The organism is Pseudooceanicola profundus, assembly GCF_054919315.1.
The window spans coordinates 1,639,248-1,752,160 of sequence record NZ_CM142898.1; the positions used below are offsets into that span (position 1 = coordinate 1,639,248).

Consider the following 112,913-nt stretch of genomic DNA (forward strand, 5'->3'; position numbering starts at 1 on the left):
CTGCTTGGAGCGGTCGAGATATTTCACGAATTCCTTCACGCCGCCCTCGTAGAAGAGTTCTGTCCGCAGCGGTTCCGCGGGACGCTCGTCTTCCAGCACGATGCGCACGCCGGAGTTCAGGAAGGCCAGCTCGCGCAGGCGCTTCTCCAGCGTGGCGTAGTCGTAGTTCAGGTTCGAGAAGGTCGAGGTCGAGGAAAGGAAGCGCACCTCGGTGCCCTTCTCGCCCTCGGAGTCGCCGGTCACTTCCAGCGGGGCCACCGTCTTGGAATGCTCGAAGCGCACGTAATGGGCCTTGCCGTCGCGCCAGATGCGCAGTTCCAGCCAGTCCGACAGCGCGTTCACGACCGAGATCCCCACGCCGTGCAGACCGCCCGAGACCTTGTAGGAGTTCTGGTCGAACTTCCCGCCCGCGTGCAGCTGGGTCATGATGACCTCCGCCGCCGAGACGCCTTCCTCGGGGTGGATGTTCACCGGGATCCCGCGCCCGTTGTCGCGCACCGAGACCGAGTTGTCGGCGTGGATCTTGACCCGCACGAAGTCCGCGTGACCGGCCAGCGCCTCGTCGATGCCGTTGTCCACGGCCTCGTAGATCATGTGGTGCAGACCAGACCCGTCATCGGTGTCGCCGATGTACATGCCCGGACGTTTCCGGACCGCATCCAGGCCCTTGAGAACCTTGATGGAATCGGCGTCGTACTGAGGTTCGACCTTTTCGGGTTCGGCCATGCGGGGAGCTCCTTGAATTCCTGCCCGATTTATAGCGTTCGACGGGGGGAATGTCACGCAGATGACACAAGATTTAGGGGGTCTGACCGCTCAGACGAAGGGCAGGAGCGCCCCCACGAGAATCATCATCGCACCGGCCGCGATATTGGTCCGCCGCAGCGCCTTACCGGACTGCAAAAGGCGGCGCATCCGGTCCACGAAAAGCGCCAGCACGAGGTTGCCGACGAAGGGCACGAGGACCGAGATCGCGACGATCGCGGCGATGTCCGCCGCCGTCACCTGCGTCAGGTCGAAGAAGCCCGGCAGCACGCCCATGTAGAACAGGATCGCCTTGGGATTGCCGAGGATCACCATGATCCCGGCGGCAAAGCCCGCCCACATGCCCGGCCGCGTCAGCCGGCTGTCCGCGGCGATCTGCCGGTCGGCATTGCGGATCAGCAGCACGCCCATGGTCAGGAACATCGCCGCCCCGATCAGCCGCAGCACCATCAGGAAGCCCGAGAAGACCGAGACGACCCATGTCACCCCGATGATCGCGAGGAAGGGCCAGAGCGCATCGCCCAGGCACACGCCAAGCGCCACCGGCCAGGCCGCGCGGAATCCGCCCGACAGCGCCCGCGCCATCAGCGCCAGCCAGACCGGCCCGGGGGTGAAGAACATCACCACCATGGCCCCCGCGTAGAAGGCCAGTTCCCATCCTGTCAGGGTCATGGCTCAGCCGTCCTCATCCACTGCACCGCCGTCCGCAGGGATCGTCAGCCGTCCCTGCCCGTCCAGCGGCCAGAAGGGATTGTGCGCCACCTCCCAGACATGGCCGTCGGGATCGGCATAATAGCCGGAGTATCCGCCCCAGAAGACCTCCTCCGGCGCCTTCAACGGCTCCGCCCCGGCGGTCATGGCGGCGGCATAGGCCGCGTCCACCCCGTGCCGGTCCGCGAAGTTCTGCGCCAGCGTGATCGCGCCCGTCTCCAGCCGCGTGCCCTTGCGGCCCTGATCCTCGGCCAGGGCCTCGCGCCCGAAGAGACCCAGCCCCATGCCGTCCATCTGGTAGAAGCAGACGCCCTCCTGCTGTTCGACCGGCTGCCAGCCGAGATCGGCATAGAAGGCCCGCGACCGCTCGAGGTCGGCCACGCCGAGGGTGATCAGCGTCACGCGCTGCACGGGCAATCTGGTCTCGCTCATGTAGGGGCCTCCTCCGCCCTGATGCGACTTTCGCCGCTCTCCTCGGTCACTTCAAGATACTGCGCGCGGTCGCCCAGATCGGTGAAGAGCTCCGGCCCCGTCCCGGTCATCCAGGCCTGCGCGCCAAGGGCGCAGATCTCGTCGTAGAGCGCGGCGCGGCGGCCCGCGTCCAGATGCGCCGCCACCTCGTCCAGCAGCAGGATCGGCGCCGCGCCGATCTCCTGTGCCAGCGCCCGGGCATTGGCGAGGATCAGCGAGATCAGCAGCGCCTTCTGCTCCCCGGTGGAGGCATCCTTGGCCGCGATCCCCTTTGCGGCCCAATGGGCCTCCATGTCCGTCCTGTGCGGCCCCACCAGCGTGCGCCCGGCGGCCAGATCACGGGTGCGGCCGGCTGCCAGCGCCGCGCGCAGCGCCTCCGCATCCTCCGGCATCTCGCCCTCGGATTGCACCAATGTCAGCTCAGGCTGGGGAAAGGCCGTCTCGGCCCCCTGCGCGGCCTCCGCCAGCCGCGCCAGCGCCGCGCGCCGGTTGGCATCCACCATGGCGCCCGCCTCGGCCATCTGGCCCTCCAGCGCGGCATACCAATGGCCGTCGCGGACCATGTCCTTCAGCAGGCGGTTGCGCTCGCGCATGGCCTTCTCATAGGCCAGCGAGGCATCGCCATGTCCGGGAAAGAACGAGAGCGTCATCCGGTCCAGGAACCGCCGCCGCCCCTCGGCGCCCTCGATCCAGAGCCGATCCATGGAGGGCACTAGCCAGAGCACCCGCGCCACGCGGCCAAGCGCGCCCTGCGCCGCCACCTTGCCATCCAGCCGCAGCTGCCGCGCAGCCCCACCCTCGGCCCAGATCTCGACCTCGTGGACCTGCCGCAACGACTGCATCACGCCGGTCAGCTTCCAGCCGAGGGACTCGGGCCGCCGCGCCATCTCCTCGGCGCTTGCCCGGCGCAGGCCGCGCCCCGGCGAGAACAGCGAGACCGCCTCCAGCACCGAAGTCTTGCCCGCGCCGTTGGGCCCGTAGATCGCCACCGGCCGCCCGTCGCAGGCAATGCTCCCGACACGGTGCGACCGGAAATGCGACAGCCTGAGCTGCGTCAGGCAGAGGCGTTCCATGCCGCGCCCTCATTTCCTTGCAAGACATATCCCCGCCGGTAGCCGCCGCGCAGCGGCGAGACTGGCAAGCTGCCCGTCACCGAGAGCCGTCACACCCGCATCGGCATGACGACATAGACCGCCGAGGTATCGTTGCCCTCGCGCATCAGCGTCGGATCGCCGGAGGAGTTGAACAGGAAGACGGCGTTCTCGCGATCCACCTGGGATGCGATCTCCAGCAGGTATTTCGCGTTGAAGCCGATTTCCAGCCGCTCGTCGCCATAGGCCACGGCCAGTTCTTCCTCGGCCGCGCCGCTGTCGGGCGCATTGACCGAGAGGATCAGCCGGTCCTCGTCCAGCGCCAGCTTCACGGCGCGCGACCGTTCGGAGGAGACGGTCGCCACGCGGTCCACCGCGCGGGCGAAATCGCTGGCATCCACTTCCATCCGGCGCGTGTTGCCGTGGGGAATGACGCGGGTGTAGTCCGGGAAAGTCCCGTCGATGACCTTGGAGGTCAGCGTGATGTTCGGCGTGGCAAAGCGGACCTTGGTCTCGCTCACGGAGACGGCGATCGCCATCTCGTCGTCGTCCAGCAGCTTGCGCAGCTCGCCCACGGTCTTGCGTGGCACGATGACGCCGGGCATGTCCTCGGCCCCTTCGGGCAGGGCGGCATCGATCCGGGCGAGGCGGTGGCCATCGGTGGCGACGCAGCGCAGGACACGGCCTTCCTCGCTCTCGGCGATGTGCATGTAGACGCCGTTCAGGTAGTAGCGCGTCTCCTCGGTGGAGATCGCGAACTTCGACTTGTCGAAGAGCCGGCGCAGCACGGCCGCATTGGCCGAGAAGTTCGAGGTATATTCCGAGGACGCCATCACCGGGAAGTCTTCCTTCGGCAGCGTGGCGAGGTTGAAGTGCGACCGGCCCGCGGCGACGGTCAGGCGGCCTGCGGCGCTGTCATCGGTCAGGGTGACCATGGCGCCGTCTGGCAGCTTGCGGACGATCTCGTGCAGGGTCACGGCGCTGACCGTGGTGGCACCGGCGCGTTCGACCATGGCCGGGGCCCGGTCGACCACCTCGATGTCGAGGTCGGTGGCGCGGAACTGCACCGTGTCGCCCTCGGCCTCGATCAGCACGTTGGCCAGGATCGGGATCGCGTTGCGTCGCTCGACGACCGAATTGGCCTGGGCGACGGCCTTGAGCAGTGCTGCACGTTCGATACTGAGTTTCATCGCCTACTCCTGTCCCATCGCCTTGGGGCTGCGCGGCGCGCCCCGGGATGGGCAAGGTACCCGTTTCCCGATGCGCCACAAGCGTTTTTTCCACTTTTCCGCCGGATCGGGGACAGCGTCAAGGCGCTCGGCACATGGGCCGGGCGCCTGACGCTCGGGATTGCAGATTTTGAGGGGGACCGGCGCCTTCAGCGACATCCGGGGCCGGGTCAGTGCCGGGGTGCGCCGGACGCGGAAGGCCGTCAGGCCTCCAGCGCGCGGCGCAACATCTCGAGGTCTTCCGCGACCTGCCCGTCCTGCACCTTGAGCTCCTCTATGCGGCGCACCCCGTGCATCACGGTGGTGTGGTCGCGACCACCGAAGCGGCGCCCGATCTCGGGCAGAGAACGCGAGGTCAGTTGCTTGGACAGGTACATGGCGATCTGGCGCGGGCGGGCGAAGTTGCGTACCCGCTTGGGCCCGATCATGTCGCTGAGACGGATGTTGTAGTGCTCGGCCACGCGCCGCTGGATCTCCTCGACGGTGATCTTGCGCTCGGAGGCGCGCAGCACGTCGGCGAGGCAGTCCTGCGTCAGGTCCATGGTGATCTCGCGGCCCACCAGCGAGGCAAAGGCGAAGAGACGGGTCAGCGCGCCTTCCAGCACGCGGACGTTGGTGCTGATGCGATGCGCGAGGAATTCCAGCACGCCGGGCGCGATGGCGAGGCCCGGATACTGCTTGCGGAAGCTCTCGGCCTTGGACTGCAGGATGCCGAGGCGCAGCTCGTAGTCGGTCGGGTGCAGGTCCACGACGAGGCCGCACTGAAGCCGCGACTTGATCCGGTCCTCGAGGTCCTTGATCTCGCCGGGGGCACGGTCGGCGGAGATGATGATCTGCTTGTGCTGATCGACCAAGGCGTTGAACGTGTGGAAGAATTCTTCCTGCGTGCTGTCCTTGCCGGCGATGAACTGGACGTCATCGACCATCAGCACATCGACCGAGCGGAAGAGCGACTTGAAGTCCATCATCTTGCGTTCACGCAGGGCCTGCACGAAGCGGTACATGAACTGCTCTGCCGAGAGGTAGACCACGTTCAGCTGCGGGTTCGACGTGCGCAACTCCCATGCGATCGCGTGCATGAGGTGCGTCTTGCCGAGGCCGACGCCGCCATAGAGGAACAACGGATTGAAGGTCACCGGGCCGCCTTCGGCCACGCGGCGTGCGGCGGCATGGGCCAGTTCGTTCGGCTTGCCGACGACGAAATTCTCGAACGTGAAGCGCGGATCCAGCGGGGCGGGCGGGAGAAGCTCTTCGCGGGGGTCGGCCGCGAGGCTTGCGGGCGCTGCCGTGGCAGAGGCGGCCGTGGCGGGGGCTGCGGCCTGGGTTGCGCTGTCGGACGGGCCCGGCTTCGCAGCGGTGTTCGCGGCGATCACGGTGAATTCCACACGGCGGATCGAGGCGTTGCATGCCGAGATCTCGCCAAGGATCTTGTCGCCAAAGTTGCGCGAGACATAGTTGCCCGCGAAGGACGTCGGCGCGCCGATCACTGCCACGCCATCGCGGGTGGCAGCCAGTTCCAGCGGCTCGATCCAGTTGAGAAAGTTGTTTTGCCCGACGGAGTCACGCAGCTTCTGCTTGACTTCGCCCCATTGTTCTTTCGTCATTTTGCCCCCAAGCGTTTATTGTCCGGCGGTACAAACGCCCGCAGCCGGTTCGGGCACGACCTGGACTGCCGAGGGATTTCAGAACGAAAACCACACCCGTCACGCCAAGCAGCAGCAAGGCGCGGCACTGGTGACCTGCCCAATCCCCCCACGGGATGTGCAGGCAAATGTGGTAGCCTGAACGACGAAGCTCTCAGAGGTACTCAACAGCTTGGCAGCTCGCCCTCTGGTTGCATCGTCTTGGCACGCTCATCGGATACGGTGTGAACGCCCAAGCCCAAGACACCCAACGCAGGCTGGTTATTCACGCTATCTGGCCTGTAAAGACCTGCCGTATCCCCCCAAGGCGACCGGAATCGCAAGATCGAAGTTAGCAACCGGTGCGGGAGGTGAGCAACCGCAACAACGCGCTTGACTCACACCGGTGTGAAAAGAATCTCCGGCCCGCACAAAACCGCCACACCAACAAAAAAAGGCACCGCCGAAGCGGTGCCTTTCTAACTCAACGGCTTAACCGGATCAGGCGATGGCCTTCACGCGCGCCGTAAGACGCGACATTTTCCGGGAGGCGGTGTTCTTGTGGAACACGCCCTTGGTGACGCCGCGCATCAGCTCGGGCTGAGCTGCCTGCAGGGCGGTTTGTGCCGCGTTTTTGTCGCCGGACGAGATCGCCTCTTCCACTTTACGCAGGAAGGTGCGGATCCGCGAGCGGCGCGCCTTGTTCACTGCCAGACGACGGTCGGCCTGGCGGGCGCGTTTCTTGGACTGAGGCGAATTTGCCATGGACGTTCGTCCCCTTTAGGGTTCGGTGTAATCTGAAGCCGCGTCTTTAGGGCCGACTCGTCAGTGAGTCAACACATACGGCCAGTGTTTCTTGCCGAAATGCGCAGGAATGCGCCCTCGGCGGTTGCAGGCGGGGGTTTGCACCATCCCGCCGCCCGCGTCAATCGTCTCTCCTCGTCCCCTCAGTCGCCGGGATCGCGCAGATCCTTGCGGTGCCACGGCGCGGGCTCGCCGACCTTCCGGCAGATCTCCCGCAGGGCGCCGCGCATCCCCTCCTCCAGCGTCGGGTGATAGAAGGGCATCTCCAGCACCTGCCCCGCCGACATGCCGCATTCGATGGCCCAGGCCAGCAGGTGCGCCAGATGCTCACCGCCGGGCGCCACGAGGTCCGCGCCGGTCAGCCGCCCGTCGCGGCGGCGGGCATGAATCCTCAATAAACCATGGGCTTCGTTCATCACGCGGGCCCGGCCCTGGTCCCCGTAGTCCGCGGTTCCGGTGACGGTCTCTGGGTCGCCCTCCTCTGGAAGTACGCCCACGGTGGCACAGTCCGGCCGGGTGAAGGTCACCGCCAGGGCCACTTTCTGACGGCGCGCCGCGACCTCGGGAAACTGCGCCGCATTGCGCCCCGCAATCGTGCCTTCGGCCGAGGCCTCATGCAGCAGGGGCCGCGCCCCATTTGCATCACCCGCGATGAAAATCGGCTGGTCTCCGCACTGCTGGGTGTCGGGATCGAAGAGCGGAACGCCCTTTTCGGTGAGCGTGAGTCCTGTGTTTTCCAGCGCGAGTCCGTCGAGATTCGGGGGCCGCCCGGTGGCGACGAGAATCTTTTCGAAGACCGCGCTCTGCCCGTTCCAGCCGAGTCGCACGCCCCCGGCCTCGAGCGTGACCTCGGGTTTGACCCCCATGTGCAGCGGAAATTCCCGCTCCAGCGCGTCGCGCAGCACCGCGCCCGTCGGCTCCGGCAGCCCGGCATAGGAGGTCGCCGCGTCGAAGACCGCCACCCGCACGCCCAACCGGGCGAAGGCCTGCGCCAGTTCCAGCCCGATGATTCCCGCGCCGATCACGCCAAGGCTCTCCGGCAGGTCCTCCAGCTCGAAGACGTTTTCGTTGGTCAGCAGACGGTCGCCCGCCACGCGGTAGGGCGGCGGCACGAAGGGGGCGGAGCCGGTAGCAATGACGACGGCTTTCGCGCGAACCCGGTCCCCGGTGTCGAGCGCCAGCTCTCCCGGCGCGGTGAAGGCGGCGCGGGCTTTCAGGGTCACACCGTCGGGCAATTCCGCGATCGTCTTGCGCACGCCCCCGGCGAACGCGTCGCGCAGGTGCCGCACCCGGTTCATCACGGCGGAGCCGTCGATGCGCGGCTCTGCATGCACCCCGAGCGCCCCGGAGGACCGCGCCACATGCGCCGCCTCCGCCGCGGCGATCAGCAGCTTGGAGGGCATACAGCCGTCGTGGGCGCAGGTTGTGCCCTTGAAATCCGGGTCGATCAGCAGGGTCCGCGCGCCGTTCTTGCGGGCGTGGCTTTCGGCGCTCAGCCCGGCGGTCCCGGCGCCGATCACGGCAACGTCGCAGTCATGGAGCATGGCAGGTCCTTTCCAGCAGGGTCCTCCGTGACCTATGCCGAATTGGCGCCGCGTCATCCCCTCCCGACCGGGCCCTCCCGACCGGGCGGGCAGAAACGACAAAGGCCGCCCGAAGGCGGCCTCGATCTCGCATCCTGCGCCCGATCAGCGGTCGCGGAACTGCGGCTCGCGCTTTTCCATGAAGGCGGACATGCCTTCCTTCTGGTCCTCGGTCGAGAACAGCGCGTTGAACAGACGGCGTTCAAAGAGCAGGCCTTCGGAGAGGGTCGCCTCGTCGGCACGGTTGACGGCCTCCTTGGCGGCCACGACGCTGATCATGCTCTTCTCGGCGATCTTGGCCGCGGCGGCCATCGCCTCTTCCTTCAGCTGCTTCAGCGGCACGACGCGGCTCACGAGGCCCGAGCGTTCTGCCTCTTCGGCATCCATGAAGCGGCCCGTGAGGATCATGTCCATCGCCTTGGCCTTGCCGACGGCACGGGTCAGACGCTGGGTGCCCCCGATGCCGGGAATGACGCCGAGGTTGATCTCGGGCTGGCCGAACTTGGCGTTGTCGGCGGCAATGATGAAGTCGCACATCATCGCCAGCTCGCAGCCCCCGCCGAGGGCGTAGCCCGAGACAGCGGCGATGACCGGCTTGCGGGTGCTGCAGATGGCATCGGCCTCGGTCGCGAACAGATCGCCGACGAAGACGTCGGTGAAGCTCTTCTCGGACATCATCTTGATGTCGGCGCCGGCGGCAAAGTACTTCTCCGCCCCCGTCAGCACGACGCAGCGCACCTTGTCGTTGGTCCTGATCGAGGTCAGGAAGTCCGCCAGTTCGCCAAGCAGAACATCGTTCAGCGCGTTCATCGCGTCCGGTCGGTTCAGTTTTACCAGTGCGACGTGGTCTTCTATTTCGACGATGATCGTCTCATAGGCCATGAATTCAGCTCTCATCCGTTACGGCTAGGCACGATTCCCTAGCAGGTTCGGACTGTGTTTCAAGCTATCTTTGGCATTGCGGGCAGTAGAAGGACGACCGCCCGGACTGCACGATTCGAGCCACCACCGCCCCGCAATCCGGTGTCCGGCAGGGCAGGCCCTCGCGGCCGTAGACATCGAAATTGTGCTGGAAATATCCAAGCTCCCCATCGGCTTGGCGGAAATCCTTGAGCGAGGAGCCGCCCGCCGCGATAGCCTCTTCCAGCACCTGCCGGATGATCGGCACCAGCGCCTCGATCCGCGCCCGACCTATCCTTTTGCATAGGCGCGCCGGGTGAATTCCGCCACGGAACAAGGCTTCGCAGACATAGATATTGCCAAGTCCGGCCACCACGCGCTGATCCAGCAGCGCCGCCTTGATCGGCGTGCGCCGCCCCGCCAGCCGCTCGGCGAGGTAGGGCCCGTCGAAGGTGTTTCCCAGCGGCTCGGGCCCGAGACCCGAAAGCAGCTTGTGCCCCGCCTCCGCGCCCGTCGCCATCAGGTCCATCGCCCCGAAGCGGCGCGGGTCGTTGAAGGTGATCCGCGCACCGGAGCCCATGTTCAACACGACGTGATCGTGTTTCTCGGGGGCCGGATGATCGTGAACGAAGCGCCCCAGCGGATCGCCCGAGACCAGCATGCGCCCCGACATCCCGAGGTGGATCAGCAGCGTCTCACCGCCCGACAGATCGGCAAGGATGTATTTCGACCGGCGCCGCAGGGCCAGCACCCGCTGGCCCGTGAGCCGGTCTGCCATGCCTTCGGGGAAGGGCCACCGCAGGTCGGGACGGTTCACCAGCGCCTCGGAAATCACCTCGCCCTCCATCACGGGGGCAAGGCCGCGGCGGACGGTTTCGACTTCTGGCAGTTCCGGCATCTTGTCCTCTCGCGGGGTCGCGTCGCATTGCAGCGGCGGCGCAGCGCCCTATAAGGAGGGGCAGGCCACAGAAAGCGCAAGGGCATGAACGAGAAAACCACTCACTTCGGCTTCCAGGACGTTCCGGAAAGCGAGAAGGCAGGGCGCGTCAAGGGCGTGTTCGGCTCCGTTGCCAGCAAGTACGACGTGATGAACGATGTCATGTCCGTCGGCATCCACCGCATCTGGAAGGACGCGATGATGGACTGGCTGGCCCCCCGGCCCGGCCAGACGCTGCTGGATGTGGCGGGCGGCACCGGCGACATCTCCTTCCGCTTCCTCGACCGCGCGGGTCATGGCCATGCCACCGTGCTGGACCTGACCGAGCCGATGCTGGTCGAAGGCCGCAAGCGCGCCGAGGCGGCCCAGATGGCCGACAGCCTCGACTGGGTCGTGGGCGACGCCATGAACCTGCCCTTCGACGACAACACCTTCGACGTCTACACGATCTCCTTCGGGATCCGGAACGTGACCCGCCCGCAGGAGGCCCTGAACGAGGCCTTCCGCGTGCTGAAGCCCGGTGGCCGGCTGATGGTGCTGGAGTTCTCGCAGCTGCCGAACCCGGCAATGCAATGGGCCTACGACCGCTATTCCTTCAACGTGATCCCCACCATGGGCAAGATGATCGCGAACGATCGCGACAGCTACCAGTACCTCGTGGAATCGATCCGCAAATTCCCGGACCAGGAGACCTTCCTTTCCATGGTGCGCGCCGCCGGGTTCGAGAACGCCAAGTACCGCAACCTGAGCATGGGGATCGCCGCCCTGCATTCCGGCTGGAAGATCTGAGCGGATGCGCGGCCCGCACAACATCTGGCGGCTGGTTCGCACCGGCGCCACCTTCGAACGCACCGGCGCCATGGGCGAGGTGCTGGACGCCATGGATGCGCCGCCGATCCTGCGCACCGCGGCCCGGATCGCGGGCTGGCCGTTCCAGTGGCTGGGCCTGAAGGGCGATCCGGCAATGCCGCCTGTCACCCGGGCGATCACCGCCCTTGGGCCGGCCTACATCAAGTTCGGCCAGATCCTCTCGACCCGTCCCGACGTGGTGGGCCCCGAGATGGCGCAGCAGCTGCGCGTCCTGCAGGACAAGCTGCCCCCCTTCCCCACCGAGACCGCCAAGGCCGTGATCGAGGCCGAGTTGCAGCAGCCGGTGGACGAGGTCTTCTCGGAGTTCAGCGCCCCGGTGGCCGCGGCCTCCATCGCGCAGGTGCACCGCGCCCGCCTCGCCGACACCGGCGAGGAAGTGGCCGTGAAGGTCCTGCGCCCAGGCATCGAACGGGCCTTCCGCAAGGATATCGACGCCTTCTACTTCGCCGCCTCGATCATCGAATTCCTCGCCCCCTTCTCGCGCCGCCTGCGGCCTTCGGAGGTGATCAAGCATTTCGACGGCGTGGTGCAGGGCGAGCTCGACTTCCGGCTCGAAAGCGCGAGCGCGAACCAGTTCGCCTCCAACACCGCGCATGACGAAGGCTTCACCCTGCCGCAGGTGAAATGGCACGAAAGCGGCCGCCGCGTGATGACCATGGGGTGGGCCGAGGGCCTGCCGCTGGGGGACAACGAGGCGCTGGATGCCGCTGGCCTCGACCGCGTGGCGATTGGCGAACGGGTGCTGCAACTCTTCCTCAAGCACGCGCTGCGCGACGGCTACTTCCATGGCGACATGCACCAGGGCAACCTGAAGGTCGCGCCGAACGGCGATATCATCGCCTATGACTTCGGCATCATGGGGCATATCGACGAATACACCCGCCGGGTCTACGCCGAGATCCTCTATGGCTTCATCCAGCGCGACTACCGCCGCGTGGCCGAGGTGCACTTCGAAGCCGGCTACGTGCCCGCCGACCGGGACGTGGACGAATTCGCCCGTGCCCTGCGCGCCGTGGGCGAGCCGATCTTCGGCATGGACGCCACCAAGATCTCCATGGGCAAGCTTCTGTCCTACCTCTTCGAGGTGACGGAACGCTTTGGCATGGAGACCCGGATCGAGCTGATCCTGCTGCAACGCACGATGGTCGTGGTCGAGGGCGTGGCCCGCTCGCTGAGCCCGCAGATCAACATCTGGGAAGTCGCCCAGCCGGTGGTCACTGACTACATCACCCGCAGCCTCGGACCGCGGGCGGCGCTGCGCGACCTCGCGCAGACGGCACAGGTCATGGCCCGCTTCGGTCCGCGCCTGCCCGGTCTCGTGGAACAGGCGCTGATGAAGCAGGTGTCAGAGCAGACGCCGCCGCCGCGCCGCCGCTGGCCGGGGCTGATCGCAGCCGCGCTCGCCGGCATGGCCATCGGCGCGGCGATTGCCCTCGCCGTGGCAGAGATGCTCTGAACCGGAGTGCATCGGCGCAATTTTGCGACACAGGCCGTTGAAAATCCGGCCGTGCCACGGCGCGGCTATGAAACCCGGGCGGCATTCCCTAGTGTCGCAAAAAAGAAGTCCTTTGCAGGGAGAGACATTTTGAACGCGCGCAATCTGCTTGCCGTTCTGGCGGTCATGGGCGCTTCCGCTCCGGTCGCAACGCAGGCCCAGACCACCCAGCTCACCAACATGTTCGGCAACCCCGGCGGGCTGATCGACATGCCCTCTGCTGAAGTGGCCCCCGACGGTGAACTGGCGACGACCCTCAGCTATTTCGGCGGCTCGTTCAAATCGACCCTGTCCTTCCAGATCCTGCCTCGGGTCAGCGGCTCGTTCCGCTACACCGGGATCGACGGGCTCGATTCCACCGGGTTCGACACCTACTACGACCGCAGCTTCGACATCAGCGTCCTGCTGCTGAAGGAATCGACCAGCTGGCCGGCGCTCTCCATCGGCCTGCGGGACTTCCTCGGCACCGGGCTCTACGGGGCGGAATACATCACCGCCACCAAGGGCTTCATGGACGGGCGCCTGCGCGTGACCGGCGGCCTTGGCTGGGGTCGTCTGGGCGGCACCAATACCATCGGCTCCACCGGCACCCGCCCGACCGAGATCCTCGGGCAGGGCGGTATCCCGACCTATGACCAGTGGTTCCGCGGCGATATCGGCGTCTTCGCCGGCGTCAGCTACGCGGCCACCGACAGGCTGACGCTGAAGGCGGAATATTCCTCCGACGCCTACGAGCTGGAGACCGTCACCAACGACACCTTCGACCGCAAGTCCGACTGGAACGTCGGCGTCGACTACCAGGTGACCGATTACCTCAGCCTCGGCGGTTACTACATGTACGGCAGCGAGCTGGGTGTCTCGCTCCGCATGGCGCTGAACCCGCGCAACCAGGGTGTCGCCGGTGGCGCCGAGACCGCCCCGCCGCCGGTGCGGCTGCGCGCGCTCTCCTCCGTCGATGACCTCGGCTGGTCCGAGGTGGCCTCGCAGCAGAACGGCTACAAGTCCGAACTCGCCGACGAGTTGAGCGGCTATGGCATCTACCTCGAGGCCGCGACGCTGAAGCCGCGCCAGGCCATCGTGCAGATCCGGAACGAGCGCTACGACATCGAATCCCAGGCCATCGGCCGTACCGCGCGGGTCATGTCCCGCGTGCTGCCGGGCTCGATCACCAGCTTCACCATCGCCCAGAACGTGAACGGCATGCCCACCGGCTCCGTCACGCTGCAGCGCGCCGACATCGAACAGCTGGAGATGTCGCCCGCCGAAACGATCCGCGAGAAGGCGGTCTTTGCCTCCGGGCTGGCCGCCTCCGAGGCCGCCGTGCTGGACGAGACCTATCCCCGCCTCGACTGGAGCTTCGGCCCCTTCCTGCGGCTCGGCTTCTTCGACGTGAACAACCCGCTGCGCGCCGACCTCGGCCTGCGGGCCCGCGGGGCGCTCTTCCTGACCCCCGGCCTCGTGGTCTCGGGCTCCGTCACCTCGAAACTGGCGGGAACGCTGGACGAGATGAGCAGCCCGAACACCGGCACCGTCAACGGTGTGCCGGTCGTGCGCTCCGACAGCTCGCGCTACCAGACCGGGCCCGATCCGCGGCTCGAGACGCTTTATGCGTCGCAGTACCTGCAGTTCACGCCCGACGTCTATGGCCGCCTCACGGCCGGTTACCTCGAACAGATGTATGCCGGCGTCTCCGCCGAAGTGCTCTGGAAACCCGAGGACTCGCGCCTCGGGATCGGGGTCGAGGCCAACTACGCCAAGAAGCGGGACTATGATGGCGGCTTCGGCTTCCAGGACTATGACGTCTACACCGGCCACGTCTCGGCCTATTACGATATCGGCTGGGGCTTCCACGGCCAGGTCGACGTGGGCCGCTACCTCGCCGGCGACTGGGGCGCGACCGTCGCCATTGACCGCGAGTTCGACAACGGCTGGACCATCGGGGCCTATGCCACCAAGACCGACATCTCGGCCGAGGACTTCGGCGAGGGTTCCTTCGACAAGGGTCTGCGCTTCACCGTGCCGCTGGCCTGGGCGCTTGGCACGCCGAGCCGCCGCTCGAGCAACTTCTCGATCCAGTCCCTGACCCGCGACGGCGGCGCACGCCTGAGCGTGCCGGGGCGGCTCTACGACGCCGTCCGCGACTCGCATGAGCCCGAGATGGCCAAGACCTGGGGGAAATTCTGGAGATGAGCGTGACGCGCAAGTTCAAGACAGCAGCCGCCGCTCTGGTCGTGCTGACCCTCGCCGCCTGTGGCACCACCGAGGGCCGGCAGGAAGCCGTCAAGCGGGTCGTGGCCTCCTTCACGCCCGGCAAGGGCCAGTCGAACCACACCGTCAGCCAGGCCGAGATCCAGGGGGCCCTGCAGCGGTTCAACGGGCCGATGCTGCTGGCACAGGTGCCCTCGCGCAACAGCACCGCCGTGCTGCGGCGGATCGCCTCCAACGGGCCCTACGAGACCTTCATCACCGGCGACCGGCGGACCCTGACCATGGTGGACGGTATCCTCACCGGGACCCGCGGGCTGGGGCAGGACATCATGAACGCCACCGACCGCGAGGTCCGGCAACTGGTGACCACCCGCAAGGGCGGCGTGGCGAACCGGTTCCGCCGCTACCTCGACGCCGAGAACCACACCTACGAGCAGTCCGTCACCTGCTACGTGGAGCGCGCCGGAAGCGAGGCGGTATCGGCCGGCGTCGTCTCGGCCTCGACCACGGTGATGACCGAGAAGTGCCTGAACAAGGAAGAGGAATTCGAGAACACCTATTGGGTCGACGGCAACGGCCTTGTGGTGAAGTCGACCCAGTGGGTCGGGCCCGACAACGGCTATCTCGAGATCCAGTACCTGCGCCGCTGACCGCGCCACCGGCGGGCGCCCGCCGGTGATCACACCGTGTCGACCGGGCGGCGCAGCCCGGTCACATCTTCCATCAGGATGCGCCCGCCGCCCTTCAGCACCAGTAGCAGCGTGCCATTCTGCGACTGGCTCTCCGTGATCAGGCCGTAGGTTTCCATCCGGTCCGTGGCGGCGACCGCATCGTCGATGATATTCTCCAGCTCGAAACTGTAGTAGCCATAGGGCAGCACCGCACCGCTGTCGTCGGTTCCGTCCCAGGTCACCGGATCGGCCGAGACCGGAACCTCGAACCGTGCCATCTGGGTGCCCGATTCGTTGCGCACTACGACGAAGGCCGCCTCGGCCGCGGCCAGCGGGTTCGGGGACAACGTGACCGCGTCCCCCTCCCAGTAGGCGGGTGCGAGGCTGCGCGCCTCCATTCCGACCCAGCCCGATGTCTGGGCGAGGCTTGAGACCGCCATCTGGCCATGCAGGCTCTCCAGCAACTGGTTCGTCAGCACCTGCTGCTCCACCCCCGAGAAGGTGGCGAGCTGCACGGCAAAGTCATCCGCATCTACCGGGTCCAGAGGATCCTGATTGGTCAGCTGCGTGGCCATCATGTTGAGGAAGGTCTGGAAATCCGAACTTAGGATCGCCCCCGCCTGGGCACTTGCGGCGACATTTGCCCCGGTATTCGAGACCTGCTGCGCAGCCGCTGCGCTGGTAATCGCGTCTGTCATGGTCAAGGCGTCTCCTAAAGTCTGAGGTCCAGCCCGGCCTGCACAGCCGGATCGTTCACTGCCGGGGGCGGCGCAGGGTCCATCGCGACCGGTCCAGCAGCCGGGGCCCGCATCCCGTCCGTGCGCTCCTGTCCCGTGTCCCTGTCCCGACCGCCTGCGCTGTCCCCCGCGCCGTCCTGCCGGTCAAAGAGGAGGCGGACGTCCCCGTATCCCTCCTCCTGCAATTCCTTCATCAGCGGGTCCGCATGGCGGCGCATCAGAACAAGTGTCTCCGCGCGTTCCGCCGTGATATGCAGGAAGACACCGCCCTCCATATGATGCACCGCCATCCTCACATGCCCCAGTTCCTCTGGGCGCATCCGCACCTCGACTGCGGTATCCACGACGCTGCGCGCCGCAGCGGCGACCTGCTGGGCCATCTGCCGGACCGCGGCCTTCGGATGGTGCAACAGATCGGCCTGCACCTCGCGCGTCGGAGCGGACATCCCGCGCTCCTCGGGGGCCATCGAAGACGGCCCAACAGAGAGCAACATCTCATCGGGCGCCTGCAGCGCCCCACCATCGCCTGATGCGCCTCCCTCGGCGTTCCTCGCTCTCAGAGCCGCAGCCTCGGGCATCATCTTCGTCATGGGCGATGCCACGGGACGAGAGGAGGCGTATTGCGAAGACCTCAGGTCTTCACCTTCGCCGAAACCTCTGAGACTGATCCCGTCCTGACATCGCCTAGGGGCACTGCACGTCTACCTTGTGAGACCGCCATTCCACTACCAGTGTTCTCAAAAGAGGCCCGGGTCGACGGTGGTTCCGCCTGTTCCATGAAGGAGGATGGCACGTTCGCGGAAGAGGACACTCCGCGATTCACCTCGCGCGTCCTGACGCCTGATGCGATGACGCGCCGCCGTGGCGCACCCGACGCGAGAGACCGAGCCCATTAGGCGACTTTTCGTTTGAATGGGAAAACGCGCTGTACGACCAAGGGAACATCGTATGTCCAGCATTCTGACGAACAACAGCGCGATGGTCGCGCTGCAAACCCTGAAATCGGTCAACAAGTCGATGACCGAGACCCAGAGCCAGATCTCCACCGGTAAACGCGTCGCTGAGGCCTGTCCCGGGGTCCAGCACCATCGACACGAGATCCGGGGCGAACTGCAGGTGGATATCGTCGAGGTCCAGCAGATCCCCCAGCCTGCGCTCGACCGGGGTGTCCTTGACCTCGTCCTCCGGAGCGTCCGAGCTGCGGAGGGGCTGGCGTGCCATCCGCCACGCCAGCCCTCCGAGGGTCAGCGCCCCGATGATGAAGGGCACGAAGGGCAGACCGGGGACCAGCGCGAAGAGCGCGAGAAGCAAGGCCACCGTGGCCAGGGCCGGCGGGTAGCGCCCCAGCTGCGAGACCAGCGCAAGGTCGGTGGCCCCGGTGGCCCCACCACGCGCCAGCAGCAGGGCTGAGGCGATCGAGATGATCACCGCGGGGATCTGCGTCACGAGGCCATCCCCGACCGTCAGAATGGCATAGGTTTCAAAGGCATCGCCCAGCGCCATTTCGTGGACGAAGACCCCCATGACAAGGCCCATGACGAGGTTGAGCAGCGTGATAAGCAGGCCCGCGATGGCATCGCCCTTCACGAATTTCGACGCCCCGTCCAGCGAGCCGAAGAAGGTCGTCTCCTGTTGTTCCCGTTCGCGGCGCGCCTTGGCCTCGGCGTGGTCGATGGCACCGGCGGACATGTCGCTGTCGATCGCCAGTTGCTTGCCCGGCATGCCGTCCAGCGCGAAGCGCGCGCCGACCTCCGCCATGCGGGCGGCACCCTTGGTGATCACCATGAAGTTCACGATCAGCAGCACGCCGAAGACCACGAGGCCCAGGAAGATGCTGCCGCCCATGACGAAATTCGCAAAGCCCTGGATCACATCGCCAGCCGCCGCCGGACCGGTGTGCCCCTCGCCGATGATCAGTTTCGTCGAGGAGACGTTCAGAGACAGGCGCAGCATCAGGGAGGCCAGAAGTACGGTCGGAAAGGCCGAGAAATCAAGCGGACGGTCGATGAAGAGGGTGACGGTGAAGATGAGGATCGCCAGCGCGAAACTGGCCGCCAGCCCGATGTCGAGCACCATGGCCGGCATTGGCAGGATCATCATCACGATGATCGCCATGAGGGCCAGTGCAAGCAGCACCGTCGGCTGGAAGATGGTGGCGAGCGTCAGGCGGGGCATCGTCAGGGCCGTGCCCGACGGTCAGGCAGAAGCGCGGCCCGGGGCGCCGCCGAAAGAGGCCGCGCCCCGTTGGCCGGCAGCGCCACGAGCGATCCGTAACTGGATGTCAGGTGACCCTCCGGTGGGAGCTGGAGCAGCGGGAAACGGTTGACCCGCGCCGAGATCTCGCGCGGAGGGGTCTGTCCGCGCCGCGATGCGAGAGTGCGGGGCAACACATCCGCCGGGGCGAGATCGGCAACCGACCGGCGAATCCGGTCGAACCGCGCCCGGTAGCGGGTGGCATGGACGCGGGTCCGGGAATGGTAGGCCCCCGCCGCCTCGGACCATGAGCCGGTCTCCTCGTAGAGCTCCTGCAGGAATTGCGCCGCGTAGCGCGCGTTTGGCACAGGGTCCATCATGGTGGCAAGCGAGGAGAAGGCCTCTCCGTGCCAGCGATAGTTGATCTGGAAGCAGCCCACATCGTAGGATCGCGCACCCTTCGCGTGGCGCTCTGCAATATAGGCCTGCGCCTCTCTCGGGGTATCGAACCAGAGCCCCTTGCCCTCCATGTTCACCGTCCAGGGCCAGGGCTCGATCCGCCCGGCCCGCATACGACCGGTCTCTGTCCGCGTGATCGCCAGCAGAACGTCCAGCGGAACGCCGCTCTCCATGGAGACCTGCCGCGCCGCGTGGTCGCAAAGCAGCGCCTCCTGCGCCCCAAGATGCCCTGTGCCGAGGGCGCCGCCGCAGACCAAGGTCCATAGAAGAAGGCACCGGAAGACCAGGCACCGCAGAACGCCGCCCCCGGGGAGCAACCCGTCAAGGCTCAGCCTGCGGTGGCCTGCGGGGATCGTGACTACCTGCACCTCGGCTCCTTCTGTCGCCTGTTTCCTGCCGGGATCAGGGTGAGCGCGATTGGTTTAGATTCGGTAAGTCCTCACTGCTGGGGCGCCTCCAATGCCCCACTCATCTCGACCGACTCCAGAAGCTTCTCGAGAGTTTCCCGTGCAGCGCTGCTGGATTGGAGCAGCATCCGGTTCTGCGCCAGCGTTCCGTCAGGCAGGCCGCCACCCGGCCCGCGCTCAGGACGGGCCACGGGTTCCGTCTCGCTGCGCACGAGGTTGGCAAGATCGGAGAGCACCGGATCCTCGGAGGCGCGCAGGCGCTGCCAGTCCCCCGCGAGCCAGGCCTGCCGCGCGGCGCCGGCAGCGTCATCCAGCGCGGCAAAACCGTCGCTCGCCGCCTCGTGGTTGCCGAGTAGCGCCTCGGCCTCGGCCTTCAGCACCTCCACATCCGGGCCGCTGAGCCCGAGAAGGTCTGCCTGTGCCCGCCGCGGCCGCTCCAATGCCAAGGCGGCCCGGGCCCGCAGCAGACGTCGGTCGCGCCCCTCGACCCCCTCGGCCCCCATGGCGAGAAAACTGGCCGCTTCCTCCGGGAAACCGAGCACCAGCAACTGTTCCGCCACAGCGTTTCCAGCCTCCGGCGCAAGCTCCCCTGCCACCGGCATAAGGCGCGACAGGGCCACGTCGAGCAGGGCGACGTCCCCCGCACGCGCCGCAAGGCCGAGGGCGATATCCGACAGCAATTCCTGGCGCTCCGCTGCGGAGATCACCGCCTCGGCGCGTGCGAGTTCCTCGAAGGCCGTCTCGTAGCGACCGTTGGCCGCCAGCGCGCGGATCTCCGCCCGTTTCAGCCGTGCGCCGAGCGGCTGGCCCCTGAGTTGCGTGGCGTAGGCGGCGGCTTCTTCGATCCGCACAGGGTCAATCTCGGACCCCGACGACAGCTGGGTTTCGAGCAATGTGGCCAGCGCCTCTGGCGAGGCTTCCCCCCTGCGTTGGCAGCACGTGCGAGCCGCGCCTCCGCCGGGGCGGTCTGACCGGTGACCAGGTCGACCCGCGCGGCGGCCAGATCCGCCTCCGGCGGTGCGGGTCCGATGGCCGACAACCGCAGAACCTGCCGCGCGAGGTCCTGCTCCCCGGAGAGAAGCAACCGTTCCGACAGGATCGGGCCAAGGTATCGGCGCAGCGCCTCCGGCAGGGCAAGGAGCGTCCGTTGCACGGCGGCCGCGTTGATGCCGGCCCCGCGCACCGGACCGGCGGAGGCCAGCACGGACCAGAGCGCGACAGCCCCGTCGCAATCGGCCTGTCCGTCCAGTACGGAGGGCGCCCCGGTCTGGCCCATTTCGAGGATCCGGGCCATGTCGCGCAAGCTGGACAGGGCCACCTGCTCCGCTTCGATCCGCGACAAGGCCTCCAGCGCCTCCGCTCCGAATCCATAGTGGATATAGAAGCGGGCCAACGCGGTGAGCGCCTCCGGGTCTGGCCGCCCAACATCGCCATAGGCCGCAACACGCAATGCGCCGAGTTGCGATCCGAACGGACCCGTCGAGGCCCAGGACGCGACGTCGAAGGACCTGTCCGGCAGGCAAGCCTCCCCGTCGGCCGTCAGCCGGGGCGCACCTTCGACATCCCTTAGGGCCTGGTCCACGCTGCTCTCGGCCGCGACTTGAGGTTCCTCTTCCCCCGGCAGGCCGGGCGGTGGGGCGGACGGGATCACCGACGCCTCAGGCGTCGGTGTCGGCCGCGATCGTGCAAGGGCGACGGGATCGAGCAACCCTTGCGTCGCGGCTCGGGCGATCTGCTGCAGAAGGGCGCGCTCGGCCTCGCTCACCCGCTCGGCACGGGCCACCGCGGATGCCGCATCCTCAGGCGGAAACGCCTCTGGTGTCGGGACCTGCCGCGGCGCCGCGGGACGATCCCGAACGGTGGTCATCGGCACCTCGGCGCCGGGAGAGACAGTGCCGAAGCGCAGCTGAGGCCGCGTGGCAGACGGCGGCGTCGCGGCGGACCGGGCTGGGCCATCGGAGATATCGACCACCAGCAGGCGCGCGCCCTCCCTCTGCAGGGTGACGGGACAGTCGCAGGCCAGCGCCAGCGCGAGCCCGGAGCCCGCGACGGGCAACAGGTCTGTCAGGCGCGTGCGCGGAATCCGGGCGAAGACCCCGCCCGTGTCGAACCGCAGCCCTGCCCGTGACAGGCGAACGACGGGGTCCTCTCCGCCACTTTCCAGCGATCCTGTCACCCCGTCCGGCAGGTAGAACACCAGCCGGGTGAACGTGTCATGCTCCCCGCTGCGCACCTCCACCGTCTGAGCGGCAAGCGGCGGCGCGAACAGCAGGAGCAGGAGCAGAAGCAGCCTCATGCGGCGGCCTGTTTCACGTTCTTCAGGGCCTCCTCCAGCTCTGCAAAGCTGGGCCGGTAGTGCGAGGGCGTGTTCTGCCGCCCGACCTCGATGCAGATGTTGGTGGCATGGTTGTGCAGGTTCGCGACCAGCACCTCGCGGATCAGCTGGTAGAAATGGCCATCCTCCTCGACCACCGTTTTCACCTTGGTCGCGAAGGGGCCAACGAGACCATAGGCGAGGAACACGCCGAGGAAGGTCCCGACCAGCGCCCCGCCGATCATCTTGCCGAGGATCTCCGGAGGCTGGTCAATCGATCCCATCGTCTTGATCACCCCCAGCACCGCCGCGACGATCCCGAGGGCGGGAAGGCCGTCGGCCATGGTCTGAAGGGCGTGGCTCGAATGCAGGGCATGGTGCAGGTTTGCCTCCATCCGCTTCTCGAGAACTTCTTCCACCTGGTGCGGATCGTCGTAGTTCATGGAGGCAGACCGCATCGTGTCGCAGATCAGCCCGATCGCCTCGGTATCGGTCAGGATCTTCTCGTATTTCGAGAAGATTGCGGATTCTTGCGGCGCCTCGATATGTTCCTCGATCGCGACGGGATTCTGCCGGGCGAGACGGATCAACTCGAACAGGAGACAGAGCAGATCACGATAGTCCTCGGGCTTCCACTTGGGGCCTTTGAAGACCTTGCCCACATCCTTCAGCGTATGTTTCACGGCCCCCATGTCGTTCCCGATCAGGAAGCTGCCCACCGCGGCACCGCCGATCATCATCAGCTCGAAGGGCATCGCCTTGAGGATGATCGCCAGCTTGCCGCCGGCCAGAAGATATCCGCCGAAAACCATGATGAAGATCACCGCGATCCCGATGAATCCGACCATATGCCCTGCTCCTCTCCTACCGCCTTCTGCGGCGTTTCCTCACGTCGCGATGGCCCGCTCCGGGGCGGCTCCCGGGGTCAGTTCTTGGGGACATCCGCATTCCGCCCTGCCAGGACGACGCTGATCGTATAGGCGGTCTCCGGCGACAGGCCCGTCATGATCCCCGCCGCCGCCTCGGGGGCCATCCGCCCCAGGAAACCGGCGGCAAACTCCGGCGCCATGGTCTCGAACAGGGCTGCGGCATCCTTGGGCTTCATCTGCTCGTAGACCGCCGTGAGCCGGTCGATATCGCTTTGCGCCGCCTCGTCGGCGAGGGCGAGCGTGGCGCGCAGCGCCTCCTCCGCCTCGGTCAGGGCGGCCATCTTGCGGGCGATCTCTTTGTCCGCCACTGCAAGTGCCTGCATGCGGTCGCGAATCTGGCGATCCCGCTCATCCAGCTGGGCCGCGCGGCGCTGCACCGCCGCCAGGGCCGGCCCGACATCTTCGGGCGCGGGACAGGCCTCCGCCACAGCGGGCTCCGGCGCGGGCTTCTGCTCGATCGCGAAGGCGCGCCCGGCCTCGGGCCCGATCCGCATCAGGGCCGAGCTGATCAGCAGGGCCGCGATCACCATCAAGGTGCCCCGCGCAGGCCGCCTCCGCCGGGCCGCCCGCCGTGCGAAAACCACCGGCTTCGCATCGCCTTTGCCTCGCCGGATCATGCGCGCCCTCCCGCGTGGCGGGAGAAGACCGGGCGCGAGCTGTCCTCGGCCGGGGGCGGTGGATCGGACAGGTCGTGCATCGAGGCAACCATCAGCTCCAACCGCTTGGCCACGTCCTCCGCCCGAGTGGTCAGGTCCTCCAGAGAGGCACTCGATCCTTCGGCGGTCTCACGTGCGGCCGCGAGGGTGCGCGTCAGGTCATCGACCTGGGCCGAGAGCACGGCAACCGCCCCGCCGACCCCGGTTTCGAGGTCGTTGAACCGGGTCAGCCGGCGGGCGAGAATGAAGCAGTACAGCCCCGCGCCCAGTGCGCCGGCGACCAGAAGCACATCCGCAACAAATTCCATGGTTCCTCCTCACGTCAGTACGAATTCCATGATCAGAAGGTCGCGCACCATGTCAGGGCCCGTGACCACCTGGACCCGGCGGAGCATCTGCGACCTGAGCCGGATCAGCGCCGCCGGATCCTCGAGATCCCGCAGTTCCAGCGCGCGCAGGTAGGAGTTCAGCACGTCCACGACTCGGGGCAGCAACATCTCCACGTCCTTCTGCCGCCCGGCGCCGACCTCCAGCTGCGCGCGGAATCGGAGATGCCGGTTGTCGGACGGCCGCCCCATGGAGATCACCATGGGATCGACCGCGACGAAGGCCACGTCGGGCAGCGGTGTCATCTCCGCCGGGGCCTCCTCCATCGCGGAATGCGGATCGCCATCGCCGAACAGCATCCCGGAATAGACCGCGAAGAAGCTGCCCCCACCACCGACGAGCATCAGCACCAGCCCCAGGATCAGGGGCAGTTTCGACGCCTTCTTCGGCGGCTCCTCGTCAAGAATTGGTGCGTCAGTCATCTCGGCATCCGCGGTCAGCGATGCCTCTCTATAGCCCCGCAGGAACTAACCGATTGTTAAGCCGGATCGGCCAAAGATGCCCTCGATGGCAGGCAGAACGCCCGCCGGCAGGAGGTGCCTTGTGCAACAGATCTCGACCCTCTGGGGGGCTCTCGACACGCGACGCAGAGTGATCGCCGGGCTGGCGGCGCTTGCAATGTTCGCATCGGTTCTGGCACTCGGTCGGATGGCCGTGCAACCCAGCATGGTCCTGCTCTACTCCGGTCTCGAGAACGGCCAGGCAGGCGAAGTCGTGCGCGCACTGGAGCAGCGTGGCCTGATCTACGAGGTCCGGGGCGGCGCAATCTTCGTCGAGGCCGGCTCGCGCGACGAGCTGCGCATGACGCTTGCCAGCGAGGGCCTGCCCCGCAACTCCGCGCGCGGCTATGAATTGCTCGATTCGCTCAATGGCTTTGGCACCACGTCGCAGATGTTCGATGCCGCCTATTGGCGCGCGAAGGAAGGCGAACTGGCCCGCACCATCGCGGCCAGCCCGCAGGTGGACGCGGCGCGGGTCCATATCGCCCATGCCGGGACGAACCCGTTCCAGCGCGATTTCCGACCCACGGCCTCGGTCTGGGTGACGACCGCGGGCGGGACCGTGACCGGAGCCCAGGCCAAGGCCCTGAAATTCCTCGTCTCTTCAGCCGTGGCAGGGCTCTCTCCCGATGATGTCGCCGTCATCGACGCCGCGGGCGAATTGATTGCGGCCTCCGACGAGGAGCCGCGCGCCTCCGCCAGCGACGATAAGGAGGAACAGTTGCGCGACCGCGTGCAGCGCCTGCTGGAGGCCCGGGTCGGCTATGGCAATGTCGTCGTCGAAGTGTCGGTCGATACCGAAACCGAGAGTGAATCGATCCGCGAACGCCTGTTCGATCCGGCCAGCCGGGTGGCGATCAGCACCGATACCGAGGAAAGCTCCAACTCGGCGCAGAACGCGAACGCCGGACAGGTGACCGTCGCCTCCAACCTGCCCAACGGCAATGCCGGGGCCGACACCCAGGGGTCGTCGAGCCAGTCCAGTGAAACCCGCGAGCGGGTCAACTACGAGGTCTCCGCCACCGAGCGAGAGGTCACCCGCGCGCCCGGTGCGGTCAAACGCCTGACCGTCGCGGTTCTGGTCAACGGCACGCTGGAACAAGGCGAGGATGGCGCGCCGGCCTTCACCCCGCGCAGCGATGCGGAGCTGGAGGCGATGCGCGAGCTGGTCGCCTCGGCCGTCGGCTTCAACGAGACCCGCGGCGATGTCATCACCTTGAAAACCATGCAGTTCGAGGCAACCCCGGCGCAGGGTACGGACAGCAGCGGGGCGCTCCTCGATCAGCTCCTGCTGGACCCGATGGCCCTGATCCGCATCGCCGTGCTGGCCGCGGTCGCCCTGATCCTCGGCCTCTTCGTCCTGCGCCCGCTGCTGCGGCGCCCCTCCGAGGAGGGCATGATGCTGCCCGCGCCCGCGGGCACCATGGATCAGGAGACGGCCCTGACCGGGGAAATCGAGGAGGATGATTTCGCCTTGCCGGACCTGCCGATGCTCTCCGGCTTCGACGGCGGCACGCAGGACCTGCCGGAGGATGCCTCGCCCGTTGATCGCCTGCGCGCCCTGATCGCCGAGCGTCAGGGCGAAACGGTCGAAATCCTGCGCAGCTGGCTCGAAGACCGGGAGGGCACCACGTGACCCGCCTTGCCGAGCTGCTGGAAAATTTCGGGGCCCCGCCGGCGCCTCCGCCCGGTACGGGCCCCAACCCGGAGGAGATCGACGCGCTCAAGGTCGCCGCCTACGAGGAGGGCTACAAGGCCGGCTGGGAAGATGCCGCGAAGGCCCAGGCCGACGACCGCAGCCAGATCACCGCCGAGTTCGCCCGCAACCTCCAGGACCTCAGCTTTACCTACCACGAGGCCCATGCCCACCTGCTCAAATCCCTTCGCCCGCTGCTGGAGGATATGGTGCGGATGGTCCTCCCACGGCTGGCCGAGCAGACCCTCCTGCCACGAATTGTCGAGGAGCTGCAAAGCCTTGCCCGGGGCGAGCAGCCCCGCGGGGTGGAGATCGTCGTCCATCCGGACGCCGCTCCCGGCCTCGAGGTCGCGCTTGAGCGGGACCTCGGTGTGCCGGTTGCCCTGGTCGAGGATCCCTCCCTCGCCGAAGGGCAGGTCTACCTCCGGCTCGGCGAGGACGAGCGTCAGATCGACATGATTGCAGTGCTCGACGGCATCTCGGACGCCGTGGCCGCATTCCTGCAGCAAACCGAAGCAGAGGTGAAACATGGATGACCAGACTTCCACCGAGGGCGCCCGCCGGTCGCCCTTCGCCGCCGTCCCGATCGAGATCATCGTCTCTGTCGGCAAGGCCCGCCCCCTGATCCGCGACCTGCTCGCCATGGAATGCGATGCGGTCCTCCCCCTTGATCGCCGGGTGGAGGACCCGGTCGATCTCTACGTGGGGGATCGCCTCATCGCCCGCGGCGAGTTGGAGGAAATCGAGGGCGATCAGGAGGGCCGTCTCGCCGTCAGGCTGACAGAGATCGTCGACCTGCACCAAGGTCTCTGATGCGCCTGATCGCCGCCGCGCTCATCCTGCTCTGGCTCGCCTCCCCCGTCGCGGCGCAGGAGATCACCCTCTCCGCCGGCGACGGGACCTCGCTGACCGCGCGCGGGATCCAGCTGATCCTCCTCGTCACCGTGATCTCCATCGCGCCCGGGCTCGCGATCATGGTGACCTGTTTTCCCTTCCTTGTGACGGTTCTGGCGATCCTGCGGCAGGCGGTCGGGCTGCAGCAGTCGCCTCCGAACATGCTGCTCGTCAGCCTCGCGCTGTTCCTGACCTATTTCGTGATGGACCCGGTCTTCTCCGCGGCTTGGACCGAGGGGATCTCACCCCTGATCGACGGGCAGATGGCGGTCGAAGAGGCCCTGCCCCGCGCGCTTACCCCGTTCCGGGGCTTCATGGCCGCCCGTATGGAGCCCGAAACCTTCGAGCAGCTCGCGGCCCTGCGTCCGGAGACGGCGACGCTGCCGCCCGACGCCGAGGCACCACTCTCGCTGCTCGTACCCAGCTTCATGCTCTCCGAGATCGCACGCGCCTTCCAGATCGGCTTCCTGATCTACCTGCCCTTCCTGATCATCGACCTCGTCGTCGCCGCCGTGCTGATGTCCATGGGTATGATGATGGTGCCGCCGGCGATCGTCTCCCTGCCGTTCAAGCTCGCCTTCTTCGTCATCGCCGACGGTTGGAGCCTCCTCGCCAGCAGCCTCGTGCGGAGCTACGTCTAGCCCGTCGCCGCCACAGCCCGCCAACCTCCTTCGATGAATGAATACCCATTCATAAGAAGCCCGATTCCCTGCTTCCCAGTCGAACTGGGCCAAGCGCGACCAAAGCGCGTTTCACGATACAAACCCCTATAAGGAGCGTTTCGGTGCCCGCTGGACATACCCCTACTGAGGGATTGACCCGCGCATATGAATACGCATACATCAGCGGCAGACCGACCTTTTCGCAGGGCCACCAGCACCAGGGCAGGCCGCAGCACAACCACAATGATCAGGACCCTCCATGACCCAGACCCAGTTCGTCACCGCGGATGCCATTCGCTCGGCCTTTTCGCAGGCCATGTCCGACATGTACCGCACGGAGGTCCCGGCCTATGGCACGCTGCTCGAATTGGTGGCCGAGGTGAACGACCAGACGCTGGAGGCCACGCCCGGCCTGCGTGACCGGCTGGCAGCCTCGGAAGGGCTGGAGCGGATTTCCGACGAACGCCACGGCGCGATCCGCCTCGGGACCGCCGAAGAACTTGCCACGATCCGTCGGATTTTCGCGGTCATGGGGATGTTCCCGGTCGGCTACTACGACCTCACCGTTGCCAACGTGCCGGTGCATTCCACGGCCTTCCGCCCGATCTCGGCGGAGGCGCTCAGCATCAACCCGTTCCGGGTGTTCACCTCGCTGCTCCGCCTCGACCTCCTGAAGGATGCCGAGTTGCGCGACCTCGCGGGCGAGGTCCTCGCCAGCCGCCGGATCTTCACGCAGGAGGCCATGGACCTCACCGCCAAGGCCGAGGCCGAGGGCGGTCTCGACAAGGCGGATGCCGCGTGTTTCGTTCAGGCCGTGCTCGAAACCTTCCGCTGGCACGACCGGGCGCTCGTCAGCGCCGAGGTCTACCACCGGCTCCATGACGCGCACCGCCTGATCGCCGATGTGGTCAGCTTCCGCGGGCCGCATATCAACCACCTCACCCCGCGCACGCTCGACATTGATCGTGTTCAGGAGGGCATGCCCGCCAAGGGCATCGCGCCCAAGGCCGTTGTCGAAGGCCCGCCGACCCGGACCTGCCCGATCTTCCTGCGCCAGACGTCCTTCAAGGCACTGGAGGAGGTCGTCTCCTTCCACGACGGCGCCGGAAGCTGGACTGCCGGGTCCCATACCGCGCGCTTCGGCGAGATCGAGCAGCGGGGGGCGGCCCTGACGCCGAAGGGGCGCGCACTCTACGACAGCCTGCTCAACACCGCACGCGGGCGCTGCCGTCCCGCTGGCGACGGCAGCAATGCCGATGAGTATCGCGCGACGCTGGCCGAGACCTTCACCGCCTTCCCCGACGACTGGGAAGAGATGCGCAAACAGGGGCTCGCCTATTTCAGCTATCGCCTGACCGACGCCGGCGCGGCGACCCGGCTCGAGAGCTTCGACCTCGAGGCGGCGCTGGCGGAGGGGCTCATCACCTGTGACGCCCTGGTCTACGAGGACTTCCTGCCGGTCAGCGCAGCGGGCATCTTCCAGTCCAACCTTGGGGATGACGAGAGCCAGGCCTTCGAAGCCAGCCCGAACCAGAAGACCTTCGAAGAGGCGCTCGGCGCCGAGGTCCTCGACATGTTCGAGCATTATGCCGGCCTCGAAAGCGCCTCCATCGAACGCTGCGAGCGCCAGCTGACCGGTCGCTGAATTCGGGCGGGGCGGAGGGCAATCCCGCCGCCCCGTCCGCCGCGCACCTTGAGCCGACTCAGGCGGAGCCGCGCGGGATCAGGGTGAAGCCCACGTCGATCACCGCCTCGGGGGTGTCGGACGTCCCCTCGATCCGCTCCAGCAACGCCCGTGCCGCCCGGTCTCCAAGGTCGGCACGGTCTACCCGGACGGTGGTCAGCGCCGGTTCGGTGTCGGCGGCAAAGTCCTGATCGCCGAAGCCGACGACGGCGATATCCTCCGGGATTCGCAGGCCCCGTGTCTGCGCTTCGATCAGCAGCCCATGGGCGAACTGGTCCGATCCGCAGAAAATCACGCCATCCGAGAACCCCCTGTGATCCATCAACTCACGCAGAGCCGCACGTCCCTGGCCGAGGGTCGGCGCCCCGGCGGGGGTGTCGATCGACAGCACCGGCATGCCGCTGAGCTCGGTAAAGCGGGAAATGAACCCATCCCGGCGCGTGAGGGTCCGCACATCGGATGTGTTGACCGTCGCCGCCCGACGATAGCCGCGTTCATGGGCGAAACGGGCGACGGCCTGACCGGCGTCGAACTGGGAAAAGCCCACCGAACAGTCGATCGGCGTCTCGGTCAGGTCCCAGACCTCGACCACCGGGATATCTGCATTCAACAACATCCGTCGCGTTGACGCCGTGTGCTGAAGCCCCCAGAGCAGGATACCATCGGGGCGACGCGACAAGAGCGTCGCGACGAGCTGCTCCTCCACATCGGGGTCGAACCCGGTCTCGGACAGCATGATCTGGTAGCCGTAGCTGCGCATGATATCCGAGAAGGAATGCAGCAGGCTGGCATAGACGATGTTCGTCATCGTGGGGATCAGGGCCGTGATGAGCTGCGTTCTGCGCGACGAGAGCGCGCCGGCGAGCGCATTCGGTACGAAACCAGTCACCTCGATCGCCTCGCGGATGCGCTTCAGCGTGTCAGGCGACACTTTCTCGGGATGCGACAGGGCCCTGGACACCGTGACCTGAGACACACCGGCCAGCTTGCCGATCGCCGCCATGGTGATCCGGCTGCCGGACCCGCCCCTGCCCATGGCCCGTGATGGCGGTGTCCTGTCAGACATCCCGGTCCGCCCACCGGTCCCTGAGTGCCTGACATTGCATGCTCAAAACTCCGCGCCTGTCCTGTCGGTGCCCTCCGCTGCGCAGGGACCTCGTGGACCCTTACAGCACTGACTGCCAATGGTCATACCGAGGCCGTCACAAGCGGACAAGCCTCGTGGCCCTGTTGTCATACACATGGCGCGATGCGGCACGCGGCGGCGGACCCCGAACCTCCGCGCGCTACCGGACGAGGAATTCTGCATGCAGGGCCCCGGCCGCCTTGATACTCTTGAGAATGTCGATCATGTCGCGCGGAGACACCCCGAGCGCGTTCAGCCCGGCGATGACCTCGGACAGGGAGGTACCCTCCGGTACCTCGGCCAGCCCGGTGCCGGGCTCCTCATCGATCTGAGCGCGGCTGCGCGGAACAACGAGGGTTTGTCCTTCGCTGAAGGGGTTCGGCTGCACGACGAGTGGCGACTCCTCGATCCGCAAGGTCAGATTCCCCTGGCTCACGGCGACTCGGCTGATACGCACGTCATCCCCCATCACGATCGTGCCGGACCGCTGATCCACCACCACCCGCGCCTTCCGCTCCGGCTGGACCAGGATATTCTCGACCCGGCCGAGGGCATGCGCCGTGGACCGCATCCGCGTCGCCCCGACGTCGAGCGCAACGGTCCCCGCGTCGAGCATCAGCGCGACACCGCGGCCGAACTCGCGATTGATCGCCTGCTCGATTCGCGCCGCGGTCGTGAAATCCGGCACACGCAGCGCGAGGCGGAGTTGCTGCAGGTCGCTTAGGGCGAAGTCGATTTCCTGTTCGACCCGCGCGCCTGAGGGGATCACGCCCGAGGTCGGCACCCCCTGGGTAACACTGGCGGCCTCCCCCTCGGCCCGCGCCCCGCCGGCGATGACGGTCCCCTGCGCCACGGCATAGATCTGTCCATCCGCGGCATTCAGCGGTGTCATCACAAGCGTGCCACCCAGGAGGCTGCCCGCATCACCGATCGCGGACACCGTGACATCGATCTGAGACCCGGCGCGTGAGAAGGGCGGCAGTTCGGCAGTGACGAGCACGGCCGCCACGTTCTTGGGCCGGAACTGCTCACCGGTGACGTTCACCCCGAGACGCTCGAGGATATTGGTCATGATTTCCTCGGTGAACGGTGCGTTCCGGAGGCCATCGCCGGTCCCGTCCAGACCGACCACGAGACCATAGCCGACCAGGTCGTTGCCCCGGACGCCATCGAACTCGACCAGATCCTTCAGCCGCACCGGGGCCGCGTCCGCAGGCATCCCCGCGCAAAGGGCAAGGATCACTGCTGCGATACGCAGTCGCAGCCACCCCCCGTACCAGCCGCAAGCCCCCGCCCAAGGCCCGATATCCAGACCCCAGGCCTTCACAGGTAGCTCGTCAGCGAGAGGCGCGCCATGCGGGCGGTGACAGCATAGAGCGCCTCCAGTTGGAACTGCACGTCTTCGAGACGACTGGCGGTCTCGTAGGGGTCCGCTTCCAGCAAGCCGGTGCGTGCGATCTCGTAGGAGGTCCGCTCCGCCGAGAGCCGCGTGGAGGCCTCCTCCGCGCGCGATTGAACGTAACCGAGATCCGCCCTGATCTGGGTGAGCCCCACCTGGTCGAAGGTAAGCCCTTCACCCGCAGCGGTCAGCATCTGCTTCTGGAGATCGATATCGAAGGACAGCGCGCTGTCTCCCGCAAGCGCGGCCATCGCGGCGTGTTTCAGGAGGACCCGCAGGGCAGGATCGTCCGCGCGGAGGCCCAGATCGACCGTTTCCCCTTCGCCAAGCCGCAGCGGTGGCAGGTCCTCGGCGCTGCCAAGATAGGCGGTTGTCTCGAAGCCGCCGCCCGGGTCCTCGAACCAGGCATCGAGTTTCGCCTGCACCCCCGCGAGGGTGGTTTCCCCCGCAAGCTCCGTGCGCAGGTCGGCCAGGATATCTGCGCCGCTGGCGAGGGCGGCACTGTCCACAGTTTCACCCGCAAAGAGGGCGCGGCCCGCCTGATCCGAATTCAGCGTCGTCACCAGCAATCCGAAATCGGACACCGCGCGCGTCGTGGTCGCATGAACAGCCTCGGCGAGGTTGGCCGACCCGCTGGAGAGCGCGGCCAACCCGAGACCCTCCGAAACCGTCTGGAAATTCTCCAGTGCCGCTTGCATGCCATCGCTGAACAGCGCGGCCTCGCTCGTGGCATCTTCATAGGCCCGATTGAGGGTGAGGTTCCGGTCAATGTCGGACAGGTAGGCGTAGCTGCCTGACAGATGACGCGCGATATCCGCGGTCTTGCCGGAAGACAGCTCCTGCACCAACTGGTTCATCTGGGCCTTCAGCGCCGTGTTCTGGCGCCGCATCATGTAGGACTGGGCGAGATCGCCGATGGAGGTGAGGGACATGGGTCAGATGCTCAGCAGCGCGTTGATCATTTCGTCGACGGTCTGGACCACCTTGGCATTGGCGGCATAAGCCTGTTCAATCAGCAGAAGGCGCTGCATTTCCTGATCGGTGTCGACACCTTCGGCCAGCAGGCGGGACTTCAGTTCCTCCTGTCGCGTGGCCGAGAAACTCAGGTGTTGTTCCGCCGCGTTGCGGCCCGTCGCGGCGAGCGAGAGGACCGTCGCCGCGATGGACGTGGTGCTCAGCCCCGCTGTCCCGAAGGCAGGCAGGCTGGGCGTCCGCGTTTCATCCATGGCGTCCAGCATGTCCTGCAGCAGGAGGGAATCGCCGGCACTGCCGGGGCCCGTCGCCCCCAGCCCATCGCGCAGGCGCCAGGTCGCGCCGCCCGAGGCCGGGTCGACCAGGGCATTGATGCCGATGCGCCCGGCAATGCCCGTCTCGTCGGCAGGGTCGAAAACCAGCCCCAGGTCGGTGAAAAGCCCCGCATCGCCACTCGCGCGGGTGGGGTCGATACCGGCATCCTGGAACCGTTCGATCAGGTCGCGGGCGGCAGAATCCACCATTCCCTGGATCTCGGTCGCCTGGCTGTCGCGTATCTCGAAGAGCGCGCCGAGGCGCCCGCCCGCGATCGGCCCGCCCTCGCTGCCGGTGCGAATGTCATTTCCGTTGAGTGTGAGGCCGGACAGCAGCCCGTTCTCGAGTGTCATGTGCGGCGCGATCACGTTGGTGCGGACGAAGGAGAGCTGGGCCGCGCGCCCGTCAAGCAGGATCGCCCCGCCGGGACTGACGAGGGCCACGGTGCCATTGTCTCGCGGCACCTGCGTCACCGGGATGTAGCCGGAGAGTTCGTCAACCACCGACTGCAGGTGGTCCATCAGCGCCGCCGCATCCCCACCGGTGTTGAGGGTGCGGGCAATATCGCTGTTGAGGGTTTCGGCCTGAAGCAGCAGGTCGTTGATCCGGGACACCGCGGCGTCGATCTCCGTATCGGCCTCCTCGCGGATGGTCTGGATACCATCGGAGACATCGTTGAAGGCCCCGGCCAGGTCCTGCGCCGCCGTCAGCACCCCCGACAGCCGCTCGGTCAGGTCGGGGCGGCTGATGGCGGAGATGAGGCTGCTTTCGAACCGCGCGACGACATCCGTGAGCGAGCCGGCGTCCTCCGGCGTGCCGAGCAGGTCCTCGATCCGCTGGTGGTAGGTGGCGAGCGTATCCGCGCCGGCCAGCTCGCCCTCGGCAAGGCGCAGGTCCCCGAGGAGGAACTGGTTCATGTGGCGCGAGACGCTGTCGATCTGCACTCCGCCATAGGAGCCGGTGGCCCGCGAGGAGAGGTTGATCGAGCGCCTGCCATAACTCTCGGTCAGGGCATTGGAAATGTTGGAAGAGACCACGGTCGCCGCACGGGACGTTGCCGTCAATCCGCTGAGCGCGTTGGACAGAGCACCTGAGAGAGACATGACAAGGCCTTTCCCTTATCAGAGGCCGGGTGCCGGGCGGACCTCCGCCCGGGGTGTCACGGCCGGGTCAGCGTTTGATATTCGTCGTTTCCTGAAGCATCTCGTCGACGGTCTGGAAGACCTTGGCGTTGGTGGAATAGGCCCGCTGGGTCTGGATCATCTCCGTCAGTTCGGCAGCCACATCGGTGGCCGATTCCTCACGCGCAAAGGCGACCACATCCCCGGTCGGGCCGTCCCCGGCGTCCCAGAGATAGAACTTCCCGCTGTCGGGCGAGGGGTAGTAGGTCTGGTAGTCGAGCGCGACCAGCCCGTTCACATTGGGCAGATCCGCCAGCGGCACCTGGTAGATCGTGCGCCGGACCCCGGTGTCGAAATAGGCGTGGACGTAGCCGTTGGCATCCACCTCGACCGAGGTCATGTTCCCGACCGGCGAGCCATCCCGCGTGATCGAGACCGGCGCGAAGCTGTCGGACAGTTGGGTCAGCCCGTCCGGCTCCCCGATCATCCCGAGATCGATCTCGATCGGGCCGCCGGCCGCGGTCACGATGATCGTCCCGGTGGCCGGATCGTAGGCGGTGCCCGTCGTCTCCGCCACCGAGAGCAGCGTCCCGCCGGAGGTCCGGCTGTCATCGAAGGTCAGGGTATATTCCCCGACCACGGCCCCCGCGGAGGCGCTGTCCATGATCACCATGGTCCATTCGTTCGAACTGCCGGTCGCGGGAATGGTCGGCGTGAACTGCACCGTCAGGTTCTCGGAGGTGCCGAGGTTGTCGTAGTATTCGACCAGCAGCTCCTGCATGTCGCCTGCGGCGGTCGAACTCGTCTCCGTGGCGGGCAGGTTGACCCCCAGGTAGACGCTCGTCGTGGGCTCGCCCGAGAAGAGATTGACGTTGATCTGCACCGGCTCCAGCCCGTCGGAGGTGTCGCGGGGGAAGGTCGGGATCTCGCCCGAGCTGTCCGCCGGCCAGCCGAGCAGCATGAGCCCGGATTCGGTGCGCAGGTAGCCGTCAGCGTCGGCCCGGAAGGACCCGGTCGTGGTCAGCATCATGCGGTCGAAGGTGCCGGTATCCTCCACCTCGTAGGCGGGAGCGACGGGGATCAGGCCCCTGCCCCGCACGGCGAGGTCGGTCGCGTTGTTGGTGGTGACGAGCGGCCCACGCTCGTCGATCAGGCGCTGCGTCGTCACCCGGACACCGCCCGCCGTGTAGCCGCCATTGTTCGCCCCGATCACGAGCGAGTGGAAATCGGCCTCGGCCCGCTTGTAGCCGTAGGTCGCCGAGTTCGCGATGTTGTCAGCGATCGTGGCCAGTTTGGCCGAGTTGGTGAACAGTCCCGCCACGCCCGCGTTCATCGAGGAGGAGATCGTCATGAATACGCCTTTCTGCTGAATCGACCCTTGGTCTGCAGCCTTGCTACGCCCGGCGCGTTAACATGCTCCTAACAGGTAAAATCCGCCCTATTCGCAGCCCTATTCCCGGCCCTATTGCCTGCCCTGCCCGCTGCGCAGCAGGATGACCTCCAGCCGGTTGTTGCGCAGCGCCATCGGGTTGCGCACCGAGGGCTCGCGGTCCGCGTGGCCGGTGACCCGGATCACCCGGTTGCGGTCCAGCCCGAGGCCGACCATCTCGTGGCGCATGGCGATCGCACGGGTCGCGGACAGATCCCAGACCGGGTTCGAGGAGAGCACCACGGGCCGGGCGCTCACGTGGCCTTCCACGGCGATCCGGTTGCGGACGATCCCGGTCACGCGCACCAGCATGGCGGAGAGATCCTCCAGCAGCACCGTCGGCTCGGCGGTATCACCGCGGAAGAGCGGGGCATCGCGGAGGTCGAAAAGCTCGATCACCAGCCCCTCGTCGGTCACCCGGGTGACGATATGCTTGAGCAGTTCCGGCGCCACGAGGCTCTCGCCGCCGCGACCCATCAGCGCCTCCTCGATCTGGGCGAAGGCCTGCGCCTCCGCGTCCCGTTCGGCGCTGCCGTCGCGGTCGAGCCCGCTGTCGCCACGTGCCTTGTCATCCTCGGTCGGGCGCAGGGCCGTGGCCCCGGTGCCCGTTTTCGGATGCACCATCTCGGAAAAGACGGATTCCCCGCCGAAGGCACCGTCCCCGCCCCCCGAGACCCCGCTCAGCGGAATCGTCGGCGAGAAGTAATCCGCGATCCCCTTGCGTTGCTTTTCGGTCGTTGCATTCAGCAGCCACATCAACAGGAAGAAGGCCATCATCGCCGTGACGAAATCGGCATAGGCAACTTTCCAGGCCCCGCCATGGTGTCCGCCGCCGGCCGTGATTTTCTTCTTCTTGATGATGATAGGCGCCGCATTGTTCTGCGCGCTCATCTCCACCACCACTTTGTCTCACCCGGGGCGAGGTCTAGCGGGGCAGGTCTTGAAACCGCCTTAACGGTTCCAATTTTCAGGATAGGAGCGGGCCCGGAGACCCGCTCCCGTCCGGGATCAGTTCACGAAGTTGTTGACCGAGTTCGACACGCCGACGAGGTTGCCGATGATGCCGAAGATGGTCCGGATCGAGGTGACCGGGCTTTCGGTGGCAAGGACCGTATCGCCGGGGTTGATCGTGAAGTTGCGCGCCCCGAAGAGGCCGTCGGCGCTGGTCAGGTCGATCGTGTAGATGACCTGCTGCTTGGACGGGCCGGTCCCGTCGAAGCGCAGCACCGAATTCGGGAACTCGCGCAGGATCAGGATGCCCTTGGGATCCGCCCGGTTGTCGTTGATGCCGCCGATCATCGACAGCGCCTCGAGGGCGGTGATCTTGTCGCGGTCGAAATAGAGCAGTTCCTCGCGGCCCGCGGCACCGAGCGCGGTGAAGAACCGGTCGTCCTGCTCGACGATGATCTGGTCCCCGCCGCGCATGACGATGTTCTTCGAGGCATCCTTGAAGAGCTGCTTAGCCGAGATCTCGTAGTTCTGGCCCGCGCGCTGAAGACGTACCACCGGATTGCGCAGGGTGGGGCTGATCCCGCCGCCCTGCGACAGGGCCGAGAGGATGGTGTAGTTCCGGTTCGGCAGCGGATAGGTGCCCGGGGAGCTCACGCCGCTCACGATGTCGATCGAGTTGCCCTGCCCCGCGTTGAAGGCCAGCTGCACCTGCGCATCCTGAAGGACCGGGTTCAGCTTCTCCTGCAGGGTCCTGCGCGCCTCTTCCGGCGACTGGCCGGACACGCGGACCGGGCCGACGTAGGGCATGAACACCGTACCGTCCGAACCCACCAGAAGGTTGCGCATCTCGGCCGCCTTGGTGGAGGAGCTGGTCAGCAGCGAGTTGACCGAGTTGTCCCAGATGATCAGGTCGATCCGGTCCTGCGGACGGATCATGTTGGTGTTGGACCCGCCCCCGCGGCTCAGCCAGCTGTAGCCGCCCTTCCAGCCGGACTGGGGCCATGCGGCCAGCGCCGGCGCCGACGCGCGGGTGACCGGCACGACCTCGAGTCTTGGATGCTCCTTGTCCGCTTCGTAGGTGATTTCCTGCTGCAGGGCAGCACCACGCGGGACCGAGCAGGATGCCAGCCCGAGTGAAAGCCCTGCAACAACGAGGACCCTGAGAATTCCTGCGGACATAGACTTTCCCTGATTCAAATCGCCTTCGGGTGCCTTTCTAGCGAATGGGAGCAATGATAAACAATGGTGTCGAAGCCTTTTCAGGGGAACGGCGCGAAATAAGGGCAGCTAAGACCGATGAGCAGCACGACAGGCAGGGCGCCACGCCCGTTGATCGTCCTCGGGGCGGGGGGACGTCTGGGACGCATGCTGCGCCGGATCTGGCGCAACGGCCCGGCGGACGGACGCGAGGTGATCTGGATCGCACGGGGCAATGCGGCGCCGATTTCCGATGAAAACCTCGTGAATTGGGCGCCCGGCGCGCCCCTGCCCGCACTCCCGGCCGGGGCCTGCATCGCTGCGCTCTGGGGGGTGACGCCCGGCCCGGGCCGTCGGCTCGCCGAGAATGTCGACCTCGCCCTCGCGGCCCAGCGTCTCGCCCGGCGAATAAGCGCCGACCGGGTCATTCATTGCAGCAGCTCGGCGATCTATGCCGCCCGCCCGGAGCCGCAGGACGAAACGGCGCGCCCGGCGCCCGCGAATGCCTATGGCGCGGCGAAGCTGGCGATGGAACAGGCGCTGCACATCCGGGCCCGGGCACTGACCGGGGAGCCCGCGACCTGCGTGCTGCGCCTGACCAACGTCGCGGGGGCCGACAGCCTCTTTGCCGCGCTCGACGGCAGCGCACCTGTCGTCCTCGACCGTTTTGCCGATGGCACCGCGCCCGCACGAAGCTACCTTGCACCGGCGGATCTCGCGGCGGTCCTTCTGGGTCTCGCGGATTGCCCCGTGGCAGAACTGCCCGCGCTGCTCAACGTGGCCGGTCCCGCGCCGGTGGCCATGGATGTCCTGCTGCGCACGGCGGGCCGGCCCTTCGACTGGCGCCCGGCGCCGGACACGGCGCTTGCGTCCGTGCATCTTGACACCTGCCGCCTGACCGGGCTTTTCGGAAGCCTGCCCGACAGCGCGGATGCCATGACCCTCATCCGCCAGTGGCGCGAATTCGGAGAGCCTGCCGCGTGACACCGCTGAAACGCCTGATGGACCTGACCTGCTGCCTGCTGGTGATCCTCTGCCTCTGGCCGCTGTTCATCGGGGTCGCCCTCGCGATCCTGATCCGCGACGGCCGGCCGGTCTTCTACCTGTCCGAACGGATGAAGAGCCCGGACGAGGGGTTCCAGCTGGTGAAGTTCCGCACCATGCGCGTCGTGCAGACCGACAGCGGCGTGTCGGGCGGCGACAAGGTCAGCCGGATCACCCGAACCGGGCGGGTCCTGCGCCGCTACCGTCTGGACGAGATGCCACAGGTCTGGAACATCCTGCGCGGCGACATCAGCTTCGTCGGCCCGCGCCCGCCGCTGCGCCGCTACGTGGAGGAATACCCGGAGCTCTACCGCGAGGTTCTGAAATCCCGTCCCGGGCTGACCGGGCTTGCGACCATCGCGTTCCATACGCGGGAGGATGCATTGCTCTCGCCTTGCCGCACCGCAGAAGAGACCGAGGCCGTCTACACCCGCCGCTGCGTGCCTGCAAAAGCGCGACTCGACCGGATCTACACCCGCAACCGGTCCGTCTGTTACGATATCTGGCTGCTGCTGCGCACCGTGTTCCGGCGCCTGCCGATGGCCCCCGGACGCCACCGTTCGCTTCAGAAGTAGGCTATGAGCGGTTCATCGCCGCACAAAACGGCTAGACGCTGGTAAAACAAGCGGAACCTTGCAACACTCGCCTGTGGTGTCTATGACTCGTCATGCAATTTATGCCTGATTGATTTAGAGATTGTTTTGCCAAGGTGATGTCGCGCAGGGTTTTTCTGCGTGGTGATTTTACGAGAGGCCTTCGAGACTTGAAGTACACGGTTTCCGGCAGCTCTGGGGTGTGACTATGCTATACGACTTCGTGATTGCCCTGCGCCCCTCGCACAAACGCGCCTTCTTCATCTGCATGGATCTGGTCTGGTGCCTGATCGCCTTCATCAGCGCCAAGATGCTCGTCGACGCGGCTCTCGTCGAACTCGATTCCCTGCGTGACTTCTCCGCCCACCTGATCGCGGCCCTCTTCACCACCCTCGTCCTGATCGTCCTCGTCGGCCTCGACCAGATGAAACTGGTCGCCTACGAGGTGCGCGGCGCCACCGAAACGCTGATGGTGGCCTGCGGGGCCGGGGCGGCCTGTGCGCTGGTGAACCTGCTGCCCGGTCCGAACCTGCCGCTTGTGCAGATCACCATCTTCGCGATGACCTTCCTGATCCTGTCGGTCTCCTCGCGGCTGGCGATGCTGCGGTTCATCCTGATGCTCTACCGCAAGGGCAACGCCCGCAAGCGCGTGCTGATCTACGGCGCCGGCCAGACCGGCCGTCAGCTGGCCACCGCGCTGGCCACCGATGACGCCGTCGTGCCCGTCGCCTTCGTCGATGACAACCCGCGCCTTCAGAGCCTGACGGTCTCGGGCCTGCGGGTCTACTCGCCGGTCCAGATCCGCGACCTCGTCCGCGACAAGCAGATCGACCGCGTCGTACTGGCGATGCCCTCCGTGGCGCGCTCGGTGCAGGCCCGTATTGCGCGCCGCCTGAAGGATATCGGATGTGAGGTCCATGCGCTGCCGTCCTTCGCCGAGATGATCGTGAAGGGCGACATGCCGCGCAACTCGGCGCCCGTCGACATGGACAACCTGCTGGGCCGCAACCGGCTGGAAGAGGAACTGCCCGGCGTTTCGGACGCCTACAAGGGCCGGCGCATCCTCGTCACCGGCGCGGGCGGCTCGATCGGCTCGGAACTCTGCCGCCAGCTGGTGACCTGCGATCCCGAAGCGCTGGTGATGCTCGATCACAGCGAATTGGCGCTCTACAACATCCAGCGCGAGCTGATGGAACTGGTGCCCGAGCTGAAGCTGGTGCCGGTGCTGGGCTCGATCTGCGAGGCCGGGCTGATCCGCGACGTGCTGGAAACCCACGAGATCGACGTGGTGCTGCACGCCGCCGCCTACAAGCACCTACCGATGGTGCAGATGAACTGCATCGAAGGCCTGCGCAACAACATCATCGGCACCAAGGTCGTGGCCGATGCCGCTGGCGCCGCCGGGGTGGAGCGGTTCATTCTCGTCTCCTCCGACAAGGCCGTGCGCCCGTCCTCGATCATGGGCTCGACCAAGCGGATGGCCGAGCAGATCGTGCAGGACCTCGCCACGCGGTCCAAGGGCACCCGCTTCTCGATGGTGCGGTTCGGCAACGTGATGGGCTCTTCCGGGTCGGTGATCCCGCTCTTCGAGGAACAGATCTCGCGCGGCGGCCCGGTCACCGTGACCCACCGCGCCGTGACCCGCTACTTCATGACCGTGTCCGAGGCCGTGCGCCTCGTGCTGCTGGCGGGCTCCTTTGCACGCGGCGGCGATGTCTTCGTGCTCGACATGGGGGAACCGGTGCCGATCCACCAGGTCGCGCGCCAGATGATCGAAGGCGCCGGTCACACCGTGAAGGACGAGCGCAACCCCCACGGCGACATCGAGATCCACATCACCGGGCTGCGCCCCGGCGAGAAGCTTCACGAAGAGCTGCTGATCGGCTCCGACATGCTGACCACGCCGCACCCCAAGATCATGCGCGCGCAGGAAGAACACCTGTCCGAGCTTGAAATGGCCTCGGCCGTGGCCGACCTGCGCAAGGCGATCGACACCCGCGACGGCGACGCCGGCGAGGCCGTGCTGCGCAAGTGGGTCGAGAAATATTCCAAGGACCGCGCCGTCATCAACACGTGACACCGCGCTCGCCCGTCAGCCGGGCCAGACGCCGCATCGCCTCCACCCCCAGCACCGGACCGATCCCCAGCAGCGCCAGCGTGGCGGGCCAGCCCAGCCAAGCCGCCGCCCATGGCGCCCCCTGCACCGTGAAGGTCGTCAACAGGAAGCCGAGCGCGGTCTGGAACGTCATCAGGCTGCCCGCGCGATCCGGTGGCGCCGCATCGGCCACCAGGGCCGAGAAGAGCGCCGAATCCGGGATCACCAGCGCGCCCCAGATCAGCACGCTCACCACCGTCACCCAGGGCGCCCCGCCGAAGCCCGCCGCCGTGACGAAGGCCGCCGAGGCGCTGCCCGCGAGGCAGACGCCCGCAACCCGCGCCTTGCCCCAGCGGTCGGCCATCGCCCCCGCCGGAATGCACAGCAGGCCGCCAAGCGCGATCGCGGCGAAGGAGAGAAGCCGCGCGGCGGCCGGTGCGCCCTCGCCGAGATGCGGCGCGAAGGACACCGAGAGCGCCACCGCAAGCCAGGCCCAGAGGCCGTAGAGCTCCCACATGTGGCAGAGGTATCCGGCATAGGCGAGGCGCAGGCGCGGACGTTGCCAGACGAGGCGCAGGGCGGAGGGATCGAACCTTGGCGCCGTGGCATGATGGGGGCCAAGCCGCGTGAAAAGGATCAGGAGAGCCGCCAGCAGCGCCAGCAGGCTGGCCCCCATCACGGTGAAACGCCACTCCGCCCCGCCCGCAAGCGCAAGGGCATGGGGCGCGGCAGAGCCCAGCGTCAGGGCGCAGACGAGGACCCCCACCAGCAGGCCGCGCCGCCTCTGGCTCCACCCCACGGCGATCTTCATGCCCACCGGGTAGACCCCGGCCAGTGCCACGCCGGTCAGCCCGCGCAGGACCACTTGCAACGCTCCGCCCACCGGCGTGATCAGCAGGCCTGCATTGACCAGCGCCCCGAGGCAGGCGGCCACCGCCATGACGCGGCGCGGATCATAGCGGTCAGGCGTGCCGTGGATCGCGAAGCCGAGCGCGCCGAGGACGAAGCCGAGTTGCACCGCACTCGACAGCGCCGCGGCGCGGCCGGGCGAGAGCGACGCCTCCGCCTGCATCTCGGGCAGGATCGCCGCCGAGACGAACCACAGGCTCATCGCCGCCATTTCCGCGCAGACCAGCAAGGCCAGACTGCGGAGCGCACCCGGTGCCATGACATTCCTCCCCTGTCAGGTGACGCAGAGCCTAACGCGGAACCGGGAATTTTTCGCAGGTCTTCTCGCCGCACCCTCCCACGGACAGGCACCACGCGCGGTGAAGCCATCAGGAGACAGGGAAGACATGCGGCAGGGCAGACCTCAGGCCCCTCGGGCAGGTCGCACGCCACTGGGCCCCGACAGGCCGCGAGCTCAGGCCCCGAGGTGCCGTTCGCCGCGCTTGCGGGCCAGTTCGATCTGCTTCTGCCGTTCGCGGAACCGCATCTTGTCCTCCTCCGAGGTCTCGTCGATGCAGTGGTGGCAGGAGACGCCGTGCTCATACGCGGGCCGGGTGCGGTCTTCGGGCAGGATCGGGCGGCGGCAGGCATGGCAGAGCTCATGCGGCCCCTCGGCCAGCCCGTGCCCGACAGAGACGCGCCCGTCAAAGACGAAACACTCGCCCTGCCACAGGCTCTCCTCGGCCGGGACCTCTTCGAGGTATTTCAGGATGCCGCCCTTGAGGTGATAGACCTCCTCGACGCCCTGCCCGATCAGCCAGTTGGTGCTCTTCTCGCAGCGGATGCCGCCGGTGCAGAACATCGCCACCCGCTTGTTGTGGAAGCGGTCCTTGTTGGCCTCCCACCAGGCGGGGAAGTCGCGGAAGCTGGCCGTCTCGGGATCGACCGCGCCCTCGAAGGTGCCGATGGCGACCTCGTAATCATTCCGCGTGTCGATCACGGCCACGTCCGGGGCGCTGATCAGCGCGTTCCAGTCGGCGGGATCGACATAGTAACCGACACGGGCCTTCGGATCGACATCCGGCTGGCCCATGGTCACGATCTCTTTCTTCAGCCGCACCTTCACCCGGCCAAACGGCTGCTCTGCCGCGGTGCTTTCCTTCCACTCGAGGTCGGCACAGCCCGGCAGGGCGCGCACATGTGCCAGCACCGCGTCGATGCCCGCCCGCGGCCCCGCGATGGTGCCGTTGATCCCCTCTTCCGCCAGCAACAGCGTGCCGGTGACCCCCTGCGCGAGGCAGAGATCCTTCAACGGGCCCTGCACGGCGGCGGGGTCCGGGAAACGGGTGAAATGGTAAAGCGCGGCTATGGTGTACATGGGGCCCAGATACGACTGCGGCGCGCCCCCGGCAAGGGGACGCGCCGCGACATCTTGGACGATCAGGCCGGTGCCGGCCCGCACCTCCGGCAGCCCCCGCAGGGGCAATGCCAGACCCGAGCCGGGTCTGGCCTCGATCAGGCCGCCTTGGCGACGGCGCCGGAGGCCAGCAGGCCCTGCAGCTTGGCGGTGATGAACGCGCGGGTGTCCGCGTCGGTCAGCTTGCCACCCTCGACCTTGCCGAAGGAGCCGCCGATCGCGACTTCGTAGCCGCCCATCACGTGGGCCCCGACGAGGGCCAGCGGCGAGCGCAGGGCGTGGTTGGCCATCAGGCCGCCGGTGGCGCCCGGCGAGTGGCTGATGATTTCGACAGGCTTGCCGGCGAAGGGCGCGGCCTCTTCCTTCGAGAGCCAGTCGATGACGTTCTTCAGCGCAGCCGAGGTGCCGCGGTTGTATTCCGGCGTGATCAGCACGACGGCATCCGCTGCAACGACCTTCGCGGTCAGGGCGGCGATCACCTCGGGCGAGCCGTTGGCCTTGAGGTCCTCGTTCAGCATCGGGATGTCGTTCAGGGTGACGACTTCGACTTCGGTGCCCGCGGGGGCAAGCTCACCGAGGGTGTTGGCAATCTGGGTGCAGACGGCTTCGCTGCGGAGCGAACCGCTGATGGCGACGATCTTGGTCATGATGGAATCTCCTTTTGTCCGGATACTACGCCTGCTGCGCCGCGGCGAAAACGCACCGGTTCGCAGGGGAGCCTCTGCGCTTCTGCACAGAACGCGGCGGGATCCTGCCGGTCCCTGCGTCACCTGCATGGCTTTTGGGCAAACCGGGGGACGCCGCCCGTTGACCCGTGCCGTCAGCCTTGCCACGGTGCGCCGATCCCAGACCCCAGCAGGAGAACGCCATGACCCGGGCCCTGATCGTCATCGACATCCAGAACGACTTCTGCCCCGGCGGCGCGCTTGCGGTGGCGGGCGGGGACGAGATCGTGCCCGGCGTGAACGACCTGATGACGGAGTTCGACGCGGTGATCCTGACGCAGGACTGGCACCCGGCAGGCCATTCCTCCTTCGCCTCGCAGCACGAGGGCGCCGCGCCGCTCTCGATGATCGAGATGCCCTACGGGCCGCAGGTGCTCTGGCCCGATCACTGCATCCAGGGCTCGCCCGGCGCGAATTTCCATCCCGATCTGACCGTGGACCGGGCCGACCTGATCATCCGCAAGGGCTACAACCCGGCGATCGACAGCTATTCCGCCTTCTTCGAGAACGACCACAGCACCCCGACCGGGCTGGAGGGCTACCTGAAGACCCGTGGCATCACCGATCTGACCATGGTCGGGCTGGCCACGGATTTCTGCGTGAACTTCTCGGCGGTGGATGCGGCCAGGCTGGGCTTTGCCGTCACGGTCCACACCGACCTCTGCCGGGGCATCGACCTTGGGGGCTCCCTCGCCGCGGCGCTCTCGGGCATGGCGGAGGCAGGCGTCACCGTCGCGTGACGCCCCGCGCCGTCAGCCTCCCAGCGGCGGGCCGGTGAAGGTCAGGTGATGCGCGGCGCCGATCTCGACGATCTTTTCCATGTCGTCGGGGATCGCGTATTGCCCCTTCGCCATCTCCACGAAGAACCCCTCGAACCCCGCTGGCGTCAGGACGAGCATGTGGCGGCTCGGCCCCTCCACCACCCGGAAGGTATGTTCCGTCCCGCGCGGGATGAAGACCGTCTCGCCGGGGCCGCGGGTGAAGGTCTCCCCGGCCATCCAGAATTCGCAGACCCCGGTCAGCATGATGAAGACTTCGTCCTCCGCCGCGTGAACGTGCCGGGGCGGGCCGCTGCCCTCCGGGCTGGTGCTGTCCACGATGGACATCGCGCCACCGCTCGCCGCGGCATCGAGGATCGTATGGTAGCTGGTCCCGAGCCAGGTGACCGTTTCGCTCATGGTGTGGTTCCTCCCTGAAGTCTCCCATCCCCGCATCCGGGGCGCTCAGGATGCCCCAGCGTCACTCGCGGACAAAGACTTTCCTGCGCCCTTCTGGACAACCCCTTCGCGCCTTGCTCTAACGATCCGGACGTCAGGAGTGAGGAATATGGTCGATATCGCAACCCGTGTCTGGAACCACCGCTGGAAGATCGATCCGATCGTCCGGTCGCTGATCGACACGGATTTCTACAAGTTGCTGATGTGCCAGTCGGTGTTCCGCAACAAGCGGGACACGCAGGTGACCTTCTCGCTCATCAACCGGTCCAAGTCGGTGCCGCTGGCCAAGATGATCGACGAGGGCGAGCTGCGCGAGCAGCTCGACCACGTGCGCTCGCTCTCGCTGTCGCGCGGAGAAAGCACCTGGCTGCGCGGCAACATGTTCTACGGCAAGCGCCAGATGTTCCGCCCCGACTTCATGGAGTGGTTCGAGAACCTGCGCCTGCCGCCCTACACGCTGGAACGCCGCGGCGACCAGTACGAGCTGACCTTCGAAGGCTCCTGGCCCGAGGTGATGCTGTGGGAGATACCCGCGCTCGCCATCCTGATGGAGCTGCGCGGCCGCGCCGTGCTGAACTCCATGGGCCGCTTCGAGCTGGAGATCCTCTATGCCCGCGCCATGACCAAGATCTGGGAGAAGATCACCCGGCTGCGCGATCTCGACGGACTGAAGATCGCGGATTTCGGCACGCGGCGGCGGCATTCCTTCCTCTGGCAGGACTGGTGCGTGCAGGCGATGATCGAGGGCCTGGGCTCTCGCTTCACCGGCACGTCGAACTGCCTGATCGCCATGCGCCGCGACCTCGAGGCCGTGGGCACCAACGCCCACGAACTGCCGATGGTCTACTCCGCCCTCGCCCCCGATGACGCCGCCCTGAAGCGCGCGCCCTACGACGTGCTGGCCGACTGGCACGAGGAGCATTCCGGCAACCTGCGCATGATCCTGCCCGACACCTACGGCACCAAGGGCTTTCTCGAAGGCGCGCCCGACTGGCTTGCCGGCTGGACGGGGATTCGCATCGACAGCGGCGATCCCGCCGAGGGCGCCGAGACGGCGATCAACTGGTGGATCTCGCGCGGGGAGGACCCGAAGGAGAAACTGGTGATCTTCTCCGACGGCCTCGACGTGGAAAAGATCGAACAGCTGCACGCCCAGTTCTCGGGCCGGGTGAAGGTCTCCTTCGGCTGGGGCACCCTGCTGACCAACGATTTCCGCGGGCTGGCGGCGGGCGATGCGCTCTCGCCCTTCTCGCTGGTCTGCAAGGCCGTCTCGGCCAACGGCCATCCCACGGTGAAGCTCTCGGACAACCCGGAAAAGGCCATGGGCCCGGCGGAGGAGATCGCGCGCTACAAGCGGGTCTTCGGCGTCGGAGAGCAGGAACGGCGGGCGGTCATCGTCTGAACCACAGGCTGCCGTGGGGGCATGTGGCTTTGCGAAGAAAATGTGAAGCCACCCCCTTGCGCACCCCGGTCGCAGCCGTTAGATGAGCCTCACCGACGGGGCGACACGCTCCGGAAGACATTGGCGCGGGATGGAGCAGCCCGGTAGCTCGTCAGGCTCATAACCTGAAGGTCGTAGGTTCAAATCCTACTCCCGCAACCAATGACACGGAAAAAGCCGCACCTTCGGGTGCGGTTTTTTCGTTTCCGGGCATGCGCTTGCTCCTACCTCTCCGCTGCGCGTTTCGCAACCATACGGCCCCGCTGCCGGTGACCGGCGGCCCCGATTCCCGCCACATGGCTTGCAAGCCGGACCGAATTGACCCAGTGACCGGTGCAAGAGACCCGCGCGGCCATGGGCCGGGACTCACTGACAGCAGACATTCAGGCAGGATACCGCCATGACCCCCGCACGCGATGCATCCCCTCTCGCCGATCTCCGCGCCGCCGTCGAAGACCAGCGCCCCTTCGCCACCGGCGTCTTCGACGAACTCGCCGCCGGCTCCACCGATCCGGCGGGCGGCATCACCCGCGACACCTACGGCCCGGGCGAGGCCTTCGGCCATGACGTCATGGGCCGGGTCGCCACCGAAAGCGACTTCGCCGTGAGCGTCGACAAGGCGGGCAACACCTACGCCCTGTGGGAAACCGCGCCGGGCGCCAAGACCGTGATCATGGGCTCGCACCTCGACAGCGTGCCGCGCGGGGGCAACTTCGACGGCGCCGCCGGGCCGCTGGCCGGGATGGTGGCGATGCGGGCGCTGCGGGCCATGGGGGCCAGCCCCCGGGTGAACCTCTGCGCCATGGGCATCCGGGCCGAGGAAAGCGTCTGGTTCCAGACCTCCTACATCGGCTCGCGCGCGGCCCTCGGCACCCTGCCCGCCGAGACCTACGACACCGCACGACGGATCGACACCGGCCGCACCCTCGGCGACCACATGGTCGAAAGCGGCTGCGACGTGGCAGCCCTGAAGGCAGGCCAAGTGGCGCTGGACCCGGCCACACTGGAGGCCCAGATCGAGCTGCATATCGAGCAGGCCCCCTCGCTGGTCGAGGAAGGCCTGCCGGTCGGCATCTGCACCGGCATCCCCGGCAACTTCCGCTATCCCGATGCGGTGATCACCGGCGTCCACGGCCATGTGGGCACCCCGCGCCGGTTCCGCCGCGACGCGGCCATGGCGGGCGCGGAGCTGGCCGTGGCGATGCAGCGGCTCTGGGTCCGGGAGGAGGACGACGGCAACCCGATGGCCGTGACCTTCGGGCGGTTCCACACCGACGACGGATTCCACGGAATGACCACGGTGCCGGGGCTCTTCCACTTCTCCCTCGACGTGCGCTGCTATGACGAGGCGGTGCTGGCCCGGGTGGAGGAGGATTTCCTGACCCTCGTGGCCCAGATCGAGGCAGAGTACCGCGTGACCATCACGCTTGGGGAGCGCAAGTCTGCCCCCGTGGGCCTGGCCGACCGGGCGATCCGCGACGGGCTGCACGCGGCGGCCGAGGACCTCGGCATTCCCTACATGGAGATGGGCTCCCCCGCTTCGCACGATTCGGCAGCCTTCGCGGCGGCGGGCGTGCCCATGTCGATGATCTTCGTGCGCAACGAGAACGGCAGCCACAACCCCGACGAGGCGATGGAGATCGATGATTTCCTCGACGGCTGCGCGGTGCTGACCGCCTATCTCTACCGCACCTACTGCGCCTGACCGGCGACTCCAAAGCCCTGAAAATGACGGCCCCACCGCACCCCGCGGCGGGGCCGTTTTCGCATCTGCTCCCACGGGCAATTGACAAGCCACCGCCTGCCTGACATCTTATTTGAGAACTTGGTTCTCCAAATGAGAACCAATGGGAGGAGGAACCAGACGTGCGCGGCCCGGCTGCGCCCGACCGGGACATGCGTGCCCGCTCCTGCCCGATGACGACCGGCAAGCGACCCGAGGAGGGGCCGCGACAGAAGGAGCATGACCATGACCACCGCCGATCCCGCCCGCGTCGAGGCACTGCTGAAGGGCAGCGTCGACCTGCACATCCACTCCGGCCCCTCGCTGCATCCCCGCAAGATCGACCATATCGAGGCGCTGAACGAAGCGGACGACGCCGGCATGCGGGCGATCCTGCTGAAGGACCACTACTACCCGACGATGCCGCTGGCGACGCTGCTGAACACCAATATGGGCAAGACGACCGAGGTGCTCTCGGCCATCGTGCTGAACCACCCGCTGGGGGGCTTCAACCCCTCCGCCGTGGACTATGCGCTGAAGCAGGGCGCGCGGATCGTCTGGATGCCGACGGCTCATGCGGAGAACCACATCATCAAGACCTCCAAGGACCTGAAGGGCAAATTCCCCGAGAACACCAAGAAGACGGTGGAAGCGGCGGGCCTGCGCCTCGTGGATGACAAGGGCGTGGTGCTGGACGAGGTGAAGCAAATCCTCGACCTGATCGCGGAGGGCGATGCCTGCGTCTCGGCCGGGCACCACCACGTGGACGAGGCCTATCCCTTCTACGAGGAGGCCAAGGCCCGCGGCGTCACCCGGATGTTCCTGAACCACCCGACCTACGTGAACGCAGCGACGCTCGACCAGGTGACGGAGCTGGCGAACATGGGCGTGAAGATGGAGCATTCGATCTGCATGTTCATCCCCTCCACCTTCACCATGTTCGACGATGCCCACCTGAAGGAGGTCATTGACGCGGCGGGGGTCGAGAACAGCTTCTTCGGGTCCGACCTCGGCCAGACCGGCAACCCGACCCCTGTGGAGGGCATGCGCCTGATCATCGCGAAGCTGCTGGAGATGGGCTACTCCGAGGAGGACACCCGCGCCATGACCGCCACCAACGCCGCCGATTTCGTCGGGCTGGCATGAGCGGCCTGCGCGGCCGGATCGCGGCCGGTGACCGGGTCGTCGGCTGTTTCGGCAAGATCCCCGATCCCCATGTGATCGAACTGCTGGGGCTCGCGGGTCTCGATTTCATCGTGGCCGACCGGGAACATGCCGCCGTCGGGCTTCAGGCGCTGGACCTCATGGTCATGGCAGGGCGTTCGGTCGGCCTGCCGGTGCTGATCCGCTCCACCGGGTCCGGGGCCGATGCGCTCTGGCCCGCGATGGACCTTGGCGCGGCAGGCGTCATGGTGCCCCATGTCCGCGACGGGGAGGAGGCCCGCGCGGTGGTGGAGGCGGTGAAATACGCCCCCGGCAAGCGCGGCTTCTCCCCCTCCGGCCGGGCCGGGGCCTACGGCACCATGGCGGCAGCTGACTACCGTGCGCAGGCCGATGCCGACAGCGTCGTCATGGCCCAGATCGAGGACCGCAGCGCGCTCGACCACCTCGACGCCATCGCGGGGACCGAAGGCGTGGACGTGCTCTTCGTCGGGCCTGCGGATCTCTCCCTCTCCCTCGGGGTGGGGATGGACGCACCGGAGCTGGCGCAGGCCATCGAACGGGTCGTCACCGCGGCCCGTGCGGCCGGAAAACAGGCCGGGATCTTCCTCCCCGGCCCCGAGGCGGTCCCCCGCTGGGCGGCCCTTGGCGTCACGGTCTTCGTGCTCGGCGCCGATCAATCCCTCCTCATGAGCGCCGCGCGGCAGATGATGCACGCGGCCAAGGACAGCTGAAAGGACATCACATGATTCATCAGGTCGACTGGGAAAAGCTGGAGTGGAAGACGATCCGCCCCGGTGTCGAGCAGAAGGCATTTTCCGGCGCGGGGGCCACGCTGGCGCTGCACCGGCTCCAGCCCGAGCATGAGCCCAAGCCCCACAAGCACGAGAACGAGCAGATTGCCTATATCGTCTCGGGCACCGTGGACTTCCACGTCGGGGACGAGGTCGTCCGCATGGGCCCCGGCGCGATCATCACCGTGCCGCCGAACGTCATGCACCACGCGGTCGTGGTGGGCGACGAGGAGGTGATCAACATCGACGTCTTCACCCCGGCCCGGCCCGAATACGCCCCCACGCCCGAAGTGTGACCCCCCACAAGGCGGGGGCTTTCCTCCCCGCCTTGACCCTGCGCAAAGTCGAAGCTGCATACATGTGCCAGAATTGGCATGAAACATGGAGCCGCAGCCGTGACTCAGACGCAGGACAGGACCGTCGCCTTTCTCTCCGATCCCGCCGCCCATTGCGGCAGCGGGCCGGTCGAGGTGATCGAGACCCACGGCGCCTACATCTTCCTCTGCGGCCGGACCGCGCTGAAGCTGAAGCGCGCGGTGCACTATGACTACATGGACCTGTCCACGGTGGAGAAGCGCCACCGCCTGCTGCTGCGCGAGCTGGAGCTGAACCGCCCGGCCGCGCCGATGATCTACCGCGACGTGCTGCCCGTGACCGAGGGTCCGGAGGGGCTGTCGCTGGGCGGCACCGGCACGCCGGTGGACTACGTCCTGCGCATGTGGCGCTTCCCGGCGGAAGAGGAGCTGGACCGGATCGCCGCCGCGGGCGGGTTCGACGGCGCACTGGCCGATGCCACCGGCGCGGCGGTGGCCCGCTACCACCGCGCCACGCCTGAACGGCCCTGTGACGGCGCCCCGCTGATCGGCGATATCCTCGACGAGTTGGGCCGCGTCTTTGCCGAGTTCCCCGAGGCCGCGAGCGCGCCGGACGCCACCGCATGGTTGCAGGCTGCCCGCACCGAATGGACCACGCAGCGCGGCCTTCTGACCGAACGCGGCGCGGCCGGGCACGTGCGCCGCGCCCATGGCGATCTGCACCTGCGCAACGTCGTGCGGATCAACGGCGCGCCGGTCCCGATCGACGCGCTGGAGTTCGACGAGACGCTCGGCACCTGCGACCTGCTCTACGACATCGCCTTCCTCGTCATGGACCTGCTGCACAGGGACCTTGCCCCGCAGGCCTGCCGCACCCTCTCCGCCTGGCTGCGGGAAATGGGCGGGGCAGAGGACAGCGGCCTGGCCGCGCTGCCGCTCTTCCTGTCGGTGCGCGCCGCGATCCGGGCCATGGTGCTGCTCCAGACCGATGCCGCCCGCGCAACGCCCGGCGCCTCGGAGGCGGAGATCGCCGCCTACCTGCGCCTCGCGCGCAGGGTCCTCGCCGCCGCACCGCCCGTGCTGGTGGCGGTCGGCGGGATGTCGGGCAGTGGCAAATCGGTGCTGGCGCGGGCGCTTGCCCCGGGCCTCGGCCGGGCACCCGGCGCGGTCTGGCTGGCCTCGGACCTCGAGCGCAAGGCAGGGCGCGACATGCTGCGCCACCTCGCGCAGGAGAGCTACAGCGAGCACAACCGCACCGCCGTCTACGACCGGCTCTTCGCCCGCGCCGGGCACCTGCTGGCCGCGGGGCACTCCGTCCTGCTGGATGCGACCTTCCTCGACTGCCGCCTGCGCACTCTGGCGGAGGCCACGGCCCGCACCGCGGGCGTGCCCTTCAACGGGTTCTGGATGGATGCGCCGGAAGAGGTGCTGCGCGCCCGGGTCGCGGCGCGCTGCGGCGATGCCTCGGACGCGGATGTCACCGTGCTGGAGATCCAGCTGGCCCAGCAGACCGGCGCCATGTCGTGGCACCGGATCGACGCCAGCGGCCCGCCCGAGGAGGCGTTGCAGGCCGCCCGCGCCCTGCTGGGCTGAGCCGCCTCAGACGTTGAAGCGAATGCCCGCCTCGGCCAGACCGCCGCCAAGCGCCATGGGCGTGCCGTCCGCGCGCCAGCAGGCGGCCCCGGTCATCATGCCGTCCTTGCCGAAGCGGATCACGCTCATCCCGCCGCCGATGTGGCGCACCAGCTTGACCGTGTGGCCCTTGGCCTCAAGCGCCGCCTGCATGTGGGCGTAATCCGGCTCCAGCTCGACCTCCTGCCCCTGCGTCCAGAGCCGAGGCGCCTCGACCGCGGTCTGCGGGTCCATGCCGTGGTCGATCAGGTTCAGCATCGCCTGCATCGCCGAGGGGAAGATGCGCAGCCCGCCCGGCAGGCCGATGGCGAATTCCGGCGCGCCGTCCTTCAGCGCGATCATCGGCGCCATCGAGGTCGGCACCCGCTTGCCCGGCACGATGGACAGCGCCTTGCCCGTATGCGGATCGAAGTTGCACATGTAGTTGTTCGGGATGATCCCCGTGCCCGGCACCATGATGTTCGCACCGAAGAGCCCGTTGATCGTATGGGTCGCCGCCACGATCATGCCGTCGTCATCGGCCATGGTGACATGGGTGGTGTCATTGCTCTCATAGCCCGGCGTCGCCGGCCCGATGCCGCCCATGTTGCGCAGCCGCGACAGACATTCGGCAGCGTATTCCTTCGAGGTGTAGCGTTCCACCGGCACGTCCACGAAGGCCGGATCGCCCGAGGCGGCGCGCCGGTCCTCGAAGCCGACGCGGATCACCTCGGCCAGCAGGTGCATCATCTCGGGCGAGCCGAAGCCCATACCCTTCACGTCGAAATGCTCCAGCATGTTCAGCATCTGGGTGACATGCACCCCGGAGGAGGCAGGCGGCGGCGGGCCGACGATCTCCCAGCCGCGGTAGCTCCCGTGGATCGCCTCGCGCTCGGCCGCGGCGTAGGCGGTCAGGTCGTCCAGGGTGATGAACCCGGCGTAGTCGTCGCCCGAGGCCATCCGCTCCACCAGCGCCTTGCCCAGCGAACCGCCGTGCAGCGCCGCGGCGCCGTGTTTCTGGATTTCGCGCAGGCTTTCCGCGTAGTCGCCCATGACGATGCGGTCCCCGGCCTGCGGCAGTTCCCCGCCCGGCAGGAAGATCGAGGAGATGACCGGGTCCAGCTCCATGTCCGGGCGGTGCATGTCGATGGCGCCACGCAGGTAGGGTGTGACGAGGAAGCCGCGCGCGGCCAGCCCGATGGCGGGCTCCACCACGTCGGCCCAGGGCAGCTTGCCGTATTGCGAATGCATCGCGTACCAGGCGGCGAGGTTGCCGGGCACCGCGACCGCCGAGGCGCCGATCCGGTTCCGCCGGCCCTCGACTTCCATGTAGAGCGCCGGGTCATTGTCGCTCTGCGGCGTGTAGAGACCGCCCGCCATGGCGCCCGCGGCCTGGGCCAGCCCGTCGAAGATGATGTGCCGCCCGTCGGGCAGCCGCAGGTGCGACAGCCCGCCGCCCGCGATCCCCACCATCATCGGTTCCACCACCGTCAGGGCCAGCAGCCCGGCCACCGCGGCATCCACCGCGTTGCCGCCCGCCGCCAGCATCTGCGCCCCGGCGGAGGAGCCGAGCGGATGGTTCGTGACGACCATCCCCTTCGCGCCCGTGGCGGGCTGTTTCTTGCAGGTGAAACCGTAGGGGCTGGCGGTCATGGCGTGTTCCTTTGTCTGATGGCCCTCAGAAACGCCTTTGCACCGTAAGGTTCAAGAGCCGGGGCCCATGGCGACGGCCCGGAAGGGGCCGCCTGCCCAATGCGCGGTCAGTATCCCTTGCCCGGCGTGCAGAGCGCGTCGAGCGCCTCGCCCGCCTCGAAGGCCTGAAGATTGGCCGCGATGATCGAGACGCCGGTCGCCTGATCGATCATCGAGGCGATATGCGGCGTGACGGTGATCTGCGGATGGCGCCAGAACGGATGGTCCGCCGGCAGCGGTTCCACCGCGAAGACGTCGAGCGTGGCATGGGACAGCTGGCCCGACTCCAGAGCGGGGATCAGGTCATCCTCCACCATGTGACCGCCGCGTGCGGCGTTCAGCAACTGCGCGCCCGGCGCCAGCTTGGCAAAGGTCCCGGCATTCAGCAGGCCGGTGGTGGCCTCGGTCAGCGGCAGCAGGCAGACCAGCGTGTCGAGCCCGTCGAGGAAGGCATCGAAGCCCTCTGCCCCCGCGTAGCAGGTCACGCCCTCGATCTCCTTCATGGAATTCGACCAGCCCCGCACCTGGTAGCCCAGCATGGCCAGCGTCTGTGCCGCGGCCTTCCCGAGGTTGCCCAGCCCCATGAGCCCCACCTTGCGGTAGTTCGCGGGCGGCACGGTCACCGGGTCCCAGCGGCCTTCGATCTGCGCGGTGTCCATGCGGCGCTGTTCGCGGTGCATCCGCAGCACGTGAAGCGCGATAAACTCGCGCATCCGCTGGGTCAGGTCATTGCCGATGGTGCGGATGATCGGCACGTCCTTGGGCAGCTGGGGGTCCGCCAGCAGGTGGTCGATGCCCGCCGCGATGGAGACGATGGCCTTGAGGTTGGGCAGCCCCGCCAGCATCCCGGCGGGCGGCATCCAGACGATGGCGTAATCGACCGAGGCCGGGTCCGTCACGTCGCTCATGGGCAGGACGGTATAGGCCTCGGGCAGCGCGGCCTTCAGCTTCGCAACCCATCCATTGGTCTTGTCGTCCTTGGGCAGGTAGACGGCGCAGGTGATGGGCATGACATTCCTCGTAGCTTGGTCAGACGCGGCGCACAGTAGCGCCCTCGCCGTCAGCCGAAAGGCCAAATCGCCCCGGTTCCGCCGGGACGGGCCCCTGCCCGCAGGGTCGGCGCGGTCGGTTTCAGCCGATGACGCGAAGATGACCGCAAATGCCCCTGTTCAACCGGCGCGAGATCCCTATTTTGGCGCGGCCCGGCGGAGGGCACCTGTCACACCCGCGTTCCGTCCCTGTAATAGTGATGCCCCATGATCGACCTGTTCACTGCCCTTGCCGAGTCCCCCAACCGTCCGCTGCTGACGGGGCCCGACGAATTCTACCTCGACGGTGCCGCCATGCTGGCGCTGCGCGAGACGCTGGAAGAGGGGCTGTCGGGCATGGGTCTGGGGCCGACCTCGGTGGTGGCGGCCCGGCTGGGGGACGGCCCGGCGCAGACGGCAGTGCTCTTCGCCCTCGCGCATCTGGTGCGGCTGGTGCCGCTGAACCCGGCGCTTCAGCGCGAGGACCTCGCGCATCAGCTGTCGATCTCGGGCGCGCAGGCGCTGATCAACGAGGCGGCCCTCGGCCCCGCGCCGGTCGCGGGCGACGTGCCGCAGATCCGGCTGGAACTGCCCGACACCCACGCGCCGCAGAGCCTGACACTTACCGGCGCGGCGGTCGAGCCCGGCGAAAGCTGGTCCGAAGGCCCGGGCCTCGTGCTCTTCACCTCCGGCTCCACCGGCCTGCCCAAGGCGGTGCCGCTGACGCTGGAAAACCTCTATGGCGCGGCGGAGCGGATCGGCGGCAGCCTCTACCTCGGCCCCGAGGACATGGCCCTGCACGCCCTGCCGATGTTCCACATCGGCGGCTTCGTCGATCTGATGCTGGCGCCCCTGATCGCGGGCGGCGCGGTGCATTGCGCCTCCGGGCGCGATCCCTCCGCGATCCTTCAGGCCGCCCGCGAAAGCGGCGCGACATGGCTTCAGGCGGTGCCCACGATGCTGGCGCGGATGGAAGCCGAATATTCCGCCGATGACTGGGCCGAACTGGGCGGCCAGATCCGCCTGATCCGCTCCGTCTCGGCCGACCTGCCGGAAACCCGGCAGGCAATGATCGAGGACTTGCTGGGCGGCGAGGTACCGATCCTGCCGATGTACGGCATGACCGAAACCTGCGGCCTGATCGCCACCACGCCCCTGCCCCCCAGCCCGCGCAAAGCCGGATCGGTGGGCGTGATCGAGGGCTGCGCCCTGCGCATCTGTGCTCCCGACGGCTCCGACATCGAGGAAGGCGCCACCGGTCAGGTCCGGGTCATGTCGCCCGACATGATGACCGGCTACCTCGGCGAGGCGGAGAGCCCCTTCGACGAGGACGGCTGGCTGATCACCGGCGATCTCGGCCACATCGACGAGGAGGGGTACCTCTACCTCGACGGGCGCGAGAAGGAGATGATCAACCGCGGCGGCGAGAAGATCTCGCCGCAGGAGATCGAACGCGCGATCCTCTCGCACCATGCCATCATCGAGGCCGCGGCCTATGCCCGCCCGCACCCGACACTGGGCGAACACGTCGGCCTCGCCGTGGTGCTGCGCCCGGGCCGGGTGGCTGGCGCCGAGGAACTGCGCAAGCACCTCGCCCTGCGGCTGGCCGATTTCAAGCGCCCCGGGCGGATCGACATCAAGGACGCCCTGCCGCGGCTCGCCGGCGGCAAACTGGACCGCGTGGCCCTCGCCGCCCTCTCCGACGAGGAGGGCGCCGACCGCGCGCCGCTCTCCGAGACCGCGCAGAAGATCGCGGAGGCGTGGGAGCAGGTGCTGCACCGCAAGCCCGAGGGCCTGTCTGCGGACTTCTTCGAGGCGGGCGGCGACAGCCTCTCGGCCACGCAGTTCGTCTTCGAGGTCACCCGCCTGACCGGCGTGAAGCTCGACCCGGCACAACTCTATGACACGCCCACCTTCGGCGCCTTCGCCACGATGGTCGAGACACAGGACAAGGCCGAGACCGCGCGTCTCGATGATGCCGCGCTCTCCTTCGTGCGCGAACGGGTGAAAGAGTGGAAGCTCTCGCCCGCGCGGCCCGATGTCACCGACCTGATCTTCCGCGTCGGCGGGCAAAATGGCCCGCGCCCGCTCTTCTGGTGCGTTCAGGCCGACAGCGAATGGCCCAACATCGTCGAGGCACTGGGCAAGAAGCGCCCGATCTACGCCATGCGGACCCTGTTCCAGATGGTCGGCAAGGACGACGCGCAGTCCCGCCGCCTCGCCTATCACTACGCCATCGCCATCGACCGGCTGCAACGCGAGGGGCCGATTGCCCTCGGGGGCTTCTGCGAGGGCGCCAAGGTGATGACCTGGGTCGCCGAGGAGCTTGCCGCCCGGGGCCGCGAGGTCTCGCTGCTGGTGAACTGGGACCACTGGCCCGATGCCCCGACCGCCTTCCCGACGCTGCACGTCTGGACCGAGGACAAGACCCATTCCGCCAGGCACCGGATGGTCGGCCCGGAACGCGCCCTGCCGCTGATGCACCCCGCCGGGGCCGAAGGCCATTACCTCCAAGGCCGCCACGGTCAGACCCTGCGCGCCCCCCTGCCCGAGACGCTCGCCAAACGGCTCAACGCGCTCATCGACGGGCAGGAGAGCCTGCCGGTGACGGAGCCGGGCAAGGACGCCTTCGACACGACGCGCCCCGCCACGCCCGAGGCCTACAAGGCCGAGGTCAAGCTGCGCGCCCCGCGCTTCGCCCGCCGCCGCGCCGCCGTGCCGGTCAAGGTCACCGTGACCAATACCAGCACCGTGACATGGCCCGCCGGGCAGACCTGCGTGATCCTCACGCAGCACAACTTCGACGGGCACATCCGCGCCCGTATCGCGGGCAGCGCGGCGCTGGAGCAGGATCTGGCCCCCGGCGAAAGCGTGACGCGCGAGGTGCAGATGCCCTACCCGGACAAGTTCGTGCCGATCCGGGTGACGGCGGACGTGATCGACAACGGCGTCGCCTTCTACTCCGACTACGGTCTCGACAGCCCGCGCCGCACGGTCTGGCCCTTCAGCCTGCGCCGATCGTGATCTCCAGCCGCGCGGGCCAGCGATGGCCGAAGCGCGGCTGATACGCCATCGGCCCCGTCGAAACCGGCCGCGCGCCCGCGGCCTCCAACGCGCGGGCGAGCGCCAGCATCAGGGCGATCCCCAGCGGCTCGCCGATGCAGCGATGCGCGCCGCGCCCGAAGACGAGGGCCTGTGCCTGATCGCGCGTGGGATCGAAGACCTCCGGCGCGGCAAAGACCTCCGGGTCGCGGTTCGCCGCACCGAGGGCCAGGAAGACGGGATGGCCTGCCTTCACCGCCGCGCCGGCGATCTCTGTCTCCTCGCGCGCGACACGGGGGATGATCTGTCCCGGCGTGTCGAGCCGCAGCGCCTCGCGGACCCAGGCCTCGTCCACCGGCCCGCCCTCGCGCGCCAGCAGATGCAGCAGCGTGGCCGCGCCGGTCTCGATATTCTCCACCCCGTCGGCCAGCAGCAGGATAGTGGCATCGACGATGTGCTGGTCGCTCAGGTCCGGCAGGTCGGCCCGAAGCGCGGCCATGTGGCCAAGGAAATCACACGGAACAGCGCCCCGGCGGACCTCCAGCATGCCGGCGATCCGGCTTCGAAACCCTGCCATCCGGTCGTTCAGCGCGGCAAATTTCGCGGGATCGGTCAGCGGCGCGAAGAGCAGGAAGAACCCCTGCGCCACATCCTTCAGCTCCGCCGGATCGGCATCGAGGCCCAGCAACTGCTGCATCGCCGCCACGGCATAGGGCCGGCTGATCGCCTCCAGCAGGTCGACAGGCCCTTGCCCGGCCTGCGCCCGGGTCAGATCGGTCGCCAGCGCCTCCAGCCCGGGATCGCGGCCTGCCAGCGTGCGATGGAAGGCCCGCGACATCGCCTGCCGCGGCAGGCGGTGCGCAGGCAGGTCGAGGAAAGGCGGGATATGCGCGGCCAGATCGGCGGCGACGTATTTCGCCCGGTTGCGCGCGGCGAGCGTCGAGAACCGCGATGGCGTATTGCCGAGCCGCTTGTCGGCGAGCGCGGCGCGGACATCCGCGTGGCGTGTCAGCACGACACCCCCGGCGGTCACCGGGGCGACGGGCGCGTGGCGGCGGAGCCAGTCGTAGATCGGGTAGGGATCGGCGAGAAAGCCCGGTGAGAGCAGGTCAACCGGCAGGTCAACGGGTTTCGGCCCGCTGCAGGGCGCCTTCGGCCGGGCGAGCAGGCTCTGCAACAGGCGCATCGTCAGCCGCGCGCCCCATAGGTGCGGCCGCGCTTTGCCACGTATCCGGTCATGGTCTTCTCCCGTCTTCACGGCCGGTCTCTTTGGGCGATCGGCACGCCACCCCATAATAGGCGATTATCCGCTCATGGGGAAGACCGGCCGGGCCGGCTGTCTGAAGGCCCACCTCCATCACCGTGTCCGCAGCATGGACAGTTGCCGGGCCTCCAGCACCGCGCCGCCCAAGACACCGCTCCGGCACGGTCCGCGAAACCGCCAGCGCCTCCTCCGCACCCGGCCCCCGGTCCCCCGCCTCCACAGGCCGTTTCGCGTGCGGCGCGCGCCCTTGCCACCACCCGCCGCGCCGGCGGTGGCCCGACCGGAGGCGCGGTTCCGGGCGCGGCGCACCCCTCTCACGCATCCCGCAGCCGGCCGGGGCGATGCACCCTTGACGGCTCCCCCGGAATGTACTGCGTATAAGCACGGCGCCGCCGCCCCGAGAGGCCAGGACGGTGCCCCCCTTATCGACCGGTTTGACGCCCCCCTCCGACCGCGCCACCATATGCGCCGGGGCCGTCCCGCCGCCCGCGCCCAGCGCGCCCGACCGCGAGACCACCCCGAGAGAGCCCCGGCCACCGGGCCGCCCTCGCCCCTTTCAGAGCCCGGCTCCCTCCCGGGCAGCAAGAGACGACAGAGTGACCCAGCCGATGCGCCGCGCGCTGCCCGCCCACCGGGACATGCGCAGACCATGACGACCGCCGACACCGCCCCCCTGCCCGACCGGCAGCGCTTCTTCGCCGTTCTCGCGATCATCCTGTCGATATCGACCAGCGTCATGGACGGCGTGGCGATCAATGTCGCCCTGCCCAGCATCGGCGACGCGCTTGGCGTGGCGCCGCGCGACGTGACGGTGGTGGTGGGCATCTACCAGCTGGTGATCGTGGCCTGCCTGTTCCCGATCGCCAGCCTGGCCGAGATCTTAGGCTGCCGCCGGATCTACCTGACGGGCATCCTGATCTTCGCCCTCGGCGCGGCGCTCAACGGTATGGCGGCCAACCTGCAGATGCTGATCGTCACCCGGGCCCTGCAGGCCACCGGGGCGGCCTGCGTCATGGGCGTGAACCTCGCCTTGCTGCGCATCGTCGTACCACCCGACAGGCTTGGCCGGACGATCGGGATCAACGCCAGCGTCATCGCCCTGTCGATGACCACGGGGCCGACGATTGCCGGGGCCCTTCTGACGGTGCTGCCGTGGAACGCGGTGGTCATGATGGGCCTGCCCACCGGGCTCGTGGCCTTCCTCCTCGGGATGCGCTTCCTGCCCGAGAGCGACCTGATCCGCCATCCCTTCGACTGGGCCAGCGCACTGCTCTCGGCGCTGACCTTCAGCCTGATCCTCTATGCGCTCATGGGGTATGGCCGCACCGGAGAGGTGACGCTGCCGCTGGTGATCCTTGCCGCCGGCATCGCCGCAGGCAGCCTGCTGCTGCGCCGCCAGCGCCGGGCCGAGAACCCGCTGATCCCGCTCGACCTCTTCGCCAAGCCCCAGTTCCGCCTGTCGATCATGACCTCGGTCTGCGGGTTTTCCAGCCAGATGCTCGCCTTCGTCGCGCTGCCCTTCGCCCTGCAGGTCGGGATGGGGTTCTCACCCTACCACGCCGGCCTCCTGCTGAGCGCATGGCCCCTGACACTGGCCGTGGTCGCACCGATCGCCGGGCGGCTCGCGGACCGGGCCTACAACGGGCGGATCGTGGCCCTCGGCATGGGGATTCTCGCGGTCGGGCTGGCGCTGCTGGCCACGATGCCCGCGGACGTGAGCATCCCCGGCCTCGCCCTGCGGCTCGCGATCTGCGGCGTGGGCTTCGGCCTGTTCCAGACCCCCAACAACCGCAGCATCATCGGGGCCTCGACCCGGCAGCGCAGCTCCGGCGCCTCCTCGGCACTGGCGACCGCGCGGCTTCTGGGGCAGGCACTCGGCACCGCGCTCGCAACCATCGCGCTGTCGCTCGGGGCCCATGACGCGCAGCATGCCTTCCTCTTCGGCAGCGTGCTGGCGATCCTCGGCTGCATGTGTTCGCTGATCCGCAGCCGCGGGACGTTCCAGATCCTCTGAGCCCCGGCACCTCGCTTGGCCAGAGCCTCACCGGACCGTTCGCCCCGGCCCGACCCTGCGGGGCCTCCCTGACCGGGGTTACCTGCCCCCGAAAGGCCCCGAACGCCTGCGATCCCGGCAGACTCCGCCGCCAGAACGGGCGGGGGACCGCGTGGATCCACCCGCTTCCGGTTCGTGGTGCTTTCTTTCCGGCCGGCCCCTCTCTAGGGTGCCCCCCATACCACCGGGCGGTCCCCCCAGAGATCGCGCCGGTGAGGTCCCTTCTTTTACAGGAGTTCGCCCCATGAACATGCTTTCGAATTCTCTCGCCGCGACGGATATCGCGACGCAGCTGCACCCCTACACCGATGCCCGCGCCTTCGAGGAAAAGGGCCCGACGATCATGGTGAAGGGTGACGGCATCCGCGTGACCGACTCCAACGGCAAGGAATACATCGAGGCGATGGCGGGGCTGTGGTCCGTCGCGGTCGGCTTCTCCGAACCCAAGCTGCGCGAAGCCGCCGACAAGCAGATGGGCATGCTGCCCTACTACCACACCTTCGCCTTCAAGTCGCACGAGCCCTCGATCCGTCTGGCCGAGAAGCTGGTGGAAATGACCCCCGAACACCTGACCAAGGTGCATTTCACCAACTCCGGTTCCGAGGCCAACGACACCATCGTCAAGATGGTCTGGTACATGAACAACGCCCTCGGCCGTCCCGAGAAGAAGAAGTTCATCGCCCGCAAGAAGGGCTACCACGGCATCACCATCGCCTCGGGCTCGCTGACCGGCCTGCCGGCGAACCACGGTGACTTCGACCTGCCCGCGATCCCGGTGACCCACCTGACCACGCCGCACTTCTACCGCTTCGGCGAAGAGGGCGAGACCGAGGAGCAGTTCACCGCGCGCCTGCTGAAGGAACTGGAAGACACGATCCTCGCCGAGGGCCCCGAGACCATCGCCGCCTTCATCGGTGAGCCGGTCATGGGTGCCGGTGGTGTCATGGTGCCGCCCGTGGGCTACTGGCCCGGCGTGCAGGAAATCTGCCGCAAGTACGACATCCTCGTGGTGGCGGACGAGGTCATCAACGGCTTCGGTCGTCTGGGCACGCCCTTCGGCTGCCAGAAGATGGGCTTCGAGCCCGACATCATGACCCTGTCGAAGCAGATCACCTCGTCCTACCTGCCGCTCTCGGCGATCATGTTCACGGACAAGATCTACCAGGCGATTGCGGACAACACCCACAAGCTGGGCACCTTCGGCCACGGCTTCACCGGCTCGGGCCACCCCGTCGCCTCGGCCGTGGGCCTCGCCAACCTCGAAGTGATCGAGGAGAAGGGCCTGATCGAGAACGCCGCCAAGATGGGCGAGATCATGCAGGCCGAGCTGGCCAAGCTGGCGGATCACCCGCTGGTGGGTGAAGTGCGCGGCACCGGCCTGATCGCCGGCGTCGAGCTGGTGCAGGACAAGGCCACCAAGGCGCCCTTCGATCCCAAGGTGAAGGCCGGCATGAAAGCCGCCGACATCGCCGCGGACGAGGGCCTGATCACCCGCGCCGTGGGCGACACGCTGGCGCTCTGCCCGCCGCTGATCGTGACCGAGCATGACGTGCTGGAAATCGTCGCCCGCATGAAGCGGACGCTGGACCGCGCGCTGGAGGCGATGCAGGCCGAAGGCCTGAAGTAAGCCGCTTCGAAGAGAACTGAGGAAACCCCGGCTTCGGCCGGGGTTTTCGTTTTTTGGGGCATTGCCGGGAGTGCGGTTTCCCTCTGGGTCTGACCACTGTGCACGGAGACACCCGGGATCGCAGGAGCTCAAGAATGCCGTTGCCGAATGCGGAGCCAAGCGTGCAAACCGGCCTTCGGGTAGGGCAGCGCCGTCCCGCGGGGTGGCGCGAAAGCGCCGGTCGCCATTGGTGCGTCATTGGTTCAAGCCCCAATGGCGACGGGAGGCGGGTCGGCGCTGCCCGGCCTCTCGGCCGGGCGGGACATTCCGAGGGGCCAGTGGAAAGAGGCAATCCCGAAAGCATACCGCAATAAATCCGGCACGCCTCGGCGATGGCCCCATATCTCCGGCGGCGGCCCCCAGTCCAAGCCGTCACCGGATCGCCCCCTGCCGGGCTCCATGCCCCTCCCCCAATCCTCCGCAAGCCGCCGCGATACCCCTGCCCCGATCGCCGCGAAACCGCGGCCTGCCGCCTCGTCAATTGCAACCACGCCGAAACGGGCCTATGTCCCAAGGCGACAGCGGTGCAAAGAGGCGGACGTGACCAACTACCTGCATAAGGGCGACCTTCCCGACGGGCTCGACTTGGGGCCTTCCGTGGCGATCGACTGCGAGACCATGGGCCTCGTGCCGGGCCGTGACCGGCTCTGCGTCGTGCAGCTTTCCTCGGGCGACGGCCATGCCCATATCGTGCAGATCGCCAAGGGGCAGACCCGCGCGCCCAACCTCGAGGCGCTGCTGCTCGACCCGCAGGTGCTGAAGCTCTTCCACTATGGCCGCTTCGACATCGCCGCCATGTACAAGGCCTTCGGCGCGCTTGCCGCCCCGGTCTATTGCACCAAGATCGCCAGCCGCATGGTGCGCACCTACACCGACCGCCACGGCCTGCGGAACCTGACGCAGGACCTGCTGGGCACCGACATCTCGAAGCAGCAGCAATCCAGCGACTGGGGCGCCGAGACGCTGACGCAGGCGCAGCTGGACTATGCCGCCTCGGACGTGCTCCACCTGCACCGCCTGAAGGGCGAGCTTGACCTGCGCCTTGCCCGCGAAGGCCGCACCGCCCTCGCGCAGGCCTGTTTCGACTTCCTGCCCACCCGGGCGCTGCTCGACCTCGAAGGCTGGCCCGACACCGATATCTTCGCCCACACCTGAGAGGCGCAGCGATGACCGACCACGAGACCTTCCTCGACACAGCCCGCCGGGTGATCCGGATCGAGGCGGAGGCCCTGGGCCAGCTTGAAGCCGCGCTTGGCGAGAGCGTGGCGCAGGCGGTGGAGCTGATGCTCAACGTCCGGGGCCGGGTCATCGTCAGCGGCATGGGCAAGTCGGGACACATCGGGCGCAAGATCGCGGCCACGCTGGCCTCAACCGGCACGCCCGCGCAATTCGTCCATCCCGCCGAGGCCAGCCACGGCGACCTCGGGATGCTGACCAATGACGACGTGGTGCTGGTGCTGTCGAATTCGGGCGAGACGCCGGAACTGGCGGACATCATCTCCTACACCCGGCGCTTCCGCATCCCGATGATCGGCGTCGCCAGCCGGCCCGGGTCCACCCTGCTGACCCAATCCGACGTGGCCATCGTCCTGCCCCGGGCCGAGGAAGCCTGTGGCACCGGCGTGGTGCCGACCTCCTCCACCACCATGACGCTGGCGCTTGGCGATGCGATGGCCGTGGCCCTGATGGAGCACCGCAAGTTCACCGCCGAGCATTTCCGCAACTTCCACCCCGGTGGCAAGCTGGGGGCGCAGCTGAGCCGGGTCCGTGACCTGATGCATGTGGGCGAAGCCCTGCCGCTGGTGCGTGGCGAGACGCCCATGTCCGAGGTGCTGCTGGAGATCTCCTCCAAGGGGTTCGGCGTGGTCGGCGTGACCGATGCCGGGGGCCGGCTGACCGGTATCGTCACCGACGGTGACCTGCGGCGGCACATGGACGGGCTGCTGTCCCATACGGCGGCGGAGGTGATGACCGCCGCCCCGCGCACCATCGCGCCCGATGCCCTCGCGCAGGAGGCCGTCGCGCTGATGAACGAACGCAAGATCACCTGCCTCTTCGTGGTGGACCCGGCGGGTCCGGCAACGGCGCAGGGGCTGCTGCACATCCACGACTGCCTGCGCGTCGGGCTCGGCTGAGATGGCGTGGCGCGAGGACCGATATTCCCGCGTGATCGCCTGGCTCAAGGTGATCCTGCCGCTGGCGGCGCTGGCGCTGCTGTCGACGCTCTTCCTGCTCGCCCGCACCGTGGGCCCCTCGGCAGAGCTGCCCTTTGCCGACACCGACCTGCAGGAACGCATCCGCAACCAGCAGATCACCGATCCCACCTTTGCCGGAGCCACCGCGGGAGGTGACCTGATCGCCTTCACCGCCGCCGTCGCCCGGCCCGATCCCGAGGGCCGCTCGCGCCTCGACGCCGACGAGGTCGACGCGCGGATCGACCTGAAGGCCGGGGCCGCGATCACCTTCACCGCCGATGGCGGCGCCTTCGACGATCCCGGCGACCGCGCCACGCTGAAGGGCAACGTGGTCATCACCTCCTCCGAGGGCTACCGGATCGAGACCGAGGAACTGGTCAGCGCGCTGCGCACCGTGAAGGCGGAAACCCCCGGCACCGTACGGGCCGAGGGCCCGCCGGGCCAGTTCACTGCCGGAAAGATGGTCCTCACGACGCAAGCGGACGGATCGGACGCGCAATTGGTTTTCACCGACGGGGTTAAGCTGATATACGACCCGCGAGGTAACGAGGACGACACGCCGTGACCCTTTCCAGCCGGGCCCGTAGGGCCGTCACCCCCGCCCTGATCCTGTCCGCCGCGCTGCTTCTGCTGCCGCAGGCCGGGCTCGCGCAGGGGATCGCCTTCGGCAACGGCCCCTCGGACACCCAGGCGCCGGTCGAAGTGGACGCGGACAGCCTCTCGGTCAGCCAGACCGACGGCACCGCGATCTTCAAGGGCAACGTGCTGGTGGTGCAGGGGCTGACCAAGCTCTCTGCCGATACGGTCACCGTGGTCTACGCCCAGGACCAGAGCGCGATCCAGGCCCTGCGCGCCGACGGCAACGTGCTGCTTGTCAGCGGCGAGGACGCGGCCGAGGCGAAACAGGCGGAATACGACATCGAGAGCGGCGTCGTGACGATGTCTGGCGATGTCATGGTTGCACAGGGCCGCAGCACGCTTACATCCCAGTCCATGATCGTGAACCTCAAGACCGGAAACGCCGAGATGCAGGGCCGTGTGCGCACCGTGCTGCAACCCGGCAGCGAATGACCCATGGCCCCCGCCCCTGACCTGACCGTCACCGAAGGTGACCACGGCCTGCGCATCCAGAACCTGCGCAAGAGCTACAAGAAGCGCGTGGTGATTCGCGACGTGTCGATGCAGCTCGACCGGGGCGAAGTGGTGGCGCTGCTCGGGCCGAACGGCTCGGGCAAGACGACGACCTTCTACGCGATCGCCGGGCTGGTCCTGCCCGAGGGCGGCACCGTCACGATCGACGGCCGCGAGGTGACCGGCCTGCCGATGTACCGCCGCGCCAAGATGGGCATCGGCTACCTGCCGCAGGAGATGTCGATCTTTCGAGGGCTCTCGGTCGAGGACAACATCCTCGCCATTCTCGAGATCACGCACCGCGACACCCACAAGCGGCGCGAACGGCTGGAAGAGCTGCTGTCGGAGTTCTCCATCGAACACCTGCGCCGCGCCCCCGCGCTTGCGCTGTCGGGCGGGGAACGGCGCCGGGTGGAGATTGCCCGCTGCCTCGCGGCCGAACCGCGCTACCTGCTGCTGGACGAGCCCTTCGCGGGCGTCGATCCGATCTCGGTCGGGGATATCCGGCACCTCGTGGCGGACCTGAAGAAACGGGGAATCGGCGTGCTGATCACCGACCACAACGTGCGCGAGACCCTCGAGATCGTGGACCGCGCCTATATCCTGCACGACGGCAAGATGCTGATGTCCGGGACCCCGGAAGACGTGGTTCAGAACGAAAATGTCCGCAGAGTGTACCTCGGCGATAATTTCCGTATTTCCTGACCCTGTTCCGTAACCCTTTCGTTATTGGCCCGAATTCGCCATGCCGTCGGCCAGATGCAGCAAGAAGCCGCAAACCCTCGTTTCCGGATTCCGTTGACAGATCCCGGTTGAGTACCTTCATATGAAGGTATGACAGCATTGCGACACATGTCCGGCCTGCCCTGGCCCGCCACTGCGGGAAAGGCAGGTCTTTTCATGTCCGGACCTGCCGCAACGCTGTCCATCCGCAGCATTCGGACCTGAGCGGCCCGGCGGATCCACCGCCGGACGACACCCGAATTGTCAAGTGAAGGAGACAGGATGCGCTACGAAATCACCGGCAAACAGATCGATATTGGCGATGCGCTGCAAACGCACGTGAAGACCGAGCTGAGCGAAGCCGTGGCCAAGTATTCCCAGCGACCCACCGACGCGGTCGTGGTCTTTTCCAAGCACGCGCACGAGTATGTCTGCGAGTCGACCGTGCATCTCTCCACCGGGCTGACGGCCCAGGCCAGCGCCAAGTCGACCGAGATCTACGGCGCCTTCGACAAATGCTGCGAGCGGATGGAGAAGCAGCTGCGCCGCTACAAGCGCCGGTTGAAAGACCATCACCGCGATCGGACCGAGCCGGTTGAAATCTTCGGAGGCTCCTCGTATATCCTCGCCTCGGATCAGGAGGACGAGGAGTCGGACGACGCAACGCTGCAGCCGATCATCGTGGCCGAGATGGAAACCCGTATTCCATCCCTCTCTGTCGGAGAGGCGGTCATGCAGATGGAGCTTGCCGGTGCGCCGGTCCTCGTGTTCCGCCACGAAGGCAAGAATGGATTGAACGTGGTGTACCGTCGCGACGACGGCAACATCGGTTGGATCGATCCGCGCAGTTGAGGTGATCGGGAGCAGACGCCCCGGCGAGTAGTTCGGAGCGAGTGAGTTTTGATGGATCTTTCGGGTATCCTGAAGCCCGGGGCAGTGAAAGTCATTGCCTCGGCCTCCAGCAAGAAGCGGCTGCTGCATGATCTCGGCGATCTGGCCCATGGGGCCTATGGTCTGCCGGCGGATGCAGTCGTGGAAGCCTTGCAGGAGCGGGAAAGCCTCGGCCCCACGGGCGTGGGCCACGGTGTGGCCCTGCCCCACGCGCGCCTCGAACAACTCGACAGCGTTGCGGGGGCCTTCATCCTGCTGGAGAAGCCCGTCGACTTCGACTCGGTGGACCGGCAGCCGGTGGATCTGATCTTTGCGCTCTTCGCCCCGCTCGATGCGGGCGTCACCCACCTGAAGGCCCTGGCCCTGGTGTCGCGCACCCTGCGCGACGCCAACCTCCGCAAGAAACTGCGCGCCAACCCGGATGCCGCGACGCTCTATGCGATCCTGACCACCGATCAGGGCGTGCAGGCCGCCTGAGGCTGAGCTGAGCCTGCCGCTTGCGGGCCCTGTCCGCGCGACGTTTCCTCCCTTCGACCGTTTCAGGCGGTGCGCAACGGCGCGGCTGTGCCCGGAATTTTCAAAAATTCCGGTCCGTTTTCTTCGAAGAAAACGGTCATCGCAGCAAGTGATCGGCGCGCGTCCGGCGGCGCGCCCTGCCGAAAGCGATCAGGCCACGCCGCTCAGACCGGGCAGGCCGTGTCGAACCCGAAGATCATGTAATCCCGCTGGTAGATCTCCGCGCAGAGCGCCGCGAGATCCGCATCCGCCACGGCGGAGAGCGGATAGGGCGCGTCGCCCTCGGCGGCCAGCGGCTCTGCCGGTGCGGGATGACCCAGACGCCGGGCCAGCCCGGGCAACTCGGTCGCCAGTTCTTCCTCGCGCAGGATCAGGTCCGGCAGGGCAAACAGGCCCATGCCCTCGACCGTGGCGGCCTGCGTGGCGAAGGCCGCGTCATTGCGCACCGTGGTCTGCCCGGCGAGATTCGCCTTGAGGAACTCGAGGAAGGCCCGGAAGGCGGCGCGGTGCTGCTCCAGCGTATAGTCCGCCGTCTCCATGTCCGCCGGGATCGGCAGGGCATAGCGCTTGCGCAGCACGCGCCGGATCTCGTTGAAGCGCTGCGGCCCCGGCATCAGGATACGATCACAGAAGACCGCATGGGCCCGCGCCAGCGGATGACGCACCACGGTGAAACTGCGGTGCCCCGGGCGGGCCCGCTTCCACTGCCGCAGGCTCTTCTGCGAGAAGGCCCCGGGCAGTTCCTCCACCGGTACGCCCTCCAGCGCCGCCAGCCAGCCGCGCACCCGCTCCTCCAGCCCGTTGCGCACGGGCATGTAGAGCAGCGGCGTCGTGGCACCGGCCACGTAATCCGGCACCCGTGCCCCGCGGCGCGGTTCGAAGTTGGGCGTGCGGTTGAGGTTGAACCGGTCGAGGCGTGCAAGCGCCGCCTCCATGCCCTCGAAATCCTCGACCTTCTGCTCCAGCGGCTCGGGGTTCTGGCGCTTCAGCTTGCTGTCGAGCGACTCCAGCCGGTCCTTCTGGCCAAGGAAGGCCCCGAGGCCGTTCATCACGTCGAGGCTCTGCAGGTCGTCATAATCGACGTAGAAGGCCGTCTGGCCGGTCACCTGAAGCGCGTTCATCACCCGGACCTGGAAGCTCTGCAGGGTCTCGAGGTGGGCCTCGAACTCCACCGGGTCGAAGTCGACCTTGCTCTCCTTGCGGCGCCGCACGTCGGTCAGCTTCCACTGGTCGGTGGCGCGGGCGATCTTCCAGCTGACATAGCTGTCGACCGGGTTGCGGGTCAGGATGATCTTGGCGCAGCGCGGGTCGGGCAGGGCCACGTCCAGCACGCGCGGATCATGGTCATGGAAGAAACGGAAGCCCGACAGCCCGTGATCGGCCTTCACCGCGTCCAGCAACCGCTGCGGCGCCTGCTGGCGCGCGTACAGCGTCAGGCCCAGCAGGGTCTCGTTCTTGGGATAGCCGATGAAATGGGGATTGAAGGCCTCGCCGTGGCAGGTCAGCCCCGGGAAGGCGTTCAGGTTCGCCTCGAGAAAGTTCGAGCCGGTCCGCATCTCTGCCAGAACGATGAAATAGTCGAAACGCGCCATGGATCACTTCCGCACGAGATAGGGCTTCTTGCCGGGTTTCGGGGGTATCCGCCCGCCGGTCGGGTCGATCGGGAAATCGCCGGTCAGATAGGGGTGCATCCCCTGGTTCTTCAGGTTCTGCAGGAAATGCCCGAACCCCTTGAGGTCGCTCATCACCGGGGCCTCGGCCAGACGGCGCGGGGTCTTGGCGCCGATCTCGTCGATGACCAGCTGCAGCGGCTCCATCGGGGATTCCACGAATTCCGACAGCGTCCAGACCCGGATGCGGGCCTTTGCATGGGGCGAATGCAGCGCGTCGAGGAAGCGGGATTCGATCCGCTGCAACTCTGCCGCCTCGGCACGGATGTCGGGGAAATCGCGGTTCGAGCGGAAGAGCGGCAGCGCCCAGGACCCGCTGATCACGCTGATCTGCGCATTCGGGTCCTTGGCCATGTCCCAGATCAGCGCCTGGTTGTCGCGCGGTCCGAACTGGAAGCACTGCCGCTCGCCCCGGGTGTTCCACAGCAGGTTGGTCAGAAAGTCCCGTGGCCGGTAGTCCCGCGCCGCGGCACTGTCGGAAAGCGCGCCCGCCATGTGGGCCTGACGTTCGGCGTATTCGACCCGCTCCGGCGCGAAGAGATGACCATGGACCCGCGTGCCCGTCGCCCGCTGAAGCCAGTGCTCGAAATCCTCGAAGAGCTCGGCGAAGCCCTGGAAGACGGAATACTTGTCCGCGGTCAGCCCGTTTTCCCAGCCCTCGCGGGGATAGCGGCTCTGCATGTAGAGGCCGGTGCGGCCCCGGGTCCGACGCTGCACCGCCTTGGAGAAGACGCGGTCGATCTTGCCGGGGTTCGGCTCGGTCCGGCGCTGCTCGCCGTTGGGTTCGGACAGCAGCACGCGATAGAGCTTGTCGGCATGGGGCCAGATCTTGCGCGCCACGAAGCAATCCGACCGGCGCAGCAGCTGCAGGTGATCGTCGTAGAAGATGTGCGGCTTGCCCTGGAAATCGAACTTGCTCAGCGTCAGCGAGCGGCTCTCGATATTGGTGGCATAGAGCCGGGCCAGCGACTGGAAATAGCTCTCGTCCGGGATCCAGACGCGCTTGAAGTAGCGATCATAGGCGTCGCGGTCGGGGTCGTTGAGGATCGCGGACAGCGTCTGCCGCGTCAGGCACCACCATTGCGAGCCCATGTGCGGCACGATGCCGTTGGGGATGCGCCGCCGCATCCGCAGCCGCCGCTGAAGCCGCACGTAGCCGTCGAAGAGAAAGCGGTGCCGCTTCCACGAGAAGGGGAACCGCAGGGTGAAGCGTTCGGCGTCCAGCCCGCCCACGGTCCAGGGGACATCGGCGGTGGTGGCGCTCTCGATGAAATCGGTGCGCGGGCGGTCAGCAAGATAGTCGATCAGCTCCGACACCGGGCGCAGCGGCAGGCAGGAGCCGGAGGCGAGGTAGACGTGGCGCACGTCCGGGAAATCCTCAAGCATCCGCTCCGAGGCTTCCTGCGTGGCGGCGACGATGCCCCAGGTGCCCCATTCGCATCGATGCCGCTGGACGAAGCGCACATTCTCCACGTCCGACAGCGACTTGCGGAAATCGCCATAGGTCTTGGCGCTGACATTGCGGTCAGCGTGGATCACCACCGGACAGCCGGCGGCGGCCCAGTGGCGCGCCACCTGTTCGGCCCGGTTCAGGGCCGTGTGCACCAGCATGATGATGCCCACGCTCGCCGTCATGCCCAGTTGCCCTTGGACATGAGGCCGAGGATCTCCAGCTGGCGCCAGTTGATGTACTTCTCGGACCAGTTGCACCACAGGTCCGGGTCATCCTTCAGCGTATCCGCATAGGCCCGGTATTCGACCGAGGCGGCGTAGTGCTGCTTGCGCTGCAACTCCTCCTTGGCCTTGGTGTTGAACGTGTCGAGGAACTTGGTGTGCAGCAGCACGCCCGAGGCCTTCTCGCCGCCGAACTCGTCGAAGACCTGGTTCAGCCCGCGCGGCAGCAGCATGTGGGTCGAGGAGACATAGGCGTACTTCCGGTCCCACTTCACCAGCGGGATCTTGTTCAGCGCCGGGGCCCGGGCCGGTGTCTCGGGGAAGAAGACCCGCATCCGGGGGCCGCCCTGTATCCAGAGGTTCCCGTAGCGGTGGTTTTTCTCGAAGGTGTAGTTCCCGGCGTCGAACCAGTTGGCGATCTCAAGCGGATCCTGCCCCGGCGTATAGGGCTGCGCGTCGAGCCGCCCCTTGGGGTACATGTCCAGCAGCATGGCCGAGAAGGACTTGATCGAGGAGGCATCGAGCCAGTCGCAGAGCGCCGGCAGGGCCCGGGTATCGCAGAACGGGTAGACGAGGAATTCATCCGGATCGACCACCAGCGTCCAGTGGCCGTGGCCGTATTTCATCTGCAGCCAGTTCAGCCAGTCGACACCGAAGCGCGCCCGCTTGTAGCCCGCCTGCGTGGTCCAGACCGAACAATCGGCCTGCTGCGCGAGGTAATCGGCCGAGCCGTCGGTGCTGTCGTTGTCCACGAAGAGGAAGTGGCTGACGCCCATCTCGCGGTAATACTGGAGGAAGTAGGGCAGCCGCACCTGCTCGTTCCGCAGGGTCGAGAAGACGAGGATGTCGCGGGACCGGATGCGGCGCGTCTTGTCCGACAGCACGCGCAATTCCCGCCGCTTGCGGAATGCTCGGATCAGCCAGCGTTTCCGCTGGAGCCGCAGGCGATATGACGAAGCGATACTCACACCCTCAGCAAACTGCTCCGACGCAGGGTTACCATCGGGTTTGCCATATCAGGTCATCTTTAAGACGATCTTGAAGTGATCCTGCCATGTCGGCGGCGTGAATACCGGCGCGACCCGCGGTGTCTCTGCGACATTTTCGAGTTCTTTGACCCATGAATAGACATCGTCCATGGGCAGGTAAACGGGAATATCTCCCAGAACCTCGCGTGTGACCGCGAGGTCGCAACAAAATATGGGGCACCCAAGGGCCGCGGCCTCGATCAGCGGCAGGCCGAAGCCCTCGGCCAGCGAGGGAAACACGAGGCCCCGCGCGCCCTCCAGAAGCGTCCCCACGGCCCCGTCCGAGAGGCCGGGCCATTCCTCCACCGCGGCGCCCTCGGCCTTCATCCGGTCGAGCGTGGCAAAGGTCTCCTCGTTGCGCCAACCGCGCGCGCCGCAGATCAGGAGCCGGGCGCCCTCACGGGGCATCTTCTGCCAGATCTCGAGGAGGAGCGCGTGGTTCTTGCGCGGCTCCACCGTGCCGAGCGCGACGAAGTAGGGCTGCGCGGGTGGCAGGCCCTCCGGCAGGTCCCCGGCACGCGGGATCGCGAGGTCGAGCCCCAGATGCGCCACCACGCCGGGTGGAATGCGTCCCATCGGTGTCAGGTGACGCTCCACCGCCGCCTGCGTCGCGGCGGAGTTGTAGATCAGCAGGTCGGCCCCGTTGCCCGCCAGCTTCAGCATCCGGTGGAAACGCTCCACGGTGCCCGGCCTCTGGAACTGCGGATAGTCGAGCGGGATTGTGTCGTGCAGCAGGACACTCACCCGACCCTGCTTGCGCCGCACCGCGCTGATCACCCGGGCGCTCAGGGCGCTGTGGCCAGTGTTGAGGTAGACGAGCCCGTTGGGCAACCGCCGCATCAGCCAGCCGAGCGCGATGCGCGGTGCCCTCGCGATGGCGAGACGGCGCAGGTCGGACTGCGCCCGCCCCTGCCAGAGATCCAGCCTGCGCGACAGCCGCGCCACCGGATCCCGCCGGCCCCAGGGCGCATGACCATCGACCCGGTCGAGGAAGGCACTGAGGCCCGCGCGGTCCAGCAGGACATAGCCCCCCGCCACCTTGGCCAGGCCGTAGACGGGAGTGTCGAGGGTCAGGAGATGGGAGAGATAGGCACGCTCCACCCGATCCACGCCGGTGAGGACGCGGCCGGCGCGGCTGGCCAGACGGGTGATGTCCAGCAGCCGCGCAGGGGGGTTATTTGTCGTAGTGCCCAGTCTGGTGCCACCGCCATGCGTCGCTGATCATAGTCTGCAACGTGGAGCGGTCGGGCGTCCAGCCCAGTTCCTCCACCGCGCGGGTGGAGCCGGAGACAAGCTTGGTGCAGTCGCCGGGACGGCGGTCGCCCTCGGTGTAGGGCACGTCCTTGTTGGTGACGGAGCGGGAGTGATCGATCACCTCTCGGACGGAGAAGCCTGTCCCGGTGCCGAGGTTGAAGATCCGGCTGCCCTTGCCCTCTTCCAGCCATTTCAGGCCCAGAACATGGGCATCCACGAGGTCACAGACATGGACGTAGTCGCGGATGCAGGTGCCGTCCGGCGTCTCGTAATCCGTCCCGAAGATGGTCAGCGCGTCACGCTTGCCGGCAATGGCGTCCAGCATCAGCGGGATCAGGTGCGTCTCGGGTTGGTGGAATTCGCCCACCTCGGCTTCCGGGTCAGCACCGGCCACGTTGAAGTAGCGGAAGATCACGCTCTCCAGCCCATTGGACGCGCCGAAGTCCCGCAGGATGTCCTCGATCGCCCGTTTGGAGCCGCCATAGGCGTTGATCGGATACTGGGCCGAGCTTTCGTTCAGCACCACGTTGTCCTGATCGCCGTAGGTCGCGCAGGTGGAGGAGAAGACGAAGTTCTTCACCCCGGCCGCCACCGTCGCCTCGATCAGCGTGAGCGAGGACAGAACATTGGCGCGCCAGTAGAGCCCCGGCTCGCGCATGCTCTCGCCGACCTGGCTGAGGGCCGCGAAATGCATCACGGCCGCCGGTTTGTATTTCCTGAAGACGTCGTCAAGGCGCGCCCGGTCGGAGAGCTCGCCCTTTTCGAAGGGGCCGAACTTCACGGCCTCCTCCCAGCCCGTCACGAGGCTGTCGTAGCACACGGGCGTATAGCCAGCCCGCTTCAGTGCCTTGCAGGCGTGCGAGCCGATATAGCCCGCACCGCCTGTCACAAGGATATTCGTCATACGGACCGGCCCTTGTCGCGCGTTACTGCGCTGCCTTGTCCATGTGGACGATGTCCTGGATGAAGCCCATCAGGTCGTCACGCAGTTCGGGCCGGGACAGGCCGAAGGAGACGGTCGCCTGCAGGAAGCCTGCCTTGGAGCCGCAGTCAAAACGCTGACCCTGGAAGCGGAAGCCGTTGACGCCTTCGCCGGTGATCTCCTTGGCGATCGCGTCGGTCAGCTGGATCTCGCCGCCTGCGCCGGTTTCCTTGGACTCGAGGTTCTCGAGGATCTTCGGCGTCAGGATGTAGCGACCGATGACTGCGAGGTTCGAGGGCGCTTCCTCGGCCTTGGGCTTCTCGACCATGCCGGTGACCTCGACGGTCTGGCCGGACTCGGCGCCGGTGGCGAGGATGCCGTAGGAGCTGGTCTTGGCGCGCGGCACTTCCATCGCGGCGACGTAGTTCGCGGGCTTCTCTTCGTAGGCCTCGACCATCTGCTGAAGGCAGGGCTTCTCGGCCGCGATCACGTCATCGGGCAGGATCACCGCGAAGGGCTCGTTGCCGATCATGCGGCGGGCACACCACACCGCGTGGCCGAGGCCCAGCGCCTTGTGCTGCCGGATGTAGGCGATCGCGCCGCTGTCCATGTTGGTGTCTTCAAGGACCTTCAGCAGGTCGTCCTTGCCCTTGCGCTCCAGCTCGGCTTCGAGCGCGGGCGAATGGTCGAAGTAATCCTCCAGCGCGGACTTGCCGCGCGAGGTGACGAAGATGAACTCCTTGATCCCGGCGGCCCGGGCTTCGTCGATCGCGTACTGGATCAGCGGACGATCAACGAGGGTCATGATTTCCTTGGGGACAGACTTCGTGGCGGGCAAAAAGCGCGTGCCCAGGCCCGCGACGGGGAACACTGCCTTCGTAACCTTGTTCGTCATGTCAATTCCTCACAGATTGTCTAAATCGTTTTGCCCGACCCTCGGGGCGTTCGCCGGTCAACCTAGCATTCACGGCGGTCCAAGCAAACGCTCCTTCGGATAGAACGGGGGCGCAAATGTATTATGTCATAAGGTATTGTGGTTAACGGTCGCATTTCAACCGATTCCACGCTGCAGTGCAACACGGCGACATTCTGCCGAAGTCCTTGCTGAAAAGCTGCGCAGGCCAAACAGGGGGCCAGATCGCTCGCTGCGGCCCCAGAGCCCGCCGCTCTGCACCCAGATGCCCGGCGCGGGAGAGCGGACCTGATGGTAGAGCGCGGTCCGCGAGAAGAGGAAGACCGAGACGTTCTGTCCCTCGGCAGCCCGGCGCCGCGCCTCGGACATCGTCTGGCCCGATCGCCAGGTCCGCGCCGAAAGGACCGCAGACCCCTGCGCCCGGCTGCTAAAGAGGCGGAACCCCTCGCGGGCATGGGGGATGGCGGGCATCCGCACCGGCTGCCGCGCGGCCCCTTCCTCCCGGCCCGCGTCGAAGCTGGCCATCAGGGCCCGCACCTCTCTGGGCTCCAGCCTTCCGGCCACCATGTGCCGCAGGGCGTTGTCGCGCTCCTCCCGCCGCATCGCCTGCCAGAGGTCCCCGTGCCTGTCTTGCGGACAATACCGGCCAAGGTAGACCGCCTGGCTGGCCGCCTTCTCGAAGAGGTCGCGCGGCGCGCGATCCGCCCGACGCCGCAGGGAGGGCGCATAGGCGTGGTGAACCTCCGCCAGCGGCACGATCGCGGTGACCGTGTCGCGCCGCGCAAGGCGCATGTTGAGGTCGGTCTCGTCGAGGTAGAAGCGGTAGGACGGATCGAAGCCCCCGAGGCCGGCCAGCACATCCCGGCGGACGGCCATGTTGGTGCCTTCGGTCTTGATCGCGCGGCCCTGTGCGGGCCGCAACAGCGTGGGCTGCCGCGGATCGACCTCCAGCGGCCGGGCCTGCCCGGTGCCGTCGACGCTGCGGGCGCGATACTGGAAGGTGATCCCGTTGCGGCCGCGGACGAAACCGCCTGCGGCCCCCACCTCGGGGCGCGCGAAGGGCGCGGCCAGATGGGCCAGCCACATCGGCTCGGGCACCGCGTCGTCGTCGATGAAGGCGACGATCTCTCCCGCGGCCTGCGCGATGCCAAGGTTGCGCGCGGCGCTGATGTTGGCCTCGTCGAAGTGGACGGTCTTGATCTCTTCGGCCAGCCCCGTTTCGGCCACCGCGGTCAGACCGGCGGTATCGGCCACCACGATGATCTCGTAACAGTCGTGAAACAGGTAGCTCAGCCCGCCGAGGCAGGACTTGAGCCGCTCCGGCCGGCCGCGGCTGACCACCACGACGCTGACCGGAAGGTCGCTCATCCCGTCCCCCCGGCGCAGCGGCGCAGACAGGATGACGCCACCGCGCCACGTCGGCAGAGCCCGGCGCAGCGGGCAGCCATGCCCCGCAGCCCTGTCGCAGCGGGGCCCGTCATCAGGCGGGTTTCAGGGCGACGTTGGGCGCGTAGGCGATGAAGAAGGGGTTCGCGTAGCCCTCCTTGCCGTAGACCAGCGGGGAATGGTCGTCGAAGCGGACGACCTTGCCGCCGGCCCCGCCTAGGACCGCGTGACCCGCGGCGGTGTCCCACTCCATCGTGCGGCCCACGCGGGGGTAGAGATCGGCCTCGCCGGTCGCGACGAGGCAGAACTTCAGCGAGGAGCCTGCGCTCTTGGTGTCGGCCACGGCGTACTTGTTGATGTAGTCGTCCGTCGCCTGATCCCGGTGCGACTTGGAGGCCACGACGCGCAGCGCGCCGTTGTCCGCGTCCGAGACCCTGATCGGGGTCAGCGCGCCGAGGGTGCCGGGCACGAAGGGGCCCGCTTCTTCCACCGAGGCGCCTTCGGCATCGGTGAAGAACATGCGGCCTTTCGCAGGGGCATAGACCACGCCACGCACCGGCACGCCATCCACGACATAGGCGATGTTCACGGTGAAATCGCCGCGGCGCTGGACGAATTCCTTGGTCCCGTCCAGCGGGTCCACGATCAGGAAGGTCGAGGCCTGCACCGCATGGGTGGCGGCCTGTTCCTCGGTCACCAGCGTCACATCGGGAAAGGCCGCGCGCAGACCGGCCGAGATCAGCGCATCGGCCTTCTCGTCCGCCTCGGTCACCGGGCTGTCGTCGGACTTCGCCTTCACGTCGAATTCGTCGGAATTGTAGACCTCCATGATCACCTCTCCGGCCTGGATGGCGAGGTCACGCATGACGGTGGCAAGCTTTTCGTAATCCAAAACGATCAATCTCCGGCGAAGGTCCAGTCAAGGCGCCGGTTCCGTTGAAAAATCGACGCCACATCGTTATGCTGAACGCCACGGCGAAGAGCAAGGCCACCCTGCCCCGCGGGCAGGACCCGGCGTCACGGCCCCCGGCAGCCCCGTCAGACACGGGCGGCGGACAGGTCCCAGAGAACAGGTAGAGCGGAGCGGCCTCCATGTTTCAGCAACGGCGCACGGGAACGCGGCTGCAATCCGCCGTCACGATCCTTGAGCTGATCTACCACGCCACGGTACGCAACGTGCGCAAGGGCCATGCCAACGCGATGATGTCCATCGTGATGAACATGATCCAGGTCGCGGTCTTCATCCTCGCCTTCTACATCATGTTCTCGCTTCTGGGGCTGCGCTCCTCGGCGATCCGGGGGGATTTCCTGCTCTACATCATGTCGGGCGTCTTCCTCTATATGACCCATGCCAAGACACTGGGCGCGGTCGTGGGATCCGAGGGGCCCGCCTCGCCGATGATGCAGCACGCGCCGATGAACACGGTGATCTCCATCGCCGCAGCCGCGCTCTCCACGCTCTACATCCAGGTGCTGTCGCTCTTCCTGATCCTGTTCATCTATGACGTCGTGCACACGCGCTTCACCATCGACCGCCCGATCGCGGCCTTCGGCTGCCTGCTGATCGCGTGGTTCACGGGGATCGCCCTCGGCCTGCTGCTGCTGGCGATCAAGCCGTGGTTCCCGACCTTCGTGAAGATCTTCACCACCGTCTACCAGCGGGCCAACATGATCGCCTCGGGCAAGATGTTCGTGGCCAACCAACTGCCCGCCTACATGCTGGCGATGTTCGACTGGAACCCGCTGTTCCACACCATCGACCAGTCCCGCGGCTTCGTCTTCATCAACTATTCGCCGCGCTATACGTCGATCGAGTACCCGATCTATGTCGGGATCGCCTTTCTCATGGTGGGGCTGATGGCCGAGTTCTACACCCGGCGTCACGCCTCCGTTTCTTGGAACGCAAAGCGATGAAACGGTTTTTCCTCTCTCTGGTCCTGATATTCACCCCCGCGGCGCTGCTGGCGCAACAGGGGTTCCCGGCGCTCTATGACGTCAGCGGCGTGGCCGCCGATGACGTGCTGAACATGCGCGCGACGCCCGATCCCTCCGCCCCCATCGTCGGCACGCTGGCCCCCGATGCCACAGGGGTCGAGGCGGTGGAGGCCGATGCCGACAGCGGCTGGCTGCGGGTCAACGGCGGCGAGACGGCAGGCTGGGCCTCGCCCGCCTATCTCACGCGCCAGCCGGGGCAGGCGGACGGCGCGCAGCCCGCCCTCGCCCGCTGTTTCGGGACCGAGCCGTTCTGGTCCCTGCTGCCCGAAGGCACGGGCTGGACCTTCCAGCAGGCCGGCGGAGCCGCGACATTCCTGCCCTCCGGCTGGCAGGGCAATGCCTCGGGCCGCCCCGACCGCTACGGCACGATCCTGCTGACCGGCAAGGGCGCGGACGTGGCGGGCACCATTTCGGTCGCGCGCGAGATCTGCAGCGACGGCATGTCGGACCGGGCCTATGGCCTGACCGTGGACCTGATCCTCACCGGCGACCTTGGCCCGGCGCATTACGCGGGCTGTTGTTCCATCGCCCGCTGAGGCCCGTCAGTCCACCACGCGGCAGGTCAGGTTGATCCGCCCGCCCTTGGGCAGCAGCCGCGAGGACTTGAAGCGGATGCGGTCCACCCCGTGATGCAGCAGCCGCGCCGGGCCGCCCATCAGCACCACGTCACCCGATTCCAGCCAGATCGACTCCGTCTTGCCGCCGCGCTCCTCGTTGCCGACACGGAAGAGCCCGTCATCCCCCAGCGAGACCGAAAGCACCGGCCATGTGAAATCCGCCTCGTCCCGGTCCTGATGCAGGCCCATGCGCGCGGTTTCGCCGTAGTAGTTGATCAGGCAGCAATCGGGCGTCCGCTCCAGCCCGGTCACATCGCGCCAGATCGCGAGGACCTCCTCCGGGATCGGCGGCCAGCCCATGCCCTCGGGGTGGGTTTCGGCATAGCGATAGCCGCCCCGGTCCGAGTACCAGCCGTATTTCCCCGCCGAGGTCATCCGCACCGACATCTTCTTGCCCCAGCGGGTTTCCGGCGAAAACAGCGGCGCCGCCTTCAGCACCGGCCGCAAAGCGCCGATCAGGGCCTTCTGCGCCGCATCGTCGAGGTACTCCTTGTGAATTTCAAAGCCGCGCAGCGTGATTTTCGCCGCCATTCCGCTCGCCTTCCCCGGGGTTTTGCGCCCGATGTGAAAAATGCGGCATTTTCGCCACTTCCCCCTCCGCGCAATGCTTGCAGGGCCATACGGGCCTTCTTATATACGCCCAGAAGCGTGGCGGACAGGGCATTGCCTGCGCACTGAACGCCACCCCTCAGACCGGGGTGGGGATGCCGTAATGGGTCCGCGCCTCGCCACATCGCCTTAGTGAAAGGGATCGAAAAACATGTCGAAAGTTATCGGTATCGACCTCGGCACCACCAACAGCTGCGTCGCCATCATGGACGGTTCGCAGCCCAAAGTGATCGAGAATTCCGAAGGGGCCCGCACGACGCCCTCGATCGTCGCCTTCACGGATGAAGAGCGTCTGGTCGGCCAGTCGGCAAAACGTCAGGCCGTCACGAACGCCGCCAACACCATCTTCGGTGTGAAGCGCCTGATCGGTCGTCGCAACGACGACGCGGACCTCGCGAAAGACAAGAAGAACCTGCCGTACAATGTCATCGACAGCGGCAACGGCGACGCATGGGTCGAAGCCAAGGGTGACAAGTACTCGCCCAGCCAGATCTCGGCCTTCATCCTCGGCAAGATGAAAGAGACCGCAGAGTCCTACCTCGGCGAGGAAGTGACCCAGGCCGTCATCACCGTGCCCGCCTACTTCAACGACGCCCAGCGTCAGGCCACCAAGGACGCCGGCAAGATCGCCGGCCTCGAAGTGCTGCGGATCATCAACGAACCGACGGCAGCGGCCCTGGCCTATGGTCTCGACAAGGAAGACACCCATACCATCGCGGTCTATGACCTCGGCGGCGGGACCTTCGACGTCACCATCCTCGAAATCGACGACGGCCTCTTCGAAGTGAAATCGACCAACGGGGACACCTTCCTCGGCGGTGAAGACTTCGACATGCGCATCGTGAACTACCTCGCGGATGAGTTCAAAAAAGAGCATGGCGTCGACCTGACCAAGGACAAGATGGCCCTGCAGCGCCTGAAGGAAGCCGCAGAGAAGGCCAAGATCGAGCTGTCGAGCTCCTCGCAGACCGAGATCAACCAGCCGTTCATCTCGATGGACCCGAAAGGCGGCCAGCCGCTGCACATGGTGATGAAGCTGTCCCGCGCCAAGCTGGAAAGCCTCGTCGGCGACCTGATCAAGGCCTCGATGAAGCCCTGCCAGGCGGCCCTGAAAGATGCCGGTCTGACCACCTCGGACATCGACGAAGTCGTTCTCGTCGGCGGTATGACCCGGATGCCGAAAGTCATCGAAGAGGTGACCAAGTTCTTCGGCAAGGAACCGCACAAGGGTGTGAACCCCGATGAGGTCGTGGCCCTCGGCGCCGCCATTCAGGCCGGCGTGCTGCAAGGCGACGTCAAGGACGTGGTCCTGCTCGACGTGACCCCGCTGTCGCTGGGGATCGAGACGCTGGGTGGCGTGTTCACCCGCCTCATCGACCGCAACACGACGATCCCGACCAAGAAGTCCCAGGTCTTCTCGACCGCCGAGGACAACCAGAACGCCGTGACGATCCGCGTGTTCCAGGGTGAACGCGAGATGGCGGCCGACAACAAGATGCTCGGCCAGTTCAACCTCGAGGACATCCCGCCGGCACCGCGCGGCATGCCGCAGATCGAAGTGACCTTCGACATCGATGCGAACGGCATCGTGAACGTGTCCGCCAAGGACAAGGGCACGGGCCGCGAGCAGAAGATCACCATCCAAGCCTCCGGTGGTCTCTCGGACGACGATATCGAGAAAATGGTCAAGGAAGCCGAAGCCAACGCAGAGGCCGACAAGGGCCGCCGCGAGCTGGTCGAAGCAAAGAACCAGGCCGAGAGCCTCATCCACTCGACCGAGAAGGCCGTGGAAGAGCATGGCAGCAAGGTGGACCCGTCCACCGTCGAAGCCATCGAGCTGGCCATCGCCGCGCTGAAGGACGAGCTGGAAAGCGACAACGCCGACAAGATCAAGTCCGGCATCCAGAACGTCACCGAAGCCTCCATGCGTCTGGGTGAGGCCATCTACAAGGCCAGCCAGGAAGAGGGCGGCGACGAGCCGGCCGCGGCAGACCAAGAGCCGAGCGGCTCGGCCGAAGACGATGACATCGTCGACGCCGACTTCGAGGACCTGGACGACAACAAGCGTGCCTAAGGGCAGCTGAGGAACCTCTGGGGCCGGTCCGCCATTCCGGCGGGCCGGCCCTATCTGTTCCGTAAAAGGGGGTAAACCCAGTGGCAAAACGTGATTACTACGACGTTCTTGGCGTCCAGAAGGGCGCTTCGGCGGACGAGATCAAGAAAGCCTACCGCGGCAAGGCCAAGGAACTGCACCCCGACCGCAACTCCGACAACCCGAACGCCGAAGACCAGTTCAAGGAAGTCAACGAAGCCTACGACGTCCTCAAGGACGCCGACAAGAAAGCCGCCTATGACCGCTTCGGTCACGGCGCCTTCGACGGCTCCATGGGCGGGGGTCCGCGCCGGGGTGGCGCCGGGGCCCAGGGCGATTTCGCCTCGGCCTTCTCCGATGTGTTCGACGACCTCTTCGGTGACTTCATGGGCCAGCAGGGCCGTGGGGGTGGCCGGCAGCGGGCGGCACGCGGTTCGGACCTGCGCTACAACCTGCGCGTGACGCTGGAAGAGGCCTATTCCGGGCTTCAGAAGACGATCAACGTGCCGACCTCGATCGCCTGTGGCGAATGCTCGGGCACCGGCGCGGAAGGCGGGGCCGAGCCCACGACCTGTCCGACCTGTTCCGGGATGGGCAAGGTGCGCGCGCAGCAGGGCTTCTTCACGGTGGAACGGACCTGTCCCACCTGTAGCGGTCTCGGCCAGATCATCAAGAATCCCTGCAAGGTCTGCCATGGGCAGGGCCGCGTCGAACGCGACCGCTCGCTGTCGGTGAACATCCCTGCAGGCGTGGAAACCGGCACCCGTATCCGGCTCGCCGGCGAGGGTGAGGCCGGCATGCGCGGTGGCCCGTCGGGCGATCTCTACATCTTCGTGGAGGTCCGTCCCCATGAGCTGTTCCAGCGCGAGGGCAACAACCTCTACTGCCGCGTGCCGGTGTCGATGTCGACGGCCGCGCTTGGCGGTGACATCGAGGTGCCGACGATCGACGGCGGACGCTCGCGGGTGAAGATCCCCGAGGGCAGCCAGTCCGGCCGCCAGATGCGCCTGCGCGGCAAGGGCATGCCCAACCTGCGCGGCGGCGGCAGCGGTGACATGTTCATCGAACTGGCGGTCGAGACCCCGGTGAACCTCACCGCGCGCCAGAAGGAACTGCTGCGGGAGTTCTCGGCCCAGTCCGAGCATAACAACCCGGAAAGCAACAGCTTCTTCTCCTCGGTGAAGACCTTCTGGGACAACATGAAGGGCTGAGGCCCGATCCGGCCAGAGAACCGGAAACGACAGGGCAAGGGCGGGGTTAACCCGCCCTTAACCATTTCATGGCGAGGCTGCGCCATGACCACGCCACCACATCACCTCTCCGAAGCTTCGCTGCCCCTGTTCGAGGGCCAGCCCGCCGCCCCGCCGGGCCGCGCGGTGCAGCCGCCGTCCTACATCCGCGATCACCGCAAACGCCTGCGCGAACGGCTGCTGCAGGGCGGGCACGAGGCGATGCCGGATTACGAGATCCTCGAAATGGTCCTGTTCCGTGCCAATGCCCGCGCCGACATGAAGCCGCTGGCCCGCCGCCTGCTGGAGGCCTTCGGCGACTTCAACCGCGTGCTGACCGCATCGGAAGAGCGGCTGCTGGCGGTGGAGGGTGTGGGCGCCTCGATCGTGGCGGAGCTGAAGCTGATCGAGGGCGCGGCGGCCCGGCTTGCGCGCTCCCGGGTGATGCAGAGGCACGTGATCTCGTCTTGGGATGCGGTGGTGGACTATTGCCACACCACCATGGCCCACCGCGAAACGGAACAGTTCCGCGTGCTCTACCTCGACCGCAAGAACATCCTCATCGCCGACGAGGCACAGGCCCGCGGCACGGTGGACCATGTGCCGGTCTATCCCCGCGAGGTGGTGAAACGGGCGCTGGAACTGAACGCCTCCGCGCTCATCCTCGTGCACAACCATCCCTCGGGCGATCCGACGCCGTCGCAGGAGGATATCGCCATGACGCGCCAGATCGACGAGGCTGCGCAGGTGCTGGGACTGACACTGCATGACCACCTGATCGTGGGCAAATCGCGCGAGGTCTCGCTGAAGGCCGAGGGCTATCTCTAGCGTAGCCAGACCTCGACCCGGCGGTTCACCTGCCGACCCCAGGCGCTGTCGTCGCAGGCCATGGGCATCGCCTCGCCAAAGGCCTCGACCGAGATCTGCGTGCGCGTGGGATCGAAGGTTTCGGCTGCCGAGACGATGGCGTCATAGACCACCTGCGCCCGGCGCTGCGCGATCTCGCGGTTCGGCCCGGCCGGCCCCTCGCCATCCGAGAAGCCGACGAGGAGCAGCTCGCGCCCGTCATAGTCCCCGCCCTCCAGCGCATCGGCCAGTTGCAGGATGTTGGAGCGCGACTGCGCATCGAGGTCGGAGGACCCGGCCTCGAAGCGGAAGGAGGTCGTCAGCCGCTTCATCGGCGTCAGCCGCCCGACCATGCGCTGCAACTCCTGCAGGGGCACTTCCTCGCCCGCCCGGGCGATGGCATTGGCGAAACGGTCGCCCTGCATGTTGATCGGCACCTCCTCGGGGGCCTGATCCACGTAGCCCACGCGCCGGATCACCAGTTGCGCGGCGGAGGACCGTGTATAGGCGAGGAACTCGCGCCCCAGCTTCGGCAGCCGCCGCGCGGGGAGGTAGAGGAAGACCGGCAGCACCAGCGGGTAATCCTCGGTCTTGGCGTTCCGCCGGGTCGGCCGCAGGGTGAAGCCACAGGCGCCGGACAGCGCCACGGGCACCGCCTCGCGCAGCTCGGACAGGCTGATCACGCCAAGGGCGAAGGGATCGCGCATCACCGCGCGGATCAGGGTCGCGTCGCTCTCATGCCGGGTCGCCCCGGGCGAGAGCGTTTCCCCCACGGGCGACAGCAGCCGGTCCACCGTCGCCTGACCGAAACCCGAGGCCCCGTCGCGCAGGTGCACGTCGATGGGCGCATCGGCCCCGCCCAGTTGCTGCCAGTTCGTCACCTTGCCCGCCAGAACGTCCGAGAGCTGCGGCACGGTCAGCGCCGTCACCGGGTTGCCCGGCGCGACGATGGGCACCAGTGCATCCAGCGCCAGCACGCGCGAGCGGCCCACGCTGCGCAGATCGCCCATCCCGGCATCCCGTGCCCGGTCGCGCTCATCCGCCCGCATCTCACGCAGGGCCATGACCATGTCGGCCTCGTTGGCCAGCAGGTCTGCAAAGCCCTCGTCGGTGTTCGAGGAATGGATGCGGAAGACGCCCGCGACCCGGTCGCCTTCCTTCAGGCGAAACTCGGTCCGCGTCGGTTCGAGGTCCGCGCGCTCCACCGCGTAGCCGTACTTCAGGCCAAAGCCCTCGATCAGCGCCGGCAGCAGGACGCGGCCCATGGCGGCGGCGCCGGAGAGCTCCAGCTCGGCCACGTAGGAGGTGAGGTCGGGACAGCCCGGCCCGTCGCAGATGACACCGGAGCTGTCCACCGTGAGCTCACCGTAGAGCGTATCCACACGGTAGTATTCGCCATCGAAGCCAAGGAGCGTGCCCGAGACCTCGACAGAGCCGTCGCGGGACAGGAAGGTCACGTCCTGCGCCGCTGCCTGCCCGATGCCAAGGGATTGTCCGAAAAGGAAAAGTGCGGCGAGGATCGCCGCACGTTGCTTGATCATGTCCTGCCCCGAGGGTTGCTCAGTTGCGGGCGATCTTCAGGTCATTCACAAGGTTTTTCAACAGCAGATAGTCCCCTTCGGCGGAACAATCCGGCATGTCTAGCACGAGGTCCTGCACAACGGGCGCGGCGCCTTCGTGGACTTGCAGCGACTGCGCGTCGAGTTCCTTCGCGCAGTTGGCGGCGGTCACCTCGGCCTCGACCGAGAGGTCGATATCGCCGTCACGGGCGGCGGTCGCGGTGGGGAAGGTGTAGACCTCGGCCAGCTGGGCCTCGGCGATGGTGGGATCGCCCAGCAGGGTCAGGAAGCCGCCCTCGCCCTTGGCCGCGACGGTCAGGTCCCGGGGCGCATCGGCCCAGACGTGACCGGCCTCGCCGTAATGCGCGCCGTATTCCAGCGCGTGCAGGTGCAGCCCCTCGGCGCCTTTCCATTGCACGACGGCCCGGTCGTAGAAGATCAGCGAGTCGACGGTGACCATGGCCACGGCGCTGTCGCCCGCCGCGAAGGAGGCGATGTAGAGCGCGGCTTCGGTGAGCGCCGGGGCCTCGGTTTCGAGGTGTCCCTCGGCATCGGTGGCCAGCGTGAACATCAGGCCGGAATGGTGGAAGGTCACGCGCTCGTTCGGCAGGCAGGGCGCCTCGACGGTGAGCTGTACCATGGCGGCGGCGCGTTGCTCGGCCTGCATCGTGACCTCGCAGACCGGGGCGGCGGCGTCCTTGTCGGAGGCGGTGGCGGCCGGGGCCCGTACCGGAGCGGGCGTCGGGGTCGGCTTGGCGATCGGCTCCATCAGCTCGCCCGCAGGGGTGCCGAGCGCCGGTTTCGCGGGCGCCGGGTCCTCGGCGAGGGCCACGTCGTAACTGGCGGACGGAAGGGACGTGGGGGCCGCGGGCGCCTGTGCAGGATCGTCTGCGGAACCGCCTGCCGGGGCGTCGGACGCGAAGTCCTTCGGCATCATGTCGGTGCCCTCTTCGGGGAGGGCCGAGACATGGGAGATGTCGGACAGCACCACCGGCTCCTGCGGCCGGGGCGCCGCGGGGATCGGCATCATAGACTGCGTCGCGAGCGGTTGCGCCGAGGCGAGTTGGGTCGGGGTGGCGGGCCCGCCACCGAACCCGTTCTGCATCACGAAACCGGCGGAAATCGCGGCGACGAAGGCCGCGCCGGCGACGACGTATCTGTTCTTTGCGGCCATGGCATCAGCCTCCACACAGGTTCACTGTTTGGAAACAAACTGATCCTCAATAGCGGCCAGTTTAAGGCGCGGGCGTGGAGTCTCTCTGACCTTGGGCCACGGCCCTAACGCCCGGGGAACCACCCCCGAAAACGCGATCGGGCCCCGCAGAGGGGGCCCGACGCAATCAGGGAAGAGACGGATCAGCCAAAGCCGGGATCAGAGGATCTCGCCGTGGCAGTGCTTGAACTTCTTGCCCGAGCCGCAGGGGCACGGATCGTTCCGGCTGGGGTTGCCCCAGGTCGAAGGATCGGTCTCGTCGAAGCCGGGCTTGGCGCCTTCGGGCGCAGTGCCCTCGGCCTTGGCCTGCGCGTCCTCAGCCATGCGCTGCAGCGCGGCCTGCTGGGCAAGCGCCTGCTGCTGCATCATCTCGATCTGGGCGCGCTGCTCTTCCTCGGTCATCGGGCGCACCCGGCCGAGGTTCTTGGTCACGTCCTCGCGCAGACCGTCGAGCATGGACTCGAAGAGGGCGAAGGCCTCGTTCTTGTACTCGTTCAGCGGATCGCGCTGCGCATAGCCCCGGAAGCCCACGACCGAGCGCAGGTGCTCCAGCGTCAGCAGGTGCTCGCGCCATTTGCCGTCGATGGTCTGAAGCAGGATCTGCTTCTCGATCAGGCGCATGTTCTCGGGGCCGAAGGCGGCGGCCTTCTGGGCCATCGACTCGTCGGAGGCCTTCTCGAGACGCTCGATGATCTCGTCGTCGTCCACGCCTTCCTCGGCGGCCCATTCATCGACGGGCACGTCGATGCCCAGCGTCTCGACACAGGCCTGCTTCAGCCCGTCGGTATCCCACTGGTCGGCGTAGGTCTTGGGCGGCATGTATTCTTCGACGAGATCGTCGATGACCTGATGGCGCATGTCGGCGGCGATCTCGGAGAGGTCCTGCGCCTCCATGATCTCCATCCGCTGCTTGAAGATCAGCTTGCGCTGTTCGTTCATCACGTCGTCGAACTTCAGCACGTTCTTCCGCTGGTCGAAGTTGCGCCCCTCGACCTTGGCCTGTGCGCGCTCCAGCGACTTGTTCACCCAGGGGTGGATGATCGCCTCGCCTTCCTTCATGCCCAGCGTCTGAAGCACCTTCTCCAGCCGTTCCGAGCCGAAGATGCGCATCAGGTCGTCTTCCAGCGAGAGGAAGAAGGACGACCGGCCCGGATCCCCCTGACGGCCAGACCGGCCGCGCAGCTGGTTGTCGATCCGGCGGGATTCGTGACGCTCGGTGGCCAGAACAAAAAGGCCGCCGGCATCCAGCACCTTCTTCTTCTCTTCCGCGTGCTGCGCCTCGATCTTCTCGCGCAGCTGCTCGGGGTCGGCGTCGGGCGTTTCGGCGAGGGCCTGCATCACCTTCATATCGACGTTGCCGCCCAGCTGGATGTCGGTGCCGCGACCAGCCATGTTGGTGGCGATGGTGATCGCCCCCAGCTTGCCCGCATCGGCGACGATCTCGGCTTCCTGCTCGTGGTGGCGGGCGTTCAGCACGTTATGCGGCAGACCGGCCTGCGTCAGGAGCTGGCTCAGCACTTCCGATTTTTCGATCGAGGTGGTGCCGACAAGGACCGGCTGGCCCTTTGCATGGGCCTCCTTGATCGTCTCGACGATGGCCTGGAACTTCTCGCGCACGGTGCGATAGACGGCGTCGTCCTCGTCCACGCGGGCAATCGGCCGGTTGGTGGGCACTTCCACCACGCCGAGGCCGTAGATTTCCATGAATTCCTCGGCCTCGGTGATCGCGGTCCCGGTCATCCCGGAGAGGCGGTTGTAGAGGCGGAAGTAGTTCTGGAAGGTCACCTGCGCCAGCGTCACGTTCTCGGGCTGGATCTTGACGCCTTCCTTGGCCTCGATGGCCTGGTGCAGACCCTCGGAGAGGCGGCGGCCCGCCATCATCCGGCCGGTGAACTCGTCGATCAGGACGACTTCGTCATTGCGGACGATGTAATCCTTGTCCTTGGTGAAGAGCTTGTGCGCGCGCAGACCCTGGTTGACGTGGTGCACCACGGTGGTGCTTTCCGGGTCATAGAGCGTCTGGTCCTCGGGCAGCAGGCCGGCCTCGTGCAGCTTCGCCTCGAGGTATTCGTTGCCCTCGTCGGTGAAGGTCACCTGGCGCAGCTTCTCGTCCACGGTGAACATGTCTTCGTTCAGTTGCGGGATCAGCTGGTCGATCGCGGTATAGAGATCGGAGCGGTCCTGCGCCGGGCCCGAGATGATCAGCGGGGTCCGCGCTTCGTCGATGAGGATCGAGTCCACCTCGTCGACGATTGCGAAGTTGTGCCCGCGCTGGAACATCTCCTTCAGCTCGGACTTCATGTTGTCGCGCAGGTAGTCGAAGCCGAGCTCGTTGTTCGTCGCGTAGGTGATGTCGCAGCGGTAGGCGTCGTACTTCTCTTTCGAGTCCTGCTGCGGGTAGATCACGCCGGTGGTCAGGCCCAGCAGGCCATAGACCTTGGACATCCACTCGCTGTCCCGCTTGGCGAGGTAATCGTTCACGGTGACGACGTGGACGCCCTTGCGGGTCAGCGCGTTCAGGTAGGCCGGGAAGGTCGCCACGAGGGTCTTGCCCTCGCCGGTCTTCATCTCGGCAATGTTACCTTGGTGCAGGAAGATCCCGCCCATCAGCTGCGTGTCGAAGGCCCGCAGACCAAGCGCCCGCTTGGCCGCCTCGCGGCAGTTCGCGAAGGCTTCGGGCAGGATGTCGTCGAGGCTTTCGCCGTCGATGGCGCGCTTCGAAAGCTCTTCGGTCTTGGCCTTGAGCTCATCGTCGCTCATGGCGACGAACTGCTCTTCGAGCGCGTTGATCTTCGCCACAATCGGCCGCGCCGCCTTGATTTTTCGGTCGTTCGGGGTCCCGAAGACCTTTTTGGCGAGCGTACCCATTCCCAGCATGATCTATCACTTCCGGTCGTTGACGTCTTCGTGCGATGGTCTGCCTTGTGCCCCCAAAGTCCCTCCCCTACAACGGGGCGCGAACGGGCCTGCAGCCTTATTCCTAAGGCGATGTAAGCGGCGGGTCTGGGAGTGTCAACGTCACGCCCCGTCACAGGGGCTCCGTGACCCAAGGAAGGACCGAAGCGATGTCGCGACATACCGGAATTCTGGCAGCTCTCTGCCTTTCGCTGCCGATGACGGCAGTGGCGCAGGATGCCACCCCGACCACCGAGGCCCCCGCGGCCGAAGCCACGTCGGAAACCCCGGCAAAAGCCGCCACCGCCGATACGGTGGTCGCCACGGTCAACGGCGTGGACATCACGCTGGGCCACATGATCCTCGTGCGCGCCGGCCTGCCCGCGCAATACGCACAGCTGCCGAACGACGCGCTCTTCGAGGGCATTCTTCAGCAGCTGATCCAGCAGACCGCCCTGTCGCAGGGCGTCGACGAGGTGCCCCACCGCGTCGAGCTGGCGATGGAGAACGAGAAGCGCGCCCTGATGGCCGGTGAAGCCGTCACCGCCTACATGGAAACCGCGATCACCGATGACGCGCTTCAGGCCGCCTACGAGGCGCAGTACGGCGACGCGGAGCCGGGCACCGAGTACCACGCCGCCCACATCCTCGTGGAGACCGAGGACGAGGCCAAGGCGATCAAGGAAGAGCTGGACGGCGGTGCCGATTTCGCAGCGCTCGCCCGCGACAAGTCGACCGGCCCCTCGGGCCCGACCGGCGGCGACCTCGGCTGGTTCAGCGACGGCATGATGGTGAAGCCCTTCGAGGACGCCGTGAAGGGCATGGAGCCCGGCGCCGTCTCCGATCCGGTGCAGACCCAGTTCGGCTGGCACGTGATCAAGCTGGAAGAGACCCGCGACAAGGCGGCCCCGACGCTGGACGAAGTCCGTGACGAGCTGACCGCACAGTTGCAGGAAGAGGCTGTCTCGGCGCATATCGAAGAGGTCACCGCTGCCGCGACCATCGACCGGTCCGGCGTCGAGGGCATCGACCCGAACACCATCGCCGATTTCGGCCTGCTGGAGTAAACGCCCATGGGCGGCAAACCCCCTCTCTCTCCGCTTGCACCCGCAAGCTTCCCCGATCTGCCAGAAATCGGCGGCGTGTCCTTCGCGACCGTCGCCGCCGGGGTCCGCTACCAGGGTCGGACCGACGTCATGCTGTGCCGGCTTGCGCCGGGCACCTCCATGGCCGGTGTCTTCACCCGGTCCTCGACCCGGTCCGCCGCCGTGCTGGATTGCCAGGACAAGATCGCGGGTGACAGCGAGGCAGGTGCCGCCATCCTGGTGAACTCCGGCAATGCGAACGCCTTCACCGGCAAGCATGGCCGGGCCTCGGTCGAGGCGGTCACTGCCGCCGCGGCCAAGGTGCTGGATCTCCCGCAGGAGCGGATCTTCACGTCCTCCACCGGGGTCATCGGCGAGCCGATGAAACATGACCGCATCATTGCCAAGCTCGAAGAGCTGGACGGCAAGCTCTCCGCCGCCGGGATTTCCGAGGCGGCCGAGGCGATCATGACCACCGACACCTTCCCCAAGGGCTCGACCACCACGGTCGAGATCGACGGCAAGCCGGTCCGGATCGCGGGCATCGCCAAGGGCTCGGGCATGATCGCGCCCGACATGGCGACGATGCTGGTCTACATCTTCACCGATGCCGCCGTGGAGCGTTCGGTGCTGCAGGACATGGTCAGCGCCCTGACGGACCTGACCTTCAACTGCATCACCGTCGACAGCGACACCTCGACCTCTGACACGCTGCTGCTGGCCGCCACCGGCGCCTCCGGCGTGTCCGTGACGGCTGACAGCACGGCCTTCATCGAAGGGCTGCGCAGCGTGATGCTCGACCTCGCGCATCAGGTGGTGAAGGACGGCGAAGGGGCTTCGAAGTTCATCGAGATCCACGTCACCGGCGCCCAGTCGGACGCCGATGCCAAGACCCATGCGCTCGCCATCGCCAACTCGCCCCTGATCAAGACCGCCGTCGCCGGCGAGGACCCGAACTGGGGCCGCATCGTCATGGCGATCGGCAAGTCCGGGGCGGCCGCGGATCGCGATCTGATCTCGATCTGGTTCGGCGACACGCTGGTGGCCGAAAAGGGCTGGGTGGCAGAGACCTACCGCGAGGAAGACGGCGCCAACCACATGAAGGGGCAGGACATCGTCTTCAAGGTCGACCTTGGCCTCGGCGGTGGCACCGCGACCGTGTGGACCTGCGACCTGACCCACGGCTACATCGCGATCAACGCCGATTACCGCTCGTGAGCAAGAAGGTCATCCTCGTCTCGGCCGTCGCATTGATCGATGTCGACGGCCGGGTGCTTCTCGCGCAGCGCCCGGAGGGCAAGTCCATGGCCGGTCTCTGGGAGTTTCCCGGCGGCAAGGTCGAACCGGGTGAGTCCCCGGAGGAGGCGCTGATCCGCGAGCTTCAGGAAGAGCTCGGCATCGACACATGGGCCAGCTGCCTCGCGCCGCTGACCTTCGCCTCGCATGCCTACGACGATTTCCACCTGCTGATGCCGCTCTTTGCCTGCCGCAAGTGGCAAGGCATTCCGCAGGCCCGCGAAGGCCAGACGCTGGCCTGGGCGCACACGCGGGAATTGCGCGACTACCCGATGCCTCCCGCGGATATCCCCCTGATTCCGATTCTCCGCGACTGGCTATGACGCAGTGCAGAAAAATCAAGGTGTCGTAGGTCAATCAGGCTGAAAACCCTGAATCGCACAAAATATGCGCTTAATTTCCTACCCAAACGTGAAGCTTTGATGACTTTGTCAGTGATTTGTTAACAGAAAAGGTGTATTCCATAGTCTCACCACTCTTCTGGGGAGACTGAAATGCTTCGCACTATCACGATTGGGCAGTACATTTCCGTTCAAGGAAACTATGTCCGTTCGCTGCCGGACGGCAGCGTCGAGGTGCGCGTTGGGGAAAAGGTCTTTGCTGGCCTTCCCGTTTCGCAACCTGCGGCTGCATGATCCTTCGCAGCACTTCCTGGTACTACTGAATTCCGAAAGGCGGGCCCGACCAATGGCCCGCCTTTCTCATGTCTGGCTCAGGGCTGTCTGGCACAGGGCCGCACGCCCGGACCTGCCAAACGACGGCACACGCACGAAAAAGGGCGCCCCGTGGGGCGCCCTTTTCAAATCCTCTCCGACGTGGATCACGCCAGCGTCCGGGTGACCTCTTCGCGTTCGAAGATCTCGATGACATCGTTCGGGCGGATGTCGTCGTAGTTCTCGAAGGCCATACCGCATTCCTGGCCGGACTGCACTTCCGAGACTTCGTCCTTGAAGCGCTTGAGCGTCTTCAGCGTGCCTTCGTGGATCACCACGTCGTCGCGCAGCAGGCGCACACCCGCGGAGCGGCGGGCCACACCTTCGGTAACCAGACAGCCGGCAACCTTGCCGACGTTGGACACCTTGAAGACTTCCTTGATCGTCGCGTAACCGATGAAGGTCTCGCGGATTTCGTTCGACAGCAGGCCCGAGGCCGCCGCTTTCACATCGTCCACGAGGTCGTAGATCACGCTGTAGTAGCGGATTTCCACGCCCTTCTGATTGGCGCTGTTCCGGGCCGGTGCGTTGGCACGGACGTTGAAGCCCAGAACCGGGGCACCGGAGGCTTCGGCCAGACCGATGTCGGATTCGGTGATCGCGCCGACGCCGTAGTGCAGAACCCGCACGCGGACTTCGTCGTTGCCGATCTTCTCCATCGCCTGAACGATCGCCTCGGCCGAGCCCTGCACGTCCGCCTTCACGACGATCGGCAGTTCGGAGACATCCTTGTCGTCCTTGGCCTTCTGCATCAGCTGCTCAAGGGTGGTCGCGGCGCCGGCGGCGGCACGTTTGTCCTTGGCGGCGTGCTGACGGTATTCCGCGATCTCGCGGGCCTGCGCCTCGGTCTCGACCACGTTCAGAACGTCGCCCGCTTCGGGGGTGCCGTTCAGGCCCAGAACCTCGACAGGAACCGACGGACCGGCTTCCTGCACGCGCTCGCCCTTGTCGTTGATCAGCGCACGGACCTTACCGTACTGCTCACCCACGACGAAGATGTCGCCCTGGTGCAGCGTGCCGTTCTGGATCAGGACGGTGGCGACGGGGCCGCGGCCCACGTCCAGCTGCGCCTCGATGACGGCACCCTGCGCAGCACGCGACGGGTTGGCCTTCAGCTCGAGGATCTCTGCCTGCAGCGCGATGGCTTCGAGCAGTTCGTCAAGGCCCTGGCCGGTCTTGGCCGAGACTTCAACGTCCTGCACGTCACCCGAAAGCGCCTCGACGATGACTTCGTGCTGAAGCAGGTCCGTGCGGACCTTGTCGATGTTGGCGTCCGGCTTGTCGACCTTGTTGATCGCCACGATCATCGGCACACCGGCCGCTTTCGCGTGGCTGATCGCCTCGATCGTCTGCGGCATGACCTGGTCATCCGCGGCCACCACCAGAACGACGATGTCCGTCACCTGCGCACCACGGGCCCGCATCGACGTGAACGCCGCGTGGCCGGGGGTATCGAGGAACGACAGGACCGCGCCGCTTTCGGTGGTCACCTGGTAGGCGCCGATGTGCTGCGTGATGCCGCCCGCTTCGCCCGCGACGACCTTGGCGTTCCGGATCGCATCCAGAAGCGAGGTCTTGCCGTGGTCGACGTGGCCCATGATCGTGATGACCGGGGGACGCAACTGAAGGTCTTCGGGCTTGTCTTCGACGGCATCGATGACCTGTTCCACGTCGGAGTCCGAAACACGGACGACCTTGTGGCCGAAGTCCTCGATGATCAGCTCGGCGGTGTCCGCGTCGATGGTCTGGTTCTGCGTGACCATCATGCCGTTCTGCATCAGCGCCTTGACCACGTCGGCCACGCGTTCTGCCATACGGTTGGCCAGTTCCGACACCACGATGGTCTCGGGCAGCTGGACGTCACGGACGACCTTCTCACGCTGCTGGTTGCCGCCCATGGCCTTCTGGCGGGCGCGCTCCTGCTTGCGCTTCATCGCGGCGAGCGATTTCTGACGGCCACCCTCACCACCGGAGAGCGCCTGGTTCAGGGTCAGCTTGCCCGACCGGCGGCCATCGTCGCGGCCCTTGCCACGGCCACCGCGGTCGTCGCGATCGTTGCGGTCGTTGGTCGGCGCGGACTTGAGACGGCCACCGGCGGGCTTGGCGCCCCGGTTGGCATCCTCGCCCGGCGCGGCCGCGGGGGCTGCGCGCGCGGCCTTGTCGGCCTCGGCTGCGGCCTTCTTGGCCTCTTCCGCTTCACGGCGCTGGCGCTCTTCCTCTTCGGCCTTGGCCTTGAGGGCTTCCTCGCGCTCACGCTCTTCGCGTTCTTTCTGTTCCAGTTCCTCGCGGCGGCGCTGGCGCTCTTCCTCGCGGGCCTTTTCGTCGGCTTCGCGTTGTGCGGCCTCTTCGACCTCACGCGCCTTTGCCGCCTGAACTGCCTTCAGGCGGCGCTCCATCTCCGCATCGGAAATGCCTTTGGGCCGACGCGCCGGATCACCCAGCGCCGGGTTGGACCCGCCCTTGCCGCTGCCCGTCTTCGGGACCACGACACGCTTGCGCTTGGTTTCGACCACGACGTTCTTGGTGCGTCCATGGCTGAAGCTCTGCTTCACGTTTCCCGGCCGGGACCCGCCACCACGTACACCCAAAGTCTTCTTACCGTCGTCGTTGCTCATATGGCTCATTCATCCTCTCAGGCGGATCGGCCGCCCTCGTCAGCGCGCAGGCCTTTCAGCCTCGCCGCTTCCTCTACAACACGTTTCGCCAAACCACCAGCGCCTAGGGCGGCGTGTATGACAGTTTCGCGTCCGAAGGCCAACCCCAGCTCATCCGCCGTCAGCCAACCGATATAGCGCCCACCGTAGGGGGTGCTCAATTTCGACTTGCCCCGGCCGGATCCGTCCGAGGCCTGGATCAGGACGCGGGCCTCTTCCTTGGCCAGCCAGTCCTTTACCTTTTCGTAGCCGGCGACCGCGTCACCGGATTTCCGCGCCAGCGCAATGAGTTCCACCACGTGACGCGCCACAATGCTTTCCACCAGATCGGTCAGCCCATCGGGCACGGTCACCGGTTGGCGGGCGGCGCGGGCAAAGAGCTTCTTCTTCACCGCCGTATCGAGCGCGGCCCGATCGGCCGCCACCCATATTCCTCGGCCCGGCAGTTTCTCCAGAACATCCGGAACAAGCTGCGAATCAGGCCCGACAACGAAGCGGATCAGCCCATGCGCGGGCTGAGTCTCGCCAGTTGCGATGCATTTCCGCTCCGGTCCCCCGGAGCGGTCTTTCTCTGCGCCACCTCGGCTCATGTCAGGCCTTCCTGTTCCCGGGATGCCTTACTGCTCGTCCTCGGCGTCGATCTCGTCTTCGAGCTCGGCATCCTCGTCCTCGGCGTCCGCTTCAAGATCGGCGGGGTCGACCCAGCCCAGCAGGACACGGGCGGTCATCACCAGTTGCTGTGCTTCATCGAGCGACATGTCGAACTTTTCGAGGATGCCGTCGTCCTTGACGCGCTGTCCGTCGACCGTGGTCCAGCCGCCGGCCAGTTCCCAGTCGGCGCAGGTGGCGAAGTCTTCCAGCGTCTTCACGCCGTCTTCCGCCAGTGCTTCCACCATTTGGGGTGTCAGACCCTCGAAGTCAATGAGGCTGTCCTCGGCACCCAGTTCCTTGGCGTGGTCGAGGGCGGCCTTGGCCTGTGCCTCGAGGTAGTCGCGGGCGCGGGCCTGCAGCTCCTCGGCTGTGCCTTCGTCGACACCGTCGATGACCAGCAGTTCATCCAGCTCGACATAGGCCACCTCTTCGAGGTTGGTGAAGCCTTCCGAGACCAGCAGCTGTGCAAAGAACTCGTCGAGGTCCAGCGTATCCATGAAGAGCTTGGTGCGCTCTTCGAATTCCTTCTGGCGACGCTCGGATTCCTCGGCCTCGGTCATGATGTCGATGTCGAGACCGGTCAGCTGCGAGGCCAGACGCACGTTCTGACCGCGGCGGCCGATGGCGAGCGACAGCTGCTCGTCCGGTACCACGACCTCGATGCGCTCGGCATCCTCGTCCAGAACCACCTTCGACACTTCCGCGGGCTGCAGCGCGTTCACCAGGAAGGTGGGCTGGTCCTCGTTCCACGGAATGATGTCGATCTTCTCGCCCTGAAGCTCGTTCACCACGGCCTGCACGCGCGAACCGCGCATACCGACACAGGCGCCGACCGGGTCGATCGAGTTGTCGTAGGAGATGACGGCGATCTTGGCGCGCGAACCGGGATCCCGGGCCACGGCCTTGATCTCGATGATGCCGTCATAGATCTCGGGCACTTCCATCTTGAAGAGCTCGGCCATGAATTCCGGCGCGGTGCGGCTGAGGAAGATCTGCGGACCACGGGCTTCGCGGCGCACATCCTTCACGTAGCAGCGGATACGGTCGTTCGGGCGATAGCTCTCGCGGCCGATCTTCTCGTTGCGGCGCAGGATGGCTTCGCCACGGCCCACGTCGACGATGACGTTGCCGTATTCCTCGCGCTTGACGACGCCGTTGATGATGGTGCCGTTGCGGTCCTTGAATTCTTCGTACTGGCGGTCACGCTCGGCTTCGCGGACCTTCTGCAGGATGACCTGCTTGGCCGATTGTGCCGCGATCCGGCCCATCTCGACCGGGGGCACCTCGTCGATGACCTCATCGCCGATCTGCGGATCGGCCATGTACTGCTTCGCCTGCTTGACGGTCAGCTCCGCCTGGTAGTTCTCCAGCGCCTCGTCTTCCACGACGGTGCGGACGCGGGTGAAGGTCGCGCGGCCGGTCTTCCGGTCGATCTTGACGCGGATGTCCATCTCGGCGCCGTAGCGGCTCTTCGCTGCGCGGGCGAGGGATTCCTCCATCGCCTCGACCACGAGACCGGGGTCGATCATCTTCTCGCGGGCAACGGCTTCGGCGGTCTGGAGCAGTTCCAGCTGGTTGGCAGAGGTAATGGCCATTCTCAATCCTCCTCGGACGTGTTGTCCGTTTCGATCTCGTCAAACTTGGTTTCGTCCAGATCGCCTGCGTCCTTGCGGGCTTTCAGCATTTCCTTGATCAACTCGTCGGTCAGGACGAGCTTGGCATCCGCCAGCCACTCGAACTGAAGGCCCACAGTGACTTCCTCGCCCTGGTCCTCGATGTTGATCAGAACGTCGTTGTCCTCGACCCCGGCCAGCACGCCCTTGAAGCGCTTGCGCCCGCCCACCAGTTCGGCGGTCTCGAGCTTGGCCTCGTAGCCTTCGAAGGTGTCGAAATCCTTCAGCCGGGTCAGCGGCCGGTCGATGCCGGGGCTGGAGACTTCCAGCGTGTAGGCCTCGATGATCGGGTCCTCGACGTCCAGAACGGCACTCACCGCGTTGGAAATCTCGGCGCATTCATCCACCTCGATGCCGCCGTCTGGCCGTTCGGCCATGATCTGCAGCGTCTTGGTCTGACCCCCCATGAGCCGAATGCGCACGAGTTCGAAGCCCATGTCCTCGATGACCGGGCTCACGATCTCGGCCAGGCGGCGGTCGATGGCGGCTTTTGCAATCAGGTCTGTCATCTCTGTCCTGCATCCGCCCGGACGGAAGGAACCGTCAGGGCATAAAAAAACGGGCGCGCGGCCCGTCGATGCATCCGGTGGAGCGTGGTACCCGAGGACACCGACACGCCGCTGTTGGCGCTGATATACGCGCGGTTTCCTCGAATCACAAGGGGAATATGCGTGCCTCGACCCCTCGCATCTTTCGCTCGGAAATATCCTCGGGGATCCGGGGGCAGACAGCCCCCGGGACTCAGTGCGAGGGACTCACCCCAGGGCGATCCGGTTCATGATCCGCACCAGCTCGGCCGAGATCCCCGGCTCCGACAGCGCGTGGCCGGCGTCGCCCACCATCCGCAGCTCCGAGGTCGGCCATTTCGCCGACAGCTCCCAGGCCATGCGGGGCGGGCAGATCATGTCGTAGCGCCCCTGCACGATCCAGCCGGGAATACCCTTGAGCCGGTCCATGCGGTTCAGGATCGCGGTCTCCTCGTCGAGGAAGCAGCGGTTCGTGAAATAATGGTTCTCCAGCCGGGCGAAGGCCCGGGCATAGGTGCCCGGCGGCTCACCCCCCAGCCCCTGCGACGAGATCGAAGCCAGCGCGTTCTCCCACTGCGACCAGGTCTTGGCGAACCGCATCTCCTCCGCCACCACGCCCGAGAAGAGCCGCTTGTGGTAGGCCGCGATCATGTCGCCGCGCTCATCCTCGGGGACCAGGTCGGTGAAGCGGCGCCAGACCTCGGGCCAGAACTGTGCGGCCCCGCCGCCATAGAACCAGTCCAGCTCGGACTGGGTGCCGAGGAAGACGCCGCGCAGCACGAGGTGGGTGACCGCATCGGGGTGGCTCTGGCCATAGACCAGCGCCAGTGTCGCGCCCCAGCTTCCGCCGAAGACGATCCAGCGGTCGATGTCCAGCGTGGTGCGGATCTCCTCGATATCCGCCACGAGGTCCCAGGTCGTGTTGCCCTCGATCGCCGCATGGGGCCGCGAGCGGCCACAGCCGCGCTGATCGAAAAGCACGACGCGATAGACCGACGGGTCGAAATACCGCCGCATCGCCGGGCTGCATCCGCCGCCCGGGCCGCCGTGCAGCACCACGACGGGAATTCCGTCCGGCTTGCCGGATTGCTCGACATAGATCGTATGGCCATCCCCCACCGCGAGCATCCGCTGGTCAAACGGGTCGATCGGAGGGTAGAGATACTGCGCTGCGCTCTTTTGGCCGGAGAATTTGTCCATCGCTGCCCTATATGTAAGCCGCAGCCCACAATGACCTCAGGACCACCGGAATGCAAACCGCTCAGACCACCATCGACCCCGCCGAAGTCGCCAAGTTCGAGGCCATGGCCGCCGAATGGTGGGATCCCCACGGCAAGTTCAAGCCGCTGCACATGATGAACCCGGTCCGCCTGGACTATGTCACCCAGCAGATCGCCGCGGAGTTCGACCGCGACCTGCGCACGTCCAAGCCCTTCGAGGGGCTGCGCCTGCTCGACATCGGCTGTGGCGGCGGGCTGCTCTGCGAGCCGATGGCGCGCCTGGGGGCAGAGGTGGTGGGCGCCGATGCAGCGGAACGCAACATCCCCGTGGCACAGGTCCATGCCGAGCAATCCGGTCTGGCCATCGAGTATCGCCACACCACCGCCGAAGCCATGGCCGAAGCGGGCGAACAGTTCGACGTGGTGCTGAACATGGAAGTGGTCGAGCACGTGGCCGATCCGCTGGCCTACCTGACCGCCTGTCACGACCTTTTGAAGCCCGGCGGGCTGCACCTCTGCTCGACGATCAACCGCAACCCCAAGAGTTTCGCCATGGCGATCGTGGGTGCCGAATGGGTCATGCGGTGGCTGCCCAAGGGCACCCACGACTGGGACAAGTTCATCACCCCGGACGAGCTTTACGACCTGATCCGCCGTGCCGGAATGGAGCCGGTGGACCGCAAGGGCTATGTCTTCAACCCGATCAGTTGGCAGTGGCGGATCTCGGACCGTGACCTGAGTGTGAACTACGTCACCGCGGCGCTGCGACCTGCAACGGCGTGAGCGCCTGCGGCGGGCGTTGAGGGGGGCTGTCTGCCCCCCGTCCCTGACGCTCCTCCCGAGGATATTTTCGAGCGAAAGATGAAGTGGACCTACCGGTCTTCTTCGAGCTTCAGGCGCAACTCGCGCAGGATCGGCAGGGCGGCGCGGACGCGGTCTTCGCCGATTTCGCCGACCACTTCGCGGACCATGGGCGTGATGGCCGACAGGGCGGCATCCCTTGCCTGACGGCCAGCGGGCGAGATCGCCACCATCTTGCGGCGGGCATCGTCCCAGTCGGGGCGGACGTGGATGTAGCCCGCCCATTCCAGCTTGCTCAGCGTATTGGTCATGGCCCCGCGCGTGACGTGGAAGGCGCGCGCCAGCTGGGCCGGGCTGCGCTCCCCGCCCGCGCGGGCGAGGTGGTTGAGCACCGAGAAATGCGAGATCTCCATCCCCTTCGGCAGCACGCGCGACAGGCGGTTCCGGACCAATTGGTCCGAGGTCAGGATCTCGCTGAAGAGCGTGACCGCGAGGTTGTGGGTCGTGTCGTTCATGGTCCGCCCGGCGATCAGCCGTCGGCGGCCAGAAGCGGATCGAGCTTGCCGGCGTTTTCCAGCGCGTAGAGGTCGTCACAGCCGCCCACGTGGGTCTCGCCCACGAAGATCTGCGGCACGGTATGGCGACCATGGGCCCGCTGGAGCATCTCGGCCCGTTTCTCGGGCGTGGCGATCACGTCGATCTCGTTGAACTCCACGCCCTTCTCGACCAGCAGGCGTTTGGCCGCATGGCAGAAACCGCAGTAGGGCGAGGAATAGATATCGACAGGTTGCATGGGGTCCCCCGGAATTTCGGATGCATGTAACTTAGGCATCTTTCGCGACCCGCGCCAGTACCCCCACGATCACGCCTGCCGCTCCCGCGTCGCGGCAAGCCTGCGTTGCCGCCGAAAGCGTCGCGCCGGAGGTCATCACGTCGTCCACGAGCAGGATCACCCGGCCCGCGATCTGAGCCGCGCGCCGGGGGTTCGGCGTGATGGCCGCCTGAAGCGTGGCAAAGCGCGCCTCGGCCCCGAGGCCATCGAGCGAGGGCGTGCGCAGGCGCCGCACCAGCATGTCCGGCACGCAGGTCAGCCCCAGTTCCCGCGCGAGCGCCCGCGCCAGCAGCGCCGACTGGTTGTAGCGCCGCTTCGCCAGCCGCCAGCGGTGCAGCGGTACCGGGGCCACGAGGGCCCCCTCCGGCACCACGCCGCGCAGGCTCCGCGCCATCCAGCCGGCAGCGGGCGCTGCAAGGTCCACCCTGTCGCCATGCTTGAGCCCCAGCACCAGCCGCCGCGCCACCCCGTCATAGAGCAACGCCGCCCGGCCCCGGTCCCAGGGCCGCTCGACCCGGAGGCAGGCGTCGCAGTGCAGACCGTCACCCTCCCCCGGCAGCGGCGTACCGCACAGATCGCAGACCGTGCCCCCGATGAGCGGCGTCTCGCGCCAGCAGGCGCCGCACAGGCCGCCGTCGCTCTCGACCAGCCCACCGCAGTTCAGGCAGCGTGGCGGATCGATCAGCTGCAATGCCGTTTGAAACCTCATCGCCGCCCCCCTATGTTCGCGCCATGACAGCCGCCCCGACGCCCCGCCTGACCGATCCCGCAGCCCTCGCCCGCAACCGCGCCCGTGCGACGGACGAGGCCTTGTTCCTGCACCGCGCCGCGGTGGAGGACATGCAGGATCGCCTCCTGCTGGTTAAGAGATCGTTTACCGCCCCCGCCCTCGTGACGCCCTTCCCGGCGCTCTGGGACAGGGTCGCCCCCGGCGCCACGCAAGTCGCGCCCGAGGAGGTGCTGGCGCTGAAGCCGGGCACCCACGACCTCGTCGTCCATGCCATGGCGCTGCACTGGTCCACGGACCCTGTCGGCCAGCTGATCCAGTCGCGCCGCGCGCTGAAGGCCGACGGGCTCTTCATGGGCTGCCTCTTCGGCGGCCAGACCCTTTCGGAACTCCGCGCCGCCCTCGCCCAGGCCGAGGCCGAGGTGACCGGCGGCCTCTCGCCCCGCGTCGCCCCCATGGCCGAGATCCGCGACCTCGGCGCCCTGTTGCAACGGGCCGGTTTCGCCCTGCCCGTGGCCGACAGCCTGACCCTGACCGCCAGCTACGAAACGCCCCTGCACCTGATGCGCGAGCTGCGCGCCATGGGCGAGGGCAACGCGCTCGACGCGCGCCTGCGCCGGCCCACCCGCCGCACCGTCTTTGCCCGCGCCGCCGAGATCTATGCCGAGCATTTCGCCGGCCCCGATGGCCGCATCACCGCGACCTTCGAGATCCTCTTCCTCCTCGGCTGGGCCCCGGACGCGAGCCAGCCGAAACCGCTGCGCCCCGGCTCCGCCTCCACGCGGCTGGCCGATGCGCTCAACACCTTCGAGATGCCGCTGAAGGAGTGACCATGCGTCGCGCCCTCCGGCCCCGCCATTGACCCCGGCGCCGAGTCCCCTATCTCCGCGCAGACAAAAAGGAACCGAGAGATGGACACCAGCGCACGCCCGGCACATGCCCCCGACAGCCACCCGAAACTGCCCGCCCGCAAGGTCGGTATCCTGCTGGCCAATCTCGGCACGCCGGACGGCACCTCCTACTGGCCGATGCGGCGCTACCTGAACGAGTTCCTCTCGGACCAGCGGGTCATCGACTACCCGAAGTGGAAGTGGCAGCCGATCCTCCAGGCCATCGTACTGACCAAGCGCCCCTTCGCCTCGGGCAAGGCCTACGAGAGCATCTGGAACCACGAAGAGGGCGAAAGCCCGCTGGCCACGATCACCAAGGCCCAGACTGCCGCGGTGACCGCCAAGATGCAGGTGCAATACGGTGACCAGGTGATGGTCGATTACTGCATGCGCTACGGCAACCCGTCGACCAAGTCGAAGGTGCAGGCGATGGTGAAGGCCGGCTGCGACCGGATCCTCTTCTGCCCGCTCTACCCGCAGTACGCCGGTGCCACGACCGCCACGGCGAACGACCAGTTCTTCCGCGCCCTGATGGAGGAGAAGTGGCAGCCCGCCACCCGGACCCTGCCGCCCTACTTCGACGATCCCGCCTATATCGACGCGCTCGCCCAGTCGGTGACCCGCGCCTATGCGGCCAAGGAGACGGCGCCGGACCTGCTGGTCTGCTCCTACCATGGCCTGCCGGAACGCTACCTGCACGAGGGCGATCCCTACCACTGCCAGTGCCAGAAGACGACGCGCCTGCTGAAGGAGAAGCTCGGCTGGGCCGATGACCGGATCATGACGACCTTCCAGTCGAAATTCGGCCCCGAGGAATGGCTCAAGCCCTACACGGTCGATGAAGTGGCCCGTCAGGCGACCGCCGGAAAAAAACGCATCGCCGTCATCGCGCCCGCGTTTTCGGCCGATTGCATCGAGACTCTCGAGGAGATCAACGAGGAGATTCGCGAGAGTTTCGAACATGCCGGCGGCGAGGAATTCACCTACATTCCCTGCCTCAACGACGACGCGGCCCACATCGACGCGCTCTGCGGACAGATCACGCGCAACCTCGCCGGCTGGCTCTCCTGATCATCTTTCGCTCGAAAATATCCTCGGGGGGAGTCGCGCCAGCGACGGGGGGCAGACAGCCCCCTCCTCCCTCCATTGCCGGGGATGACGGCCGGTGCGATGCGCGGTCCGCGCCGCGTGTCCCTTGCCTTCGAACCGGCCCCGACCTGGCCCGAAAACCTGTCAAAAGACATAGAAAAAAGGCGGTGGATTACTCCACCGCCTTCTTCATTCTTCAGTCAATGCGGCCGAATTAGTCGGCGGCGATTGCTGCAGCGATCACAGCCAGGATCAGCAGCGGCACCAGGATGCCGGCCGACGAGGAGGTGGTTTCTTCAACGATGACCGGCGCTTCGATCACCGGCTCGGCGAGCGAGCCAGCGGTTGCGGTCGAAGCGGCGCCAGCGAAAGCAGCAGCGAGAACGAGTTTCTTCATAGTATCCTCCAGATATTTGCCTGACGTCCAAATGGATACATGACATCAGGCACCCAAGACTTACCTCGTGACTCGTTCTAAGCAGTAAAATCAGGCGATTGCAAACCTAACTTAACCAACGCTGACTCCTGACCGCGTCGATGTCGTCAAATAAGCAACACTTGAGTTCCGACCTTGGTCAGGGAGAAGAGCTCGGCAATATGCTCGTTGTAGAGGCCGATGCAGCCGTTGGAGGATCTCCGGCCGATCTTGCGCGTGTCGTGGGTACCGTGGATGCGGTAGTAGGTCCAGCTGAGATAGAGCGCATGGGTGCCCAGCGGATTGTCCGGGCCGGGGCCGATGAACGGCGGCCACTCGGGGTTGCGCTCCAGCATGGAAGGAGTCGGACGCCAGGACGGGCCCTCGACCTTCTGGGTCACCGAGGTGCGGCCGCGGCGGGTCAGGTCCTCGGTCAGCGGCACGGAGGTCGGGTAGAGCTTGTAGATCGACTGGTCCTCGGACCAGAAGTGCAGTGCCCGCGAGGTCACGTCCACGAGGATCGCGCCGTTCTTTGTGTTCGAGAAGTAGGGCTGCCACTCCAGAGAGCGGAAGGACGAGATGTTGCGGCGGACCGACTCGGTCACGTCACGCTCCACCTCGGTGGTGTTCTCGAAGGGGCTCGCCTGGGCCATGGCGCGGCCGACGAGGGCGGGGGTCGCAAGCAGGGCGGCACCGCCCGACAGCAGGGCACGACGCCCGAGTTGGACCCCGAGGCGGGGCGATTTGTTTTCGGACATGGGGACACTCCGGATGGGAACGGTCACGGAAACCGTGTTTTTCAGCTATTCTATGGCGCGGATACACCAGTCGCAATTCAAACCACCGTCATTTGCCGATCTCTCGGGCATGTGAGTTTGATTAGACACGCGGTCCGCGCTAGATGCGGGGTCAACGTCTCAAAAAGGCAGAAGTTCATGCGTATCGCCCTCATCCTTCCGGTTCTGATCGCCCTCTCCGCCTGTGCCGCCCCGCCGGCGCCGCGCCAGATTGGCCCCGACGGCAAGCCGCTGCCGCGGATGTACCGCATCACGCCGGCGATGGAATCGAAGGTCGAATACTCGATGCTGGACGGCGTGAACTCGCTGCGTCAGGCCTCCGGCGCAGCACCTGTGCAGTTGAACGCGCAGCTCAACGCCGCCGCTGCCACCCACAGCCAGGACATGTCGCGCCAGAACCGGCCGTGGCACTTCGGCTCCGACGGCTCCTCGCCGATCGACCGGGTGCGCCGCGTGGGCTACACCGGCACCATGCTGGGCGAAGCCATCTCCGAGACCTACGAGACCGAGCTCGAGACGCTCTCGGCCTGGATGGACGAGGATGGCACCCGCGAGGTGATCCTCGACCCCAGCGCGCGCAACCTCGGCTTTGCCTGGTACCAGGAGCCGAACGGCAAGATCTGGTGGACGCTGATCATGGGCTCCTGAGGCCCGGGTCTTTCGATGCCCTGACGGACAAGGCCCCGCACGTGATCGCGTGCGGGGCTTTTTCGTGCTCGGGCGTCACTTGGCCACGAAAAAGCTAGCCAAGGAGAAGCGAGATCGGACAACACCTGTCCTGACCCGACAAGGACGACGCCTCTGCCTGCGCCGTCGTTGCTCAATTTCGGGACCGGAGGCTCGGCTCCACGCAGGCGGCAAACAGGCTACAAATCCCACATTGGACACGAAAAAGGGGGCCTCGCGGCCCCCTGCTCACAGGTCTCTCAAGACGCGATACCGCCTTACGGGTAGATCAGGATCTCGGTCCCGTCCCGCACCATGGCATAGATGTCCTCGATCTCCTTGTCGGTCACCGAGATACAGCCCGCGGTCCAGTCCAGCGGCCCCTTGGCCACGTCCTTGGGCCGGCCGTGGATGAAGATATCCCCACCCGGGCTCTTGCCCTGCTCATGGGCGAAGGCGCGGTCATAGGGGTTGGGATAGGAAATCCCGACCGACAGGTGGAAGCTGCTGTTCGGATTGCGCCGGTCGATGAAGTACCGCCCCTCGGGCGTCTTGCCGTCGCCTTCGAACTGCTTGTGCCCCCGGGGGGCAAAGCCCAGCTCGATGTCATAGCTCTTCAGCACCTCGTTGTTGTGCATCAGATGCATCATCCGCTGGTCCTTGAAGACATAGATGCGGGTGACTTCCGGCCCGCGGTAGGTCTTAAACTTGGAGGAAGAACACCCTGCCAGGGTCACCCCGGCAAGGAGCATCAGGACGATCCAGAAACGCCGCATATCACTGCCCAATTTTCCGCATTATTGTCGGTATTGGCCGATGTTCTACAGGATCTGCGCAGTGCAGCATAGGGTCACGAGGCCGCTCACGCGGAGTTGAGCGAAAATCCCGCGACAAGCTCCACGTGCGGCGACCAGCGGAACTGGTCCACCACCTGCACCGGGCCCATCTCGTAACCCACCGCCAGCAGCTCGCGCGCCTCGCGGGCGAAGGTGACGGGGTTGCAGGAGACATGGGCGATCACCGGCACGCGCGCGGCGGCCAGCTCGGCCACCTGCGCCTCGGCACCCGCGCGCGGCGGGTCGATGACGGCGGCGTCGAAGCCTTTGAGATCCTCGACGATCAGCGGGTTGCGGAAGAGGTCGCGGGTCTCGCCCGTCACCTTCTTCAGCCCGGCGGCATGGCGCCAGCCGTGATCCATCGCGCGGGTCATGGCGGCGGCGCCCTCGACACCATGCACCTCGGCGCCACGGGCCAGCGGCAGGCCGAAGGTGCCGCAGCCCGCGAACAGGTCCACCACGCGCCCGGCCTTGCCGACGATGCGCTTCACGGCGGCCAGCAGGGCGGCCTCGCCCTGCGGCGTCGCCTGAAGGAACGCGCCCGGCGGCGGCACAACGGCAATGCCGTCGAACCGCTGGGTCGGCGGCAGGCGCAGAGCCACGACCTCGTCATCCCAGGCAAGGCGCGACAGGCCGCGCTCTTCGGCAACGCGGGCGAGGTCGATGCGCAGTCGGCCTTCCTCGGCCCCGCTCAGGGGCTTGCCCCCCGTCACGGCCAGGTCGAGCCCGGTCTCGCTGATCGTCGCCAGCACGCTGAGCTCGCCCTTGCGGGAGCCCCCCGCGATGGCAAGCTCCTCGGCCACCTTCAGCGCGGGCATCAGGCCCGGGTCCAGCAGCTGGCAGTCCGGCACATCGGCGATCACGTCGGAGGCGCGGGCATGGAACCCGGCCAGCGCGCCCTTCTTGGTCCGGCGGACCGAGAGCGCGGCCCGGCGGCGCGAGGCGGCGGGCGAGGTTTCGATCGGCAGGAACTCCGCCTCGATGTGCTGCGCCAGCAGGGCGCGGCGCACCACCTCGACCTTCCAGTTCGCCACGAAGGCATCGCTGGCGTGCTGCAACGAGCAGCCGCCGCAGGCGCGGTAGTGGCGGCAGGGGGCGGCCACCCGATCCGGCGAGGGGGTGACGATGCGCACATCGGTCAGGCGGTCGCCGGAAACGGTTCCGGTAACCGCTTCACCGGGCAGGGTGAGCGGGGCAAAGAGGGGCCCGGGGGCGATCCCGTCGCCCTGGTGGCCCAGCCGGTCGATGATCACGGGGTCCATGCGGCCCCATAGCGCAAGCGCGCCGTGCCGCAAAGGGTCTATTCGCGGGCGCTATTTGCGGGGGCTATTCCGCCGCGTCGAGATCGCCGAGGAAACCACCGGACTGCCGCGCCCAGAAGCGGGCATAGAGGCCGTTCTTCTCCAGCAGCTCGTCATGGGTGCCGATCTCGGCGATCTCGCCCGCCTCAAGAACACAGATCCGATCCATGTCCGCGATGGTGGAGAGCCGGTGCGCGATGGCCAGCACCGTCTTGCCCTCCATCACCCGGTCCAGCGCGGACTGGATCGCCGCCTCCACCTCGCTGTCGAGCGCCGAGGTCGCCTCGTCGAGGATCAGGATCGGCGCATCCTTCAGAATGGCCCGCGCCAGCGCGATCCGCTGCCGCTGCCCGCCCGAAAGCTTCACGCCCCGCTCGCCGAGCCGCGCCTCGTAGCCCTCGCGGCCCGTGTGATCCACCAGATCGCGGATGAAATCGTCGGCCTCTGCCTTCCGGGCGGCGGCAACCAGATCATCGTCGCTGGCATCGGGGCGCCCATAGAGGATGTTCTCCCGGGCGGAGCGGTTGAACATGGCGGTCTCCTGCGTGACCATGCCGATGGCCTGCCGCAGACTGTCCTGCGTCACCTCGCGGATGTCTTGCCCGTCGATCAATATGCGACCCTGTTCCGGGTCGTAGAGACGCAAGAGCAGCGCCACCAACGTGGATTTCCCGGCCCCGGAGGCGCCGACGATGCCCACCTTCTCGCCCGGGGCGATGTCGAGCGAAATGCCCCGCACCCCGCCCTTCTGACGGCCATAGGCAAAGTTCACGTCGTCCAGCGTCACGCGGCCCTCGGTCACCTGCAAGCGCTTGGCCTCCGGCTCATCCTCCAGCCGGACCGCGCGCGCCAAGGTGTTCATCCCGTCCTCGACCTCGCCGACGCTGGCATAGATGCCCATCAGCGCGAAGCTGACCCAGCCGGTCATCTGGGCGATCCGGATCGCGACGGAGCCCGCCGCCACGATATCCCCCGTGGTCGCCGATCCCGCGGACCAGAGCCATAGCGTCGCGCCGACGAGGAACACCGGCAGCACGCCCGCCAGCGTCATCAGGCAGACCCGGAACAGGGCCGAGAGATATCCGAAATCCAGCGCCCGCTCGCGGAAGCCGCGCATGGCGCCGATCGCCGCGCCCTCCTCGTGGGCGGCATGGGCAAAGAGCTTCACCGTCTTGATGTTGGTGATCGTGTCCACCACCTGACCCGAGACCATGGCCCGGGCCGCGGCCCGTTTCATCGCCCGCTGCCGGATGCGCGGCAGGAACCAGCGGATCAGCAGGAAATAGGCCGCCAGCCAGACGAGGAAGCCAAGCGCCAGCCGCCCGTCGATCCCCGCCATCAGGACGACACCTCCCGCCAGCGAGGCGAGCGCGAAGGCGACCACGTTGATCATCTCCACCGCCACGTCGGTCATGGCCCGGGAGGTCTGCATCTGCTTCTGCGCGATCCGGCCCGCGAAATCGTCGTCGAAGAAGACGACCGACTGGCCCAGCGTCCAGCGGTGCAGCCGCGCTAGCACCAGCGTGTTCACGTTCGGCGCCACGATGATCGAGTTCGAGGCCGAGGAGAGGCCGAAGAGCAGCGGCCGCGCGACGAGGAAGAAGGCCAAGGCCCCCGCGATGAGCGTGATGTTCTGCGCGGTGAAGAAGGCCTCGGGCCCGCTGGCCGTCGCCCCGTCCACGATCCGGCCGAGGATCCAGGCCGTGCCGGCCTCCAGCGCGCCGGCTGCGCAGGAAAAGACGGCGGCGAGGATCAGCGCCGGAAACGCCCCCGACAGGCCCCAGCGCATGAAGGCCCAGAGCGTCTGCGGAGGCGGGCCCTCCGCCGGGCGGAAGGTGTCGATCAGGGTTTCGGGGCGCAAACGGTCACGGAGCATGGGAGGTCCTTTGTCGCGCCAGAGGATGGCGTCAAATCCGGCAGGGTCAAGCCTGCGGCCCGGCCTCGGCGGCGCGCGCCAGCAGCGCGGCCTGGTCGAGCGTGAAGCCCGAGGCGATCCAGTCCGCCTCCAGTTGCCGCATCATCCGGCCAAGGGCGGGACCGCGGAACCGCGGCATCAGGTCGGCAGCCTTAAGCGGCAGGACCGCGCGCGCGCCCGCCTCACCGGCGGCCAAGTCGGAGGCCGAGGGCGGCTGTTCGGCCATGGCCGCGCGGATCAGCACGACGTCCCGCGCCATGTCCGCGCCCCAGCGATAGCCGATCTCGCCTGCGGGCCGCATCTCCTCCAGCGCGGTCCGGGTCTGATCCAGCCGCAGCGCGTCCTTCTTCGACAGCCGCAACCGCTCCGCCACCTGCGCGCCGCCCAGCGCGGCGAGACGGCGCAGCGCCCCCGGAGGCGTGCCAGTCAGCTCTTCCATGTGCACCAATACGGGGATCATCCGGGCATCGGCCCCGGGCAGGACCCGTGCCAGCACGCCCGTGATCCCCATGGCAGAGAGCGACACACCGGGGTCCGCCGCCGCCAGCAGCTTCAGCATCTCCTTGCCCACCCGCTCGCGGGACAGCTGGTCGAGCCCCTCAACATTGGCCGAGATCGCGCCCAGCGCCTCCGGGTCGGCCCCGTTCGCGGGGGCACCGTACCAGGCGTAGAACCGGAAAAAGCGCAGAATGCGCAGGTAATCCTCGCGAATGCGCCGGTCCGGGTCCTCGATGAAACGAACCAGCCCGCGCTGCAGGTCCGCCAACCCCTGCACCGGGTCCGTCACCGCGCCCGTGGCATCGGCGTAAAGCGCGTTCATGGTGAAATCCCGCCGCAGCGCATCGTCCTGCAGGTCGTCGGAGAAGGCCACCACGGCGCGCCGCCCGTCGGTCTCCACATCCTTGCGGAACGTGGTGATCTCATGGGGAATGTGACCCGAAACCACAGTGATCGTGCCATGCTCCATCCCGGTGGGCACGGGTTTCAGGCCTGCGGCCCGCGCCAGCTCCATCACCCGTTCGGGCCAGGCGTCGGTCGAGATGTCGATATCGTCCACCGGCTGGCCCAACAGCGCATTGCGCACGCAGCCACCGACGAAATAGGCCTGATGCCCGGCCTCCGTCAGCATCCGGCAGACGGCCTGCGTCTCTGCGCGGGTGATCCACGGGCCGGTGACGCGGGTCACGCGGACATCCTGACCGCGAGGGCATGGAGGATCCGCGCCGTGGCCCCCCAGATGTAATAGGGCCCGTAGGGAACGGTGTAATAGAGCCTGCGTTGCCCGCGCCAGCGTCGCCACTGGACCGAGAAATGAGCCGGATCCGTGACATGGGACAGCGGCACGCGGAACACCTCGGCCACCTCGCCCGGTTCGGGCCTGTCCTCGAAAGGTCGCGTCACGAGGCCCACGACAGGCGTCACGACGAAGCTGGTCACCGTCTCATGGCTGGGCAGATGGCCGATGACCTCCACCGCTTCGGTCGGCAGGCCGATCTCTTCACGGGCCTCGCGCAGCGCGGCCGCCGTGGCATCGGCGTCGCCCGCATCCACCTTGCCGCCCGGAAAGGCGATCTGGCCGGGATGATGCTTCAGCGCCGAGGACCGCTTGGTGAGGATCACGCGCGGCCCCTCGGGGCTGTCCTCGACCGCCAGAAGCACACCGGCGGCCCGCAATTTGCGGCCCGCCGGCAGGATCACCTCGGGGTTCAGGTCGAAATCCGTCGTCTCCGCGCCCGTACGGCCAAGGGCCTCACGCATGCGGAGAATGGGATTGTCAGGCACCCGTTCCCCCTTCTTCCGTCTTGGCCTCGAAGCCGACCGTGGCGGGATCGAGGTCGTAATGCGCGCCGCAGAACTGGCAGTCGGCGGTGACGCGGCCCTCGGGCGTGGTCATCTTCTCGATGTCCTTGGCCGAGTAGATCGACAGAGACTGGCGCACCTTGTCTTCCGAGCAGCTGCAGCCGAACCGCACCGGCTGGGCGTCGTAGACCCGGGGCTGCTCCTCGTGGAAGAGCCGCACCAGAAGGTCCGAGGGCGAGACCTGCGGCCCCACCAGTTCCAGCGCATCCACCGTGTCGAGGTGCATGTTCACCCGGTTCCAGTTCTCCTCCTCGTCACCGGTGACGAGATCGGAGGCGTGGAGCAGGCCGCCCTCGCCCGAGCCGCCTTCACCGGCAACCGAGGGCGAGGCCTTGGGCATCGACTGCACCATGACACCGCCACCGCGCCAGTGCTCGTCCCCGCCGGCCTCGGTCGACTGGCCGAACATGAGCGAGAACCGCGTCGGCAGCTGCTCCGACTGGGCAAAGTAGCT

General features: G+C 67.0%; 103 protein-coding genes, 1 tRNA gene and 1 pseudogene (2 of these 105 cut by a window edge). 43 read left to right on the forward strand and 62 right to left on the reverse strand.

Going from position 1 to position 112,913, the window contains the following annotated elements; all coding sequences use genetic code 11:
- From gyrB to mutM, 10 genes are all read right to left on the reverse strand, one after another.
- Positions 1-726, reverse strand: the start of a protein-coding gene (gyrB, locus tag ACX9MO_RS07505) for a DNA topoisomerase (ATP-hydrolyzing) subunit B (RefSeq protein ID WP_222490938.1). 1,692 nt of this gene lie to the left of the window's left edge; only the first 726 of its 2,418 coding nucleotides appear in the window; the start codon lies at positions 724-726; its stop codon lies beyond the left edge, outside the window.
- A 90-nt stretch (positions 727-816) separates the two neighbouring features.
- Positions 817-1,437: a LysE family translocator gene (locus tag ACX9MO_RS07510; protein WP_462214094.1), complete on the reverse strand. Its 621-nt coding sequence runs from the start codon at positions 1,435-1,437 to the stop codon at positions 817-819.
- A gap of 3 nt (positions 1,438-1,440) precedes the next feature.
- Positions 1,441-1,893, reverse strand: a complete 453-nt coding sequence (locus tag ACX9MO_RS07515) for a VOC family protein (protein WP_222492930.1) — start codon at positions 1,891-1,893, stop codon at positions 1,441-1,443.
- Between the two features lie 11 nt (positions 1,894-1,904).
- Positions 1,905-3,020: a DNA replication/repair protein RecF gene (gene recF / locus ACX9MO_RS07520; protein WP_462214095.1), complete on the reverse strand. Its 1,116-nt coding sequence runs from the start codon at positions 3,018-3,020 to the stop codon at positions 1,905-1,907.
- 89 nt (positions 3,021-3,109) lie between these two features.
- Positions 3,110-4,228, reverse strand: coding sequence for a DNA polymerase III subunit beta (gene dnaN, locus ACX9MO_RS07525; RefSeq protein WP_222490935.1), 1,119 nt, complete (start codon positions 4,226-4,228; stop codon positions 3,110-3,112).
- A 242-nt stretch (positions 4,229-4,470) separates the two neighbouring features.
- Entirely contained in the window at positions 4,471-5,871 is a 1,401-nt protein-coding gene (gene dnaA / locus ACX9MO_RS07530; protein WP_462214096.1) for a chromosomal replication initiator protein DnaA, read from the reverse strand.
- A gap of 519 nt (positions 5,872-6,390) precedes the next feature.
- The gene (gene rpsT, locus ACX9MO_RS07535; protein ID WP_222490933.1) at positions 6,391-6,654 is read right to left on the reverse strand and encodes a 30S ribosomal protein S20; all 264 of its coding nucleotides are present in this window, start codon (positions 6,652-6,654) and stop codon (positions 6,391-6,393) included.
- 182 nt (positions 6,655-6,836) lie between these two features.
- Positions 6,837-8,237: a dihydrolipoyl dehydrogenase gene (locus ACX9MO_RS07540; protein ID WP_462214097.1), complete on the reverse strand. Its 1,401-nt coding sequence runs from the start codon at positions 8,235-8,237 to the stop codon at positions 6,837-6,839.
- A gap of 144 nt (positions 8,238-8,381) precedes the next feature.
- Entirely contained in the window at positions 8,382-9,158 is a 777-nt protein-coding gene (locus ACX9MO_RS07545) for an enoyl-CoA hydratase (protein ID WP_222492928.1), read from the reverse strand.
- A 64-nt stretch (positions 9,159-9,222) separates the two neighbouring features.
- Positions 9,223-10,074: a bifunctional DNA-formamidopyrimidine glycosylase/DNA-(apurinic or apyrimidinic site) lyase gene (gene mutM, locus ACX9MO_RS07550; protein ID WP_462214098.1), complete on the reverse strand. Its 852-nt coding sequence runs from the start codon at positions 10,072-10,074 to the stop codon at positions 9,223-9,225.
- 84 nt (positions 10,075-10,158) lie between these two features.
- Between mutM and ubiE the strand changes: the two genes are divergently transcribed.
- From ubiE to ACX9MO_RS07570, 4 genes are all read left to right on the forward strand, one after another.
- Entirely contained in the window at positions 10,159-10,902 is a 744-nt protein-coding gene (gene ubiE / locus ACX9MO_RS07555) for a bifunctional demethylmenaquinone methyltransferase/2-methoxy-6-polyprenyl-1,4-benzoquinol methylase UbiE (protein WP_462214099.1), read from the forward strand.
- A 4-nt stretch (positions 10,903-10,906) separates the two neighbouring features.
- Entirely contained in the window at positions 10,907-12,439 is a 1,533-nt protein-coding gene (gene ubiB / locus ACX9MO_RS07560; RefSeq protein WP_462214100.1) for a 2-polyprenylphenol 6-hydroxylase, read from the forward strand.
- Between the two features lie 129 nt (positions 12,440-12,568).
- Positions 12,569-14,668: a YjbH domain-containing protein gene (locus tag ACX9MO_RS07565; protein WP_261397984.1), complete on the forward strand. Its 2,100-nt coding sequence runs from the start codon at positions 12,569-12,571 to the stop codon at positions 14,666-14,668.
- Positions 14,665-15,336, forward strand: coding sequence for a YjbF family lipoprotein (locus ACX9MO_RS07570; protein ID WP_222490928.1), 672 nt, complete (start codon positions 14,665-14,667; stop codon positions 15,334-15,336). Before ACX9MO_RS07565 ends, ACX9MO_RS07570 begins: the two co-directional genes overlap by 4 nt.
- Before the next feature lie 29 nt (positions 15,337-15,365).
- Here ACX9MO_RS07570 and ACX9MO_RS07575 read toward each other — a convergent pair whose 3' ends face one another.
- The 10 genes and pseudogenes from ACX9MO_RS07575 to ACX9MO_RS07620 form a co-directional block, all read right to left on the reverse strand.
- Entirely contained in the window at positions 15,366-16,055 is a 690-nt protein-coding gene (locus ACX9MO_RS07575; RefSeq protein ID WP_462214101.1) for a flagellar hook capping FlgD N-terminal domain-containing protein, read from the reverse strand.
- A gap of 14 nt (positions 16,056-16,069) precedes the next feature.
- Positions 16,070-16,684 (reverse strand): flagellar hook-length control protein FliK, encoded by a 615-nt coding sequence (fliK, locus tag ACX9MO_RS07580; protein ID WP_462214102.1) that lies wholly within the window; start codon positions 16,682-16,684, stop codon positions 16,070-16,072.
- A gap of 472 nt (positions 16,685-17,156) precedes the next feature.
- A pseudogene (locus tag ACX9MO_RS07585) lies at positions 17,157-18,269 on the reverse strand (FHIPEP family type III secretion protein); the annotation flags it as partial.
- Positions 18,270-18,271: 2 nt separating this feature from the next.
- Entirely contained in the window at positions 18,272-18,919 is a 648-nt protein-coding gene (locus ACX9MO_RS07590; RefSeq protein WP_462214103.1) for a transglycosylase SLT domain-containing protein, read from the reverse strand.
- A gap of 266 nt (positions 18,920-19,185) precedes the next feature.
- The gene (locus ACX9MO_RS07595; protein ID WP_462214104.1) at positions 19,186-20,004 is read right to left on the reverse strand and encodes a hypothetical protein; all 819 of its coding nucleotides are present in this window, start codon (positions 20,002-20,004) and stop codon (positions 19,186-19,188) included.
- Positions 19,938-21,449, reverse strand: coding sequence for a hypothetical protein (locus ACX9MO_RS07600; RefSeq protein ID WP_462214105.1), 1,512 nt, complete (start codon positions 21,447-21,449; stop codon positions 19,938-19,940). Before ACX9MO_RS07600 ends, ACX9MO_RS07595 begins: the two co-directional genes overlap by 67 nt.
- Positions 21,446-22,315, reverse strand: a complete 870-nt coding sequence (motA, locus tag ACX9MO_RS07605) for a flagellar motor stator protein MotA (protein WP_222490905.1) — start codon at positions 22,313-22,315, stop codon at positions 21,446-21,448. The genes ACX9MO_RS07600 and motA overlap by 4 nt, the downstream gene beginning before the upstream one ends.
- A gap of 77 nt (positions 22,316-22,392) precedes the next feature.
- Positions 22,393-22,926 carry a MotE family protein gene (locus ACX9MO_RS07610; protein ID WP_462214106.1) on the reverse strand — a complete coding sequence of 178 codons (534 nt, stop codon included), beginning with the start codon at positions 22,924-22,926 and terminating at the stop codon, positions 22,393-22,395.
- An 83-nt stretch (positions 22,927-23,009) separates the two neighbouring features.
- The gene (locus ACX9MO_RS07615) at positions 23,010-23,360 is read right to left on the reverse strand and encodes a hypothetical protein (RefSeq protein WP_462214107.1); all 351 of its coding nucleotides are present in this window, start codon (positions 23,358-23,360) and stop codon (positions 23,010-23,012) included.
- Positions 23,361-23,369: 9 nt separating this feature from the next.
- Positions 23,370-23,861, reverse strand: coding sequence for a flagellar basal body-associated FliL family protein (locus ACX9MO_RS07620; protein ID WP_222490902.1), 492 nt, complete (start codon positions 23,859-23,861; stop codon positions 23,370-23,372).
- Positions 23,862-23,982: 121 nt separating this feature from the next.
- Between ACX9MO_RS07620 and fliF the strand changes: the two genes are divergently transcribed.
- From fliF to hglS, 5 genes are all read left to right on the forward strand, one after another.
- Positions 23,983-25,575, forward strand: a complete 1,593-nt coding sequence (gene fliF / locus ACX9MO_RS07625; protein WP_462214108.1) for a flagellar basal-body MS-ring/collar protein FliF — start codon at positions 23,983-23,985, stop codon at positions 25,573-25,575.
- Positions 25,572-26,171: a FliH/SctL family protein gene (locus ACX9MO_RS07630; protein ID WP_462214109.1), complete on the forward strand. Its 600-nt coding sequence runs from the start codon at positions 25,572-25,574 to the stop codon at positions 26,169-26,171. Before fliF ends, ACX9MO_RS07630 begins: the two co-directional genes overlap by 4 nt.
- The gene (locus tag ACX9MO_RS07635) at positions 26,164-26,448 is read left to right on the forward strand and encodes a FliM/FliN family flagellar motor switch protein (RefSeq protein WP_222490899.1); all 285 of its coding nucleotides are present in this window, start codon (positions 26,164-26,166) and stop codon (positions 26,446-26,448) included. Before ACX9MO_RS07630 ends, ACX9MO_RS07635 begins: the two co-directional genes overlap by 8 nt.
- Positions 26,448-27,170: a flagellar type III secretion system pore protein FliP gene (gene fliP, locus ACX9MO_RS07640; protein ID WP_462214110.1), complete on the forward strand. Its 723-nt coding sequence runs from the start codon at positions 26,448-26,450 to the stop codon at positions 27,168-27,170. The genes ACX9MO_RS07635 and fliP overlap by 1 nt, the downstream gene beginning before the upstream one ends.
- 280 nt (positions 27,171-27,450) lie before the next feature.
- Complete coding sequence (hglS, locus tag ACX9MO_RS07645; RefSeq protein WP_462214111.1) at positions 27,451-28,836, forward strand: 2-oxoadipate dioxygenase/decarboxylase HglS; 1,386 nt, start codon at positions 27,451-27,453, stop codon at positions 28,834-28,836.
- 58 nt (positions 28,837-28,894) lie between these two features.
- Here hglS and ACX9MO_RS07650 read toward each other — a convergent pair whose 3' ends face one another.
- The 7 genes from ACX9MO_RS07650 to ACX9MO_RS07680 form a co-directional block, all read right to left on the reverse strand.
- Positions 28,895-29,941 (reverse strand): LacI family DNA-binding transcriptional regulator, encoded by a 1,047-nt coding sequence (locus tag ACX9MO_RS07650; RefSeq protein WP_462214112.1) that lies wholly within the window; start codon positions 29,939-29,941, stop codon positions 28,895-28,897.
- A 220-nt stretch (positions 29,942-30,161) separates the two neighbouring features.
- Complete coding sequence (locus ACX9MO_RS07655) at positions 30,162-31,220, reverse strand: flagellar basal body P-ring protein FlgI (protein WP_261398236.1); 1,059 nt, start codon at positions 31,218-31,220, stop codon at positions 30,162-30,164.
- 104 nt (positions 31,221-31,324) lie between these two features.
- Positions 31,325-32,332: a flagellin gene (locus ACX9MO_RS07660; RefSeq protein ID WP_462214113.1), complete on the reverse strand. Its 1,008-nt coding sequence runs from the start codon at positions 32,330-32,332 to the stop codon at positions 31,325-31,327.
- Between the two features lie 3 nt (positions 32,333-32,335).
- Positions 32,336-33,790, reverse strand: coding sequence for a flagellar hook-associated protein FlgK (gene flgK, locus ACX9MO_RS07665; protein WP_462214114.1), 1,455 nt, complete (start codon positions 33,788-33,790; stop codon positions 32,336-32,338).
- Between the two features lie 67 nt (positions 33,791-33,857).
- A complete protein-coding gene (locus ACX9MO_RS07670; protein ID WP_261397980.1) occupies positions 33,858-35,159 on the reverse strand; it encodes a flagellar hook protein FlgE in 1,302 nt (433 codons plus the stop codon).
- A 111-nt stretch (positions 35,160-35,270) separates the two neighbouring features.
- The gene (locus tag ACX9MO_RS07675; RefSeq protein ID WP_462214115.1) at positions 35,271-36,128 is read right to left on the reverse strand and encodes a flagellar motor protein MotB; all 858 of its coding nucleotides are present in this window, start codon (positions 36,126-36,128) and stop codon (positions 35,271-35,273) included.
- Between the two features lie 117 nt (positions 36,129-36,245).
- Positions 36,246-37,367: a polysaccharide biosynthesis/export family protein gene (locus tag ACX9MO_RS07680; protein ID WP_222490891.1), complete on the reverse strand. Its 1,122-nt coding sequence runs from the start codon at positions 37,365-37,367 to the stop codon at positions 36,246-36,248.
- A gap of 186 nt (positions 37,368-37,553) precedes the next feature.
- Here ACX9MO_RS07680 and ACX9MO_RS07685 point away from each other — a divergent pair, with 186 nt between their 5' ends.
- From ACX9MO_RS07685 to ACX9MO_RS07695, 3 genes are all read left to right on the forward strand, one after another.
- Positions 37,554-38,369, forward strand: coding sequence for an NAD-dependent epimerase/dehydratase family protein (locus ACX9MO_RS07685; RefSeq protein ID WP_462214116.1), 816 nt, complete (start codon positions 37,554-37,556; stop codon positions 38,367-38,369).
- The gene (locus tag ACX9MO_RS07690) at positions 38,366-39,004 is read left to right on the forward strand and encodes a sugar transferase (protein WP_222490889.1); all 639 of its coding nucleotides are present in this window, start codon (positions 38,366-38,368) and stop codon (positions 39,002-39,004) included. The genes ACX9MO_RS07685 and ACX9MO_RS07690 overlap by 4 nt, the downstream gene beginning before the upstream one ends.
- Positions 39,005-39,230: 226 nt before the next feature.
- A complete protein-coding gene (locus tag ACX9MO_RS07695; RefSeq protein WP_222492918.1) occupies positions 39,231-41,099 on the forward strand; it encodes a nucleoside-diphosphate sugar epimerase/dehydratase in 1,869 nt (622 codons plus the stop codon).
- Here the strand turns inward: ACX9MO_RS07695 and ACX9MO_RS07700 are convergent.
- The 3 genes from ACX9MO_RS07700 to ACX9MO_RS07710 all read right to left on the reverse strand — a co-directional run bounded on the left by ACX9MO_RS07700 (position 41,089) and on the right by ACX9MO_RS07710 (position 44,069).
- A complete protein-coding gene (locus tag ACX9MO_RS07700; protein WP_462214117.1) occupies positions 41,089-42,285 on the reverse strand; it encodes an MFS transporter in 1,197 nt (398 codons plus the stop codon). The genes ACX9MO_RS07695 and ACX9MO_RS07700 overlap by 11 nt on opposite strands.
- 195 nt (positions 42,286-42,480) lie before the next feature.
- Positions 42,481-43,383: an oxygen-dependent tRNA uridine(34) hydroxylase TrhO gene (trhO, locus tag ACX9MO_RS07705; protein WP_462214118.1), complete on the reverse strand. Its 903-nt coding sequence runs from the start codon at positions 43,381-43,383 to the stop codon at positions 42,481-42,483.
- 137 nt (positions 43,384-43,520) lie between these two features.
- Complete coding sequence (locus tag ACX9MO_RS07710) at positions 43,521-44,069, reverse strand: NADPH-dependent FMN reductase (RefSeq protein WP_222490886.1); 549 nt, start codon at positions 44,067-44,069, stop codon at positions 43,521-43,523.
- Between the two features lie 221 nt (positions 44,070-44,290).
- Between ACX9MO_RS07710 and pncA the strand changes: the two genes are divergently transcribed.
- Complete coding sequence (pncA, locus tag ACX9MO_RS07715) at positions 44,291-44,887, forward strand: bifunctional nicotinamidase/pyrazinamidase (protein WP_222490885.1); 597 nt, start codon at positions 44,291-44,293, stop codon at positions 44,885-44,887.
- A 12-nt stretch (positions 44,888-44,899) separates the two neighbouring features.
- Here pncA and ACX9MO_RS07720 read toward each other — a convergent pair whose 3' ends face one another.
- Positions 44,900-45,325 carry a cupin domain-containing protein gene (locus tag ACX9MO_RS07720; RefSeq protein ID WP_462214119.1) on the reverse strand — a complete coding sequence of 142 codons (426 nt, stop codon included), beginning with the start codon at positions 45,323-45,325 and terminating at the stop codon, positions 44,900-44,902.
- Between the two features lie 148 nt (positions 45,326-45,473).
- On the opposite strand from ACX9MO_RS07720, the gene pncB reads away from it, so the two are divergent.
- From pncB to ACX9MO_RS07755, 7 genes are all read left to right on the forward strand, one after another.
- Positions 45,474-46,766: a nicotinate phosphoribosyltransferase gene (pncB, locus tag ACX9MO_RS07725; RefSeq protein WP_462214120.1), complete on the forward strand. Its 1,293-nt coding sequence runs from the start codon at positions 45,474-45,476 to the stop codon at positions 46,764-46,766.
- Positions 46,767-46,890: 124 nt separating this feature from the next.
- Positions 46,891-46,967 (forward strand) — tRNA-Met (locus tag ACX9MO_RS07730).
- Between the two features lie 238 nt (positions 46,968-47,205).
- Positions 47,206-48,510 carry a hydantoinase/carbamoylase family amidase gene (locus ACX9MO_RS07735; RefSeq protein WP_462214121.1) on the forward strand — a complete coding sequence of 435 codons (1,305 nt, stop codon included), beginning with the start codon at positions 47,206-47,208 and terminating at the stop codon, positions 48,508-48,510.
- 258 nt (positions 48,511-48,768) lie between these two features.
- Positions 48,769-49,674: a DUF6282 family protein gene (locus ACX9MO_RS07740; protein ID WP_462214122.1), complete on the forward strand. Its 906-nt coding sequence runs from the start codon at positions 48,769-48,771 to the stop codon at positions 49,672-49,674.
- Positions 49,671-50,423 carry an HpcH/HpaI aldolase family protein gene (locus ACX9MO_RS07745; protein ID WP_462214123.1) on the forward strand — a complete coding sequence of 251 codons (753 nt, stop codon included), beginning with the start codon at positions 49,671-49,673 and terminating at the stop codon, positions 50,421-50,423. Before ACX9MO_RS07740 ends, ACX9MO_RS07745 begins: the two co-directional genes overlap by 4 nt.
- 11 nt (positions 50,424-50,434) lie before the next feature.
- On the forward strand, positions 50,435-50,779 hold the full coding sequence (locus ACX9MO_RS07750) for a cupin domain-containing protein (RefSeq protein WP_222490880.1): 345 nt from the start codon (positions 50,435-50,437) through the stop codon (positions 50,777-50,779).
- Positions 50,780-50,878: 99 nt separating this feature from the next.
- Positions 50,879-52,390: a bifunctional aminoglycoside phosphotransferase/ATP-binding protein gene (locus ACX9MO_RS07755; protein ID WP_462214124.1), complete on the forward strand. Its 1,512-nt coding sequence runs from the start codon at positions 50,879-50,881 to the stop codon at positions 52,388-52,390.
- A gap of 6 nt (positions 52,391-52,396) precedes the next feature.
- Here ACX9MO_RS07755 and ggt read toward each other — a convergent pair whose 3' ends face one another.
- On the reverse strand, positions 52,397-54,061 hold the full coding sequence (gene ggt / locus ACX9MO_RS07760) for a gamma-glutamyltransferase (protein WP_462214125.1): 1,665 nt from the start codon (positions 54,059-54,061) through the stop codon (positions 52,397-52,399).
- A gap of 107 nt (positions 54,062-54,168) precedes the next feature.
- Complete coding sequence (locus ACX9MO_RS07765; protein ID WP_462214126.1) at positions 54,169-55,110, reverse strand: 2-hydroxyacid dehydrogenase; 942 nt, start codon at positions 55,108-55,110, stop codon at positions 54,169-54,171.
- A 246-nt stretch (positions 55,111-55,356) separates the two neighbouring features.
- Between ACX9MO_RS07765 and ACX9MO_RS07770 the strand changes: the two genes are divergently transcribed.
- The gene (locus ACX9MO_RS07770; RefSeq protein ID WP_462214127.1) at positions 55,357-58,152 is read left to right on the forward strand and encodes a non-ribosomal peptide synthetase; all 2,796 of its coding nucleotides are present in this window, start codon (positions 55,357-55,359) and stop codon (positions 58,150-58,152) included.
- Here the strand turns inward: ACX9MO_RS07770 and ACX9MO_RS07775 are convergent.
- Positions 58,133-59,428: a cytochrome P450 gene (locus ACX9MO_RS07775; protein WP_462214128.1), complete on the reverse strand. Its 1,296-nt coding sequence runs from the start codon at positions 59,426-59,428 to the stop codon at positions 58,133-58,135. The genes ACX9MO_RS07770 and ACX9MO_RS07775 overlap by 20 nt on opposite strands.
- A gap of 655 nt (positions 59,429-60,083) precedes the next feature.
- On the opposite strand from ACX9MO_RS07775, the gene ACX9MO_RS07780 reads away from it, so the two are divergent.
- From ACX9MO_RS07780 to ACX9MO_RS07820, 9 genes are all read left to right on the forward strand, one after another.
- Positions 60,084-61,448 (forward strand): MFS transporter, encoded by a 1,365-nt coding sequence (locus tag ACX9MO_RS07780; RefSeq protein WP_462214129.1) that lies wholly within the window; start codon positions 60,084-60,086, stop codon positions 61,446-61,448.
- Between the two features lie 283 nt (positions 61,449-61,731).
- Positions 61,732-63,114: an aspartate aminotransferase family protein gene (locus ACX9MO_RS07785; protein ID WP_462214130.1), complete on the forward strand. Its 1,383-nt coding sequence runs from the start codon at positions 61,732-61,734 to the stop codon at positions 63,112-63,114.
- Positions 63,115-63,693: 579 nt separating this feature from the next.
- The gene (locus ACX9MO_RS07790) at positions 63,694-64,308 is read left to right on the forward strand and encodes a ribonuclease D (protein ID WP_462214131.1); all 615 of its coding nucleotides are present in this window, start codon (positions 63,694-63,696) and stop codon (positions 64,306-64,308) included.
- A gap of 11 nt (positions 64,309-64,319) precedes the next feature.
- The gene (locus tag ACX9MO_RS07795; RefSeq protein ID WP_462214132.1) at positions 64,320-65,288 is read left to right on the forward strand and encodes a KpsF/GutQ family sugar-phosphate isomerase; all 969 of its coding nucleotides are present in this window, start codon (positions 64,320-64,322) and stop codon (positions 65,286-65,288) included.
- Positions 65,289-65,319: 31 nt separating this feature from the next.
- Positions 65,320-65,913 (forward strand): LPS export ABC transporter periplasmic protein LptC, encoded by a 594-nt coding sequence (gene lptC, locus ACX9MO_RS07800; protein WP_222490871.1) that lies wholly within the window; start codon positions 65,320-65,322, stop codon positions 65,911-65,913.
- On the forward strand, positions 65,910-66,419 hold the full coding sequence (gene lptA / locus ACX9MO_RS07805; RefSeq protein WP_222490870.1) for a lipopolysaccharide transport periplasmic protein LptA: 510 nt from the start codon (positions 65,910-65,912) through the stop codon (positions 66,417-66,419). The genes lptC and lptA overlap by 4 nt, the downstream gene beginning before the upstream one ends.
- Before the next feature lie 3 nt (positions 66,420-66,422).
- Complete coding sequence (lptB, locus tag ACX9MO_RS07810) at positions 66,423-67,184, forward strand: LPS export ABC transporter ATP-binding protein (RefSeq protein WP_222490869.1); 762 nt, start codon at positions 66,423-66,425, stop codon at positions 67,182-67,184.
- A 300-nt stretch (positions 67,185-67,484) separates the two neighbouring features.
- Positions 67,485-68,054, forward strand: a complete 570-nt coding sequence (gene hpf / locus ACX9MO_RS07815; protein WP_222490868.1) for a ribosome hibernation-promoting factor, HPF/YfiA family — start codon at positions 67,485-67,487, stop codon at positions 68,052-68,054.
- Positions 68,055-68,105: 51 nt separating this feature from the next.
- Entirely contained in the window at positions 68,106-68,570 is a 465-nt protein-coding gene (locus ACX9MO_RS07820) for a PTS sugar transporter subunit IIA (RefSeq protein WP_222490867.1), read from the forward strand.
- A 203-nt stretch (positions 68,571-68,773) separates the two neighbouring features.
- Here the strand turns inward: ACX9MO_RS07820 and ACX9MO_RS07825 are convergent, their stop codons facing one another.
- The 8 genes from ACX9MO_RS07825 to cysQ form a co-directional block, all read right to left on the reverse strand.
- Positions 68,774-70,201 (reverse strand): nodulation protein NodH, encoded by a 1,428-nt coding sequence (locus ACX9MO_RS07825; protein ID WP_462214133.1) that lies wholly within the window; start codon positions 70,199-70,201, stop codon positions 68,774-68,776.
- A gap of 3 nt (positions 70,202-70,204) precedes the next feature.
- Complete coding sequence (locus ACX9MO_RS07830) at positions 70,205-71,914, reverse strand: DUF5927 domain-containing protein (protein ID WP_462214134.1); 1,710 nt, start codon at positions 71,912-71,914, stop codon at positions 70,205-70,207.
- Entirely contained in the window at positions 71,911-72,921 is a 1,011-nt protein-coding gene (locus tag ACX9MO_RS07835; RefSeq protein WP_462214135.1) for a glycosyltransferase family 2 protein, read from the reverse strand. Before ACX9MO_RS07835 ends, ACX9MO_RS07830 begins: the two co-directional genes overlap by 4 nt.
- A gap of 48 nt (positions 72,922-72,969) precedes the next feature.
- Positions 72,970-74,082, reverse strand: a complete 1,113-nt coding sequence (locus ACX9MO_RS07840) for a glycosyltransferase family 4 protein (protein ID WP_462214136.1) — start codon at positions 74,080-74,082, stop codon at positions 72,970-72,972.
- Positions 74,083-74,155: 73 nt separating this feature from the next.
- The gene (gene galE / locus ACX9MO_RS07845; protein ID WP_462214137.1) at positions 74,156-75,139 is read right to left on the reverse strand and encodes a UDP-glucose 4-epimerase GalE; all 984 of its coding nucleotides are present in this window, start codon (positions 75,137-75,139) and stop codon (positions 74,156-74,158) included.
- A gap of 22 nt (positions 75,140-75,161) precedes the next feature.
- Complete coding sequence (galU, locus tag ACX9MO_RS07850; RefSeq protein WP_222490864.1) at positions 75,162-76,052, reverse strand: UTP--glucose-1-phosphate uridylyltransferase GalU; 891 nt, start codon at positions 76,050-76,052, stop codon at positions 75,162-75,164.
- A 156-nt stretch (positions 76,053-76,208) separates the two neighbouring features.
- Positions 76,209-77,438, reverse strand: coding sequence for a glycosyltransferase family 2 protein (locus ACX9MO_RS07855; protein WP_462214138.1), 1,230 nt, complete (start codon positions 77,436-77,438; stop codon positions 76,209-76,211).
- A 112-nt stretch (positions 77,439-77,550) separates the two neighbouring features.
- Positions 77,551-78,348, reverse strand: a complete 798-nt coding sequence (gene cysQ, locus ACX9MO_RS07860; protein ID WP_462214139.1) for a 3'(2'),5'-bisphosphate nucleotidase CysQ — start codon at positions 78,346-78,348, stop codon at positions 77,551-77,553.
- 200 nt (positions 78,349-78,548) lie between these two features.
- Here cysQ and ACX9MO_RS07865 point away from each other — a divergent pair, with 200 nt between their 5' ends.
- Positions 78,549-79,370 (forward strand): ABC transporter permease, encoded by an 822-nt coding sequence (locus ACX9MO_RS07865; protein WP_222490861.1) that lies wholly within the window; start codon positions 78,549-78,551, stop codon positions 79,368-79,370.
- Positions 79,367-79,987, forward strand: coding sequence for an SH3 domain-containing protein (locus tag ACX9MO_RS07870; protein WP_462214140.1), 621 nt, complete (start codon positions 79,367-79,369; stop codon positions 79,985-79,987). The genes ACX9MO_RS07865 and ACX9MO_RS07870 overlap by 4 nt, the downstream gene beginning before the upstream one ends.
- Before the next feature lie 6 nt (positions 79,988-79,993).
- On the opposite strand, the gene ACX9MO_RS07875 is transcribed toward ACX9MO_RS07870, so the two are convergent.
- Positions 79,994-80,599: an alpha-ketoglutarate-dependent dioxygenase AlkB family protein gene (locus ACX9MO_RS07875; RefSeq protein WP_222490860.1), complete on the reverse strand. Its 606-nt coding sequence runs from the start codon at positions 80,597-80,599 to the stop codon at positions 79,994-79,996.
- A 229-nt stretch (positions 80,600-80,828) separates the two neighbouring features.
- On the opposite strand from ACX9MO_RS07875, the gene dnaK reads away from it, so the two are divergent.
- The 3 genes from dnaK (at position 80,829) to radC (ending at position 84,826) form a co-directional block, all read left to right on the forward strand.
- Positions 80,829-82,751 carry a molecular chaperone DnaK gene (gene dnaK / locus ACX9MO_RS07880; protein ID WP_222490859.1) on the forward strand — a complete coding sequence of 641 codons (1,923 nt, stop codon included), beginning with the start codon at positions 80,829-80,831 and terminating at the stop codon, positions 82,749-82,751.
- Between the two features lie 80 nt (positions 82,752-82,831).
- The gene (gene dnaJ / locus ACX9MO_RS07885) at positions 82,832-83,980 is read left to right on the forward strand and encodes a molecular chaperone DnaJ (protein ID WP_462214141.1); all 1,149 of its coding nucleotides are present in this window, start codon (positions 82,832-82,834) and stop codon (positions 83,978-83,980) included.
- Positions 83,981-84,064: 84 nt separating this feature from the next.
- Complete coding sequence (radC, locus tag ACX9MO_RS07890; protein ID WP_222490857.1) at positions 84,065-84,826, forward strand: RadC family protein; 762 nt, start codon at positions 84,065-84,067, stop codon at positions 84,824-84,826.
- On the opposite strand, the gene ACX9MO_RS07895 is transcribed toward radC, so the two are convergent.
- The 3 genes from ACX9MO_RS07895 to secA form a co-directional block, all read right to left on the reverse strand.
- Positions 84,823-86,385, reverse strand: a complete 1,563-nt coding sequence (locus ACX9MO_RS07895; RefSeq protein WP_462214142.1) for a substrate-binding domain-containing protein — start codon at positions 86,383-86,385, stop codon at positions 84,823-84,825. The two genes, radC and ACX9MO_RS07895, sit on opposite strands and share 4 nt — an antisense overlap.
- A 19-nt stretch (positions 86,386-86,404) precedes the next feature.
- Positions 86,405-87,577 carry a hypothetical protein gene (locus ACX9MO_RS07900; RefSeq protein WP_462214143.1) on the reverse strand — a complete coding sequence of 391 codons (1,173 nt, stop codon included), beginning with the start codon at positions 87,575-87,577 and terminating at the stop codon, positions 86,405-86,407.
- 198 nt (positions 87,578-87,775) lie between these two features.
- Positions 87,776-90,493 (reverse strand): preprotein translocase subunit SecA, encoded by a 2,718-nt coding sequence (secA, locus tag ACX9MO_RS07905; RefSeq protein ID WP_462214144.1) that lies wholly within the window; start codon positions 90,491-90,493, stop codon positions 87,776-87,778.
- A gap of 188 nt (positions 90,494-90,681) precedes the next feature.
- Here secA and ACX9MO_RS07910 point away from each other — a divergent pair, with 188 nt between their 5' ends.
- The 4 genes from ACX9MO_RS07910 to ACX9MO_RS07925 all read left to right on the forward strand — a co-directional run bounded on the left by ACX9MO_RS07910 (position 90,682) and on the right by ACX9MO_RS07925 (position 93,527).
- Complete coding sequence (locus tag ACX9MO_RS07910; RefSeq protein ID WP_462214145.1) at positions 90,682-91,578, forward strand: peptidylprolyl isomerase; 897 nt, start codon at positions 90,682-90,684, stop codon at positions 91,576-91,578.
- Between the two features lie 6 nt (positions 91,579-91,584).
- The gene (gene argJ, locus ACX9MO_RS07915; protein WP_222490853.1) at positions 91,585-92,814 is read left to right on the forward strand and encodes a bifunctional glutamate N-acetyltransferase/amino-acid acetyltransferase ArgJ; all 1,230 of its coding nucleotides are present in this window, start codon (positions 91,585-91,587) and stop codon (positions 92,812-92,814) included.
- Complete coding sequence (gene mutT / locus ACX9MO_RS07920) at positions 92,811-93,215, forward strand: 8-oxo-dGTP diphosphatase MutT (RefSeq protein WP_462214146.1); 405 nt, start codon at positions 92,811-92,813, stop codon at positions 93,213-93,215. Before argJ ends, mutT begins: the two co-directional genes overlap by 4 nt.
- Positions 93,216-93,386: 171 nt before the next feature.
- Positions 93,387-93,527, forward strand: a complete 141-nt coding sequence (locus ACX9MO_RS07925; RefSeq protein ID WP_462214147.1) for a hypothetical protein — start codon at positions 93,387-93,389, stop codon at positions 93,525-93,527.
- A gap of 185 nt (positions 93,528-93,712) precedes the next feature.
- Here the strand turns inward: ACX9MO_RS07925 and infB are convergent, their stop codons facing one another.
- From infB to pip, 5 genes are all read right to left on the reverse strand, one after another.
- Positions 93,713-96,220 (reverse strand): translation initiation factor IF-2, encoded by a 2,508-nt coding sequence (infB, locus tag ACX9MO_RS07930; RefSeq protein ID WP_462214434.1) that lies wholly within the window; start codon positions 96,218-96,220, stop codon positions 93,713-93,715.
- Positions 96,221-96,237: 17 nt separating this feature from the next.
- Complete coding sequence (locus tag ACX9MO_RS07935; protein ID WP_222490851.1) at positions 96,238-96,849, reverse strand: RNA-binding protein; 612 nt, start codon at positions 96,847-96,849, stop codon at positions 96,238-96,240.
- A 27-nt stretch (positions 96,850-96,876) separates the two neighbouring features.
- Positions 96,877-98,505 carry a transcription termination factor NusA gene (gene nusA / locus ACX9MO_RS07940; RefSeq protein WP_222490850.1) on the reverse strand — a complete coding sequence of 543 codons (1,629 nt, stop codon included), beginning with the start codon at positions 98,503-98,505 and terminating at the stop codon, positions 96,877-96,879.
- A gap of 2 nt (positions 98,506-98,507) precedes the next feature.
- A complete protein-coding gene (gene rimP, locus ACX9MO_RS07945) occupies positions 98,508-99,092 on the reverse strand; it encodes a ribosome maturation factor RimP (RefSeq protein WP_222490849.1) in 585 nt (194 codons plus the stop codon).
- Positions 99,093-99,338: 246 nt separating this feature from the next.
- Positions 99,339-100,310, reverse strand: a complete 972-nt coding sequence (pip, locus tag ACX9MO_RS07950) for a prolyl aminopeptidase (RefSeq protein ID WP_462214148.1) — start codon at positions 100,308-100,310, stop codon at positions 99,339-99,341.
- 50 nt (positions 100,311-100,360) lie between these two features.
- Between pip and ubiG the strand changes: the two genes are divergently transcribed.
- Positions 100,361-101,113, forward strand: coding sequence for a bifunctional 2-polyprenyl-6-hydroxyphenol methylase/3-demethylubiquinol 3-O-methyltransferase UbiG (gene ubiG, locus ACX9MO_RS07955; protein ID WP_462214149.1), 753 nt, complete (start codon positions 100,361-100,363; stop codon positions 101,111-101,113).
- Positions 101,114-101,202: 89 nt separating this feature from the next.
- Here the strand turns inward: ubiG and ACX9MO_RS07960 are convergent, their stop codons facing one another.
- From ACX9MO_RS07960 to ACX9MO_RS07970, 3 genes are read right to left on the reverse strand one after another with little or no spacing between them, the layout of a single operon-like run.
- Positions 101,203-101,646, reverse strand: a complete 444-nt coding sequence (locus ACX9MO_RS07960) for a MarR family winged helix-turn-helix transcriptional regulator (protein ID WP_222490846.1) — start codon at positions 101,644-101,646, stop codon at positions 101,203-101,205.
- A gap of 14 nt (positions 101,647-101,660) precedes the next feature.
- The gene (grxC, locus tag ACX9MO_RS07965) at positions 101,661-101,924 is read right to left on the reverse strand and encodes a glutaredoxin 3 (protein ID WP_222490845.1); all 264 of its coding nucleotides are present in this window, start codon (positions 101,922-101,924) and stop codon (positions 101,661-101,663) included.
- Positions 101,925-101,955: 31 nt separating this feature from the next.
- Positions 101,956-102,672 carry a ComF family protein gene (locus ACX9MO_RS07970; RefSeq protein ID WP_462214150.1) on the reverse strand — a complete coding sequence of 239 codons (717 nt, stop codon included), beginning with the start codon at positions 102,670-102,672 and terminating at the stop codon, positions 101,956-101,958.
- A gap of 23 nt (positions 102,673-102,695) precedes the next feature.
- On the opposite strand from ACX9MO_RS07970, the gene ACX9MO_RS07975 reads away from it, so the two are divergent.
- Both ACX9MO_RS07975 and hemH read left to right on the forward strand, forming a co-directional pair.
- Positions 102,696-103,520 (forward strand): methyltransferase domain-containing protein, encoded by an 825-nt coding sequence (locus ACX9MO_RS07975; RefSeq protein WP_462214151.1) that lies wholly within the window; start codon positions 102,696-102,698, stop codon positions 103,518-103,520.
- Between the two features lie 81 nt (positions 103,521-103,601).
- A complete protein-coding gene (gene hemH / locus ACX9MO_RS07980) occupies positions 103,602-104,651 on the forward strand; it encodes a ferrochelatase (protein WP_462214152.1) in 1,050 nt (349 codons plus the stop codon).
- Positions 104,652-104,883: 232 nt separating this feature from the next.
- On the opposite strand, the gene ACX9MO_RS07985 is transcribed toward hemH, so the two are convergent.
- Together ACX9MO_RS07985 and ACX9MO_RS07990 are read right to left on the reverse strand one after the other, a co-directional pair.
- Complete coding sequence (locus ACX9MO_RS07985) at positions 104,884-105,066, reverse strand: hypothetical protein (protein WP_222490841.1); 183 nt, start codon at positions 105,064-105,066, stop codon at positions 104,884-104,886.
- A gap of 146 nt (positions 105,067-105,212) precedes the next feature.
- Positions 105,213-105,842 carry a L,D-transpeptidase gene (locus ACX9MO_RS07990; protein ID WP_462214153.1) on the reverse strand — a complete coding sequence of 210 codons (630 nt, stop codon included), beginning with the start codon at positions 105,840-105,842 and terminating at the stop codon, positions 105,213-105,215.
- 177 nt (positions 105,843-106,019) lie between these two features.
- On the opposite strand from ACX9MO_RS07990, the gene dalA reads away from it, so the two are divergent.
- Positions 106,020-106,529, forward strand: coding sequence for a divisome-associated lipoprotein DalA (gene dalA / locus ACX9MO_RS07995; RefSeq protein WP_462214154.1), 510 nt, complete (start codon positions 106,020-106,022; stop codon positions 106,527-106,529).
- Between the two features lie 296 nt (positions 106,530-106,825).
- Here dalA and ACX9MO_RS08000 read toward each other — a convergent pair whose 3' ends face one another.
- The 6 genes from ACX9MO_RS08000 to hslO all read right to left on the reverse strand — a co-directional run.
- Positions 106,826-107,323 (reverse strand): L,D-transpeptidase family protein, encoded by a 498-nt coding sequence (locus ACX9MO_RS08000; protein ID WP_462214155.1) that lies wholly within the window; start codon positions 107,321-107,323, stop codon positions 106,826-106,828.
- An 86-nt stretch (positions 107,324-107,409) separates the two neighbouring features.
- Positions 107,410-108,645 (reverse strand): class I SAM-dependent RNA methyltransferase, encoded by a 1,236-nt coding sequence (locus tag ACX9MO_RS08005; protein WP_462214156.1) that lies wholly within the window; start codon positions 108,643-108,645, stop codon positions 107,410-107,412.
- Between the two features lie 64 nt (positions 108,646-108,709).
- On the reverse strand, positions 108,710-110,560 hold the full coding sequence (locus ACX9MO_RS08010; RefSeq protein WP_462214157.1) for an ABC transporter ATP-binding protein: 1,851 nt from the start codon (positions 110,558-110,560) through the stop codon (positions 108,710-108,712).
- A gap of 46 nt (positions 110,561-110,606) precedes the next feature.
- Positions 110,607-111,728, reverse strand: coding sequence for a CCA tRNA nucleotidyltransferase (locus ACX9MO_RS08015; RefSeq protein WP_462214435.1), 1,122 nt, complete (start codon positions 111,726-111,728; stop codon positions 110,607-110,609).
- Positions 111,729-111,781: 53 nt separating this feature from the next.
- Complete coding sequence (locus tag ACX9MO_RS08020; protein ID WP_222490836.1) at positions 111,782-112,357, reverse strand: CoA pyrophosphatase; 576 nt, start codon at positions 112,355-112,357, stop codon at positions 111,782-111,784.
- Between the two features lie 16 nt (positions 112,358-112,373).
- On the reverse strand, positions 112,374-112,913 hold the 3' portion of the coding sequence (gene hslO, locus ACX9MO_RS08025; protein ID WP_462214158.1) for an Hsp33 family molecular chaperone HslO. 462 nt of this gene lie beyond the right edge of the window; the window shows 540 of its 1,002 coding nt (coding positions 463-1,002); the start codon falls outside the window, past its right edge; it ends in the stop codon at positions 112,374-112,376.

What these genes read in the sequence shown, in the direction of transcription:
- ACX9MO_RS07740 (WP_462214122.1), top strand. Translation starts at nt 48,769, where the DNA reads ATGACCATGACCACCGCCGATCCCGCCCGCGTCGAGGCACTGCTGAAG.
- mutM (WP_462214098.1), bottom strand. Translation starts at nt 10,074, where the DNA reads ATGCCGGAACTGCCAGAAGTCGAAACCGTCCGCCGCGGCCTTGCCCCC.
- ACX9MO_RS07545 (WP_222492928.1), bottom strand. Translation starts at nt 9,158, where the DNA reads ATGGCCTATGAGACGATCATCGTCGAAATAGAAGACCACGTCGCACTG.
- ACX9MO_RS07660 (WP_462214113.1), bottom strand. Translation starts at nt 32,332, where the DNA reads ATGTCCCTCACCTCCATCGGCGATCTCGCCCAGTCCTACATGATGCGG.
- ggt (WP_462214125.1), bottom strand. Translation starts at nt 54,061, where the DNA reads ATGACCGCCAGCCCCTACGGTTTCACCTGCAAGAAACAGCCCGCCACG.
- ACX9MO_RS07985 (WP_222490841.1), bottom strand. Translation starts at nt 105,066, where the DNA reads ATGAAGAAACTCGTTCTCGCTGCTGCTTTCGCTGGCGCCGCTTCGACC.
- dalA (WP_462214154.1), top strand. Translation starts at nt 106,020, where the DNA reads ATGCGTATCGCCCTCATCCTTCCGGTTCTGATCGCCCTCTCCGCCTGT.
- ACX9MO_RS07695 (WP_222492918.1), top strand. Translation starts at nt 39,231, where the DNA reads ATGCTATACGACTTCGTGATTGCCCTGCGCCCCTCGCACAAACGCGCC.
- dnaA (WP_462214096.1), bottom strand. Translation starts at nt 5,871, where the DNA reads ATGACGAAAGAACAATGGGGCGAAGTCAAGCAGAAGCTGCGTGACTCC.
- ACX9MO_RS07685 (WP_462214116.1), top strand. Translation starts at nt 37,554, where the DNA reads ATGCTGCGCCGGATCTGGCGCAACGGCCCGGCGGACGGACGCGAGGTG.
- ACX9MO_RS07975 (WP_462214151.1), top strand. Translation starts at nt 102,696, where the DNA reads ATGACAGCCGCCCCGACGCCCCGCCTGACCGATCCCGCAGCCCTCGCC.
- ACX9MO_RS07615 (WP_462214107.1), bottom strand. Translation starts at nt 23,360, where the DNA reads ATGGAATTTGTTGCGGATGTGCTTCTGGTCGCCGGCGCACTGGGCGCG.
- ACX9MO_RS07900 (WP_462214143.1), bottom strand. Translation starts at nt 87,577, where the DNA reads ATGGCCGCAAAGAACAGATACGTCGTCGCCGGCGCGGCCTTCGTCGCC.
- infB (WP_462214434.1), bottom strand. Translation starts at nt 96,220, where the DNA reads ATGAGCAACGACGACGGTAAGAAGACTTTGGGTGTACGTGGTGGCGGG.
- ACX9MO_RS07795 (WP_462214132.1), top strand. Translation starts at nt 64,320, where the DNA reads ATGACCGACCACGAGACCTTCCTCGACACAGCCCGCCGGGTGATCCGG.
- fliK (WP_462214102.1), bottom strand. Translation starts at nt 16,684, where the DNA reads ATGACGAAGATGATGCCCGAGGCTGCGGCTCTGAGAGCGAGGAACGCC.
- ACX9MO_RS07820 (WP_222490867.1), top strand. Translation starts at nt 68,106, where the DNA reads ATGGATCTTTCGGGTATCCTGAAGCCCGGGGCAGTGAAAGTCATTGCC.
- ACX9MO_RS07960 (WP_222490846.1), bottom strand. Translation starts at nt 101,646, where the DNA reads ATGAACGACACGACCCACAACCTCGCGGTCACGCTCTTCAGCGAGATC.
- ubiG (WP_462214149.1), top strand. Translation starts at nt 100,361, where the DNA reads ATGCAAACCGCTCAGACCACCATCGACCCCGCCGAAGTCGCCAAGTTC.
- ACX9MO_RS07770 (WP_462214127.1), top strand. Translation starts at nt 55,357, where the DNA reads ATGATCGACCTGTTCACTGCCCTTGCCGAGTCCCCCAACCGTCCGCTG.
- ACX9MO_RS07700 (WP_462214117.1), bottom strand. Translation starts at nt 42,285, where the DNA reads ATGGCACCGGGTGCGCTCCGCAGTCTGGCCTTGCTGGTCTGCGCGGAA.
- ubiE (WP_462214099.1), top strand. Translation starts at nt 10,159, where the DNA reads ATGAACGAGAAAACCACTCACTTCGGCTTCCAGGACGTTCCGGAAAGC.
- ACX9MO_RS07910 (WP_462214145.1), top strand. Translation starts at nt 90,682, where the DNA reads ATGTCGCGACATACCGGAATTCTGGCAGCTCTCTGCCTTTCGCTGCCG.
- argJ (WP_222490853.1), top strand. Translation starts at nt 91,585, where the DNA reads ATGGGCGGCAAACCCCCTCTCTCTCCGCTTGCACCCGCAAGCTTCCCC.
- ACX9MO_RS07510 (WP_462214094.1), bottom strand. Translation starts at nt 1,437, where the DNA reads ATGACCCTGACAGGATGGGAACTGGCCTTCTACGCGGGGGCCATGGTG.
- rimP (WP_222490849.1), bottom strand. Translation starts at nt 99,092, where the DNA reads ATGACAGACCTGATTGCAAAAGCCGCCATCGACCGCCGCCTGGCCGAG.
- ACX9MO_RS07620 (WP_222490902.1), bottom strand. Translation starts at nt 23,861, where the DNA reads ATGACTGACGCACCAATTCTTGACGAGGAGCCGCCGAAGAAGGCGTCG.
- flgK (WP_462214114.1), bottom strand. Translation starts at nt 33,790, where the DNA reads ATGTCTCTCTCAGGTGCTCTGTCCAACGCGCTCAGCGGATTGACGGCA.
- ACX9MO_RS07990 (WP_462214153.1), bottom strand. Translation starts at nt 105,842, where the DNA reads ATGTCCGAAAACAAATCGCCCCGCCTCGGGGTCCAACTCGGGCGTCGT.
- dnaN (WP_222490935.1), bottom strand. Translation starts at nt 4,228, where the DNA reads ATGAAACTCAGTATCGAACGTGCAGCACTGCTCAAGGCCGTCGCCCAG.
- ACX9MO_RS07735 (WP_462214121.1), top strand. Translation starts at nt 47,206, where the DNA reads ATGACCCCCGCACGCGATGCATCCCCTCTCGCCGATCTCCGCGCCGCC.
- ACX9MO_RS07895 (WP_462214142.1), bottom strand. Translation starts at nt 86,385, where the DNA reads ATGATCAAGCAACGTGCGGCGATCCTCGCCGCACTTTTCCTTTTCGGA.
- ACX9MO_RS07875 (WP_222490860.1), bottom strand. Translation starts at nt 80,599, where the DNA reads ATGGCGGCGAAAATCACGCTGCGCGGCTTTGAAATTCACAAGGAGTAC.
- hglS (WP_462214111.1), top strand. Translation starts at nt 27,451, where the DNA reads ATGACCCAGACCCAGTTCGTCACCGCGGATGCCATTCGCTCGGCCTTT.
- pip (WP_462214148.1), bottom strand. Translation starts at nt 100,310, where the DNA reads ATGGACAAATTCTCCGGCCAAAAGAGCGCAGCGCAGTATCTCTACCCT.
- ACX9MO_RS07765 (WP_462214126.1), bottom strand. Translation starts at nt 55,110, where the DNA reads ATGCCCATCACCTGCGCCGTCTACCTGCCCAAGGACGACAAGACCAAT.
- ACX9MO_RS07670 (WP_261397980.1), bottom strand. Translation starts at nt 35,159, where the DNA reads ATGACGATCTCCTCCTCGATGAACGCGGGCGTGGCGGGACTGTTCACC.
- ACX9MO_RS07655 (WP_261398236.1), bottom strand. Translation starts at nt 31,220, where the DNA reads ATGCCTGCGGACGCGGCCCCGGTGCGGCTGAAGGATCTGGTCGAGTTC.
- ACX9MO_RS07575 (WP_462214101.1), bottom strand. Translation starts at nt 16,055, where the DNA reads ATGACAGACGCGATTACCAGCGCAGCGGCTGCGCAGCAGGTCTCGAAT.
- ACX9MO_RS07785 (WP_462214130.1), top strand. Translation starts at nt 61,732, where the DNA reads ATGAACATGCTTTCGAATTCTCTCGCCGCGACGGATATCGCGACGCAG.
- ACX9MO_RS07865 (WP_222490861.1), top strand. Translation starts at nt 78,549, where the DNA reads ATGTTTCAGCAACGGCGCACGGGAACGCGGCTGCAATCCGCCGTCACG.
- radC (WP_222490857.1), top strand. Translation starts at nt 84,065, where the DNA reads ATGACCACGCCACCACATCACCTCTCCGAAGCTTCGCTGCCCCTGTTC.
- ACX9MO_RS07635 (WP_222490899.1), top strand. Translation starts at nt 26,164, where the DNA reads ATGGATGACCAGACTTCCACCGAGGGCGCCCGCCGGTCGCCCTTCGCC.
- lptB (WP_222490869.1), top strand. Translation starts at nt 66,423, where the DNA reads ATGGCCCCCGCCCCTGACCTGACCGTCACCGAAGGTGACCACGGCCTG.
- ACX9MO_RS07925 (WP_462214147.1), top strand. Translation starts at nt 93,387, where the DNA reads ATGCTTCGCACTATCACGATTGGGCAGTACATTTCCGTTCAAGGAAAC.
- pncA (WP_222490885.1), top strand. Translation starts at nt 44,291, where the DNA reads ATGACCCGGGCCCTGATCGTCATCGACATCCAGAACGACTTCTGCCCC.
- ACX9MO_RS07710 (WP_222490886.1), bottom strand. Translation starts at nt 44,069, where the DNA reads ATGACCAAGATCGTCGCCATCAGCGGTTCGCTCCGCAGCGAAGCCGTC.
- ACX9MO_RS07825 (WP_462214133.1), bottom strand. Translation starts at nt 70,201, where the DNA reads ATGGCGCGTTTCGACTATTTCATCGTTCTGGCAGAGATGCGGACCGGC.
- hpf (WP_222490868.1), top strand. Translation starts at nt 67,485, where the DNA reads ATGCGCTACGAAATCACCGGCAAACAGATCGATATTGGCGATGCGCTG.
- ACX9MO_RS07745 (WP_462214123.1), top strand. Translation starts at nt 49,671, where the DNA reads ATGAGCGGCCTGCGCGGCCGGATCGCGGCCGGTGACCGGGTCGTCGGC.
- nusA (WP_222490850.1), bottom strand. Translation starts at nt 98,505, where the DNA reads ATGGCCATTACCTCTGCCAACCAGCTGGAACTGCTCCAGACCGCCGAA.
- grxC (WP_222490845.1), bottom strand. Translation starts at nt 101,924, where the DNA reads ATGCAACCTGTCGATATCTATTCCTCGCCCTACTGCGGTTTCTGCCAT.
- ACX9MO_RS08020 (WP_222490836.1), bottom strand. Translation starts at nt 112,357, where the DNA reads ATGCGTGAGGCCCTTGGCCGTACGGGCGCGGAGACGACGGATTTCGAC.
- ACX9MO_RS08015 (WP_462214435.1), bottom strand. Translation starts at nt 111,728, where the DNA reads ATGCTGACGGAGGCCGGGCATCAGGCCTATTTCGTCGGTGGCTGCGTG.
- ACX9MO_RS07870 (WP_462214140.1), top strand. Translation starts at nt 79,367, where the DNA reads ATGAAACGGTTTTTCCTCTCTCTGGTCCTGATATTCACCCCCGCGGCG.
- galE (WP_462214137.1), bottom strand. Translation starts at nt 75,139, where the DNA reads ATGACGAATATCCTTGTGACAGGCGGTGCGGGCTATATCGGCTCGCAC.
- hemH (WP_462214152.1), top strand. Translation starts at nt 103,602, where the DNA reads ATGGACACCAGCGCACGCCCGGCACATGCCCCCGACAGCCACCCGAAA.
- ACX9MO_RS07855 (WP_462214138.1), bottom strand. Translation starts at nt 77,438, where the DNA reads ATGAGCGACCTTCCGGTCAGCGTCGTGGTGGTCAGCCGCGGCCGGCCG.
- ACX9MO_RS07680 (WP_222490891.1), bottom strand. Translation starts at nt 37,367, where the DNA reads ATGTCCGCAGGAATTCTCAGGGTCCTCGTTGTTGCAGGGCTTTCACTC.
- fliP (WP_462214110.1), top strand. Translation starts at nt 26,448, where the DNA reads ATGCGCCTGATCGCCGCCGCGCTCATCCTGCTCTGGCTCGCCTCCCCC.
- dnaK (WP_222490859.1), top strand. Translation starts at nt 80,829, where the DNA reads ATGTCGAAAGTTATCGGTATCGACCTCGGCACCACCAACAGCTGCGTC.
- ACX9MO_RS08000 (WP_462214155.1), bottom strand. Translation starts at nt 107,323, where the DNA reads ATGCGGCGTTTCTGGATCGTCCTGATGCTCCTTGCCGGGGTGACCCTG.
- ACX9MO_RS07935 (WP_222490851.1), bottom strand. Translation starts at nt 96,849, where the DNA reads ATGAGCCGAGGTGGCGCAGAGAAAGACCGCTCCGGGGGACCGGAGCGG.
- ubiB (WP_462214100.1), top strand. Translation starts at nt 10,907, where the DNA reads ATGCGCGGCCCGCACAACATCTGGCGGCTGGTTCGCACCGGCGCCACC.
- ACX9MO_RS08010 (WP_462214157.1), bottom strand. Translation starts at nt 110,560, where the DNA reads ATGCTCCGTGACCGTTTGCGCCCCGAAACCCTGATCGACACCTTCCGC.
- motA (WP_222490905.1), bottom strand. Translation starts at nt 22,315, where the DNA reads ATGGTCGGATTCATCGGGATCGCGGTGATCTTCATCATGGTTTTCGGC.
- ACX9MO_RS07830 (WP_462214134.1), bottom strand. Translation starts at nt 71,914, where the DNA reads ATGACGGCGAGCGTGGGCATCATCATGCTGGTGCACACGGCCCTGAAC.
- ACX9MO_RS07600 (WP_462214105.1), bottom strand. Translation starts at nt 21,449, where the DNA reads ATGAGGCTGCTTCTGCTCCTGCTCCTGCTGTTCGCGCCGCCGCTTGCC.
- galU (WP_222490864.1), bottom strand. Translation starts at nt 76,052, where the DNA reads ATGACGAACAAGGTTACGAAGGCAGTGTTCCCCGTCGCGGGCCTGGGC.
- ACX9MO_RS07570 (WP_222490928.1), top strand. Translation starts at nt 14,665, where the DNA reads ATGAGCGTGACGCGCAAGTTCAAGACAGCAGCCGCCGCTCTGGTCGTG.
- rpsT (WP_222490933.1), bottom strand. Translation starts at nt 6,654, where the DNA reads ATGGCAAATTCGCCTCAGTCCAAGAAACGCGCCCGCCAGGCCGACCGT.
- trhO (WP_462214118.1), bottom strand. Translation starts at nt 43,383, where the DNA reads ATGTACACCATAGCCGCGCTTTACCATTTCACCCGTTTCCCGGACCCC.
- pncB (WP_462214120.1), top strand. Translation starts at nt 45,474, where the DNA reads ATGGTCGATATCGCAACCCGTGTCTGGAACCACCGCTGGAAGATCGAT.
- ACX9MO_RS07590 (WP_462214103.1), bottom strand. Translation starts at nt 18,919, where the DNA reads ATGGAGAGCGGCGTTCCGCTGGACGTTCTGCTGGCGATCACGCGGACA.
- ACX9MO_RS07970 (WP_462214150.1), bottom strand. Translation starts at nt 102,672, where the DNA reads ATGAGGTTTCAAACGGCATTGCAGCTGATCGATCCGCCACGCTGCCTG.
- recF (WP_462214095.1), bottom strand. Translation starts at nt 3,020, where the DNA reads ATGGAACGCCTCTGCCTGACGCAGCTCAGGCTGTCGCATTTCCGGTCG.
- ACX9MO_RS07750 (WP_222490880.1), top strand. Translation starts at nt 50,435, where the DNA reads ATGATTCATCAGGTCGACTGGGAAAAGCTGGAGTGGAAGACGATCCGC.
- ACX9MO_RS08005 (WP_462214156.1), bottom strand. Translation starts at nt 108,645, where the DNA reads ATGGACCCCGTGATCATCGACCGGCTGGGCCACCAGGGCGACGGGATC.
- ACX9MO_RS07650 (WP_462214112.1), bottom strand. Translation starts at nt 29,941, where the DNA reads ATGTCTGACAGGACACCGCCATCACGGGCCATGGGCAGGGGCGGGTCC.
- ACX9MO_RS07540 (WP_462214097.1), bottom strand. Translation starts at nt 8,237, where the DNA reads ATGCTCCATGACTGCGACGTTGCCGTGATCGGCGCCGGGACCGCCGGG.
- secA (WP_462214144.1), bottom strand. Translation starts at nt 90,493, where the DNA reads ATGCTGGGAATGGGTACGCTCGCCAAAAAGGTCTTCGGGACCCCGAAC.
- ACX9MO_RS07675 (WP_462214115.1), bottom strand. Translation starts at nt 36,128, where the DNA reads ATGAGCGCGCAGAACAATGCGGCGCCTATCATCATCAAGAAGAAGAAA.
- ACX9MO_RS07610 (WP_462214106.1), bottom strand. Translation starts at nt 22,926, where the DNA reads ATGGTGATCGCGGCCCTGCTGATCAGCTCGGCCCTGATGCGGATCGGG.
- ACX9MO_RS07720 (WP_462214119.1), bottom strand. Translation starts at nt 45,325, where the DNA reads ATGAGCGAAACGGTCACCTGGCTCGGGACCAGCTACCATACGATCCTC.
- ACX9MO_RS07780 (WP_462214129.1), top strand. Translation starts at nt 60,084, where the DNA reads ATGACGACCGCCGACACCGCCCCCCTGCCCGACCGGCAGCGCTTCTTC.